Below are 115343 nucleotides of genomic sequence, written 5' to 3' on the forward strand. Positions count from 1 at the left end.
ACGCGATTAAAGATGTTGCGTCAGGGAAAGGCGATCTTACACAGCGCCTTGAAACTGATACTGACCAAGAATTCTCAGAGCTTGCTACAAACTTCAATACGTTCATGGAAAACTTGCAACAGCAAATTATTGAGTCGAAGAGTATTTCTGATCAAATTTTGAATGGCACTCAAATCACCGCTGAGGGTGCAAAAGATTCGGCTGGTGCTATTCAAACTCAGCTACAAGAGCTAGAACAATTAGCCACCGCGATGCACGAGATGTCTGTTACCGCGACTGAAGTTGCCAATAATGCGCAAGGCGCAGCAAGTGCAGCCAAAGAAGCTGATCAAGCAACGGTTGAGGGCTCTTCTGTGGTCGGTGAATCGACACAAACGATCAACATGCTTTCCGATAGCATTGACCTTGCTGTCGAAGAAGTGCAAGTGCTTGAATCTGCGACAGCTAACATCGAAACGATTCTAAAAGTCATCAACGATATTGCGGACCAAACAAACTTACTCGCGTTGAATGCCGCAATCGAGGCTGCACGTGCGGGAGAATCTGGCCGAGGCTTCGCCGTCGTTGCTGATGAAGTTCGTACACTGGCGCAACGAACCCAAGAATCAACAACAGAAATTCGTACTATGATTGAGCAGCTGCAATCTGGCGCATCATCTGTGGCAAATGCTATGCATCAAAGCAAGGGTAGCGCTGTAGAAGCCGTAGAAAAAGCAGACTTGGCAAACAACGCGCTACAACGTATTCGTGATGCGATTCAGCGTATTTCTGATATGAACTTACAAATCGCCTCAGCGGCGGAAGAACAAAGCTTAGTTGCGGAAGAGATCAACAACAATACGGTGAATATTAAAGACCTATCGACTCAAGTCGCCGAATCTGCAAATCGAACTAACGATGCTATGCAGGCACAGCAAGAAGATGTACATAAACAAGATCAAATATTAAACCGATTTACAGTCTAGTCTTCACCTAAAAAAACAGCGAGCAAATGCTCGCTGTTTTTGTTTTTAGACCTCTATCGCAGTGGCATCTAGACTTAGAACGCCTAGTTTTTAGTGTTGTTGCCACTCGGCTCAAAACTCTTATCACGCTTGCTATGCTGCCTTTCCCACTCTAGTTGAATTCAACATGGATATAGCGGTCATTGGAGCGACGATAGAAACGATCATCCACTTTTAAATAGGTGAAATCTCCAATCTTTATGTAGGTACTATTACGAGGAATTCGGTCGTGGTAGTAGTAACTGCGTCTTGGTCGTCGAGACTCCACATAAATAACGTCACGATGTTTATGCTTATGTTTATGTTTATGCTTGTGCTTGCGTTTATGATGATGGTGATGCTCATGATGGTGATCATATCGATGACCATGCCTATGTTTCGGGTCAGCCATCACTTCTGTACTAAACACACCTAAAGACAATATAACGCCAACCATGGCAAAAGATAATTGCTTTGACACAACAGAGCCTCTTATTAATATCAATAGCAACATAATAGGTAGGTGAATCACTGCACATGTCAGCCTTTCGCCAAGGAGTTTTACTACAAGGTCAAAGCTTATCGTGATTATCAGAGAAAGGTTAAGCATCACAAATGCTGATGACTTTGAGTGGCCTCGATTCGGCTATGAATACAAAAAAACCGCCCGTTATACAACGAGCGGCTCAGTTTTTAAATCAGCTAGCGTGATTTTATACTGCTTGGGCAAACAGCAAGAAACAGCCGAACAGGAAGATCATGCTCATTCCCATTACGCCGCCACCAGCTTCATAAATATTGTCATCTTCTACTGGTACTCGACGCACTTTCATTGTCATTGATAATGGGACAAAGACCGCGAGAAACACAAGAATAATCCCCGCGTAGCTAAGAATAGCCAAGAAGTGTTCTGGCGCAAATACAGCACCTAGTAGTGGTAGCACAAAAGTAGTAACAAAAATCACTGGCTTACTTGCTTTCAGTAAGTCTGCATTTTGATCGTATAGCGCCATTGCCACACCTAAGAACGACGTTAGCAGTGCTAACCCAGTGAACATGGATAGGATAAACTCCAAACCTTCGTATTGCTGACCTAATACCGAGATCAACTCCGTTACATTGGAGTATTGAACAAGCTCATGAGGTGGTAGGTTACCGACAACTGCTAACAACCATAATAGGTAACAAACAAGCGGAATAGTTGAACCCACGATAATCATATTACGCAGTTGTGTTTTGCTCGCTTCTTTGTTGTAAGTTACAAGCGATGGGATCACGACCATAAAACCGAAACTGGTGAAAAGCACCGAGCTTGTCTTAATTAGCGCCATCTTATCGTCACTCACGACTTCATCAAGTCCCTCAAACGAGACGCTTGGTGCAAGCGCAAAAAGTGTCAGAATCAGCGCCACGATCATGCCTAGGAACAAACCGCGATTAAGCTTATCTACAACCCCTGTGCCTGCCGAAACAATGATACCGACTAAAAGAGTAAAACCGACTTGGCTTGCGATCGTAGATGTTGGCAGCCCAATTGAGGCTGTTACTTTTTGTACGAGATCACCCGCACCAATGATATAAGCCATCAATAGACAAACTAACAGGGCGTAAAGCAAGCTGTTGGTTACCAACTGGCCACCTTTACCTAGCGTTTCGCGAGCAATTGCATTCATGCTCGCGCCGCCGCCTACTTTGCAACTGGCCTCAAGAAGGAGCAGCGCAGCGTAAGTCGTCCCAGCCCAGATGAATAACATAAGAAGAGTGCCCCAGAGGAGGCCAAATTGAGCAAGCACCATTGGTATAGCAAGCATACCAGCGCCAAGAGCAGTACCTGCAACGATCAGGGAGCTGCCGACAAGTTTTAGGTTCACGGTTAATACCTCTAAATTCAATCCGTTTATTTCTCGCCAGTTGTGCTACATCCAAAGCACAACCAACAAAACGCTCTACTAAACCAAAATTTGGTTACAAGAACCCTATATGGCTAAGAAAACATGCAGCAAAAGGTGGTTAATTCAATTGCACATGAACACTTGAGAGTCGTTTTGGGCGATGTCATCGTTGATGAAATGCGCACAACTTTGGGTTCGAAGCAAAATTGTTCATCTTAATTCATCAACGCCATTCGTTATGAATGGATTTGGTTCGAAAAGATTGTAAGGCATAAGCAGGACGATTGAAAAGCAAAAGGTCAATCTTATAGCGATATATTTTAACAACCCTCCTCATTCACCTAAGATGTGTCGTTATTTTCATCACTAATCAGTCTTTTATCGCCTAATGAGAGTAAGAACGTGCTCAACCGCTCAATTTTGGATGGGTGTACAAATTAATTTACAGTTCAAGTAAAGGTGTTAGATTCCAGGGGCGTAGCCTAGATCGGACAATATCGCTATTATTCGCTGCGTACCGACACTGTTCGGTTCACATACCTCTAAACACTGATTTACGGTTCGAAACTATAGGTAAATGAGTGTACGAATGCTGGGTGTGGTTCCCCAGCATTTGCATCCTTTCTTTTAGGTGTTATCCAAACTGTCTAAATCTAAGCTAGCTTGCCCATTCTATTAATACGCTTTATCTAACGCTCCGATGATATAAGTTAATGCTGAAACGCCCATATCCGCGACCTGTTTCTCAGTCACACTCATATTTTCATACGCAATCTGCAACTCTACCTCACCTATCGATTCTTTATGAAGATAAAGCTCTTTGTAGTTCATCAACCTCTGTTGAGACTGTCGAGTCAGAGCGACAACATTTTCTTTAGTGACACGATGCTGCTCATTAAGCTCGCTAAATAATTGATCTAAAATGCGTTGCATTTTGCGAATTGAAGATTTTGTCTCGATTGATTTGTATGATTGATACTTTTCCATTGAGTTTATAACTGACTAAAATATGTACATTTTTATTAGATAGCTATTCTTATACTGATTGCAAAACAGGTAAATATGAGATGGTTAAACTGGTCCACTTCTTGCTTTATTTAGGTCAAAACTGTCCTTTCAGGAGAGCACATGCAGGTCGACCCTATTATTGAAGCACTGATTGCGAGAAGAAAAGCGAGTGGCCTCTCCCGTGAACAAATGGCAAACATCGCAGGGATGAGCGTGAAAACGTATCAACGGATAGAGCGTGGAGAATCCGACCTGAAACTTTCCCAATATCGCTCCATACTGCGCTCTCTGCATTTGACCGATCTCGACATCGCATTGGATATAAGAGACGTTCAACACGTAACAGCGGATGATCTAATGGCCGTTGCACGCTTGCTGTCTCCTGAAGCTCAGTCCCTACTTGTTCGTCTGTTATCGCTCGTTATTGAACAGCGGAACACAAAAAGCGGCTCATAACCTTATGACTGATTAAGAGCAATAAAATTCCCGCTCGTTCTATAATATTCTCGAATTATGGCCTTCGTTTCCTTTTTCATTGATTCATCTTTTCACGCTTTATATGACAGTCGCGTTGTTTGTTCTACGCCTCCCAAAAACGAATAAAACCCGCAGCTTGGCGGGTTTTAGGGCTGTATAAGAAAATACTTCGTTTAATGTGTTTGGGGTTTTACTTAGTAAAAATCCTTAAACTCTGGAATCCTCGCCTTACCTCTCAGCAATAAGAAATTCAAGAATCGGCTCGTCGACGTAGTGAGTATCTTCTCTTCTTCCACACCGTGTTTTTCCAGCAAAGCAATCGCCAAATCTAACTTAGAGATCTCTTCACAGAAGTGCGCATCAGATCCGGTACTGAAGTAAACGCCAATCTCTTTGCCAAGCTCGACAATGCGATCACAACGGGAATCACTACCCTTACGGCTTTTGCCTGTCAAAGATGTATTGTTAACTTCAACCGCAACATTGTGCTCTTTAGCACAGCGCAGCACCTGTTCCATATCGAATGGGTAATTTGGGTTGCCTAAGTGACCGAGAACATCCACCCTGCCCCTTTTAATCGCATTTATCAGAGCGGCAGTATGCTCAGCTTCGGTTGCGGGCTTGAATACGGGTTCATGGAAACTCGCGATCACCCAGTCAAGATGTTGGTCAGAGGAAGGTGGTAAGTCTATCTCCCCTTTCACATTCAGCGTGTTGGCTTCTACGCCGCGGAGAATACCTACATCGTGTAAAAAACGGGGCAAAATTCTTTGATTGTTGAAATGCCAGTAGTGAGGGGCTCCTGGCATCTCGGGAGCATGATCAGTGGTACAAAGAAGTTTTAGCCCCTTATTCTTGGCAGACAATGCGTTCTCTAAAATGGTGCTGTAGGCATGTCCACTGGCAATAGTATGGGTGTGGCTATCAACGACGATATCCATGGTGACCTCCTAAGTTGTGGACGAATTATCGAATTTCGAACGAACCGTTTTGATTGAGAAACAACGTGAGATCCGCTGGAATTGAGTGATTTAAAACTTTATCTACATTTACAGCATCTGAATTTAAATAAAACGCTAATGCAGCTTCTGGGGTGGTGCCACCACGAATCTTACGGTTTACTAAGCGTTCTTGAAGAAACTCAGGCTGTGTATCGACGAAGACGGTAAAATCAGCCAAACGATGCAGTTCATTCCACACCGGTTCATTAAGCAGTAACCAATTCCCCTCAACGACAACAACATTGCGATTCACTAAAATGGCGTCGTCGACTGGATCATGCAAATTGCGGTCGTAGCATGGCCATTTCGGATCTTTCACTTTGAGCTGTTTGAGCTTGTCGATAAGCTCCGTCAGATTAAATGTTTGATAGGCCCCCTTAATACTGCGCAGAGGCACGAGCTCGCCATCTCGTTCAATCGTATTGTTGTCGAGGATCTCATTTGGATAATGGAAACCATCAAACGGCAGAACTTGTAAAGGCTCTTGGCTTTCATCTTGTTCAGAGAGGTATTCCCAGAACGCAGCGAGTGTCGACTTACCGCTGCCCGGAGGGGCACACAAGAACACCACTATGCGTTCCTGCTTCTCATGATAGAGGCGAGTAAATTTTTCGATAAGAGGCTGATGGATTCGTTTTACGTCGGCATCAGGAAAGGTAGCTTCGGTTTCAAAACCACTGACGTTTAAATTCACTTTCATGGTGAACCCTTATTGATTGATCTCCCCTTCGATTCTTTCTATCAACATTTCACACGACAGCTTCAACACTGTTTTGATGAGAGATTCGTATCTCATTTGCGAAAAGGACTCAAACGAAGAGAACTTAAGCTGATTGATCGACTCAAGATAAAAGCTGTCTTGCTGAGAAGAGAGTACCGCTTGGTTTTTGATGAAATCGTAAATCACGTCATCCGCAAATTCGACTTTCTCAGGTTGGCTAACCACGTACTCCAAGACCTGATCGTACAATCCGATATCGGCGTAAGTTTCCAAAGAGATTTTGCCCATCGCAAACATCAGCTTCGATACCACATCGGTTGTTGCTAACGGACCATCTTCTTTCAATAAAGGATCCACAGCATACTCCTTCACAAGGTCGTCTTGAACGAACACTTTCGGAAGCAGTGCTTTTAACTTGAGGTTAATTATTTTGTTAGAAACCTGAAGAAACGCAGTGGCATTTTCGCACTCGTCCAGTTTCTCCAGTAATTCATCTTCAGGTGACAACGTATTATGACCTCTCCATTATGTGGCAGCGCAAAGGCTACCACACAAATTCGTTGCAACTAAACCGTTAAGCTCACGTCATAAAACTCAAGTAACGCTTTTTCTGCATGTGCGTTCCACACATAGTTATTAGCGTTCAAAATTGCGTCTAATTCAGCGAAGAACGGGTCTTGGTCTGCCAACGATAAGAAATCATCAATCGCGGTCAATGGCAGGTCAATATGTGGGTAAATCAACTTCTTACCGCCCGGAATATCCAGCTGATTCAAAATCGTATGGGGTGCAGCTTGTAAGCCACCAACATGGGTGATCATGAACGATGGATTGATCTTACCTTGTGAGGAAAGCTCGATAGATTCCACCATGTCACCCTTTGAACCACCGGACGTTCCCACAATGTGCGTTGATTCGTAATGCACGTTGTAGAAGTTAAACGGCACTTTGAAATTCTGATCCGTTGGGCCAGCAAAGAAGTTGAGGCAGCCATCATTGCCAAGTAGCTCATCGGCTTGTTCTAGCACTTGAGCAACCGCCGCGTAGACCATTACATCGTCATAACCATTGCCACCGTTGAGTGCTTTGAGATACGCGACCGGGTCGTCGATTTGAGCCGTGTTCACGTAGTGCAGTTCTACGCCCTGCTCTTTGGCTTTTGCAACGGGAATGAGGCTTTCAGCTCGGTCTAAACGCGCGGCGTCGATGTCCGTCACCACGATCAGTTTTGGCTTCACCGGGCCGTTAATCGCGTAGTCAATCGCGCCAATCCCCATTGGGCCAGCACACGCAAGTAGCGCTAATGCTCCGCCCTCTTTGATGCCCATATCGTGCTCGTACACGTATTGCGTAGTGTGGTAACTCGCATGGTACGCACCGATAATGCAAGACATTGGCTCAGCCAAAGACGCATCTGCAAAGTAGTCACCGTGGTAAGGCAGTACGCAGCCTAGGTCGATAGCGATTTTAGGAATAATGGAATACGTCGCGTTGCCACCAAAGGTTTCGTAGCTGTAACCCGCTGAGTAACCAGTAGGCAAACCCATTGCTGGTTGCAGTACAAAGTAATCGCCTGCTTTGTATTGATCTTTTAGGTTCTCACCAACTTCAACAATCACACCTGCGTATTCATGACCAGTCATCACTGGCACTTCATCAATGTTCTCAGGAACGCGTTTGTGTTTGCTACCTAACAATGCTGCTTTGTAAGTGGATAGACAAATGCTGTTTGAAATGTTTTTAACCAGAAGTTCGTCGGCTGAAATGTTTGGTAAATCAAAGGTTCTTAATTGAACGTTTTTCTCACCACAGATAACCGCTGCCGTTGTTTGTACCATGATTTCTCTCCTAATTGGGGCGATACCTGCCGCCCCAAACTGCATTGTTAGGCTGGTTGCTCAGTCGCGACCGTTTGTTGCTTAATCTTATCCATCAGCTCGTCAAGCGCTGGGTCGTTGAGGAAGTTCTTGATCGTTACGACTGGTAAACCTGTCGCGTTGACTGCGCGGCTTTCTAAGCTCTCGTGTGTCACGACGATATCGGCTTCACTCGGGACTTTCTCGATGGCAAAGTTCTTCACTTCAATCTCTATCCCAGCTTGTACCAGCTTGCGTTTGAAGGTCGATGCGCCCATTGCACTAGAGCCCATACCCGCATCACATGCGAATGCGACAAATGAAATTGGCTTGCTCGGCTCTTGCGTCGTCGCAGCTGCCGCAACTGGCTTAACTGCGCCTTCTGCTTTCATCTCTTTCATGTCAGAAACTGATTTCTCAAACTCGCTTTCTTTTTCTTCTGATTTGCTTACTTTCAAAATCGCACTTGCTACCAAGAAAGAGACAATCGTTGCACTTGTCACACCTGCGATGGTCGCGATGAAGCTACCTTTCGGAGTAAGAGCAAGGTAAGAGAAGATAGAGCCTGGACTTGGACCCGCGACCAAACCGGCATCGAATAGGTTGAAGGTTGCGATGCCTGTCGCCGCACCAGCAATCATTGCCACAATCATGATTGGTTTCATTAGTACGTATGGGAAGTACAACTCATGAATACCACCAAAGAAGTGAATGATGATGGCACTTGGTGCAGAACGTTTAGACAAACCCTGACCAAACTTCGCGTAAGCCAGCAGCATACCAAGACCAGGACCTGGGTTAGATGCCACCATAAAGAAGATGGATTTGCCTGTTTCTGCGGCCGCTTGCAGGCCTAGTGGGTAGTAAATGCCTTGATCAATGGCGTTGTTCAGGAACAACACTTTTGCTGGTTCGTTAATGATCGCTAACAAAGGCAGGAAACCCGTTGCAACCAACGCTTCGATGCCTGATTTCACAAACAAGTTTGCTGCGGTGACCGAAGGGCCAACAATCTCGTAGGCGAACAAACACAACAGCATACCGACGATACCCAACGAGAAGTTGTTGACCACCATCTCAAAACCAGAAGGTATGCGGTGTTGAATACGTTTATCCACTTGCACCACAACCCAAGCGCTCAGTGGGCCCATGATCATTGCGCCAACAAACATCGGTATGTCAGCCCCGACAATCACGCCCATCGTACCGATAGCCCCCGCTACCGCGCCGCGTTTTTCACCAACAATCTGACCACCGGTGTAACCAATCAAAAGTGGCAGCAAGTAAGTGATCATTGGCCCCACGAGTTCGCCAAAGGCTTCGTTTGGCATCCAGCCCGTAGGAATAAAGAGTGCAGTAATAAAGCCCCAAGCGATAAAGGCTCCGATATTTGGCAGCACCATGGCGGTCAAATGACCTCCGAAGGCTTGCACATTGGCTCGCATGTTTGCTTTCACGTTATGTTCCTTTTAGTATGCTTTTATTATGTCTAGCACTTGTTCTTTGGAAGAGGCTTGTGCCAGTTTTGCAATGTTCTCTTCATCCACAAACATCTCGCTCAACGCTTGAATCACCTCAATGTGGGTATCAGAGTCTTTCGCAGCTAAGGTAATAAGAATATTGGCCGGACCGAGATCCGATCCAAAATCAACAGGTGATGGGAAAATATGAATGCCTAAGCCTGTTTTTAAAACACCAGTTTCAGGTCGGGCATGAGGCATTGCCAATCCAGGGCATAACACATAGTAAGGACCGTTTTCTTCCGTTGAACGGATGATCGCATCAGCATAATGCTGGGAGACGTAACCTTTATTTTCTAGGTATTGAGTGGTCTTTTTAACCGCATCTTGCCATTGGTAAGCGCGATCATTAATTACATCTACTAGTTCGTGGTCGATTAACTCGTACAACATATTTAACCCTATCAACAGTTCGTCATCTGATGGGTTAATTATCAATAACAGAGTCCCAACCGCGCAACCGAGCTACTTTTGCGCTTCGAGTCACACTTTAAAGCCTGTCAATTTGTTTAAATGGACAGAGCTCAAAAATCCCACACGTAAAAAATCTACAAATTTTATTTGAGCAACAAGTCAATAGACGAATTTTGAATACAATCACCTTCTCGAAAATATTCTTAAAGTTACATTATTTAAATCAGATCACATTAGACCTATTGACTCGATATAATTCGTGATTAATTTCAAAGTTCATTTCGGACCGTTTCTTGATCACTCGCGCTCAAACGTAGATAAGCATCACACTTGTTGGCTAGAAAAAATAAAAACGTCACTGGCTTTCACCAAATTGCAGACACAAAAAACCGCCATTCAGGCGGTTTTGATCAGTCCGCAGACCAAACGGATCGTATGTCTGGCCATCCCCAGTTTGTGAGTGCGACATCTTCCAAGACCCCTTGAAAACGTAGCGTCTGAGTATGGTGGAACATCGGTGCAATCCAATACTCGCTAATCAAAGTGGACGCAATCGGCTCTAACGCGCTCAGGTAATCTTCAAGCGGTGAGAATGCACGGACATTCTCCATTTGAGCATCCAACCACGCCGCATTTTGCACCCCCAAGGTGTGGTAAAGCACGGCATTGCTAAAGAAGTTGCTAAACGCAGACGCATGACGGTTATCGTCCAAGTTGATATTGGTGACAACCAGAGTCTCATCTAGCGTGCCGTTTTTGGCTTTCTCGCTCAGTTCACGGTAGGAGTACATAACGATCTCCACTAGACTGCCCGCACGCTCTAAACGCGAAGAAATCGCTCGTGCACACCGGCGTAGCGCCGTGTAATTGTACCCTGCGATGGTGATCAGCTTTGGCAACTTGACCACATCTCCAAAGGGGCGCAACACTGGTTTCCAGTTTGGCAACAAGTTATAAGCAGCGACGCTACCAAAATTGATCTTTTCGCTCTTCATCACTTCGGCTAACTGCTCCGGTCGAATCAAATCACTGATGTATCGGCGCTGAGCCTGAGACAAAGCGTGCTTCGCATGATGGTTAAACAGTGCGAACAAACAACCGTCTTCCGTTCGACTGCGTTTACTCGCTGGTGATACTTCACTGTTTGGCGTCGACATATAGTGGCTGCACATGTCATCAGCAGAATCAGGTTCTGGTTGCAATGTGTTTGCGGCAAGCGATGGATTTTCCATCTGTTCATCGTTGACGATCCATATCGTCACAAAATCCGTTAATACTCGACACGCGTAATAGCCATCAAACGCTTGCAGTTTCAATCGGTTTTCACTGTGCTCAACGACGGAAAATGGACCACTCCCCACCACCAACTTGTTGTTAGCAACGTTCACCTGACTCACGGGCTGAATGCCATATTTCACGCCAGAAATAAGTCCAGCAAAACCCAAGTCAGGTCGGTTAAGCTTAAAAACAACCTTCAATGGATTAAGTGCCGTAATGTTGGCAACATGCGCCAGCTCTTTTTCGTAGTATTCCAAAGAGCTTAATTTGGCGAACAAACTGACAACCGTTTCAGCATCAATTGGGTTGCCATTATGAAAAGTCAGACCCGGACGAAGATAAAATGTCCATTCGTACAAGCTGTCATCATAACGCCAATGATGAGCCAGCTCTGGCTGCACCTGCCCGTTGTAATCGCTTGAAACCAAACAACAATAAATTTGGCGAAGCAAAAAACGTTCACTACTTCGCTGCAGTTGATGCGGAACCACACGCTCGAACATGCGTTTGTAGGTTAGCTGAATATTGAGCCGCCCCTCTTTTACCGATGCGCCCGACGTTGTTTTGAGGAGTCGCCCAAATGCAGCTTCATCTTCATCCAGAATCGACAGCGCTTTCTCGTACTTACCAAGCTTGATTCGCTCTAGTGCAAGGCTTTCTTTTAGCGCGCTGAGTTCAACGTTTAACAACAATGTTGAACGCTGGTTCCGTCCCGGTTTTGGTCGCCAACTTAACCACGCTATCTCTTGCATCTGCGCCAGCAAACTGCGCGCATGACGAGGCGAAGTAAACAACAAATCGGCGATTTCTTGCAGCGTGGTTTTTGCTTCATTACCAACACCAAAAGAGAGCAAGCGTTGGTAATAACGAAATAAGTTGAGATCAGACACCGCACGCACCTTAACTCTAGGAGGCCATTCAATAGGCGTATTTTACTGAACTTGGCGGCAATAAAATAAGAAAACTTCCAAACACTTTGTTCCCCTTTTACTAACATTTCGTGCCTATATTGTAGGAAAACCCCACCAATTCGGTTTTATCAGGAATAAAGCGAAGAAATCTACTCTCTTTTTCGCCTCCCCTTTTTTCACCATACTAATTTAGCGAGCAGGAAATATAGAGAATTGCTCATGACCTAACCCCCAAGCAGAACTTAGCTCCTGATACCACACCCCCAATTCGTCGTATCTTTAAGTTCTGCTTTTTTACTGCCAACAGTTGCGCCTTAGAAAAAGCACACGTACACTTAATCGCAATTCGACGATTAACTATAAAGGTTTGCTCATGAGCAACAAATGCAGCGAAACGTGCCAAATTGCTTTTGAAGCCACGCAAAAACAACTCGATAAAGAGCAAGCACTCGCCGCTCAAGCGAAAGCGCTGTCTCATCCTGCTCGCTTACGCATTCTGCATATTCTTCACACTTTAGACACTATGGGCGGCTGCTTAAATAGCGATTTAGTCTCTGAGTTAGGTTTAGCGCAATCGACCGTATCAGAACACTTACGTATTCTAAAACAGGCCGGGTTTATCAGTGCAGAACCTAACCCGCCAAAGGTTTGTTACCGCATTCAACGTGAAAAACTGAACGCGTTTAACGCTCAATTTTCCGGTTTATTTAGCTAAGACACATTGCGCGCTTTCCATGCGCGCAAAGATAAACTATAACCTTATATATCGCCTTTCGACGATAAACGAATAGAGATCACTATGACGACTGAAGTTTTAAATAGTGCCAGCGAAAAAATGAGCTTTCTTGACCGCTACTTAACGGTTTGGATCTTTGTCGCAATGGCCATCGGCGTGGGGATAGGCGCAGCCTACCCGCAAGTAGCAGAATGGAACGAAGCAATGTCCGTTGGTAGTACGAACGTACCACTCGCCATTGGTTTGATTTTGATGATGTACCCACCACTCGCCAAGGTGAACTACGGTCTATTAGGAACGGTAACGAGAGATAAAAAAGCCATCACGCTGTCTCTGGTTATGAACTGGATCATCGGCCCAATCCTGATGTTCGTTCTTGCTTTAACCTTTCTTGGTGATCATCCAGGTTACATGGTCGGTATTATTTTGATTGGCCTTGCACGCTGCATCGCTATGGTTTTAGTGTGGAATGATATTGGCGGCGGCAACAAAGAATATGGCGCGGCCTTGGTGGCATTAAATAGCGCATTTCAAATTCTGACTTACAGCGTTATGGCTTGGCTATTCATCACCGTACTTCCACCGTTCTTTGGCTATGAAGGTTTTGTGGTTGATATTTCCATGGGAGACATTGCGGAAAGCGTATTGATTTACTTAGGCATTCCGTTCCTCGCTGGTTTTCTCAGTCGTAAATGGTTAGTCGCTGCAAAGGGTGAGAAGTGGTACAACGATGTGTTTATTCCTCGAATTTCACCCATTACTTTGATCGCTTTGCTCGCCACCATCGTGCTGATGTTCAGCCTCAAAGGAGAGATGATTTTACAACTGCCAATGGATGTATTCCGCGTGGCAGTCCCACTAGCGATCTACTTCGTAGTGATGTTTTTTGCCAGCTTCGTTATCGGGAAGAGAATGGGCATCCCCTACGATAAAAATGCCTCCATCGCATTTACGGCAACGGGTAACAACTTTGAGTTGGCCATTGCGGTTTCCATTGCTGTATTTGGCCTGAATTCCGACCAGGCATTCGCTGGCGTAATTGGCCCGTTGATCGAGGTTCCGGTTCTGATTGCTTTGGTTAACGTCGCACTGCGGATGAAAACCAAATACAAAAGCTAAAATGGGAAACATTGAGACCGAGCCAAATAGCAATGTTAGGTACTAACTGGCAACGGTTTTGATGTACTCGCTGGGCGTTAAACCAAACTTGCCTTTAAAGCGTTGGCTAAAACGCCCTTCCGATTGATAACCACACAACTGCGCGAGCAACGCAACGTTGTATGAACCATTTTGCATCAGGTAGAGTGCGTGATTTAAGCGCACTTCTGCCAGCACTTCGCGATACTGAGTACCCTCTTGCTTGAGTTTGCGTATCAACGTTGCTCGGCTCATAGCAAAACGCTTAGCAACAAATTCCAAAGGATGGTCATCGCCCGGAGATCGTGACAGATAGCGGCTGAGTTTCTGACTGAACGAGGTATTGGAACTCGAGAAAAGCCGATGCAATAGTCCTCGCTCTGCTAACTGCTGATACAACCCCATCATCCAATAACGTTGCGTCGCTTCACTTAAACTTTCCCGTTCAAAAGAAAACAAGGCATTTAATGTCGCTTGCAGTGCTTTGTCTGTCTCCACCGCTGGGACGTAATTTCCCAATGCATTACTCACACTCAGCTCTAACATTTCATCGCTAGGTACACAGTGAAAACTGAACATTCGTGAGAGAAAACGCCCTTGTTGAGGAAGGTTTTCAAAATTCAGCGAAGCGTTTGCTTCACAAAGCATGATGTTAGGATGAAGAATATCAAGCGCTTCGTCTTTCCAAAACAGACGCTTACTCCCTTTAATGATCTGGATAATACTCGGGGAGTGAATCCTGACGTTACGCAGCTTTTGCTGCTGCTCCGCACGAAACAGCGTCACTTGATATTGATGTCCCATCTTCTCCCCTTAAGTATTTAATTATCGCGTGTAAGTCGCGGTTAACTTCGCGTTGTCCAATGCGACACTATTCAACGTAAATCCCACAACCGCCGCTGGCGTGTTCTCATCCAACTTCAACTTATCACTCGGCAGCGCCCAAACGGTAAACTGGTAACGGTGCATACCATCTTTTTCTGGAGGACATGCGCCGCCAAAACCAGTAGTACCGTAATCGATACGAGACTCCTTACCGCCGAGCTTACTGATATAAACGCCACGAGGCAGCTCGTTAACTGAGGCTGGAATATCAAACGCTATCCAATGCCAAAAACCACTGCCTGTTGGTGCATCAGGATCGTACGCGGTAATCGCAAAACTTTTTGTACCCTTTGGAACGTCTTTCCACATCAGTTGTGGAGACTGGTTCGCACCATCACATCCCCAACCTGAATATTCAAATGTCTTCGCCATTGGATGACCTTCTTGAATATCTTTGCTCGTTAGTTCAAAAGCATGGGCAGAGCCGATAACCAAAACGCTAAGGGCCAAAACAGACTTGTGAATCGCTTTCATGTGTTTATTCCTTTCAATGAGTTCAATTCAAGTCTATTCATCAACCCAAGCCAAGATACATCAATAAGTATCACAAAATATAAAACCATCGTCTATTTTGATACTTTAAGATTCAAACATAAATTTCTTATTCTCTGAGTTGCATCTGGTTTATGCTAACCAACCGCTCAGAGAACAAGGAAGACAAAATGGAACTGGATATCTACGTCGTTGACGCATTTACAGACACGCAATTTAAAGGCAACTCAGCAGCAGTCGTACCCTTGCAAGAATGGTTAGAACCAGAGCTAATGCAAAACATTGCAGCGGAAAACAACCTCTCTGAAACCGCGTTTGTTAAAACGATTGGAACGAATCAATATGAAATACGCTGGTTTTCACCACTTACAGAAATCGACTTTTGTGGGCACGCAACGCTCGCCGCTTCCATGGTGTTGTTCGACCAACTCTGCGTTACAGGAAGTATTGAGTTTCACACATTAAAAGTGGGCACCTTAACCGTAATTAAGAACGCACTTGGCAAGATTGAAATGACATTTCCGACAAGAGCGCCACAACCCGTCAACGCCATTCCTACGCAATTAATTGAGGGATTAAACTGCGAAGTAACACACGTACTGCTTAGCCCACAAGCTTACTTCGTCATCGTGGAAGATGAGCAAACCGTTTTTGATGTTCAATATCGATCCGACCAACTGAAACAACTCGCCCCTTACGATGTCGTCGTCACATCAAAAGGCAGTCAATACGACTTTGTATCTCGCTACTTTTGGCCAGCGAATGGCGGAGATGAAGACCCTGTCACAGGATCAGTCCACGCAGGCTTAGCACCATATTGGGCGCAAGAGCTCGGCAAAGCATCTTTAGTGGCGTATCAAGCATCAGCGCGTGGTGGCGTTCTGTACTGCGAAGTCAAGGAGGATTGCGTCAATGTATCTGGTGATGGTGTGTTGTATATGAAAGGCAAAATTTACGTCTAACTGTACGTTGAAGATTGGCGTTAACTGTTTTTATCCTGAAAGCCTAGCCGCCCGCTAGGCTTTTCTATTTCCTGCTGTTTCAGCGTTAATCGTTACAAAGGTTGTTCGACAATACACACTGGAGAGCCTATCTCACAGTCATAACCCGTTGCAGTAATTTCCCCTGTTTGAGGATTGCGACGAAAGCTCACCACATTGTTGGAATGTTGATTGGCAACCAGCAACCACTTTTGATCATGAGACAACACAAAATCTCGTGGAAAAACCCCTTCACAGTGAATGGCTGCTCGCCTTTTTGGCGTATCGCCAGACACATCAAACATACTGATTTTGTTCTGAGCTCGGCAAGAGACATACAAAAACGTTTCATCTTGCGAAAGACGAATCGCCGCCGCCGCTTGCTGATTCTCTTCCCCTTCTAATAATTCTGTTTGATTCGAGATAAGCCATTTATCTTGGTGCTTAACCAGAACAATCAAGGTTTCTGACAGTTCGCAAACCACATACGCTGTCGACTCTTGTTGGTTAAACACCACATGGCGCGGTCCCGAACCTGCGGGTAAATGAATCACTTGCGACAGTGAAAAATACGGAGGCTGGGCATCGTAATCATAAATAAGGACGCTATCGCTGCCTAAGTCTACGACAACCAATTGATGACTGTGCTTTAAAAACGTGACTTGATGAGCGTGAGGAGAAGTTTGGCGCTCTAAATTCGGCCCGCATCCATCAACGTATAAATCCGCCAATAAACCAAGCGGTTTACCATCGCGCTCCAATTGAAATACGCTAACATTTCCAGAGCCATAATTAGCAACCGCCAAAAACGGTTCTTTGATATCCAAATGACACGGATAATCGCCATTAATCGGCAAAGAGACGGATTCACTACCGCGAAAAAACGCGAGCTCTGCACCTTCATTTCTATCCATTTCGCTAAACGTATACAGCCCGTGTTCGGTGGTCGTGAGATAGGACGGATTACATTGAACTACAACATCGTCAAGCCGAGTCAGTTCACCCGTTTCAGTGTTCAGCGATAGACGCACAATGCCCGTGCTCGAACTCGGTGGGTTGGTGTAAGTGCCAATATAAAAATGCACGTGACCAGTTGTTGTCATGGATGGCCTTGTATGAGTGATTCGTATTATTCAACACCTTGCCTATTGTCATGGCAGACCGCAATCCATTTTACGAATCAGCCACTTAAAATGTGAAGCAATTGCTCATTTAAAACCGCAACGACATCGCCGTTTGCAGTTAAAGTGGTTTGGCGTTTTAAACAGTATGTCAGCCTTGAGTATGAAAGCCTCGACTTACGGTTACTTTCAAGTGTTATATTAAAGACGAAGAATGTATTTTATGTTCAAGATCTAAGTTTCATTAGCAAACGCTATAATAAAAAACAAAAATCGGGATAAAATAAATAATAATCATGTAACAGTTAATTTTCCTATAAACACCAAATTGAAACACATTATTAATTTCCATTTATTTATAAATTATAATTAATTTTATAAATAACAAGGATTTATTTTAATTATGAACATTTAGATTACGACTTAATTTTATTCACGATAAATTTATTTGAGACATTAATCACACTATATTTCAAACCTCAGTAATAGACTCCGAGCCTTTCAACCCCCCATTATCAGTGAGTCTATGAAACTTTCTAATTTAAGTATCAAGTATAAAATCAGTGCGCTGATTTTGATCATTTCGTTATCTGTTATCGCTCTCTCCGTTTTCTTTACATCTGAAATCAAGATGATAGAAGGAAAACTTACCGTATTTTCTGAAACCACCGTACCTAGCGTATTGCTCGTAAAAAATACCGAAATTGAACTCGGAATTTTAAGAAAGGATGAATTCTCTTTATTAACCAATGTGAATCACCCTCAATTCATGGAATGGGTAGCCGGATTAGAAAAATCTGAACAAAAAATTGATAAATATCTAGACCAATATGAGAAAGGACTATGGGATCAACGCGACCGAGACGCTTTCAATAAAGTAAAAAGTGCCTGGGTTAAATACAGTGCGTTTAACAATGAATACGCGAAGTTGCTATTGAATAATAAAATCGACGAAGCAAATGAAACATTGTTAAACGGATTTTCTACATTCACACAATTATCCGATGCGATTCGTGATTTAGTGGAACTAAACCAAACCTACGTACAAGAAGATATTGCTAGCGCTCATGAAGCAGTGCGCAGCGCAATCACCTACAGCATTATTGCTATCGTCGCGCTATTGGCATTGAGTTTTACGCTAGGCCTATTCCTAACCAAACAGATCTGCACACCACTAAATTACGTGGTAAACATGGCATCAAAAATCGCGTCGGGCGACCTAACTTACCAGCTTCCACGTAACAAAATTGGTCATGATGAGCTTGGCACCTTGGCAGATGCCTGCGTTGATATGCAAGCGAAGTTGCTTACTTTGGTCGACAGTATCTCGTCAACCACAGCTCAAGTAGGCACCGCTATTGAAGAAGTGAGCGCGATTTCCGAACAAACTTCAACCGGCATGGATGAACAACAAGTTCAGCTAAACCTTATCGCAACAGCAATGAACGAGATGCAAGCGACAGTAAATGAAGTCGCCAGCAACACCGAAGCCGCGTCAGAAACTGCAAACAGTGCTTCTCACGATGCGAAAGAAGGCCGCGGTGTCGTTCAAGAATGTATTAACCAAATCCACGAAGCGTCATTGGCGATTCAATCGGTTGGCAACATGGTGACAGAACTGGAACAAGATGCGTCTAACATTAGCGTTGTGGTTGACGTTATCCAAGACATCGCGGAACAAACCAACTTGCTTGCGCTTAACGCTGCCATTGAAGCTGCGCGCGCAGGTGAACAAGGCCGTGGTTTTGCCGTCGTAGCGGATGAAGTGAGAACGCTAGCAAGCCGTACTCAAGCTTCAACCGAAGAGATCATCACGATCATCTCTAAACTGCAAAATTGTTCGAAAAGTGCCGTTTCAGCAACAAATAACAGCAGCGATTTGATTCAAGAGTGCGTTGAGCAAGCACAAAAAGCCGGTGCAACCATCGACCAAATCGAAAAAGGCGCAGATAACATTGCAGAAATGAGCATTCAAATTGCGAGTGCTTGCAGCGAGCAAAGCTCGGTAACAGAAGAGCTGCATCGCAACGTGGAACACATCAACCAGTTCTCTAGCGAAGTGGCGACAGGTTCACGCCAAACAGCAATTGCATGTCGCGATTTAAGTGAGCTGGCGGTAGGTCTACAAGAGATCGTCGGTCAATTCAAAACTGCATAGTCACTCACGTCATTCTTATCTATTCAAGCCCAGCGCTCATCGCTGGGCTTTTTTAATGTCATTTGCCGATAAAAACCGGAGCTTGGTCAAGGTTCTTTAAATTGAGGCCTTCATAGCCCACTTCCAACGCTAAGCCTCTCTATTTAAAAAGAATCGCTTGTAGATAAAATGCTAAGCTCTAAAAAGAAATCGTTATGGATGGCGGTTAGCTACGGGTTAGCGGGCTCAATCAACACGCTCCCGTTCGCAAGTTATCTATTCATGCATTACTTCTTCAAAGGAAGCACCGCACTATGAAGCGAATCATTTTTGGCACATTGGTTATTGCCCTTTTAAGCGCCTGTTCAAAAGATAACACGCATCAAGCGCTTGGCACTCTAGAGCGTGACCGCGTAACGTTTACTGCCACATCTAATGAGATTATTAGAGCCCTTCCAGTCAAAGAAGGCAGCTTGGTCAGTGAAGGGGAAGTGTTGGTTCAGCTCGATACCAAGAATCAACAAGCCGTTCTTGCACACGCCGTTGCCGAACAAGCCAAAGCGGGAGCGTATTTGCTTAAATTGACCAATGGTGAACGTCCAGAAGACATTGCTGCCGCATCGGCACGCGTAGCCCGAGCGGAAGCGCAGCTCACCGAAGCGCAGAAAAACTATCAACGCAAAGCAGAACTGGTGCGTAAAAAGCTCATCAGCCAATCCGAAAAAGATTCCGCTCTTGCGGCAAGAGACTCGGCGAGAGCCGAATTAGACTCAGCAAAAGAAGAGTTCAGTAAGCTCACCGCAGGTTCTCGCCTCGAAGACATCGAACAAGCTAAAGCCTCTTTAATGGCGGCAAAAGCCGAAGTGGCGTTGCAAGAGCAAAAACTGGCAGAACTCACGATCACGGCCACGCGTGACGGTACGCTCGATAATTTGCCTTACAATCTTGGCGAACGCGTACCAGTAAACGGTGTGGTTGCCGTGATTCAAGCCAACCGCGTGCCGTATGCGCGAGTGTATGTTCCTGCCGATTATCGAATCGGGTTTATTCCTGGAAAAACCGTGACAGTGAATGTCGATGGCCTTGAGAGTCCATTACAAGGCACCGTTCGTTGGGTGGCTAGTGAGCCTTCATTCACACCCTACTTCGCACTAACCGAAGAAGAACGTTCACGATTGATGTATCTAGCAGAAGTTGATTTACCTGAGTCTGCAAAAACGTTGCCGTCCGGTGTGCCTGCCCAAGTAGATTTGGTGGAGTAAGCCAATGACCGAGTATGCAATTCAAGCTCAAAATGTAGTCAAAAAGTTCGGCGACTTTACTGCTATCAATAACATCACACTCAACGTGCCCAAAGGCAGCATTTACGGATTTTTGGGGCCAAATGGTTGCGGTAAGTCGACCACCATTCGTGTGCTCACCGGCCTTCTCAGTCCAAGCGAAGGCAGTGTGGATGTGCTTGGATTAGAAATCCCAAAACAATCCGAACAACTGCGGCTCAAAATTGGTTACATGACACAAAAGTTCTCGTTGTACGATGACCTATCCGTTCAAGAGAACCTCGAATTTATTGGGCAAATTTTTGGTTTAAGCAGCAAGTCGCTGAAAGAGCGGATAGAAGAGCAGCTCACCACTTACGGGTTGGATCAACTGCGAAAACAGCGCGTAAGCGGCATGAGTGGCGGACAAAAGCAGCGCCTTTCACTCGCAGCGGCGACCATGCACAAACCCGAACTGCTGTTTTTGGATGAGCCAACATCCGCCGTTGATCCCGAAAATCGACGCGATTTTTGGGAGCAGTTGTTCGACTTGTGCGATCAAGGTACGACGATTTTGGTCACCACGCATTACATGGACGAAGCGGAACGCTGCCATCGTCTGGCGATCATGGAATCGGGCGAAATTCGTGCCGATGGAGAACCCGAACAGTTAATGGAACAGATGGGCGTTAATATCATCGAGGTGAAAGCCGACAAACTTCGTGAACTCAAAGAAAAGCTGATTCAACGTGACGAAGTTCGCTCTGCGGCTCAATTGGGGATTCGTTTACGCATCCTTATCCACCAGCATGTCGAGCAGCCGATTGAGTGGTTAAAGCAGACGTTTCCCGAACTTCAAAACGCTGAAATGAACCACGCTCGCCCTAGCTTAGAAGATGTTTTTGTCAGCGTGACAGGGAAAGGCCGCCAATGATGAAACCTATCGCTCGCATGAAAGCCGTCATGATCAAAGAGATTCGCCAACTTTCCCGTGACCGAATCACGTTTGGCATGGTGGTGATGATCCCGCTTATCCAGCTTTTGCTGTTCGGCTTCGCAATCAATACGGACATTCGCAACATTCCGGTAGGTGTTGTCGACCAAAGTGGCAGTACCGCCGGGCGGATCATTACCCAGTCCGTCAAAGTCACTCAAGTGGTGGATATCAAAGAAACCTATGCCACCGCGCAAGAGGCTGAACAAGCGATTCAAGATGGTATTGTGCGCGCTGTGCTGATTTTGCCAAGCGATCTCACACAACGCATGATGCAAGGTCGGGAGCTTGGGCAGTGGATTGTGGATGGGTCAGATACCATGATCAGCTCGGCAATATTGTCGTTGCAAACCATGCCATTGACCGATTTTGATTTCGAGATTCGCCCAGCGCCAAGCAAAACATTCGAAGTCGCACTCTACTACAACCCAAGTCGGCGTTCTGCGGTCAACATCGTACCCGGCTTACTCGGTGTGATTCTCACCATGACGATGATTTTGTTCACCAGTGCCGCGATTGTACGAGAACGTGAACGGGGAAATTTGGAGCTATTGATCACCACGCCCATCCACTCGATAGAGCTAATGGTGGCGAAAATCGTGCCGTATATCTTTGTCGGCTTAATTCAGGTTTTCATCATTCTAGGATTGGGACATTGGATTTTCGGCGTACCGATTAACGGTGCAATCAGCCAAATTCTGTTTGGAACCTTGTTGTTTATCGCCGCCAGCTTAACTTTAGGATTAGTCATATCCACCATCGCCACAACACAGCTTCAAGCGATGCAAATGACGGTGTTCATTCTTCTGCCTTCGATTCTGCTGTCTGGATTTATGTTCCCTTACGAGGGTATGCCAGTCGCAGCACAGTGGATTTCAGAAGCCCTGCCCGCCACTCACTTTATGCGCATGATTCGAGGCATTGTGTTGCGAGGGGCGGATCTGATGGACTTATGGCGAGATACCCTTTGGTTGCTCGGGTTTACCGTATTTGGATTGGTCGTCGCGTCACTGAGGTTTAAGAAATCACTCGATTAAACTTGCCAATTTTTTCTCTTCTGCAGAAACAAAAATAGCCTCGACAATGAGGCTATTTTTGTTTGGATATTCAAATGTAGTTTTACCGGGCTTAACTAAGCAACTCACCTTAATAATATTCGCCGTACGAGCAGTCTCGTAAGTCTGAAATACTGTAGTTTTTCAAAGAGTTGATTTTAAAGTTAAACACCACCTGTTTACAGACGACACCTTCACGATCAGTATAGGTAATAAAGCCTTCACTGTAAGCACGTTTGCCATCAGAAGACGTAACATCGGCCACGAGCTCTAAATGCCCTTTGTGCGCCTCTACGCGATTCATCATCTCAAACACATCCATCCATTCTTCGCGATTTGCCATTTGTATCAACATGGATTTGGCCTGTGTTTCCAACTGCTGCGGATACACGTAATAACGGTTGTAACCAAAGTATGCGCACATCAGTAATAAAACGAGTGCAAATGAGGTTGTTCTTGTCATGCAAGCTGCCTCTTGTTGTTATAAAAATCCTGCTTCGTTAGTTCAGTATAGGAAGCGAGCAAAGTTTAGGTCATGGAACTTGCTCAAATAACAGAGAACAGTCAGAGAGAGTCAATTCTATGACAAGCTCAGCACAGGTTTAACTTATGCAACACAACAAATTCTAAGGGCTTTAACTATGGAATATGCACACCGATCTGGGTTGTCACCATACGGTGATCTGAGCCTTGTGGTAAAGCAGAGGATTGTCGAGAGCAAATGATTCGCTGTCCTTGATCAGATTTTAGCCACAAATGATCAATACCTATCATCATCGGCTCTGGCACGTTTATGCCTTTGATGTTGGTTGGCCAGCTCGTCACTGGCGCGGTTTGAAAACTCGGGAACAGCGTAGAAAAACGAGGGCTAACCGAGGAGAGATTGAAATCCCCCACAACCAACACCTCTGGCTCAGGATAAAGCGCGGTCAGCGTTTCTATGGTTCGCACCAGCGCATTTCTTTGATGCCAAAGCTCGCTGGTTCTTGGTGACGGTGGATGAGCCGCAAACAAAGTGATCGGTGCTTGACCTTTAGGCAACCAAACCGCTCTGATGACTTCTTGTCCATTTGGCGCACGATAAACCGAAACCTCCGTGATCGGGTGTCGGCTAAGAATCATCAAATTTGAAGGGTATCCCACGTCACGTTGACCACCATAATAATGCGGATAGACATCATCCAACATGTGCAAAAGGCTGCCAACACGAGGCGTCAGTTCTTGCATTACAACCAGATCAGCAGGATGCCTCAACAGATAGTTGATGAACTGATTGATGTCTGAGTTTTCGTAAAAAAGATTGAATTGAATGACGCTCAAAGACTGCGAGCAAGACGCCACATGGCTGCGCTGCGGCGGAACAAGTAACAAGACAAACAAAATAGCGACAAAGGCAGAAAATGCACTTTGCAACCATCGGTGAGCGATAAAAAACGCCGAGGCTAAAACAACGTAAGTGAACACAATGAGGGCGGGAATCGAGGTAAGATTCTCCGCCCACCAAATATGTTCAATTTGCCTGACCGCCAGCCAAATAAGAGCGGGTAGGAGCAATATGATCCACTTAAAAACACTCGACACACGCACTGCTCGTTTCGCTATTACATATCATAAGCTTAAATGCAATTTCTCAACTCGCCAGTGCGTGAAGCGTTGATGTCGTTGATGTTAGACGTGGTGTACCGCCTCCTCGACAGGCTCTGGTTGAGCGGCCGTTTCACTGATTTCAATCTTCACCGCTGCGACTTTGAATTCAGGAATTTTCGCATGAGGGTCCGTTGCCGTAGTCGTCAAGCGGTTGACTGGCGACTCAACGAAATGGAACGGAATAAACACGACGCCTTTTTGCATTCGCTTAGTCACAAACGCATCAATTTCGATGCTGCCACGACGAGTCGACACTTTTAGGCGCTGACCATTATGGATACCAATGACTTCGGCATCTTCAACACTGATCATCGCTCTTGGCCCAGCAAGGTTATCCAACCCTTTCGTTTTGCGTGTCATCGTACCGGTGTGGAACTGTTCTAGCACACGCCCTGTTGTAAGCACCAAAGGATACTCATCATCAGGCAGTTCAGCCGCGTAACGGAACGGAACGCCCACCATTTGCCCTTTCCCGCGGGTAAATTGGGTTTGGTGCATGATACGCGTACCGTTTGGATTGTTCTTGTTACTTGGCCATTGAACACCGTTCGGCGTGATCGCATCCCAGCGTAATCCTGCATATTGCGGCGTTACACGCGCGATCTCGCTAGTGATTTCAGAAACGCACTGGTAATGCCAATCGCTGCCCATCGCGTTTGCGATCGCTTGAGTGATCCACCAATCTTCTTTCGCCTCACCCGGCGCTTTCACTGCCTCATTAACGCGCTGCACGCGTCGCTCAGTATTGGTGAAGTGACCGGATTTTTCCGCAAATGAACAAGAAGGCAATACCACATCGGCGTACTGCGCCGTCTCGGTGAGGAAGATGTCTTGCACGACCAAGAAGTCGAGTGCTTCCAACCCTTCAATCACGTGTGCTTGGTTTGGATCACTCAGTACTGGGTTTTCGCCCATGATGTACATCCCGCGAACTTCTCGTTTGCACGCCGCATCGATGATTTCCGTTAGGGTAAGCCCTTGCTCAGAAGGTAAGTTTGGCGCATCCCACTCAATCGCGAATTTCTGACGAACAATCGGGTTATACACTTTTTGATATCCCGGATAGCAGTTCGGCAAAGCGCCCATATCACACGCACCTTGTACGTTTGATTGACCACGCAGTGGGTTAATACCACCACCCTCAATACCGATGTTGCCACACAACAATTGCAGGTTTGCAATCGAACGAACGTTGTCGTGCCCTGTTGTATGCTGGGTAATACCCATTGAGTAATACACCGCCGTGCGTTTTGCCGTACCAATCATTCGCGCCATCGCGAAAATATCGTCCGCTTTTACGCCCGTCACTAACTCAACTTTGTCGAGGTTGTACGCTGGCGACATCACCTCTTGAAGCAAGGTATCAAAGCCGTCGACGCGCTCTTCGATGTATTCTTGATCGTACCAACCATTTTTGATGATTTGCTGCATCACGCCGCTGAGCAACATAACATCCGTGCCCGGACGATGCGCTAAGTACAGCTCTGCATGTTCAGCCATGTCCACTCGTTTCGGGTCTGCCACAATCAAGCGCGCCCCGTGATGACGAATCGCCTGTTTGATGTGCGAAGCGATGATCGGGTGCGCAGATGTGGTGTCAGAACCGATAATAAAGATCACATCGGAATGCTTAATGCTCGGAATGTCGTTGGTCATCGCACCACTCCCCAACGATGCTTCAAGCCCTGTCAAACTTGATGCGTGACACAAACGTGCGCAGTGATCAACGTTGTTCGTACCCAGTTCACGACGGATGAATTTTTGAAACGCGTAGTTATCTTCGTTAGTGGTTTTCGCTGAAGAGAATCCGGCCAGTGCGTTGCTACCAAAATCTTGCTTGATGGTCGAAAGCTTCGAAGCCACTAGCTGAATCGCTTCGTCCCAACTTGCTGGCTGCAACCAACCATCTTTACGAATCAGTGGTGTCGTTAAACGCTCTTCGCTGCTAATGAAATCAAAACCAAAACGGCCTTTCACGCACAGCATACCTTGGTTAACCGGCGAATCCGCCCCTTTTACATAGCGGATTTTGTTTTGTCGCTCATCGACAAACATGGTCAACTTACAACCCACACCACAATAGGTACAAATGGTATCGACGGCTTTTAGCTGTTCGGTTCTGCCTTGAGAGCGGTCACGGCTGTCCACCATCGCGCCCGTAGGACATGCCTGAACACACGCCCCACATTGCACGCATTTTGAATCACCCATGAGCGTCAAACCGCTGCAACTTGCGCCTTTTTCATCGGAGCGGAATCGTGGACGATCATCTGGTCGTAAAGCTGGTCGGCCATTTTTATCCGACACAAAACTCAACACACCATGTACCGCTTTTTCACGGCATGCTTGAATACACTGACCACAACTGATGCAGCGGTTAGCATCAAATTCAATGAACTCAGAACTGCGGTCTACTTCGTATTTATGACGAAGATCTTTCGCTCGCAAATCGAGCCAATCTTGATGACCAATCACGCTAGCAGAGGAAACGTCCACAGAAACATCGAAATGTTGCTCGGCATGATATTCCGTCGAGTAATCTCGCAAGGCACAGTCGGTATTCGCTTGGCAACCACACTCTAAGCAGCGCGCCGATTCTTTCATGGCCTCTTCGTTATCAAAGCCAAGTTCCACTTCAGCAAAACTCTGCTCACGCTGCGCTGGGGTCAACTCTGGCATGATTGAACGAGCAACTTTTTGGATATTTTCAAAATGAAGTGGGTCAACCTGCGCCAGTTTTTTCTCTTTACGAGAGTTGAACGCAGGTTTCGGCATGTCTGCCATATCGCCATTGAGGAACAAATCAATCGCTTTTGCCGCAACTCGCCCATCTCCCACTGCTTCAACCGCTGTCGCAGGACCACGACGAAAATCACCGATACTGAAGATATTGCCCGTCCCCGTGTGCATGGTTTGCGAGTCGGACTCAGATGTGTTCCAACGCGTTAGTGGAATAGACAAATCATCGTTTTCTAAGAAGCTGAGATCCGGCTTTTGCGATACCGCTGCAATCACGGTATCAAATACTTCAGTAAAGAACTCACCCGTTGGTTTCGGGCTACGACGACCAGACGCATCTGGCTCACCTAACGCCATTCTTTCTAATCGAATTGCCTTCACGCGGCCGTTTTCATCCGCGATGTTTTCCGCCGGATTCGTTAAGAAATGGAACTTCACACCCTCATGTTCAGCTTCGACGATTTCGTAGTCTTCGGCTGGCATTTCGTCGCGAGTTCGACGATAGATCAAAGTGGTATCGGCACCCGCACGACGCGCCGTACGCGCACAGTCGATCGCAGTGTTACCACCACCAATCACGGCAACTTTTTTGCCCGTAACGTAGTTTTGTCCTGTAACGTAATCTTTCAGGTAATCAACACCGAGATAACAGCCGTCCAAGTCGCTACCAGGATAATTCATTTCTACCGCTTGAGACGCCCCCACAGCCAAACAGACGGCATCGTAGTCTTCACTCAATTGAGACAGCGTGAAATCAACACCAAGCTTTTTGTTGGTTTCAACTTGCATGCCGTTGCGGCACATCAGTTCGATTTCTTTGTCTAGAATGTCTTTGGGTAGGCGATATTCAGGAATGCCGTAGCGTAGCCAACCGCCTGCTTTGGGCATGGACTCAAATACGGTGACGTCATAACCTTCATTCGACAAGTAATAACCTGCCGTTAAGCCACCGGGGCCACTACCAACAACGGCGATCTTGCGATGCTTCGCTGGTTTTTTCTCTGGGACATACGCTTCATGCGCCGCTAAATCTGCGTCTGCGGCATGGCGTTTGAGTTGGCGAATGGCAATCGGCTCATCCACCAAAGAACGGCGACACTCACTTTCGCAGAATGCCGGACACACACGCCCAATCGATAACGGCATTGGTAGTGTGCGTTTAATAACTTCAATCGCTTTTTGATGATCGTTTTGCGAGATATGGTAGAGATAAGATTGGATGTCTACCCCAGCAGGACACGCCGTTTTGCATGGAGCTTCACAGTCTGCGTAGTGGTCCGTCATGATTCGGTTGAGCGCTTTTCTGCGGTGCTCACTCAGTTGTTCTGATTGTGTGACGACATTGAGACCGCGGTACACTTTGAGATCACAGGCGCGCTTAGTTCCGCCACTTTCCACTTCGACCACACACAAATCACACGGAATTTTCTCGTTACTTTTGTTCATTCCGCACAGTGAAGGGATTTCGACCCCGCACACTTTGGCTGCTTCCAGAAGGGTTAGCCCCTCTTCTACAATTCTATATTTTCCATCGATGACAATTTCTATCATACAACCCCCGAAGCAGGCACACTAAACCTTACATTCTATAAGGATAAACCCTACCATGGAAAGTTCGTGTGACAAAAAACTCACTAGCGAGATATTTCTTAGCGATTAATATGTCCAATTGACTTTAAGATGTAGAACTCATTATCTCGAAGTGGGTTCGGAAGTGGGTTCGGTATAATCCTTGACTTTACCCCTAGGGTAACCTTTATTATTTAAGGGTTACTCGATATATAAGCTCATTTTGACTGGAAACCGTATGCGTCTGAAATCATTGCATACAATTTGGCTAACGTTATGTACAACGCTGATACTGCTGGTATCTAGCGTTGTAAATAGTGCGCCTTTAATGAGCCTAAAAATGATGTCGAGTGATGCCATGATGTCTGCTCATATGACGGAAATGGCAAGCGAGAACGATCACTGCGGATCCCCGAGTATGAGCATGGAGATGGCCTCATCCTTGAGCTCCGGCTCTGCAGAGATGACCATAAGCTGTGTTGATGGCTCCGGTATGATCCACAATTGCTGCACAGCATCTTGCTCATTCGTTTTTGTCCCATTACCAGTCACCGACAGCCAGCTCTTCCCATTGGCTTGTCGCGCATCCATTGCCTCAGAAATTACCGCACCAGTGGTACAAGTCACCCATGATTTGTATCGGCCTCCGATAGTTTAATCCATACAAAGCATTCGACCCTGCATCGCTTTGCAGGCAGTTTCTTTGCGCCCAACTGATAGCGTGCTTACCTCAGCTATTCGCTCGTAACTCCATTTGTTACCGGCTATTTAGCGATAAAAAAGTGCGTCATCCGTTTGGCAAATACCAACGCTCTCCCGCTCGGTTCAATCGTTCCCGAAACGCCAAAGAGCTTGGTATCAATTTGGATGTAAATTATGGAATTCAACCCAAATCGCTTAGTGGCACCAGTATGCTCACTGGCTCTGGTTGCCCTACCTGCTTTCAATGTGGTGGCGCAATCGCCAGCCAATACGAAAGCACAACAAGAAGCGCAAGCCCAATCAATCCAAGCTCAGTCAACCAATGAGCTAGCAAACCTCATTAGCATTGCGTTGAGCAACGATGGCAACCGTAAGCAGTTCTATGCTCAATCGGAAGCGATGCGTGAAACAGGCGTAGCCAGCGCAACCTTGATGGACCCGAAATTGAAAGTCGGTTTTGGTGGTTTGCCTGTCGATAGCTTCAAATTTGACGAGGATCCGATGACCAATATCTCCGTCGGTTTGATGCAACAGTTCGAACGTGGTTCGACGCTCGACCTTCAACAAAAGAAAGCCAATCAACAAGCCGATGGTTTGTCGCTACAAGTTCACGCACGGGAACTTGAAGTGGCAAACAGCATGACTCAGCTTTGGTTGGAGCTGGGCTATCAGCAGAAAGCAGAGCAAATTTTGCTAGAAAACCGTCGGCTCATGACGGAAATGGAAAACTTCATTCAAACCAATTACTCAATCGGCAAAAGCGAAGCGCAAGATTTACTGAATGCACAGCTTCAAGTGAGTAAGTTGGATGAAAAGCTACAAGCCAACGCACAAATGCAGCGCCGTTTGGTCTCGCAACTCTCAGAATGGTTGGGCTCTGACTGGCTCAATACCTATACCCAAAACGGACGCTCAACACTTCAAGCCAGCAACACACTGACTTGGGCGTCATTAAACCAAAAGTTGTCTGCAAATAGCGAAACGACCAAGCACTACCAACAGTTGAGTGAGCACCCGATGGTGAAAATGGCAGACGTAAGTATTTCTGCCAATGAAACTCAAGTGAACATTGCAGAGCAAGCTTACACACCTCAATTTGGTGTGGAAGTGATGTACGCCTATCGTCAAGCCAACAATATGAAAGGCGAACCAGCATCGGATTTGGTGAGCGCGTATCTAACGATGGACATTCCCCTGTTCACTGGCAATCGCCAAGACCGCAACTTAGCCGCCGCGCAGTATCAAGTGGGTGCTGCTCGCTCACAAAAAGATACGTTACTGACTCAGATGAACGCGAAGGTCAACACATTGCTGGTTGATCGCGCCAACTTGAGTCAGCGTTTAGAGCGTTATCAATCCACCTTACTTCCCCAAGTTCAAGCTCGTATTCACGCGGTAGAAAGGGGTTATCAAAACAACACCGCACAGTTTAACGACGTGCTCATGGCAAGCACAGACGAGCTGGCGCTAAAGCTCGAACAGCAACGTCTTATTACCGATTTAAACATCGTAAACAGCAACTTAGCGGCTTTATTGGGTGGTTTCGAATATCAAGTATCCGCACCCAACATCACGCCTGAAGCAAGCGCGAACTAAAACAAAAACATGAGAGAACCCAAGTTTGGGGCCGATGGCGAATACACACCAATAAACAATCAACATCGCTGTCATGCCTCATGGGGAAAATAAGGAATTAGGAATGAGTTCAAATTCAATCAAAATAGCAACCATCGCTCTGCTTGTTGGCGGGGCACTGGGGTTTGGCGTTAATCAGTACCTATCTGGTGCAAACCACGACATGAGCGGCACAGGTGGTAGCGCTGCGAGCAGCTCGAACGAGCCACTCTATTGGGTTGCGCCAATGGATCCAAATTATAAGCGCGACAAACCGGGCAAGTCGCCAATGGGCATGGACTTGATCCCAGTGTACGCTGAAGATCTCGCAGGTGAACAAGACAAACCCGGCACGGTAAAAATTGACCCATCAGTTGAAAACAACTTAGGTGTAAAAACTGCTCAAGTCTCTTTAGAGCAACTTTCACCTCGGATTGAAACTGTCGGCTATATCGCGTTTGACGAAAGCCATTTGTGGCAAACCAACGTTCGCGTGGCGGGCTGGGTTGAAAAGCTTTACATCAATGCCGTGGGTGAAAAGGTCAAAAAAGGCGATGTGCTGTTCACGCTGTACTCGCCTGAGCTAGTCAAAGCACAAGAAGAGCTGCTGAACGCCTACCGAACTGGGCGTAATGGCCTGGTGAAAGGCGCGACAGAACGTTTAGTGACACTGGGTGTTGATCGTTCTCAAATCAGAGCCATCACTCAACGCGGGAAAGCATCGCAAACTATTGAAATTAAAGCTCCGGAAGATGGCGTCATCGCGAGTTTGAACGTTCGTGAAGGTGGTTACCTATCCCCTGCTCAAGCGGTAATCAGCGCGGGCCCACTTGAAAACGTATGGGTGGATGCCGAAGTATTTGAGCGCCAAGCTCACTGGATGAAAGCAGGAAGTAGCGCCACTATGACGCTTGATGCTATTCCAGGCAATGAATGGAAAGGGGTTGTCGACTACGTATACCCTATTCTGGATCCTAAAACTCGTACCTTGCGTGTACGCCTCAAGTTCCCTAACCCGAATGGCGATCTTAAACCTAATATGTTTGCCAACATTGCCCTTCAACCAGTCACTGATAACGCAGTTATGACGATTCCTAAGTCTTCCGTTATTCGATCCGGCGGTATGACCCGAGTCGTGTTGTCTGAAGGCGATGGTAAATACCGCTCAACGCGCATCAAAGTTGGGCGTGAAGCCGACGACAAAATCGAGGTGCTACAAGGTCTGTCTCAAGATGATCGCATCGTAACCTCTGCACACTTTATGTTGGATTCGGAATCGAGCCAAACGGCTGATCTATCCCGTATTTCATCACCTACTGAAGCCAAAGTAGAAACAGTTTGGGCTAAGGGTGAAATCACCGATGTGATGAAAGATCACCGTATGTTGACCATTAATCATCAGCCCGTAGCAGAGTGGGATTGGCCGGGTATGGTCATGAACTTTACCCTCGCAGATGACGTTGATGTGGGCACTCTGCAAAAAGGCCAAGCTATCGAGTTTGAAATTCAGAAAACAGAGTCCGGTCAATATGAAGTCGTTGACTACAAAACCGATGACAGCGTTGTCGTGACTGACGTATGGATTACCGGAGATATCAGCATGTTGATGGCGGATTTTGGGATGATAACTCTCAACCACCTCCCAGTTGCAGAATGGAACTGGGAGGCAGGAGAGATGAACTTCTCTGTGGGTGATGAAGTGGATCTATCCGGATTCAAAGAAGGTCAGAAAGTACGGTTTTTAGTTGAAAAACAAGGAGCTGACTACGTCTTGAAGCAACTTGAAGCGGTTGAGGGCTAACTATGATTGGAGCAATAATCCGCTGGTCGATCAAAAACCGTTTCATGGTTTTGATCGCTACCTTAGCGCTTGTTTTAACCGGACTTTACAGTGTAAAGAATACACCTGTAGACGCCATTCCGGATCTTTCTGATGTTCAAGTGATCATCAAAACAAGCTACCCAGGCCAAGCACCTCAAGTGGTGGAAGATCAAGTTACTTATCCGCTAACCACCGCGATGCTCGCCGTACCGGGTGCAGAAACCGTTCGTGGTTATTCATTCTTTGGTGACTCATATGTTTATATCATTTTTAACGATGATACCGACATGTATTGGGCACGTTCGCGCGTTTTAGAGTACCTAAGCCAAGTAGCACCTAAATTACCACCAAGTGCAAAACCGACATTAGGACCAGATGCAACGGGTGTGGGCTGGGTCTATAGCTATGTACTGCAAGATAAAACTGGCAACCATGATCTTGCTGATCTACGCAGTATGCAAGACTGGTTCTTGAAATATGAGCTGCAAACCGTCGATGGCGTCTCTGAAGTCGCAACCGTTGGCGGTATGGTGAAGCAATATCAAGTTCAGATTGACCCAGCTAAGCTACGTGCTTACAACCTGACACTGCAACAAGTGAACATGGCGATCCAAAACGGCAATCAGGAAACGGGCGCCTCTGTTGTTGAAGTAGCAGAAGCGGAACATATGGTTCGCACTACAGGTTACCTAACGAGTATTGAGGATATTGAATCACTCCCGCTCAAAGTGACAGAGAAAGGTACACCGCTCTTATTGGGCGACATTGCTGACATCAACTTAGGTCCGCAAATGCGTCGCGGCATCTCTGAACTTAACGGCGAAGGTGAAGCGGTTGGTGGCGTTATTGTCATGCGATTCGGCGAAAACGCGAGTGAAGTCATCAGCAAAGTAAAAGACAAACTTGAAGATTTACAGCGTAGCTTACCGGATGGTGTAGAAATCGTTCCTACTTACGATCGCTCCACGCTGATTAACGCTGCCGTAGAAAACTTATGGAAGAAATTGGCGGAAGAATTCATCGTCGTGGCGATTGTTTGTGCCCTCTTCCTATTTCACATCCGTTCATCTTTGGTTATAGCGCTGAGTTTGCCCGTCGGTATTTTATCCGCGTTTATCGTCATGCACTCTCAAGGCATTAATGCCAACATCATGTCGCTCGGGGGGATTGCCATCGCCATCGGTGCAATGGTGGATGGTGCCATCGTAATGATAGAAAACGTCCACAAGCATATTGAACGAACGCCTCTCACGGATAAGAACCGCTGGCAAGTGATTGGCAAAGCCGCTGAAGAAGTGGGCGCGCCCCTGTTCTTCTCACTGCTTATCATCACGTTAAGCTTTGTGCCAGTATTTGCATTGGAAGGTCAAGAGGGCAAGATGTTCTCCCCTCTCGCCTTTACTAAAACTTATGCAATGGCCGCAGCGGCAGGTTTGGCAATTACCCTCGTACCTGTGCTCATGGGTTATTTCATCCGTGGCAACGTATTACCAGAGCATAAGAATCCAGTAAATAGAGGCTTAATTGCGCTGTATCGCCCGTTACTGAATACCAGCCTCAAGTATCCTAAGAGTATGATCGTTATCGCTTTAGGTCTAATGGCGTCAGCTTACTATCCAACCAGTCAACTGGGTAGCGAATTCATCCCACCATTGGATGAAGGCGACTTGATGTACATGCCGACTACGTATCCGGGAATCTCGATTGGTAAAGCACGTGAACTAGTTCAGCAAACCAACAAGCTGATCAAAACCGTACCGGAAGTCAAAACGGTTTGGGGCAAGATTGGCCGTGCGGAAACGGCCACCGATCCTGCACCACTTACCATGATTGAAACAGTTATTCAGCTAAAACCTCACGATCAATGGCGTGAAGGCGTGACGACAGAGTCGTTACGCAAAGAGTTCGATGAACTGATTCAGTTTCCGGGACTCACCAACGCATGGGTAATGCCGATCAAAACGCGTATCGACATGCTTGCGACGGGCATTAAAACGCCAATTGGGATCAAAATCGCAGGCCCAGACCTGAAAGAGATCGAAAAAATTGGAGCTCAGCTGGAACCTATTCTTAATAGCGTTCACGGCACCTCATCTGTATATGCGGAGCGTGTCGCGGGTGGCCGTTACGTAACGATTGATATCAAACGCCGCGCAGCTGCGAGATACGGATTGAGTATCAAAGACGTTCAACAAGTTATCTCAACCGCGGTCGGTGGTATGAATGTTGGAGAAACCATTGAAGGGCTAGAGCGCTACCCTATCAACGTCCGCTATCCGCAAGATTACCGTGACTCGGTTGTTAAACTGCAAAACCTACCACTGGTAACTCCCAACGGCGCACGCATCGCACTCGCAGACGTGGCAGATATTCGTTATGAAGATGGTCCACCGATGATCAAAACCGAAAACGCGCGTCCAAACGGTTGGGTTTTCGTGGATATCGAAGGTCGTGACCTAGGCTCATACGTCGTGGAAGCACAACAAGTAGTAGCAGATCAACTTGAATTACCTGCGGGTTATTCGCTGGCTTGGTCAGGTCAGTACGAATACATGGAACGCGCCAAAGACCGCTTAAGTGTCGTAGTACCAATCACTATTGCGATCATCATGATGCTACTTTACTTCAGCTTCCGCCGTGTGGGTGAGGTGCTGATCATCATGCTGACGCTGCCTTTAGCAATGGTTGGTGGCTTATGGCTGATGCATTATCTGAACTACAACTTCTCTATTGCCGTGGGGGTAGGGTTTATAGCCCTCGCCGGCGTTGCGGTGGAGATAGGCGTCATCATGCTGGTGTATCTCAACCAAGCATGGCACCACCGAAAACTGGATGCAGAAGAGAAACAACGACCGCTTCAAGCGCGGGATCTTACAGACGCAATTCGCGAAGGTGCTGGCTTACGTGTGCGACCTGTCATGATGACCGTATTAACGGTAATCATTGGTCTTATTCCAATCATGTACGGCGAGGGGACAGGCTCTGAAGTGATGCAACGCATCGCTGCACCGATGATTGGTGGCATGGCCTCTGCCCTGCTGTTAACACTGCTTGTGTTACCTGCCATCTTCAAGCTGTGGAAACAGCGTGAAGTGAAATCAACTCAACACCAAGATAAATAACAACGAGCGCCATTATTCAGAGAGTAATGGCGCGATAGCTCATTGATAGTAAAGGAAATCAACATGAAAAAGACTCTTATCACTCTTGCTCTAACCATGGTATCGAGTGGCGTATTTGCTCAAATGGATAACTCAAACATGAACCACGACAACATGGAGCATGGTCAAATGGATCACGGTTCCATGAACATGGATAAAATGCCGATGGATCATGGAAAAATGGACCACGGTAAAATGGATCATTCTGGTATGAGCGGCATGCCGGGCATGTCAGCGGTTGGTATGCCTGCAAATGGCGCAAAACCAGACAAAGTCGTTCATGTACTCTTAACGGATGACATGAAAATTACATTCAAAAAAGACGTGACAATAGAACCGGATGATGTGGTTCAATTTGTGGTAATGAATACAGGCAAAATCAATCACGAATTTACCATTGGCTCAGCAGAAGAACAACTTAAACACCGTGAAATGATGAAAACCATGTCTGGCGATCACATGCATGACTCCGGCAATGCTGTCACTGTTGAACCAGGCAAAGCGAAACAACTCCTGTGGCACTTCCATGGCGATAAAAATGTAGAGTTCGCGTGTAATATCCCCGGACATGCAGAAGCCGGCATGGTCAAAAAAGTGGAACTGTAGTAAGACCGGATTAACGCATTAACACGGTTCATAGACGTTAAATATAAATAAAAAGGAGCTAATATCAGCTCCTTTTTATTTCGCCCCAAATACTAGACTATCGCATCACAAACAGCTCTTCATGATAGCGATGTTCTATATCAAAACGATATACCTCTAACTCTTTTTTCAGGGTTCTAGAGAATACCTCCGGTCCACAGAAATAAAACTCATAACGCGATAAGTCGCCGCATTCCCTCGCAATTCGTTCAACATTAAGTCGAGGTGAAACCGCAGTATCTATCACGTTCAGTTTCACTTGTGCCTGACGCGCGGCATTCCACAGTTCATCCACTAAATGACTATCTAAGCCACGTGTGCAATAAAACAAATGCACTGGCGGATGTCTTTTTAACGCTTTCAATGAAGATAAGATAGCAAAGAACGACGCTATCCCGACACCACCAGCAATCCAAACTTGCGGCTTGTTGACATCAAACTCTAAACGTCCATACGGCCCTTCAACAACAACCTCATTACCCGCTTTCACGCGCTGGTACAAATTGGTCGTGAAATCGCCTAGCTCTTTGATCAAAAAACGGACCTCTGGATCGTGCTCACCTGAAACAATCGTAAACGGATGTGGATCTTCGTTACCAAAACGAACGTAAGCAAACTGCCCAGCTTTGTGCCCTTGCCAAGGTTTTCCTTGGTCGTTAATGCCTGGCGCCAAAACCAGCTCCATCACTCGCGCTTGAGGGAAGTAGCGAGTCGACACCACTTTGGCGGGATAGCGATTCGCTCGTCCGACAAAGCCAAACAAGCTATAAACGGCAGCCGCAGAGCCCATCAATGCAAAACCAAAAGCGATAAAATGAATGGGATCGCCCCAGTACGCGTGCTTGATCAGCAAAACGGAGTGAACAGCAACCATCAAATACACCACAGCCATTAAACGATGGGATAACTTAAACGGTTTGTATTTAACAACAGTCCAGAGTGACACTGCCAGCAATACCAATAGCAAATAAAAGCCCCACTCACCTAAATCCAAGCCTATATCACGCAGTTCTTTAACCCATAACTCAAAACCAACGAAGTTATTGCCTGATGGCCCTGCTCCAGTGTGTTTTACTGGTTTTTCCAACCAACCAGCAGCAACGAGCCACTTCGGCACTTTATACATAAGCCAATGGATCACACCCAAACTGACGCCTGCTATACCTAACCACTTGTGTACTCGATATGCCTTGTCCATGCCATGAACCCATTGCTCTATCACAGGTAAGCGCAGCGCCAGCACCATCGCAATAGACATCAAAGCTAACGACAAAACACCAGAATATTGAATAAGCGCGGAGCGCCATTGGAAGAATTGGGTCGAGGAAAGCAGTTGCGGTTCACTCATCCACCACAACACAGACACGGCGGCAATTATCATCCATACAAAATTTCGTACAGTTTTCATGAACATCACTCTCAAATTGACGACAACTCTAGTTTAGTTTTTCTAGCGTAATGCAACGTCAATATTCGTAAAGTTGAGTAAACCCACAATATACCTAAGGTCAATAACAAACTTGGAGGTATTGCGCAGAATCCTACAAAAAATCGACATGGATTTAACAGTGGTTAGAGTATTCGCTCGTTATAGTTTGCGTAACATCGCCACAGTGCGAACCAAAACCAAAATGAAGAACACGACGCATGAAAAAGTTATTTTTGTTGGCTGGGCTAATGGTTTGCTCAACCCTAAGTTACTCTTCCCAACTGAATGAAGACATTTCTCTCATCGAACAACAAACCTCAAGCAGAATTGGAGTCTCGGTTTGGGATACGCAAACCGATGAGCGCTGGGATTACCGTGGCGATGAACGCTTCCCACTCATGAGCACATTCAAAACCTTGGCTTGCGCCACAATGCTAAGTGATATGGACAGCGGTAAGCTAAGTAAAAATGCGACCGCGAAAGTCGATGAGCGCAGCATCGTTGTGTGGTCTCCAGTGATGGACAAACTCGCAGGCCAAAACACACGCGTAGAACACGCTTGTGAAGCTGCGATGTTGATGAGTGATAATACTGCTGCCAACTTAGTATTGAATGAAATCGGCGGCCCTAAGGCCGTAACAATGTTTCTGCGAACTATTGGTGATAAAGCGACGCGCCTAGATAGATTAGAACCACGTTTGAACGAAGCGACACCGGGAGACAACCGCGACACAACCACACCTAACGCCATGGTAAACACTCTGCGAACCTTGATTGAAGGAGAAACGTTGTCTTACGAGTCTCGCGTGCAATTAAAAATCTGGATGCAGGACAACAAGGTTTCAGACTCGTTAATGCGTTCAGTATTACCAACAGGTTGGTCTATCGCCGACCGCTCTGGTGCGGGTGGTCACGGTTCGCGTGGTATTAACGCAATCATATGGAAGGAAAACCATCGTCCTGTTTACATTAGTATCTATGTCACAGAAACCGAGCTATCACTGCAAGCCAGAGACCAGCTCATCGCGCAAATCAGTCAGTTGATTTTACAGAAATACAAAGATAATTAATTCACTGCGTACATATTTACTTTCCTAAGTTTACCCTCTTTGCCCTTCTCTTCCCTGAAGGGCTTTCCTATTCTTTGGTTCTACCTCAAAAACACCCCTTATTGAGTAATGACTTACTTATAAATAGGTATAACATTTATTCATTTAGGCGTGAGTTAACGCCCACATTAAGCAATTGAACACACATAGATGGCGATAAATAAACCATAATCTTACGTAGAAACGCATTTTTCTTGAAAATAGCTTCGTGTAACTTATTGTTGGTATTTGCAACATCGCAAGGAGATGTCTATTGAGACTTGAAAGAACTTTTAACCCTGATGACTTATCGATGCAGAACATGGAAAGTCCGATCTGTATGCCGATAGGGTTTGTTCACTTTTTAGCTCAATCGGAAACATTGCAGCAGGTGCTTGATACGGTCGCAGAATGGATAAATCGTATATTCAATTCCGACCGCGCGAGTATCACGCTTTATGAAAATGATGATCACCTGAAGGTCTACTCTTTCTCTGGTAATAAAGCGATTCCGGCTGAATTCTTGGTACCTATTCACCGAGCTTTTGTTGGCCGAGTGTTCAAAAATCAACAACTGATGATCTGTGACGATGTCACTCAATCTGATGAGGTCGATTGTGTGATGCTGGCATCCAATGGCATGGGGACGTGTATGGATGCGCCTTTAATGCACGGTAAAGTCTGTTTGGGCACGCTTAATGTTGCACATCATCAAACGCACACTTATACAAACGAACAAGCGGCACAGCTTCAGTGTATTGCTAACTGGATTGCTTTAAACATTGCTCTTCATATACAAATTATGAAAATGGAGCATCTTGCCACAACGGATGATCTGACTGGCATTCCAAACCGCAGAGAATTCATGCGACAAATCGAAAGCCGCCTGAATGAATACCGCACCCAAGGCATTGACTTCCATGTTGCTATTCTAGATTTAGACAACTTTAAAAGCCTTAATGATCGGTTTGGTCATGACGCTGGCGATAAATCGCTGATCCATGCAGTCAACACCATTCAAAGCCATCTACTTGACTGTGACTTACTTGCCAGAGTTGGCGGTGAAGAGTTTGCCATCGTACTAAGAAGCCGGTCATCGCAAGAAGCCCTAAACACATTAGAAACGATTCGCAATGCGCTAGAAACTACGACGATTCAACACTCAGGTCGTGATATGAGTTTTACCGCTAGTATTGGTGTAACTCAAGTCTGTAGCTTGGATGACTCGTTTGAACCACTCGTAAAACGCGCCGACTTAGCCCTTTACAAAGCCAAAGAAACCGGTAGAAACCGTGTTGAGGTTCATAAAACAGAAGAAAACTAGAAAAGAGAGTGATAAAAAAGGTAGCGACTTGTTGCGCTACCTTTTATAAATTCTAACCCGCCTAAAATAAGTAATACGAACTTTAAGCCAGTTTAGAAATAAGAGTGAGCAAATTTAATTATGCTTTCTTAAGATCTTTAGCTGGGTAAGTTAGCGTTTTCTCGCCTGCTTTTACGTGTGTGTAAAAACCGCCACTGCTTAAACCTGTAACAACCATTTCGCCAAGATCGATACCTTTAGTCGCTACTACTACGTCACCGATTGAAAACATATTGAATACCTTGTTTATTTAGATTAAGACACTAAGTCGTTGCGCGGTATTTAATATGATATTAGGCAAACCACCTAATCGAATTTTTTATCGTAAAGATTAATTTTTATTTGGCGTGAACTCTAAGTTTCCATATTGAAAAAAACACAATATTTCCCAAAAACAGATGCGCTATTCTTGTTAAATACGTTAAGATTTTCTAGCATCAATTGCGGAGGTTTACTTCGCCTCATTGGAGATAAATGATGAAGAAAGGCCTAAAAATGCGTGCACTAGAACGCTCTGATTTGCGCTTTATTCACGAACTAAATAACAACCGAAATATCATGGCCTACTGGTTCGAAGAGCCCTATGAATCTTATGATGAGCTCGAAGAACTGTACCGAAAACATATACATGATGACGCAGAAAGACGCTTTGTGGTTGAAGATGAAGACGGCATAGTGATTGGATTGGTCGAACTTATTGAGATCAACTACATTCACCGAAGCGCTGAGTTTCAGATAATCATCGCCCCAGAGCATCAAGGACGAGGTTATGCGACAGAGATGATTAATCGTGCATTGGATTACTCCTTCTCGATTCTTAATCTACGTAAAATATACTTATTGGTCGCAGTGGATAATGAAGTCGCTATTCATTTATATAAGAAATGTGGTTTTATTGAAGAAGGCCATTTAGTAGAAGAATACTTTATTAACGGAGCCTATAGCGATGTTAAGCGCATGTATATATTAAAACACCAATATCAGAAAAAGATCGAAGAAAAGAACGCGATTCACTAATTTATTCCATCAAAGTAAAAACGCAGCCATCGTTGCTGCGTTTTCAATTTATTCAAATTGATATTGGTAAGATAATGCGACGCGCCTATCTGCCTCATCTAAATAGGTGTTGTTGTCCATGACAAACGTCATTACGTTAAACGAGTGACGTTTATTCACGAGATAACCAAGGCCGATACCACCAAAGAAGCCTTTGTAGTTCTCTCCTTCACTGTTTTCTGAGCCGTAAGTGCCTGCTGCGAAGCTGATTAACGTCAGTTCTTTGGTAAACGATTTCAGCGCAAATGCACCAACGTAACCGCTGCTGCCTGAAGAGCTCATCATATTGAAGCCATTCTCTGCACTTGGAGTGCCCGTAAAGTTAGGCTCGCTACAGTTGCTGCCTGCTGCACCGTCACAAACAGGAACATCACCAGTGTTGTACGTATAGCCTGCCATTGGGAAAATTTGGAAGCCTGCTGGCTCAATCCCGAAATAACTTAGCGGCATAAAGGTACCAACGCTGTAGTTGGTTTGATCCGCGCCGTTTACGTATTCATTTTTACCGAAGTTGAAGTTCACGATACCGACCGGAAACAACCACGAGCCACCAATACGCCACTCGCTCGCATCATCATTGATACGCAGGTTAATTTTGCGCGCTTGGTCAAGCGCAAGTGAGCCCGAGAATGAGATGTTTTGATCATCAAAATCGTAGTTGTTTGCGTACGACGCGCCAAATTTCGTAATGACTTTTGTTGGGTCATCCGCCAACTTGTTTTTATTGTCTTTTACTCGGTGCTCGGCACCATGAGCCAGCGTACTGACCAACAAAGTCGTACACACTAACGCTAGTTTATTTTTCATTTTTAGTCCTTTGAGATGTTGAATACCCGCACTTAGCCGCGCAGATACTTTTTAAATCATCACTCACTGGGTGTGACAGAAGCGCCCTAACTACCTTAGATAGCGTGACAGTATCCAGTGCAGGTAGTTAGGGTAGAATGGCCTGTAAGGAAGGCGTTTTAGCGATTAGGAATGATTAGTTTTTCCAGTTGTAGCTCATGCTCATGAAGTACAGAGCAGGCTCATCAAAGCCAGCTTGTAAGCTTGGCGTTTCTGACGATTCCATCAAGATCGCTTCAAACGCGAAACCAATTGAGTTTTCTGAATCCAATGTGTAATCAATGCCTGTACCAATGCGGTACGCCTTGCCAGTAGGAACGGTAATATCACCGTTTGATTGGCTCTCATACATGCTGGTATCGAATGCAAAACCTGCATTCCACATCATTTTTTCATTCAGTTTGTACTGAGTACCCAATGCGATTTGGTAAGTGTCTTGTGTCTCTACGTTCAGCGTGGTTGTGTATTCGCTCCAGTCTTGCCAGTTCACGTTCCACATCACCGCTAGGTCATCATTCAATTCGTGGTAAGCACTGAAGATAAGTTGTTGTGGAGCAATGGAGTTGCTGTTGTCGAATTCAAATTCGGTTTCAGAAGAGTAAGACAGACCAAGACGCGTGCCTGGTGTTGCCTCATAAAGCACACCTACTCGGCCATTAACCTGAGTATTTTGGTCTTCGTCTAAGTATTTTTTATGCACGCCAGAGCTAGCCAACGTCCCTTCTACTTCATACATACCGTACTGAATACCAAGCCCCGCACCCACAGACCAGTGATCATTGATGCGGTAAGAAGCGGAAGGTTGAATGGTCAAGGCTTGCGTCGTTGCTGTAGGAATATCTAAATGATTATCCAAAAGACCTTCGTACTCGAGGCCAAGACCGTAGTTGCCATATAAACCAATACCCAGCGTCCATTTGTCGTTCACTTGTTGGCTGTAAAATGCCGACGCCATAGGAACAAAACCAATCACGTTGCCAGCATCGCCAGTCATCGTGTCTAGTTGCGCGTCACCGTAAAGGCCAATCAGGTTACCAGAGAAAGATTTACCAGAAACATTCGCCAGACCAGCCGGGTTTGCAGCCATTACTGAGGCATCTTGCGCACGAGCCGCCATACCAGCGGATGCCAAACCAATATCCGATGCTGTAGTTTCGTAAAGGTATAACCCACCCGCTTGCGCAGCAGCACACGTCAGTAGAGAGCTCGCTACGACGATTTTTGAAAGATTTTTCATGCTAAAACCTATTATTGTTAGGGGAACCCACGCTGCGACGGTGGTTGTATATCAATGAAAGGCATTGGCCAATCGCACACAGCGTGGGGGTGTTGTGGAGTCAGTTGAAATCAGCGTTATTGCTCGCTCACCTCAAGTTCAGTGGGTTTCTTTCGCTTAAACTTCTCGCGCAGAGATTGCATCATCACGAAGAACACTGGCGTCAGTAACGTGCCTACAAACGTAGAGAGAATCATGCCGCCGAATACTGCAAAGCCCAGTGAATGACGAGATGCCGCACCAGCACCCGATGCAATCACCAACGGGAATACCCCCCAGATGAAGGCGAATGCGGTCATCTGTACTGCACGGAAACGGATTCGAGCAGCTTCTTTGGCAGCATCAATGATGGATAAGCCCTTTTCTTCTCGCAGAACTTTGGCAAATTCCACGATAAGAATCGCCACTTTGGCGGACATACCGATCAAGATGACCACACCAATCTGCACGTACAAATCGAACGGTTGTCCCACCAGTAATAACGTCCCCATTGCGCCGAGAATCGCGACTGGAACCGCCATCATTACTGCAGCAGGAATGGTCCAACTTTCGTACTGAGCCACCAAGAACAAGTAGGTGAACAGCAAAGACAATGCGAACGCGATTGGTGCCATGTTGCCTGCTTTCATCTCTTGGTAAGTCATGCCTGACCACTCGTACGAGTAACCACTTGGCAAAGATTCCGCAGCCAGTTTTTCAATGGCTTTTACAACATCACCCGAGCTGTAACCTGGCGCTGGCGCACCGTTCACGGTTGCAGAACTGAACATGTTGTAGTTCGATAAGGTATCAGGGCCGAAGATCGGCTTCACTTTCACTAACGTTGCCAGTGACACCATTTTTCCAGAGCTTGAGCGAACAAACAGATGGTCGATGTCGTCGATGTTGTCACGATATTGCTCTTCTGCTTGCACTTTCACTTGGTACGAACGACCAAACAAGTTGAAGTCAGAAATGTAGGCGCCGCCCAACTGTGCTTGCAGTGTGCTGAAGATTTCATTCAACGGTACGCCCATCGAAATCGCTTTATCGCGGTCAATATCAATGTAACGTTGCGGAATGTTCGCACGGAAAATCGAGAAAGCACGCGCCACTTCAGGCAGTTGATTGATTTGGGCAACAAAATCAGCGGTTGTTTTTGCCAACTCTTGTGGAGAGCGGCCCAAGTTGTCTTGCAGCACAAGGTTGAAACCATCTACCGCACCCATGCCTTTGATTGCCGGCGTCGCGAAAACAAACGAAGCGGCATCTGGCGTTGAGTTCAGCATTTGGTTAACTTTGTTCATCAACGCACGTTGGTGTAGCTCAGGGTCTTTACGTTTGCTCCAGTTATCCAGTTTGATGATCAACATGCCCGAGTTTGGAATCGACGCCATGTTAATTACCGAGAAGCCCGCAACCGAAACCACGTTCTCCACACCTTCCATCTGTTTTAGCTCATCAACGTACTTCTTCATTAATGGTGCAGTACGCTGCAATGCTGCTGCGTCTGGCAAACGCATTTCGACCATGAACACGCCTTTATCTTCGTTCGGTACGAAAGAAGAAGGTACGGTCATGAACGCAAACGCCAGCACCGCAATAAGCGCGCCATAAACACCGATACTCACCACAATGCGGCGGCTCAAGAAGCCAACTAAACCTTGGTATTTGCGCGTTATTGCTTCAAAACCTCGGTTAAACGCACGCAAAGGCGCAATAGGTTGTGAGTGAGTTGATTTCAACATCAACGCACAAAGCGCTGGCGTTAACGTTAATGCGTTGATCGCAGAGATCAGCACCGATACACAGATGGTGACCGCGAACTGGTTGAACATTCGACCAGAAATACCCGGCAATAGCGCAACCGGTACGAATACCGCCAACAAAATAAGCGTTGTTGCCAATACTGGCCCCGTCACTTCTTTCATAGCTTGGATAGTGGCCGGAATCGGGTCTAAATGCTCTTCATGGATAACCCGTTCCACGTTCTCTACCACGATGATCGCATCGTCCACCACGATACCGATGGCGAGGATCAAGCCAAACAACGAGATCGTGTTAATGGTCATGCCCATCACGCCCATGATTGCGAACGTCGCAATGATGGAAACCGGAATCGCTAAGGTTGGAATGATGGTCGCTCGCCAGTTCTGCAAGAAAACGTACACAACGAAGGTGACAAGAAGTACCGCAATCACCAGCGTCTCATACACTTCATCAATCGACGTCTCTACGTATTCGGTAGAGTCATACGCGATGTCGTAGACCAAATCATCTGGGAACGATTTCTCGTACTCTTTCATAGCCTCTTTCACGCGTTCCATCACGTCTAGCGCGTTCGCTGTCGGCAACTGGTACAAGGCCAGAACGGCGGCTGGTTCGTTATTCATACGACCATCAGCTTCGTAGCCTTGTGCGCCAACTTCGACACGAGCCACATCTTTCAAGCGAATCAAAGAACCTTTCTTGCTCGCACGGATGATGATGTTCTCGAACTCTTCCGCAGAAGTAAGGCGGCCTTTGGTTTGCAAAACATATTGATATTGCTGGTCACCCGGAGCTGGCATACCACCGATCTTACCCGCCGCCACTTGGATGTTTTGCGTTTTAATTGCGCCGATAACATCGCTAGCAGAAAGCTTCAAGGTGGCCAATTTATTTGGGTTCAACCAAATACGCATTGAGTAGTCTTTCTTACCCAGCAGCGTAATGTCACTCATACCTTCGATACGTTTTAGACGCTCAACGATATTGAGATCCGCGTAGTTAGAAAGGTAGATACTGTCGTAAGACTGTTTCGGGGAACGCAGTGTGATAACGCCCAGCATGTCGGAAGATTTCTTCTTAACCGTCACACCGATTTGGTTTACTTCTTGTGGTAGAGACGACGTCGCCTGTGCCACCAAGTTGTTCACACGAACCTGCGCCATATCGCCATCTGCGCCCACTCGGAAGTAAATACGCAATGTGTATGAGCCATCGTTACCAATCACAGAAGACATGTAAATCATGTCTTCAACGCCGTTGACTTTGGCTTCTATCGGTTGTGCTACCGTCTTTTTAACCACGTCCGCGTTTGCACCCGGATACATGGTGCTCACCGTAATTACCGTTGGAGAGATTTGAGGATACTCAGAAATTGGCAAGACTTTCAGGGCGATCATACCCATCAATGTCATCGCCAGTGAGATCACCAAAGCAAACTTCGGCCGGTGAATGAAAAATTTACTTAACATCAGTACTCACTCAGCCTTGTTCACTCTGTAGTTCAACGTCTTTCACCGTTGCACCCGGACGCACTTTTTGAAGACCATTGACGATGACTTTTTCGTTAGCCGCCAAACCAGTCAACACAGCACGTTTCACACCGTAGGTCTGACCGAGTTCAACGTTACGACGAGACACCACGTGATCATCACCAACCACCATGACGTAGTCACCCGCTTGGTCTTGTTGAACAGCCGCCGATGGGATAAGCAAACCATCAATGGTTTTGTTGCGCAGCTTGATGGTCAAGTTGCCATATTCACCCGGCATAAGCGCGTAAGTTGGGTTATCGAATTGTGCTTCTGCTCGAATTGAGCCTGTTTCTAAATCGATCTTGTTGCCAACGGCGTAGATCTTGCCATCAAGCGGATACAATGAACCGTCTGAAAGCGTCAGTGTTAAATCAACATCCAGTTTGTCATCGTTACGATGAGCCACATCAATGGCACTTCTTACGCGGCGGTAGAGCTTCTCATCCACATCAAAGCCAAAGCGAATTGGGTCGATTTGAGTGATCGAAACAAGAGGAACGAGTTGAATTTTCGAAATACGGTCACCCACTCGGAAGTTGCTGAAACCCACGCGGCCAGAGAAAGGAGCACGCACAGAGCTAAATTCAAGATCGAGCCTTGCTGAAACCAGCGTCGCTTTCGCCTCTTCTACCGAGGCAATCGCTGCGGCGTGCGCAGCAATGGCGTCATCGTATTGCTGCTCACTGATGCTTTTATCTTTGATGAGTTTCTTCACACGTTCTGCATCACGCGTAGTTTGAACGAGTTGTGCTTTTGCTTTTTGCAACGACGCTTTTGCATACGCCAGTGCCGCTTTGTAAGGACGGTCGTCGATTTCAAACAGCAATTGGCCTTTTTCGACCATATCGCCATCTTTAAAATGAATCGCGGTTAATTCGCCACCGACTCGAGGCATAATATCAACGTCATTTACCGCTTCAGTTCGACCGATAAAAGTATGATAAGGAGTGATTTTTGTTTCGGTTAGGGTAACGGTTTCAACAGAGGGTGCTTGGGCAGTTTTCGTTGCGATATCGCCAGTTTTGCATCCTGATAGTAATGCAGAAGATATAGCAATAGATACCAACGCAAATTTATATTTGGCTTTCATGATAAACCTACTTTATGTAGAAAGTGCCCTAGCCTAAATATTTAAATATATGGATAAACACACTTTCTATCCTGGAAATAAATGAGGGAGTTAGAATTGGTAGTTAAATTCGATACGGTGATCACCATCACCGAAATTAACGTGCTCATTCCAGTTTGCAAAGTAACGAATATTTGCGCGAGGATTAATTTGATAAGACAACGCAAACTCATGAGTTAAGATATTATCTTCACCCGCGTAATAAGTATCTTTATATTGACTAGACCCTGACAATGTATGCATATACATTGGGTTGTAGTTAATCCAGATTTTATCGGTTAATTCAATTTTTGAGTACATACCGACAACGGTGAAAGTACCTGGAATTTCGTAACCTTTGTCATCACCACTAAAATCATTAGCAATAGTGACACCCGCCCCAGCTAAAGGAAATAGCTGCAACATACCAAACTTAGGTAGACCCTGAATAAAGCTATAAGATGCATCTAATTTATCGTTATCAACATCGTAGTTTACATCTAATTGACGGCCTAGACCTTTTGCAACTTCTACTTGGAAATTACGTAGTCGGAAAGAGTCAATGCTGTCATCAACATTGGCATACATTGGATCGTCATTGTCGCGAATGCCAAATAGCTCACCACCAATGCCTTTCATTTCGATGATGTTCATCGCCATGGTGCCAGGCTGGCTAGATTGGTAAGTTTGACCGATTTTGATGTTCGCGCCTTTGTCAGTAATACCAAAGCCCGCTTGGGTGTAAACCGCAAGTGGGTCAGACATATCTTGTAGTTCTTCGTCATTATTTGTCTGAGCATAAGCAGAAGACGCGAGTTGAAGGGCTGCTGCCATGATAACAACAGACGGTTTCACTAAATTCATAAAACTGTATCCATTTTAATGATTATAAAATTATTCACGTCATGAGGTCATCATAAATAGCAAGCAACACAACTCGCTTTGGATAATATAAATTATCAAAGCAAATTTAATAATGACGAAACATTAGACGTTTTAATTAAAATAAAATAAAGCGTCGTAAAAGTTCAATCACTGCTACTTATATCTTATATAACTTGAAATTTGGTAAGCTTTACGAAGAAGGGAATATTAAAACTTATGAAAATTCAATTATCATTAGAACAAATGATTAATTAAATTTACCATATAAATAAGGAGTGCAATGGTGTTAGGTGATCGCGATCAAGTTTTATTTGTATCGTATATTACTCTTCAGGTAAAGAAGATAGATGTAATAAATTGCAAATACCTTAATTTAATTAGCCTTGCGGTCAATTTAGAATAGTTACTCCACAATAAATTAAAAGGAAATCACACTCTGTGATTCCCTTTTATTTTCGAGTGCAAAAGCACCAATGCATTTCGTTAACTAAAAACGCAAACGATTCGCACTATTGCAGTTTCTCTATCCCCATATTGAACAGTGCAAAGCTATAAATATCTGCATTTGTCTCAATTATTTTACGAGTTGGTGTGCCAGCACCATGCCCTGCATTGGTTTCGATGCGAATCAAGGTCGGATTTGAACCCGCCTGTTTTGACTGCAACTCAGCAGCAAATTTGTAAGAGTGAGCAGGAACAACACGATCATCATGATCACCCGTTGTAATCAATGTTGCTGGGTATTCCACCCCCGCCTTTACATTGTGCACTGGCGAATAATCTTTCAGATATTGGAACATCTCTTTACTTTGCTCTGCCGTACCGTAGTCATACGCCCAACCAGCACCTGCGGTAAAAGTATGATAACGCAGCATGTCCAGTACGCCGACTGCTGGCAGCGCCACTTTAAACAACTCTGGACGTTGCGTCATAACAGCCCCCACTAACAAGCCACCATTCGATCCACCGTTAATGGCTAACTTGTTTGATGACGTTACCTTTTCATCAATTAGAAATTCAGCCGCCGCAATAAAGTCATCAAACACATTTTGCTTTTGCATTTGAATGCCAGCGTTGTGCCACTCTTTACCATACTCCCCACCGCCACGAATGTTCGCTACCGCGTAAACACCACCAAGCTCAAGCCAAGCTGCACGTGTCGGGCTAAAAGATGGTGTGAGGCTAATGTTGAAACCACCATAACCATATAGGATGGTTGGTGCACTGCCGTCCATCGGTGTCCCTTTTTTATAGGTGATGATCATCGGCACTTTTGTTCCGTCTTTTGAGGTGTAAAACACTTGGCGAGATTCATACAAAGTAGGGTCAAATGGCGCTTTAGATTTGTAGTACACCTCGCTATCACCATCTTTGATGTTCAGACGATACGTAGTGCTTGGCATCTTGTAGTTGGTGAAAGAATAGTAGACTTCGGTTTCTTCTTTTTTACCCGAGAAACCGTATGCGCTGCCAATATCAGGCAATTTGATTTCTCGGATGAGTTTGCCGTTCATGTCGTATTGCTTCACCATCGAGATCGCATCAACAATATAACTCGCAAACAAATTGCCACCCGCGGTAGAAACGCGTAACACATTCTTTGTTTCAGGAATCAAATCTTTCCAGTTTTTGGGCTGCGGCTGACTCGCATCCACCGTCACGACGCGTTTGTTCGGCGCATTAAGGTTCGTAACCAAGTACAGTTTCGTGCCTTGGTTGTCTATCACCCAAGTATCAGAGCTGGTGTTATCTAAAATGGTTTTAAGCGGGCTGTTTGGCTTACTCAGATCTTTAAAGAACAGTTTGTTACCCGATGTCGATACGCTGGCTGAGATAAACAAGTAGCGTTCATCATCCGACGTATAACCGCCAACATAACGGTATTTCTCTTCCTCAAACCCGCCGAAAATCAGCTGGTCTTCACTTTGTTTTGTTCCAAGGGTATGAAAGTAGAGCTTGTGTTGATCCGTCTTCGCGGAAAGTTCACTCCCCTTTGGCTTGTCATAACTTGAGTAATAGAAGCCTTGATTGCCGAGCCAACTGATGCCGCTGAACTTAATATCCACCAGCGTTTCGCCGACGGGCTTTTTGGTTTCTGTCTCTAGAACTATGACTTTGCGCCAATCGCTACCGCCTTCCGAAATGCTGTATGCGACCAAAGAACCGTCTCGTGAAAAGCTCACTCCCGCTAACGATGTGGTGCCATCTTCACTAAAAGTATTTGGATCGAGGAAAATTTCTGCTTCACCATCACCTAGCTGCCGATAAAGCACATCTTGGTTTTGTAGCCCGTCATTTTTGTAGAAATAAGTGAACTTACCCTCTTTGAACGGTTGACTTTGTTTTTCGTAATCCATGAGCTTAGTAATGCGCTCTTCAATCTGCTTGCGGTAAGGGATTTTCGACAGATAATCAAACGTCACTGCATTTTGTGCCTTCACCCATTCTGCGGTTTCTGGGCTGAGATCGTCTTCCAACCAGCGATAAGGATCACTCACTTTTGTACCAAAGTAGTCATCGACAACATCCACTTTTTGTGTGGTTGGGTACGTGACGGCTTTCGGATTTACCTGTTCAACCGACGACTGCGCCGCTTCATTTGCATGCGCCACAGACAACACACTTCCGAGTGCGAGAGCCGTTGCTAATGCTAGGGTGTTCTTTTTCATGAAATTCCTTTTTATTTTTCTGTTGTCTTTTTGTGCAATACATCAGAACTCTACTATATATCGACAAAATGAATCTAATTTCATTAAACGAGTTGTGAAAGCCATCCTAACTCCCTCATTTCCTGCGAATTCTACATATCGGTAAGTGGAAGTGTAGAGCTTAGGAACAACGCTGAAGAGCTACGATGGCGTTTACTCTCTTTCGTTTAATTCAGTTCGATTTGACGCAAAACCCCACACTCAGAAGCGAAATCTTGGTCGTGACTAATCAGAACAAATCCACCTTTGTATGCATTTAACGCCTGACTAAGCATTATTTTTGAATCGAGATCGAGATGGTTATCTGGTTCATCAAGCAGCAGCAAAGGCTGGGAGTGTTGATGGCTGACAATCAGCATTGTGAGCTTCATCTTCTCGCCACCGCTTAGTACGCATCCCAACCGAAACACAGCGTCTCGACGAAAACCGATCCCGGCCAATAAGGTCCTCGCTTCACTTTCCGTCATCTCTTGGCAGCTCTCCATTACGTTTTCAAGTAACGAAAGATTTGGATTCACTGCGCCAAAATGTTGGTCGAGATAATACAAAGGCGTATTCACTTGCAGCTCACCACTCTGCAACGACAGCTCGCCAAGCAACGTCTTTAACAAGGTTGACTTTCCGCATCCATTTTTCCCTTTGAGATGGACTTTGTCGTTCGCAAAAATCTGCAAAGTGATAGGAGTAGAATCCCCAAAAGGCAATATACCTTCTTGTATCGACAACACTTTTCGCGAACGGTTCGGATTATCTGCAAGATAAAGCTTTTGCGCTTTGAGCTGCTCATGTCGCGATTGCAACGCCCGCTCTTTGGCTTGTAAATGCACTTGTCTGAGTTGCTCATTCTTATTGCGATTTGAGGCGCTGGCGGTCGCGCTATCCTTTTTGCCATCAAGCAAAATTTTGGGCTGACTGTCGTCTTTGCGCAGTTTGTTCCCTTGCGCGGCGCGTTGGTCTGCTTTTTCGCGATTTTTCTGGGCTTGCTCAGCTAACCGTTTTTTCTGTTTATCGACCTGCGCTAACTGCCTTTCGACCGATTGCAGCTCAGTGCGTTTTTGCTCGGCATACACATCGTAATTTCCACCAAAAACTTGTAAGCCTAAGCCCGATAGTTCCCAAATTTCCTCCATTGATCGCAACAGCTCACGATCGTGACTGATGAGTAAAATCGCGCCGCCGAAATGCGTCATAGACTCTATCAGCCATTGTTTCGCCTCGGTATCGAGGTGATTGGATGGCTCATCGAGAATCAAAAGCTCCGTTTCGTTTTCAAACAACTGCCATAACTGCAAACGCGCCAACTGACCACCACTGAGCCGAGCACAAGAGAAATCAGGGTCTTGCGGCAATCCCATCGCAGCAAGCTGCTGTTTGAGTTTCAGTTCAATATCCCACTGTTCGCCAACCAGTTCGAACAAATGCTCAGAAACATCACCTTGTTCAATCTGCTTTAAAGCATGCAAGACCGAGTCAGTTCCCAGAAACTGGGCGATCGATTGCTGACCTGAAAGCAAATCAGACGGCTGCTGGCGATACATCATGAAAGAAGAGGGAAAAGTCACTACACCGCTGGAAGGCTGAGTTTCTCCCGCCAAAATGGAAGCCAAAAGTGACTTACCGATGCCATTGCGCCCAACCAAACCAACACGTCGTTTAGTCATGGAACAAGAAATAGACTGGAATAGCGTATCGCCATTATCAAACTGATGGCTAACATTAAAAGCTTGTAAAACTGGCATAATTTGCCTCCTGTATGACAGGGACAACAGCCGTAGCTATGATTTGAGATTGCAACAAAACGCGTGCACAAACGCATTAAGCGCTATGTAAAGCTCGACGATAAACGTCAAATCAAAAAGTCGTCTTGTTGCAAAGAAATATCGGAAAGTGAGCTACGCCTACTAACCCTGCAGATCCAAAAAATAAGTAAAAATATGGATAACAGGTTTAGTTCTTCATGTTGGCGTAATCTCCTAGAGAAATGATTTGCGAAGTTTAGCGGGTTTTCTGACTAAAAAGCAAGCAGCATTATTTATCAAAACTTTGAACGATTTCGAGATCTTATCTACACAAATTTTGCCCAAGCCATACTATGCTTACAGTAAAGCTAATCCACATAAGGGCGTGGTAATGAAATACAAACATATCCTTGTTGCACTCGAACTGTCCGATGAGAGCACTGTTCTGATCGACAGAGCCGTAGCGATGGCTAACTATCTCGACTCCGATATTTCATTCATCCATATTGATGGAACTCACGGGGAAATTTATCGTGAGCTCGTAGACATTAAAGAGAACCCAGACCAAAGGCCGCTGAATGAGCACTCTATGGAATGTTTGAGAACATTCAGTGAGTACATGGATTATCCACTCAAACACTTCTTCGTGGGTACTGGTGATTTAGCCGATAAGCTCGAAATTACCATCAAAGAGCAAGAAGTGGACTTGCTGATTTGTGGCCATCACCAAGATTTCTGGAGCAAAATCATTTCCTACTCAAGACATCTTATCAACAAGTCACCAGTCGATATTTTAGTCGTTCCTATTCATGATTAATTAGAATTTGACGCTTGCCAAAACCACCAACTTATTTGGTGGTTTTTTATTGATATTGAAACAGCTTAAGCACTTTTCCAAGCTAGCTTGACGGCCATTTATGAGTTACATTTTCTAACCAACCTGCGCTCCTACTGGGCATGGTTATTTAGATAGCAAGGATCCTTATGGCGAATAAAAAAGTATTAATTCTCTTTGCTCATCCTTCCCAGCATCGTTCAGAAGTGAATACTCCACTTTTCAAAGAAGCTCAAAAAATTGAAGGCGTGACATGTGTTGATCTCTATGGTGAATACCCTCGTTTCGATATCAATATCGACCGTGAACAACAACGCTTGCGTTAGCATGATGTAGTGGTTTTTCAATTCCCACTATATTGGTATTCAACCCCAGCAATTTTAAAAGAGTGGCAAGATCTGGTTTTGGAGTATGGCTTTGCTTACGGCACTGAAGGAACCGAACTACAAGGTAAAACCATGCTGTGCGTGCTTTCGGCCGGCGGCAAAGAAGAAGCCTATAAAGCCGAAGGCTACAACCATTTTACGATTCGGGAACTGCTCGCTCCTATCGAGCAAATGTCAGCGCTCACGGGTATGCACTACATTGCGCCTCTTGCTTTGTTCGGCGCACGTACAGCCGAAGAGGAAGGCCGAATTCCCCGTCATGTCGAACGATACAAAAGCCTGCTAACAGCATTAGTCGAAGATAGACTGGATGTTGAAGCAGCTGCGTCATTAATCAAACTCAACAGCGCACTTCCGAAGCTCATCAAGGAGGCTTCATGACAGGGATATTCTTACAAGCCTTCGTGTATTTGATTGCCGCTGTGATTGCGGTACCACTTGCCAAGCGTTTAGGGCTCGGTTCCGTTTTAGGTTACCTCATCGCTGGTGTGGTAATTGGTCCAATTATCGGTTTAGTCGGTGAGGAAACAACGACAATTCAGCACTTTGCCGAATTTGGCGTGGTGATGATGCTATTCCTAGTGGGGTTAGAGCTAGAGCCTAAAATGCTCTGGTCAATGCGAAATCGTTTAATGGGCTTAGGCGGTCTTCAAGTTGGCGGTACCATCGCGGCGATTATGGGTATTGCCCTGTACTTTGAGCAGCCTTGGACCATTGCCTTAGCCATCGGCTTGATTTTCGCCCTTTCTTCTACCGCGATTGTTTTGCAAACTTTTAGCGAAAAAGGGTTAACGAAGACAGAAGGCGGACAAAACGCGTTCTCTGTTTTGCTTTTCCAAGATATCGCTGTTATCCCGATGTTGGCCTTTATTCCATTGCTGGCCCTGCCGGAGTTAGTCGAACAAGCACAAAATGCTGTTCAAACGGCTGCGCAGCATCATGACGATTTAAACCTCGTGGCCGATTTACCGGGCTGGGCGTACGGAATAGTCATCACAGCATCGATAGCGATTGTTGTCGTTGGTGGTCACTTTTTAAGTCGACCTCTGTTGAGCTATGTTGCTAGCTCTGGGCTGCGTGAGATTTTTACCGCCACCGCATTGATGCTGGTGATCGGCATCGCAGCACTGATGAGTTTGGTTGGCTTATCTCCTGCATTAGGAACTTTCTTGGCTGGCGTTGTATTGGCGAACAGCGAATTTCGCCACGAGTTAGAGTCCAATATCGAACCATTTAAAGGGTTGTTGCTGGGTCTGTTCTTCATCACCGTCGGAGCTGGGATCAATTTCTCAGTTCTATTTGGTGACTTCTGGTTGATCATGGCACTGACCATTGGCGTGATGGTATTGAAAGCCTTGGTGCTATTTATTCTCGCGCTGATATTTAGAGTGAAAGGCAGCAACCGCTGGCTGTTTACCTTAAGCTTGGCTCAAGCGGGTGAATTTGGTTTTGTGTTGCTAAGCTTCTCTGTGCAAAACCACGTCATTCCGTTTGAACTCTCGCAAACTCTTGCGCTGGTTGTTGCTATCTCAATGTTCTTAACGCCAGGCTTGTTCATTCTATTTGACAAATTAATACTGCCGCGTTTTGAAACTCAATCAAACGAAAGAGAAAGCGATACGATTGAAGAAAAAGGCACAGTAATCATCGCTGGTATCGGCCGTTTTGGTCAGATTGTTAACCGCTTGCTTGTTTCTAATGGTGTAACAACAGTGGTGCTCGATCACCAAGCCAACCAAGTCGATAACATGCGCCAGATTGGCACTCGCGCTTATTTTGGCGATGCGACTCGACCAGATATGCTGCACACTGCAGGCATCGAGCATGCGGCTGCGTTGGTCGTCGCAATTGATAACCAAGAATCGAGTGTGGAACTGGTGAAGTACGTCAAACACACGTACCCCAAAGTAACGGTGATCGCACGCGCCTTTGACCGTGGTCACGGCTATCTTTTGCGTCAAGCTGGGGCTGATATTATTGAATCGGAAACCTACCATTCCGCATTGGAGATGGGCGGTCACACGATGAAAGCACTTGGTATTCATCCCTTCTTTGTTGAGCAGCAAAAAGCGACATACAAGCGTGTTGAAGCGCGCAAGTCCGAGATACTCTACAAAGCTTGGGAAGATGATTCTGAAGGCGAACGTTATGACAACAATTTCCGACAACTGTTTATTCAGTTAGAGGAAAAAATGGCGGAAGAGATGCAAAAAGATCGCCATGACAAACTCTCGCGCTCAGAACGTGGTTGGACGCCACCGCCGAAAGGTTACGCCGATGACTTCAATGAAGATAACGTTCAAGAACTAACACCGCCGAGAGAAGAGCCGCTCTGACGGTAACTTGCTCAATATTAAAAACCTCCCGTTTGGGAGGTTTTTCTTTTTCAGTACCGAGTCACATGCCGTGCAGGATAAAATGATCTTCTCACGAGATTACATAAGATCATTCATTAAAATCTCATACTCTTCGTTTGCTTCTTCCACTAAGTGAGAAAGCTCTAACGCATCAGTAACTGCAAGATTGAACTGCCACTGAGTTGTGTCTTCTTTACCACAGATTCGAGTTTCACACCCACGGCTCTCAAAAGACAAATCATCAAACTCTGTGGTATGGCGCTCTTGAAGTTCTACAATCTCAACTTCTAATTTACCGACAGGGTTAACTTTAACGTGAGCATGTAAATCTGAACTGTTAGACAAACAATAATCTCTATGAACCGCAATCATGGCCGCCTCCTTGGTCTGCCAACTGACAACTCACCCATGAGTGTAGACGAGGGAGTTTGAACGTGGGGTGAAATAATAATGAAGATTGATCTGTCTCATTGGAGTAGACAATTATTGTTGTGCTGGTATGAGCCGGTATGAATCTCATCTGATTTAAATCGTTCCTAGATCACAAGAGTTGGCATTTACCGAGACTTTCCCTATTATCGAAACAAATTTACTGTAGTCATTCTTTAGAGGTCAGTATGGAGCTTGAAGCCGTCGCTAAAGCACTAAAAGAGTTAGGTCATCCTACTCGTTTAAGTATTTACAAAGAAGTTGTCAAAGCGGGATACAAAGGTATCGCGGTAGGCGGCGTACAAGAAAAGCTTGTCATTCCTGCATCCACTCTCTCTCATCATATTTCTAGTCTAGCCTCAGCCGGGCTTCTCACCCAACGTCGTGAGGGGCGAACCCTTTTTTGCGTTGCAGAGTACCAATGTTTAGATGATGTGATCGGCTTTTTAAAGGCTGAATGTTGCGTTAATGAGTGCTCATAACCTCATAGCAGAGGCGAAAGACTTCGGTTTTACATTAGACTTTACCCGTTCTTGAATGACCGCCGATAAATATAAACACCGAGCTCGCTAAGCTCGGTGTTTTATTTTTTAGTTTTCGACGAGCAACATTGAGGCTTTAGGTGGCACAGTTAACTTACCGTCAGATGGAACGTCCTGATCCGTCATCAAATCCACCCAGTTGCCATCCATTTTCAATGTCAAAGACTGCTGACGCTGCGATTTATTAAGCACGACAATGCCTTTGCTCCCTCGCTTAAGTACCAGCATATCATCGTTACCTTCAAGAACACTCATCGACTCGCCATGCGTCATATTATGGAATTGGATCATTTTCGCCATTCGCGGATCGTTCCATGCGCCTTGCCATCTTGGTTTGCCATTTTTATCTGTAATACCGCTAGTGTTTAAGTCGGTATAAACCAATGGCACACCACCATCGCGGCCTAGAATGTAGGCATAAGCTAACCATTCGTTTTCCTCATCCATGATCAGATCAAGAAAAACGTCATTGTTAGGAATGTCATGCGTGACAACAAATGTAATGGCGCGACCAGGCGAAAGGGCCTGACCGAAACAGTATGGGTCAATCAACGACTTGAAACTGCCCTTTTTAGCAAACGCCTTAAAAATGGTTGAGAACAACGGGAAATCGTAAGCGCCTAAGCGAGTTTTCTGCAAATACGGCTCAAGAAACAACTGATACTCTTCTTCTGTCGCACCGCCATCGGTAATAATTTCGCCAAATATATGCACATCGCGTGTAATGTCGTCTGTCCAAACACGTTTAAGGTGCTCTAGCGTCATGTGTTTCGCGGCATCAATACGAAAACCTTTCACACCAATGGCTTTCAGTGCTTTTAGGTAAGCGCGTTGCTGCTCAACGACATGGTCACAAACACGGAGGGTTGGCAAGCCAGGATCGGTTGGGCCACCTGTTATGCGTCCATTTTGTACCTGCCATTTATCTTTCCAGTCTTTAATACCGAACGCTTCAACAAAGTCCTCTTCATCAAAAAGCGGTTGAGATAAGTCGCCAAATAACTTTAGCGACTGATATTTCTGTTTGTTTTGTTGGTATTCCTCCAAGACCTCTTGCCTTGGGTATTGGAGGTCTCGGCGAAGGTGGGCCTCATTTGCCATATGGTTAAACACCACGTCAGCGTAAACCCACACGCCAACTTGCTCCAGTTCACGAACCATACGGATAAAGTCTTTGGTATCACCCAACGCATTGTCGATGACACGGTAATCTTGAGGTTGATAGCGCTGCCACCAGCGATCATCGTGGGCGCTTTTCATTGGTGGCGAAACCAACACGGAGCCGTAACCTAGCTCGTGGATTTCTTTTGCTCGTTGGGCAATGTCAGCATACTTCCAATCAAACGCATGTAAGATAACATTCGCACCGAATGATTGTATTTCCTGTGAGCCACTCATGTTGTTCTCCTACTCGTTTTCACTCACGATTACTTGTTTGCATTTTTTTGTGAGTAAATTCAATAGTCAAAATTATAAGAGCTATTCATCAGACGCCCTCACCCTTTTCGCCCTAACTCAAGGCTGAAAATGAAGGCGTAGTGACTCCTCCATTGCACAAGTAGAAACGGTTCTGGACGTAAACGAGTAGATGACATTCAAGCACATCGCACATAAAACAAACTAAGTCATTGTTTTGTATTGCAAAAAATCGCATTCAAAATATATAAAAGAAAATGCCCGGGTACGCCCTAAAGGAGGCCAAAGACTAAAAACAGCCAAACCACTCTATTGAGTAACTAATTTTTAATAAAGTGAAACTGGCAGGTGGATCACGTTTGGCGCGTACTCAAAATAGCCCCCTTCTGCGTATCCCACCTTAAAACATGGAAGATTACCGTTTGTATCTATCCCGAAATGACTTCAAAATGCGGAACTTAGCTTATGCCTATTGGTATGAATTACCTTGGAGGGTAATCATGAATATCAAAGAGTTTTCTAGCCTCGTCGGCTTGTCTGCTCATACACTTCGATACTATGAAAAAATTGGCTTACTTAAACATGTCCATAGAAACGCGAGTGGGCATCGAGTGTATAGTGCGAAAGATCTAAGCTGGATTAGCTTCGTAAAGCGATTAAAAGAAACTGCAATGCCGCTTGAAGAGATTCTGGAATATGCAAAATTAAGGGAAGTCGGCTCAGAATCTGTACGACAACGCCAAGCCTTGCTAGAGCAACACCAAGAAAACCTCAAGCTCCACATTTAACAGCAGCAAAAGCACTTAACGGCTCTAGAAGAAAAAATTGCCTTGTATAAAAGCGGAAAAGTTCGTTGACTTAGAGTTAACTCTAACGATTAAGGTATGTTTGCATTTATTCACTAGGAACATATCGATGGAACAATCACGCTTTAACAAAGGATTAGAACTACTCTCTCACATTGATGGCGACGCTGGTCACAATGTCATCGAAAGCTTACAAGATATTTGCCCAGATTTAGCTCAGTACACCATTGAGTACCCGTTTGGCGATATTTATGCTCGCCCAGGCTTAGACCTAAAATCGAGAGAAATCGCAACCGTCGCCGCGCTAACGGCAATGGGGAATTGTTCGCCACAACTGAAAGTACATCTCAATGCAGCACTGAATGTAGGCTGCAGCGAGGCTGAAATTAAAGAAGTCATCTTACAGATGTCCGTCTACGCAGGGTTTCCAGCGGCATTAAACGGCATGTTTGCCTTCAAAGAAGTGCTGGCGGAAAGAGCAGAGTAATCACGACGTTGAAATCAATTTAAAGGCAATTAAAAACGGCCCTTGGGGATCGGGCCGTGATTTAAACAACGAGTGAATTAGCGCTCAGGGGTTTCAAGCAGTTTAACCGCGCAATCTACCGCGTTGTTAATGCCTTGACTACTCTCCAACTTGCCTGAACTTGCAGGACCAAGGGCACAAGAATACAAAGCCAGCTGCTTATCGAACGGCAGATCCAACTGTTCATATAGATTTTGTCGGATTCTTGCATGTTGTTCTGGTTCTTGGTTAGCAAGGCTAATCAACGTTTCATAAATAAGCGTTTTCATGTCTTTCCCTTTTCACTTTATTGCACGGGGTGCATATATATTGTATCCGTTTGGGAAGCACAAATCAGAAGCTAGGTCACAGAACGCGTCGCTAAAAAAGTTTATGTGCGCGGTAAATTGTAATACAAACCTAAAGCCGTTTAGAAAAAGAGCAAAGGATAACTCGATAAATCAGCCGATTAACTAGCATTCGCCGCTGTTTGATCACAATAGCGTCCGATACAAACAAAAACGCCGCTCTATGAGCGACGTTTTTATCTCAATTTCAGCTAATCGAGCATGTTTTAGTTGAAGTGCACTAACATTTCAACGTCATCACCTTGTTCTGGTGCTTGAAGAGAGAAGTGCACATAGCCCGCTTCAGTAACAGGAATCGCAAGGTATTCGTTGCTACCTGCATAGTTGGACACGTACTCGTGTTGCTCAACCGTAGGCCAATGCTCTCTGCTGGCATATAGATCGACATTACCAGTTTGAGAGTGGGCCGTTAGCCACACACGAACCTCTTCAACACCTTCAGGTACATACACTGCCGCATAACGCTGCTTGTGAACTGTCAGCATTTTTGCTTCACCAGACTCTAATACCACTGGTGCCAAATCGTCTTGCACTTGTGTTGGCGGTGTTTGCGCTTCAACGTCTAAAGCAGCCACAAGATTCACAGAGTCATAGCTATCACGGCCAGTTAAACTGATGTAATAACGACCTGCTTTCACGTAACCATCCTGCTCTGGCTCAAATACAATCTCTTCATTGCTGCCATCGCCATACTGGCTCATTTCAAAGTCGTAGTAATGCGCAACTTTGTTGTAGCTCATGTAAAGATCCGCATCCCCCGCACCTTCAATAGATACATTAAAGCGCACGGTGTTGGCTGGTACGTCAACGTAGAACAGTTTTTCGCTGTACGCTTCGCCACTGAGTTGAAGGCTTTGGTTCGCCGTCAATTCGGTCACTTGTGCTTCAGGGTCTGTTGGTTCTGTTGGCTCTTCTGGGTCAGTACCTGGTTGCTCTGGCTCCACTTCTAACGTATCCAACCAGCGTTCAAACTCTGCGTCATATTGTTGACCTAATGTCGTCACCTGTTGCGCCCACTGTTCAAACTGACCAGTGCGCGACAACGCCAACAAGCTTTCTACGTCTTGCGGATGATTTTCCAGCATGAATCGAACGGCCAAGTAACCCCAACGATAGATACGATTAGTATCGTGAGAGTATGTGGTATCAAACACAGTTGAAAGGCTCAATTTACCGCCTGCAATCAGTTCGATCGCCGCTTGGTAGCCTTGTTTGTAATGCATGTATTCAGCAAAACCTTCCAGCCACCACACGATATGACCGTGGGCTAAGTTATCACTGAATGAGCCGTACTGGTTAAATCGCGCGTCCAAATAGTGCGTGTACTCATGCTCTAGATTCAAGATCGATAAATCTTCGCCATTCGCATAGCGATAAGCCACGAAACGGGCGGTATTGTCCGCTTTTGATGGATTCCCTTCAAGGTACTGACCTCCGTTGTCCGTTGTATTACCAAACAGGAACGAAGAATAATCAACGTAGCTGTCGTTACTAGCAAACACCGCCACCTCAACACGATCATTCAAGTCATCAGCGACAGGTTGATTGCCCGTATTCGCCACTTGATGGAAGTCGGCTTCTTTCGCAGCCAGTACTTCACACGCTTTCACAGCTTGAGCATCGGTTAGATCTTCAGAGCGAATGATAGCAGGTCCCTGACACTCAAAACGATTTGGCATCACGCGCGCTGCTAGATCTTGCTTCGCTTGATCTAGGTCCAGACCGTTTAAACCTTCAGGTGCGTAGTAGCTCATCATCTCTACGGCAGCAAGCCACAGTTTGTCATGCTCACTGCCCAATGGGTAACGCTGCATCACTTGTTGCATCACAGCCAAGGCTTTGCGTTTGGTCTCCTGATCTGGGCTCGCAAGCAAACGACCAGTTTCACGTAATGCATTGAAAACAATAAAGCTCGCATCCGTATCCAATGCCCAAGCGTTATCAGATGCGAATCTCGCTAATGTATCAATATGGTGAGTATTGTTTGCCATGTAGCGGTAGAACTCATCGTTTGCTACGTGACCTGCCATAGAACGGAACAGGTTGTTTAAACCATCGACCCATTGCGTGTCCTGCGCGGTTTTACGGTTAAAGTGCATCAACGCGGCCATCATGCTATCCATGGTCAGCGGCAACTGCTTCACGTTATCAACCATCAAAGTCAAGCTCTTCATTGCGCCAACTTGTTCACGGCCTTGATCCAAAGCATGAGGGTTGTTAAGGAATAGGTTCGTCGACTGAGCAAAACGCTGACTCAACGCTTCTGAAAACTCAGGTGTACCTGTGCCAGCATTGTAACGAACGTAGTATGCAGCACGAATAAACTCGCCCAGATTTTCTAGAACACGAGCTTGCTCTGCTTCTCCACGATAGCGGGCAATTTCTTGATCCAACGCGACTTGGATACGGCTTAAGCTCGCTTCGCTGTAAATATCGTTCAGCGTTGCGGAAGGAGCTGAAAACCAAGCGTGGTAGCAATCATACTCAGCACCAGAAACGGCAGCAGCCAAGTCTCTCGATTGTTGTAAATCAGCAACAGCGCACTGGTTTTGTGCAAAAGAGAAGCTAGACACACTCGCTAGCATACAAGCAAGCGCCAAACGATGGCGCGGGAAAAAACGGATATGAGACATAACAACACTCATTGATTATTAACATACATTGAGTGGGGGTTTATATTCTTTACAGCTCAAACAGTGAAATCAGTGTCATAAAATTTATGAAATCGCTCCCAAAAATAGGCTTTTTACTCTAAATTTATGGGATCAATCCCAACCCAAGATTTCTCACAATTATCAATAAAAACATTAATTTACCTTTTTCTAAATAACGACTTTATGAGGAAAATTGCCCTTAAACGCCCCCCTTAACTCTTCCAGATAGAGTTCACGACAATCAAAGGTTCTAAATTAAATTTTGATGCTTGATACCATCTATTTTTATTTGTGACTCATTCCCAATAAGTCATCGAGTGCATATCAAAAGGTTGGCATTAATGGTAAATTCTCCGCCAAATCAAACACATTTACTCCTCGAGTCATTGATGAGTGAATAAAGCAGATATTTGGCTAGGGATAATACATGTCACTTTGGGGATTTTTGGGAGCGGGGATTGCCTACTTCATGACAACGTTTGCCTTTGTTTTTGGTGGCATTTTTTGGTTATGTGCTGAAGGTAATACATTAAGAGAAACAAAGCGCCAATCATCAATAATGTCCGGGGTTATTGCTTGTACTATTGGAACTTGGGTGCTTGCTTTTGGTGTTTACGTTTACGGTTACTTTTGGGATAACTCTTCTCACTATTATTTTTATTTGCTCGCTCCATGGGGACTTGCCATTTTTGGGGTAAAACTTCGTAACCGCTGGGTTAAGCAATACGCGCGTGTAAAACACGCAAAAGAAGAACAGTGGCAAAAGCGCTGGCGAGAATTATTAGGGGAAGATACTGAAGATCTTCCACCATATACACATGATTACGAGCTCTACTCGGGCATTTGGCAAGCCAATGACGCGCTCCGAGAACAGTGCTTTGCAGCGCTTCCTCACGGGAAAGCAGTCTACGAGAGAGTGAAAGCCTTCCAAACGATGGCCTCCCCCGCTGGTGACATAAACAATCAAGTTTTGCTGAGTAAACTCGATCAACTAGAGGATGAAATCATTCAAGTTCTTGAGCAACACTCGCAAAAGAAAGTAAGCATTAAAACTGGCTCAGGTACTTTACGCAAAGAGTCAAAACGCAATGTTTATCGCCATGAGAATGGCCCAACAGAAGAGCAACTGTGCGACTCAATCAATCTCCAACATGATTTGGATCGAGAGCTACGCAACATTATCTATGATCTGCTCGGTTACGATGGCGAAGATGAGTACTTTTTCCTCCAAGCGCCACTCGAAGAGCTTACCGAGAATGAAACCGCAATCAACTGGATGCTCTGGGGTTTAGTAAGCGACCATTTTGCTGTTGACCCATACCAAACGGCGTTGGATCTCAGCCTAATGAATGCGGAACCAAGATGGGGGCAAAATGAACGGTTTGTAATGATTACGGCTCAATAAACGCAAGTACTAAGCCTAACTTTAATACAACCTATTCTGAGACCACCCTCGCGTTGGTTAACTTAGCCAATAAGCCGCCAACGCGATCACGCATTTCACGTCTGTCTACAATCATATCTAATGCACCATGTGCTAATAAAAACTCACTTCTTTGAAACTCGTCTGGTAGCTTTTCACGTACCGTTTGTTCAATAACACGCCGTCCCGCAAAGCCAATGCTTGCTTTAGGTTCACCAATATTGATGTCTCCCAACATGGCTAAACTCGCCGAGACGCCACCATAAGTTTGGTCCGTCAATACTGAGATATAGGGTAATCTGTGCTCAGATAAGTGGTTTAACGCGGCGCTGGTTTTTGACATTTGCATTAGTGCTACCAAAGACTCTTGCATGCGCGCCCCTCCGCAAGCAGAAAAACACACTAGCCCAGATTTTGTATTAATCGCAGTTTCAACGGCGCGGACAAATTTCTCGCCAACCACCGCCCCCATCGAGCCAGCCATGAAAGAGAATTCAAACGCACAAGCTACAACAGGCAAGCCTAGTAACTTCCCCTGCATCACAACCAAGGCATCTTTTTCTCCAGTCGTTTTCTGCGCGATGGCAATTCGCTCTTTATATCGCTTTAAGTCTTTAAAACCCAAAATATCCTGCGGTTCCAACTCACTTGCCAACTCTTGCTGTGTTCCATGATCCAGAAAAGTGTTCAACCTTTGACGTGCAGCCATTCTCATGTGATGAGAGCACCTAGGACATACTTCCAAATTCTCTTTTAATGCCGCGCGATAAAGTATTTGTTCACATTCAGGGCATTTTGTCCAAACGCCCTCTGGAATAGACGCTTTGCGCGAACCTATTATATTCTTATTCTCAAATAACCTTTCTAGCCAACTCATGAGTACCTCATTATTGATCACCTCGTAGCACGACATCTGCATCGTTTGCCCGCTCTGACTGTTAAATAAAATTGTATGCAACTCAGTCTGAGGATAAAGTGCAATATGCTGGCTTGATAATCCAACAAAGTGGGACAATAGAATGTTTGATAACGTCGACCAAATCTGGTTAAAAAGTTTTCACTGTGTGTATGAAAACAACAGCTTTAAGCGAGCCGCTGAGTGTTTGAATATACCAACATCGAATGTCAGCCGACATATTGCCCTGCTTGAAGAAAAGTTAAACATCAGGTTGTTCAATAGAACGACAAGGCGAATGACGCCTACCGAGGCTGGAGAAGAGCTCTATAGCAGCACTCGTCCACTATTAGAACAACTCAACAACGCGCTAGAAACCGTGACTCGCCACTCGCACACCGTAACGGGAGAGCTACGTATTCTTATGCCAGACACACCTGTACTGGCCAAAACGGTTGTCACCTTTTGCACACAATACCCGTCAATCTCTTTGTCTTGCGATACAACGCTATACCCTAAAGATGATGTTATTGATAGCTTTGATGTCATTTTGAGTTTTCATAGAGGGACTTTGTCTGACAGCAATTGGGTAGCAAGGGAAATCAAACGCTGGCCCAGTGCTATTTTAGCTGCGCCTCAACTGCTTAATAAGTACGCCAGCCCTTACAAAATTACGGATTTAAATCATGTTCCCTGTATCACGACACTTACCGCAGTAAATGGTGCTCCCTGGGTGTTTAAAAACCCCGACGGAGGTCATATTACGCAAACAGTACAATCCTCGTTCAAAGTAAACAGTGGCCATCTCGCTAAATCTGGCGCGTTATCAGGGCTTGGATACGCAATACTTCCAATAGAATCATGCAAAGATGAGATCGAGAGCGGCAAGCTTGAAGTCATCCCTCTAGAATACGAACCTGAAGATTTAGTGCTTTATGCGTTTTACTCTTCTAGAAAGCACTTAGCCAAGAAAATCTCTATGTTTGTTGAGCACTTAAAACAACACGCGAAGCTTAACGCCTAGTTAAGCACTAACCATTTATCCCAATAACTATAAAAACTGGCATAGTAGAGCAAATCGACATTCGATTTTCTCAAATAAAAAAGCCAGCAATCGAGATTTACTGGCTTTTGCAAAAGGATTTCCGTTGGCGTTTAAATTCTAAACGCTCCTACGTGGCGATCGAGAGTTCTCGATAATTCCGCAAGTTGTTGACTTGATTCTTCCAATTGCTCACTCGCCGTTAGCGCGTTTTTCACGGAGTGACTGACGGTATCCATATTCATGTTAATTTCATTTGCTACCGTCGATTGCTGTTCTGTTGCCGTTGCCACTTGAGTATTGATATCCAAAATAGTAGTAACTTGATCAGCAATTGCCTCTAGTGCTTGTCGAGCCAGCTCCGTTTCTGCAGTGCCTTCTTCAATAAGGGTTCTACTATTACTCATTGAATTAACCGCACTTTGGGCTTCGGTTTGCAACTGATGGATCATATTGTCAATTTCATCAGTGGACTGAGCCGTTTTAGTGGCAAGATTACGGACCTCGTCTGCCACTACGGCGAAACCTCGTCCGGCATCACCGGCGCGCGCTGCTTCAATAGCGGCATTTAACGCCAATAGGTTAGTTTGCTCAGAGATCCCTCTAATGACTTCGAGAATACTACCAATCGACTGAGTGTTGTCCGCAAGACTTACGATAATATTGGAAGTACTGTTCATCTCGTTTTCAAGGTTCGTCATTGCCGTCTTGGTTCTTTCTAGCGTCTTATAGCCATCTTGAGTCTCATTACTTGCCGTGCTCGCAGCACTCGCTGCACCAGCAGCGTTTGACGCAATTTCGTTGACGGTCGCGATCATTTCGTTCATAGACGTGACAACCAGCATGGTTTGCTCATTCTGCTCCTGCCCTCTTGCAAGCGCTTGTTGAGATTGTCCACGCAGCGCGACAGCGGAACCATTCAGCTCTACACCAGTATTTACAACTTGTGTAATGATTTCATGTACCTTGCCAACAAACACGTTGAACGCCGAAGAAATTTGTGCGACTTCGTCATTACCTTTTGCTGGTAAACGAACCGTTAAGTCTCCATCACCTTTCGAGATGTCTTGCAACGCCTCCTTAAGCGCAGATAGCGGTCGCATCAGCTTGTTGAGTAGCAGCGATAGAGCCAAAACACACAGAACGAAGATCACCACCATGGAAATCAGTTGGGAAGTAATAATTCCATTCGTCGCTTGGCTTACTTCTGTAATAGGAATACCAATATCAAACGTACCGTACAACTGACCATTCACGTAGATCGGCGCCATGATATCAAACACCCACACTTTCTGGACATCGGCATACCACTTTGAATACTGTTGTACTCCCTTGGTTGCACCTTCAACGGTGTAGTTATCATTGTAGGTTTTATTTAGCTTTTGCTTATCACTGTGAGCAACCGCCGTCACATTGCGATCAATTACGACTGCATAGCTTACGTCTGAACGTTGTTTCAAACCCTCAACGAGCGATTGTAAGTCTTGCATTGGGTTGGCTGAGTTCTCCAAAATATAACTTGCATTTCCTGCTAAAAACTCAGCTTGAACTTGGGATTTGTTTAAGATGATGTCATCGATTTTCTGACTCGAAATTAGGTACGTTGATGCCATACTTGCTACGACAGCAATACCAAACATGGCGCAAACGGCTAATAAGATGATTCTTTTCATTTTAATTGTCTCGGTACAATTCAATGTGATGCTCACGACAGAGCGTTAAGCCTTTCGCCTCTTATAACCAACACAAACTATATTTTTAGCCTGTCTGGCAAAGCTAGACGTAACTTTGTAGCCACTGTATCTGCCTGATTACCGATAACTTTAGAATGAAGGAAGAAAAGTCTTCAAAACGTCACATTTCTACGAGGTTTGGCTGAAAGACAAGAGAGCAATCGCTAACTTAAAGTAAGCGGCCACACTAGCATCGAGCGTTAAAGAAAGAGTTCTAGTTAGAGCCTTGAAAATATAAATAAGCGAGCGCTTCGACCTATATTCTTACAATTCTCCTTTGCTCAATTAAGTTAATTCTATTCCAAGCTCTTTGATAACGATGGTCACAATGAAGAAACAAACGATTGAAATAATGGCGCAAATCCCCAAAGAGAACCAAAACGAATATCGGCTCAGTAAGAAAGGAAAAACTAGAAACATCGGCAATGTAGGCAGTACATACCAAAAAGTATAAAACGCGTGGTTCGCGAGCTTTTCCTGACCTTGCCCTTCAATATACATCCAAATCAAAGCTAAAATAGTGACCGTCGGGAGCGCGGCAATCAGCGCTCCCGCTTTATCACTTCTCTTGGCAACTTCAGATATCAGCACCACTATTCCTGCGGTTAACGCGTACTTAGTAATCATCCACAACATGAAAGAGCTACCTTTAATAAACAAAAAGCGACGTAATAATTACAACAGAGCTTAGCTCATTAACGTCGTAAACCCGTGCATGCCCATATATACACCAACGGCGCTAATCAAGATCCCCGATAGATAAGGTGCACGACGAGCCACATCGTTCAAACCACTCCACTTCGATGTTGCTTTTTGAACGCCCACTGCCGCGACAACACCAACTGCAACTAAAGTTAACGCTAGACCAATACTGAAAGACACCACCAAGGTTGCACCAAGTGTCATGGCCTTAAGTTGCAAACAAATGAGTAAAACAGTGACCGCCGCCGGGCATGGTATTAACCCACCCGTCAAACCAAACAGAAGTATTTGTCCATTGGTAACATCTCGATCGCCAAAGCGCTTTTGAATATCTAGAGCGTGAGCACGCTCATGAGCGTCTTGGTACTCTTTATTCTCGCCTTCCGAGTGGGAATCCGCATGAAAATGCACCTCGAAATCGTGGGTGTGATCATGGTGCCCGACCATCAACGTGACGAAAAAATCATCAGAGGCTTCAACACAGGAGGCGGATTCCAAATAGCCATCGCGATAAATAAAGTGATAAATATCAGAAGGCTGTCTGATTGCGTTGGGTAGCACTAGTTTAACGTTTTCAGCCGTTAAAGGCTTACCGTTAAGTGTGCGTAACTGAAAACGGCAGTGATGCCCTTCATCTACGATAGAAAGCGATAGATGCCCATGACCAGTATCGACAACTTGCGTTCTCCAGTCTCGAGCTTGCTTATGAGCTTTGTGCCAAGCTCGCTCATCGCTCCACGTTCTCCAGAACATCCATAAACCCGTCGAAACGATAATCACCCCAGAGATAAGCTGCATCCATGGCTCCGCAGCTTCTGCAGTAAATCTTTGGCTTATATACATCCCACCCGCAGCAATTATCCATACGATCGCCGTATGGGAAAGCGTTGCAGCCAGCCCCAACATCACCGCCTGCTTCACTGTTCCTTTTACGGCCACAATAAACGCCGCCATCATCGTTTTTGAATGTCCTGGCTCTAATCCATGTAACGCTCCTAATAAAATGGCGCTGGGTATAAAAAACCATCCATTACCTTGTTGTAATAATGCGACAAAATCCACTGTTATTCTCAATATGCTCTTCTAAAGTTGCCTTAAACTATACTCCCCCCCAGTATAAGATGAGTGCTACATTATCAGTTAGAATCTCGCAGTCAGTAACTTAAAGAAGATAAGTCATGTCCCATACAACCAGAGATCAAAAGAAGCTCAATACCCGTGTCAGCAAAATACAGGGTCAGGTGAATGGTCTCAAAAAAATGCTGGAAGAAGAACATGAGTGCCAAGATGTGTTGCAACAAATCGCTGCAATTCGAGGGGCTGTAAATGGCTTAATGAAAGAAGTAATTAAAGGTCACTTACTTGAGCACGTTGTACTTGAGGAAGACAAAACTCAACGTGAAAAAGATATGGAAGTCGTATTGAAAGTACTGGACTCTTATATAAAGTAACCCTACTTCGCTAGAGTAAAGTCACTAGGGTTAAACTCGAATAGATCCTTTATATGTAATCGTTAACTAAACGGGAAATAGAGATTCCATTTCATATCGATTAGGTTGAAAGAAACTATATCAGTTCAAGTTAAATAGTTTAGTTATCAGAACTAAAACGGCCCAAACATAGGGCCGTTCATATTATTAAAAATCCCTAAACTATCTGCTAAAAATACATATTGTGATAGGTTTTGACTTTATGGAAGAGTACAAGTAAACCTTTATACCTCTTGTAATTCGACGTGCTTAGCGCTGTAAGATTTTGTAAATGCAATACACCCCAAAAGTACAGCAAGTGGTAACACGGGATCAAAGATTGAACCATGAGATCCGAAGAATAAGTTAAGAATCATGACTAATGAACCACCAATAGCCCAAGCAATTGTTGTTGGAATAGTCCAAATGATGAGTTGTTTCTTAACCTCAGTCACCCCCATTAGTCGATTAACAATATGGAATAACGAGTCATTAAAGTAGCCAGCAAATAGAGATCCCATCGTAGCTGCCGTCGCTGCGAATAAAAGGTTAACATCAGGAATATTCACTAAAACTGGGGCAGATATAGAAGCAGCGGTTATCATGGAGACTGTACCAGAGCCTTGAATAATGCGAACTAACGTCGCAATAATAAATGGAATCATAACCGCAGAAATAGGAAGCCCTGCAACTTGGTTGGCAATCTCTGCGCCCGCACCCGTTTCACGCAATACCGCACCTAACGCGCCACCAGCACCTGTTACTAACAAAATGATGCCACAAGTGGAGATTCCTTGTTCCATCTTTTCATTCGCTTCTTCTTTGGTAAGGTTATTACCCAATGTGTAAACCGCTAATAAGGTTGCTATTGATAGTGCAATTGTAGGGCTGCCGATAAAAGCGATAAATTGACCAAATGTTGTTGCTGTCAGCCCTTCGAAACCGAAAGTCCCCTCTAATAAACCCATCACTGATTTCGCAAGTATAAGTAAAATAGGGATAATAATTGGAGCGATAGATTTACTTAAAGATGGTAGGTCTTTCGCTTCTTTACTTGCAATGTACTCTTTGTGATCATTAATCAGTTGCTCACTAGACTTCGAGAAATGTTCGGTTGGAATGAATTCAGGAAACTGCTTTTCTAACCATCTTGCATACCAAACAATACCCATGACACAAGGCGCTGCGATCATCAAACCAAAACCTAACATGCTGGCAAGATCGACACCAAAGATACCAGCAACTCCCAAAGGCCCTGGAGTCGGCGGAATAGCGTGATGCGCTACGACCAAGCCGCCCGCCAGAGCAACCGTAAGCGTTAAAATCGAGCGATTGGACGTTTTTGACAAAGACTTCGCAATTGGATAAAGAATGATAAGCGCGCTATCCACAAAGATTGGGATGCTAACAATATAGCCAGTTACAGCAAGAGCGGCCTCTTCTTTCTTTTTTCCTAACCACTTTATAAAATTATAGGCAATACTTTCTCCTGCTCCAGAAGCCTCTAAAATAGCCCCCATCATAACGCCGAGACCGATGACAATCCCTATACCGCCTAATGTTCCACCAAATCCTTTGCTAACGGTCGCAATCGTGTCGTCAACACTTAACCCACCAATAATACCTGCGATACATGCCGCAATTAACATCGCAATTAACACATGTACTTTTGTACGTAATACAAGAAAAACAAGGACTGATACGGCTACTATTAGTCCAATTACTGAGGTTGGTAACATTAGACAATCTCCATATTGTTAACAGAAATAAATTGTTGTAATACATCCTTGAAATTACTGTCTGCTTTAAATCCAAGCTCCAGTTCTTTAGTACAATCAATTTTTTGTGGCCAACTACTCACAATACGATCAATACCCGCATCATGCTCATAGGTAATATAATTAGAAAGTTGCTTACCCACTAAAGTGTCCATTGTTTGAATCATCTCAGCTGGTGTAGTTTGAATGCCAGGTAAATTAAGCGTTCTATAGGACAGATTATTTAACTGCTCATAAGGCATTAGCCCTGCATACTGAATATTGTCAACCACTCTAGACGGGCTCGATATCCAAAGTTTTAGCGTAGGGTCTACAGGACAATTTGATTCTTGAGCATTCAAAGGCTCACGAATAATTCCGCTTACGAAAGAGCTAGCGGCAAGGTTTGGTTTCCCAGGGCGAATACAAATAGTCGGTAAACGTACGGATACAGCTTTAACAAAGCCTTTACGGGCATAGTCGTTAACCAATAACTCACCTATAGCTTTTTGCGTCCCGTAGGATGACTGAGGATGAAGTGCTGTTATTGGTGTAATCGTTTCCGGAAGTTCACCACCAAATACAGCTAAAGATGAAGCAAACGTAAAACGAATATTAGGGTTTACTTTACGGCAACGCTCAAGCAATAACTGTGTGGTCGTCAGGTTTACAGCTACGCCTAAATCAAAATCTTGCTCAGCATGGCTCGATACAATTGCCGCTAAATGAAAAATGTGTGTCGTTTCGGCAGTAATAACTTGGTCTATATTTTCTCGCTTTGTCATATCCATGACTAAAGAAACGACTCGGTCATCAATGCCCTCTAAGCGCGACTTTTGAATGTCGACAATAGTAATACTTTCAGCTTTGTTTTCTTTTAGTAGTGATTTGGCAAGTAGGGTTCCGAGAAAACCCGCCCCTCCAGTTATGATAATATTCATAGTCACGACCCTTTGTTTTTGTAATTAGTTTCAAGTTATTTATGGATAGAAATTAAAATTGTTATAGGTATGGTTTAACCCAACTAAGGCCCAGCTGCGTGCTATGCCTTGGGTTGTATTCACAACCGATCCAGCCTTGGTAACCAGAGTCATCCAAAACATTAAATAGGTGTGGGTAATTCAGTTCGCCTTCCGATGGTTCGTGCCTTTCAGGCACAGAAGCAATTTGAATATGGCCTGTGTATGGCGCCACATCGCGAATCAACGTACTCAGATCACCGTCCATAATTTGTGCGTGATAGAGATCGAGCTGCAATTTCACGTTTGGACGAGCCACTTGTTTGATGAGTTCCACCGCTTCACGTTGATGTGCAACAAAGTAGTTCGGTACATCGCGATTGTTGAGTGGCTCAATCATCAGCTCAACACCTTGTTCGGCAAACTTATCCGCTGCATAACGAATGTTTGAGATAAAGGTTTCAATATGCTGATCACGAGTGAAGCGAGAATCAACAATGCCAGACATAGCGTGAACCTTTTTACAGTTCAGTGCCTTGGCGTACATCAGAGCAGTCTCGACGCTCGTTTTAAATTCATCCTCACGCCCCGGAATAGCTGCAAAACCTCGTTCACCTGCATCCCAATCACCTGGAGGCATGTTGAATAACGCTTGCTCAAAACCAAACTGCTGTATCTTGCTTGCTAGTTTTTGCGCTTCGAATGCGTATGGGAAAAGGTATTCCACCGCTTTGAAGCCCGCTTGGTGTGCTTTTTCGAAACGATCTAGAAAAGGAACTTCTGTGAATAACATTGTCAGATTTGCCGCGAATTTAGCCATTACTTACCTCTCCCTTTTAGGTCTTGAATCTCAGTATCCGTTAAGTAGCGGATGTTGCTGTCTTTAAGAATGAACGCTAGCTTCGCTGTCTCTTCTAGCTCTTCTGCGTTATCCACTGCATCTTCAAAGTCCGTACCCGTGATCACTGGACCATGGTTCGCCAGGAGGAAAGCTCGGTAGTCACTAGCCCGCTGCGCAAGTTCTTCAGCAATCTGAGGGTCGCCCGGGCGCAGGTACGGAATCACTGGCAGTTCGCCAATGCGCATTACAAAGTAAGGTGTGAAAGCTTTGATGGCATTCTCGCGATCTAAACCTTCAAGACAAGAAAGCGCCGTCAAGTAAGTAGAATGCAGATGCACAATCGCATTACACTTTGAGTTATTTCGATAAATCGCCAGATGAAAAGCCACTTCTTTTGATGGCTTTTCACCAGAGATATGGTTGCCATCAATATCCACAACCGAAAGCTCTTCAGCAATCAAGCGGCCGAACGAAGAACCAGTTGGCGTTGCCAGAAAGTGTCCATTAGGCAGTTTTAGAGAAAGGTTGCCAGCGCCGCCAGTCGCATAGCCACGTTCAAACATAGAGCGCGCCATAGTGACCATTTGCTCTCGCAGTTGTTGTTCTGTCATCAATTCTTTATTCATCACAACCTCACCTATTCAAAAAACGACTGTGCTTTGGCAAAGAAGTGTTCATCGCCGAAGTTGCCCGATTTCAGAGCCAAAGAAAGCTCGCCTTCAAGTGACTTCACCCAAGGTACACCTGGTGCGATTTGAGGACCGATATGAAAACCTTTTACGGCTAGGCTTTGGGTTACAACCCCTGAGGTTTCCCCACCCGCAACGATGAAATTTTTCACACCGTGCTGCTGAAGTTTGATTGCAAGTTGGCTAAAGAATTGTTCAACCGCGTGACTTGAAGCATGCGCGCCAAACTCTTGTTGAATCGCTTTTAACGCCGCTGCATCTGCGGTTGCGTAAACCAGTGGTGCGAACTCGCTTTCGATGTTGGTCATGACCCAATCAAACACTTGATTTGAGTAATCTTCTTCCGTCAGACACGCCTTCACATCAATAGCAAAGTGTGGCGCTTTTTCTTTGTAAACAGCGACCTGTTGGTTGGTCATGACAGAACAAGATCCAGATAACACAACGGTTGGTGCCTTTTTAGGGTTCCCCTCCTGCTTCGCATCACTTTGATCTTCAAGGGTCTCTATCCAGTTCTTAGCAATACCCGCAGCCAAACCAGAACCACCAGTTACCAGTTTTAGAGACTTCGCCGCTTGGCCAAGTGTGACAAGATGCTCTGCATTGAATGCATCAACCACTGCATAGCGGTTGCCTTGTACTTTTAGCTCTTCAAAGCGCTCAATTACCGCTTTTGGACCTTGTTCAATTATTTGGAAGTTCACCAGGCCAGATTTGCCTTGAGATTGAGCATCCATCATACGAACTAGGCTTGAATCAGTCATTGGTGTCACAGGGTGATTACGCATACCTGAGTCGCTTAGCAAGTCTTGGAATACAAATAGATGGCCGTTGTAAACTGTGCGACCATTCACTGGTAATGATGGGCATACAATGGTGAACGCTTCACCTAGCTCTGCAAGCAGTGCATCCGTTACAGGACCAATGTTACCTTCTGCTGTGCTGTCAAACGTTGAGCAGTACTTGAAGTAAAACTGCTGACAGCCATTTGCTTGCAGCCACTTAAGCGCAGCTACTGAATCCTCGATTGCCTCATCTACAGGACAGGAGCGAGATTTAAGACTGATCACGACCGCATCTGCGTTTACATCAATCTCTTCTTTTGGAATACCGTTAAGCTGAACTGTGCGCATGCCGTTTTCTACAAGAAAACCTGCGATGTCTGTTGCGCCAGTAAAGTCGTCTGCGATAACGCCTAATAACATCATTTTTTCTCCGTTTTACGTGCGCTTACTTCTGTTTGTTTTCTACACCTGGAAGCTCAATACCATCAAAAATCTTGATAACGGCACTGTCGTCTTCCTGGCCAAAACCAGCATTGCTTGCACTCAAAAACATGTTTAGTGCTGTGCTTGATAGAGGAAGTGGAAATTTGAGATCTTTTGCTGTGTCCGATACGAGGTTTAGATCTTTCACAAAGATGTCGACCATAGATTTAGGGGAGTAGTCACCATCAACTACATGCTTCATGCGGTTCTCAAACATCCAAGAGTTACCCGCTGCATTCGTCACCACGTCGTACATCAGGTCAAGAGGAATGTTTGCACGTGCCGCTAATGCCATTGCTTCAGCACCAGCTGCGATATGAACACCTGCTAGCAATTGGTGGATAATCTTCACAGTTGCGCCTAGGCCAATCGCTTCACCGATGTTGTAGACCTTAGCTGCCGTTGCGTTGAGTACTGGTTCAAGTGCATCAAATGTGCTTTGCGCTCCCGACGCCATAATAGTCATCTCACCTGATTCTGCTTTTGCAGCACCACCAGATACCGGTGCATCAAGCATCACAAGGTTGTGTTCTGCCAATTTCGCTTCAATTTGTTTTGCGTCTTCTGCTGAGATGGTTGCTGAAACCATTACTGGCGTATTCGGCTTAAGCGCTGTAGCAAGACCAGTTTTGAACAAGACCGTGTTAACTTGAGCTGCGTTCACAACAAGAACTAGAACCGAATCAAGCTTATCTGCAAACTCAACTGCATTTGTAGAAACAGCTTTTGCACCGAATGAACCTAGCTCTTCAAGCGCTTGAGAATTTAAATCGAAACCATATACATCTAGGCCTGCACGCACACATGACTTTGCGGCGCCCATTCCCATAGAGCCTAAACCGATAACACCTACAGATTGAACTTCACTCATAAAAACAATGCCTTCTGGTCTATTAAACTTTGTTAATTCTTGTTTGGTTGATGTGATTATATGTGAAGATTAATACTAAGACTTCGCTTTGAATCACATTTTTTCACATAAATTAACAATGTCGTGATATATACCTCTTTATGGGAAGAGACATTCCGAGCAGTTAACACAAGCGAAGGCTGTTCTTACAACGTTGAGAACATAATTCACAGATATTCACAAAAAATAAAAAGATTGGTAGGATACTGAAAAACAAGAATATAGAAGTGAAATTATGATCCCAGCAGAACGTCAAAGAACCATATTATCCCTGTTATCACATCAAGAAGTGTTAAGCATTTCAGATTTAACCGACCACCTTGGCGTATCACATATGACCATTCGTCGTGATATCGTGAAGCTTGAATCCTCAGGTAAAGTCGTTTCTGTTTCTGGTGGAGTGCAACTCGCTCAAGCTCTACATTCAGAACTTTCCCATGATGCGAAGGTCGAGCAACAAGCGGATGAAAAGATTCAAATTGGTAAGCTGGCGGCTACGTTAATTGGCCAAGACGCTACTATTTACTTGGATGCGGGAACAACCTCTCTAGAAATCGCCCATCAAATAGCAAATCGTAATGATCTTTTAGTGATCACCAATGACTTCTCTATTGCTGCTTTCCTTATGACGCACAGTGAATGTGAGCTTTACCACACAGGAGGAAAAATTGACCGCGAAAACCAATCCACCATTGGTGGAAAAGTCGCAGAGTTCTTGAACGGGCTAAATATTGATATCGCCTTTATTTCGACTTCTTCTTGGAGCTTGAAGGGCTTATCAACACCTAATGAAAATAAAGTTCTCGTAAAAAAAGCGATCATCAAGGCGGCACAAACCAACTATCTGATCTCAGACTCAACTAAATACGGTCAGATAGCGAGCTTTCATGCATTAGACATCGAGCAATTGGACGGAATTATTACCGATCGAAACCTATCAGAAGTGGTCACACAAGAATTAACGGATAAAGGATTACGTGTTTATAAAGAGTAACACTACCTAAACACCTGAGTTCGAGTCACTTTTATACTCGTTAATCTATAGGTGCTTCCAATATACATAGACCTTACTGTGTACTTTCTGGCAGAAAACACATCCTTTTGTTTTCTAAATTACCAAATTACTGATTACATCTGGATATGGACGCTCACTTCGCTTTATCGCTGCTCGTCACTTGTCATCAAAAATCAAATTCACCGCAATTGCCATCAAAACTAAGCCTGAGATTGGCAGCAAGACACCTGTTGGCGAGCGCTCTATGTAAGGCAGATTCTCTGCAATCAATAAACCCCACTCGGGTTCTGGCGGCTTAACGCCTAGTCCGATAAAACTCAGAGAAGTCAGGCTGATCGTAATGTACGGCAAACGCAGAAACGCGTGACGAATCAATGGCGGCAGCACATAAGGCAACAAGTAGTAACGGAGTACTCGCCACTGACTGGTTCCCCAAATGGGCGCAAGATGCGTATAAGGCTGCGCTTTGGCTTCCATCAACAAGCTCGCGCAGGGCGCCGCTAATGGTGCTCACGACACCATAACAATCGCAATCAAGGCACTGTTTGGGTTCATCCCCGTTAGACCAGCGGTCAGCAGACCCGCCACAATGTATGGCACACCTTTGGTGATCTCAATTAAGCCTCGGCTATAACGAGTCACGAAGCCGAGCAGCAAACTAATCACCAAACTTAGGAACGTTGTGATGATGCCCATTTTGATCGTCGACATCATACCGCCGCCTACACGAGCAAGCAGATCTCGACCAACGGCGTCGGCACCAAACGCAATTCAAGGCGAGTAAAGTGGATGGTGTAAGGATCGCGCATTAACGCCCACCCCGCACAACCAATCAGCAAGGCAAAGCGTAAGATTTGAAACTTACTGATGTTCGCCGATAGCCAAGTGATCACCCAAGGCTCATCTAATACACGCTAAGGCTGTCATTGAGCAAGCGCCCGAACATGAACCAGAGTTCTCCAGCAAGGAATAGCATGGATAACTGATACAACCAGCAAACGTATTCTCATACAAAGCTTCAAATAGGATAACGACTTATGAGAAAAGCCAAGTTAACTACATATAAATGAGTTTCTAGTTTGGAAAGATTAGCGTTTGGTTGAGCATGGCAGATCAGAATGTATCTGCCATGTCATAACGGTAGTGATTGGTGAAAAGAGACCGTACAGATGATATTTAAGGCTTATGGGTTTCATCTGACAATGTTTAGGTAGATACCAAGCCTTATGTTCTGTAAAGCACCTTAGTGACGTGCTCATTGCAATGTACTCTCACTGCATATCGTGTAGCAGACAGAGTGGCTTGGTGATCACCAGGATTGAGAATCTAATCAAACACACTTTTGGACATAAATGAGTTATCACGGCTCACTTCTCAACACACTCCATCACTTTTATGGAGCCATTCTCTTCCCCCTGCGCTAAATCGGATTGAAATTAAGGTCTTCTGGCTTCGTTTGAATTGTCGTCAGTAACTGCTTCAGAAAACTCTTTAAAGTTGGACTCCAAATATCATTGTGACCACTCATGACACTCTTGTCTGTTCGGATATTCATAATTGGAAATCTTTCTGGAACCGTATCCTTGTTACCATCCGCATCCGGTAATCGGCGTTTTATGTAAATATCATCAGGTAGAAGATCACACACTCCTGCTTGATCGCACCTTGTTAGCAAAACAGGCTTGGCATTTATCTCATTATTACTTGTAACTGGAATACAATTATTTCCTTTCGTGTCGCTCAGAATCTGCACTTGAGGGGTATTTTTCTGTATGGATGAACTACAGCGCTTACTCACTTTTAACTGGTGAGTAATGTACCGGTCATAATGCCCAATTGTGGTTCGATCTAGCGCCTTATATTGCCCCCGAGGGTAGGCTTGAAATTGAGTACCAAAAAAGCGGCCAATTGGAAATGTAAGTCCTGTTGCCCAATCGGCCTCTGTGGTAACTACCACTATTCTAGGGGGTAAATTGCACTTGTAGGTCGCATCTCTCGCTAATGCATAGAGCGGAGACATTTGCATTGCTTCAAAGGCAGGATTTACCAGAACAACTAAATCAGCAATCTCATTGAACTCAGCTATTCCGTTTTCCGGCTGACCATCTTTACCTCGGATACACCTCATATCTAACCTTATCTGCTCAGCCATAAGTTGCGAAACTGATGAGTACAGTATGGCCCCGCCAAAACTATGCCCTATGATGACTAGGCGAGATGATGTGTTCTTACGAACATCCGAAACTTTGCGAAGTAACTCAGACACCCCTCCACCACTACCAACTGAGTGAGCTGTTGATTTTCGATCCCAAAAAGTGAGCATGTAGCTAAATGGAGACGTGAACCAATTATCTGATGGTATAGAGTCCCCTCGCCAAGCGATATATATACCCATCGCTGGCTTGGAGTTAGAATTTGACGCATAGGTCACTGAGTCTAAAAAGGCTTCGATATCTTTATCACCAGGCTTGGCTGAGTGATGCCATCCGTGCACATAGACAAGGACAGTTCCTCCTGCTTCCGCCACTTTTTTAGATTCGGAAATACTTGTTTCTAATTGTTTTCGGCTTTGGGCATTCCCAAACTCATCGAACTCGACTATTTGGATACAATTCGTTTTGGAGTTATCACAGACTCTAGATAATGGTTTTTTGTCCGGCAATATAGAAACATCGGCACGATAAACGGGCTGCTCTGGTAGAACACCATCTTTACCAGGAGGTTCATCGGTCATGACTCGATACGGCTCTAACTGAGAACAGGCCGCAGTGAGGAAAAGGAAGTTTAGCACCAATAGAATATGGATTATGTTAGCTTTTTTCATGATTTCCCTTGAGGGGGGATAGAAGTACCACTAATTTCAACCGTCCCGAGTTGTATGAACACATGGCAATGCAAAGCATCGCTAACCTTCTACTTAAGGGTAGTCGTTTTTGTAGTGGTCAACTGAAACTGTGCATATTGAGATTGTTAAAATGAGGGTGAATCATTCTAACTCATTTCGGGGCTGAAATGAGTTCATCACGCAGTGTGCGTGACGCAACTTGCGTGATTGGTTTATAACGCGGAAAGGGGCAAAAATGAATTAATCATGGCAGCTCAAAGCGTGCCAGCCATGATGTTAGCTCGTGGGTGAAACCGTGCAAATAATGTTTAAGACTTAGATAAGTCAGCATACAATCCTTATTGCTGACTCTAACTGTCATGTCCTGTAAAGCACCTTAGTAACCTGTTCATTGCAATGCACTATCAACAATCACTATCCTTTTGGTCCTCATTAAGGCAACACTCATCTCTTAAGAAGCCAATCACACTGTCCAAGCATTCATACTCAGCCACACAATACAAAGTACGACCCTCACGTCGTTGACTGATCAGTCCAGCAGAAGCAAGGCTCGATACATGATGAGAAAGAGTGGACGCTGGTATACCGAGTTTATCTTGAACGCTACCAACAGCAATTCCTTGGAAGCCTGCTTTCACCACCTCTTTATAAATGCACAAACGGGTAGGATGCCCAAGTTCTTTTAGCGCTTTGGCTACTGCGTCGAGTTCCATAGAGACCACTTAACATAACAATTGACTGTTTCATTTCGATAATAATGGAAATTATCGACAGTAGCAAATCGAGCCAGCCCATCATAACCATCTAATAAATAAGGCGTTAATATTTTATTTCGAAAAATATCGAAATAACATATTGACGGTGAGTTTTTTATTTCTATAATTCGATAAAAGTCGAAATGAAAAATTCAGCTTCATTTCGGTATGTACACTTACTCATAACGAACTAATCGGAGAGTCAATATGAGCCCGGAAATCATAACTATGACAAAAGAAGCGCTTGATATGTTTGCGTTTCTTGCAACAGAGCTAATCATCCTGTTTCTAGCAATCAGCTACATCGTTGGTGTCTTGCAGGACTTTCTTACACCAGAGAAAATTCAATCTATTCTGAGCTCAAAGAAGGGTAAAGGGTACTTCATCGCGGCGCTGCTGGGCTCGATTACACCTTTCTGTTCATGTTCAACTATTCCTTTTCTAAAAGGCTTATTGCGCGCGAAAGCGGGTTTCGGCCCAATGATGGTGTTCCTGTTTGCAAGCCCACTGCTCAACCCGGTAATCATTGGTTTGTTCGTAATGACCTTCGGGTGGAGAGTAGCGGTATTCTACTTTGCTATCGCGATGACAGTATCAGTAATGGCCGGCTACATACTTGAAAAACTTGGCTTTGAGCGGTACGTAAAACCAGAAGCGTACCAAGCGACACACGCGTCTTCATGCGGAACATCTTGTGGTGATTCAAGCACGAAGAAAGGAGAATTAAAGCCTGCTTCAAACTGTGCCACAAACTCAGGTAGCGAACCAGCGTCAATAGCGGCCAAGACATCTTGCTGCGGTGATAGCGCACACAAAGTAGAACCCAACGTTGAACTCTCTTGCTGCTCAGCAGAAGGCACTGTCACTGCAACAATTATTCAAGAGAAAAAACCAAACCGTTGGACACGTATTTGGCACTCAACTTGGAAAGATTTTAAACAAGTGTTCCCATATCTAATGATAGGTATTGCCATCGGTTCTTTCATCTACGGCTTTATCCCGACAGATCTGATTGCGGCATACGCCGGGGAAGCGAAATGGTATGCGATTCCGGTTGCTGCAATCATCGGTATCCCATTGTACATCCGTGCAGAGGCCGTGATTCCACTAAGTGCCGCTCTGGTAAAAAAAGGCATGGCGTTAGGTTCTGTAATGGCTCTTATCATCGGCAGTGCGGGCGCAAGTCTTACCGAAGTGATTTTGCTGAAATCCATCTTCAAAAACCAAATGATTGCAGCCTTCCTGTTTGTCATCCTAACTATGGCAATGGGAGCCGGTTTCCTATACAGCTTTATCTTCGCTTAAACTAATTAAAAATCCCAAGCTGTGGCTTGGGATTTGGGCTTTTTGGAAGATTATGATTGCCTGGTTGAATGGATGATGCGATGTTTCGTTCAAACATAAAAAATGAGTTAAGCATGGCTGTTCAAATCGTATCAGTCATGATGTTAGCTCTTATTGGAATCTGCACAGATAATGTTTAAGACGCTCGAAAGGCAGCATACAATGTCTGTGCAGACTCTATCCCTCACGTCCTGTAAAGCACTTTAGTAACATATTCATTTCAATGCACTATCTCAGCACATGATGCGAAAATAATGTTTAAGATGCTCGAAAGTCATCTTACTATGTCTACGCAGACTTTAAACCATCATGTCCTGTAAAGGATCTTTACAACATGCCAGCCGAACTTGGTTTTGACTAGATGTGGCGTCAGAACCTCGCCAGAAAAGCACACTTTGTCGAACTGAGGTACCATTTGACCACGGCGGAACTCACCAAGATCACCACCGCGCTTACCTGACGGGCAAGTGGAATACTTCTTCGCTAGTGTCTGAAACTTTGCGCCTTTTTTCAGTTGCTTGATAATGTCTTCTGCTTGCTCTTTGTGCTTCACAAGAATATGTAATGCGGCTGCTGTATTTGCCATTGATCTATCTCTCACTATTCTGGTCGCGCAAGTGTACCCAATCCCTTTTAACACGCCAAACATTTCTTGTTTATACCTAGGCGGCTTCAAGGTTCAAATACATGGGACTATCAAACTTTCGGCATAACAAGATTAAAATACAACCAAGTTTTGCTCAGTTAATCACTATTCTTTAAGAGATTGTCTAAAAAGCTCACATTTGTCTCTCCGATGGTTGAAGCCTTCGTCTGATAAGATTAGATTAGACACAATTCGGTGGTATTTATAAGGTTATTTCATGGCAAAAGTCGTTAGTAAAGCGAATCAATCTCAGGGCATGTTGATGTTCAAACTCACCCTGCAACAGAGTTTCGCGATAGGCACGCTAAAAGTCCGTGAAATCGTTCCGTATATGCCAACCACGAAGATCCCTTACTCGCATCATCACGTCATTGGCACCGTTACAATACGTAACTTAACAGTGCCTGTGATCGACATGTCAGCGGCTGTCGGCTTTCGTCCTATCAGTGAAGAAGAATACAAGAATTGCTACTTGATCGTGACAGACTGTTTGCGAACCGTGGTCGCCTTTATGGTTCGTAGTATTGAGAAGATCATTGAATGCGATTGGAAAGCCATTGAAACCCCACCAGCGAGCGCTGGGAAAAATATTTTCGTAACAGGTATTACTCGCTACGAAGACAAAACGGTTCAGATGCTGGATGTAGAACTGCTACTTTCCAAAATTTATCCGCAATACGAAAACTCAAAGATCCCGATGCTGACAGATGTTGAACGTGAGCGCCTAAAAGCATTAAGCATTCTTTTGGTGGATGACTCTTCCATCGCTCGTAAACAGCTGTGTGATGCTCTTGATAGTATCAATATCGGATACCAAATTTGTAAAAATGGTTTAGACGCATTAGAGCTGATGAAAAGCGAGGCTGAGGCTCATCGACCAATCGATATTTTGGTCAGTGATATTGAGATGCCAGGGCTTGACGGCTACGAGCTAGCATTCGAAGTACAAAATGACTCCGCTCTTAATCACTCATACCGCATTTTGCATACGTCGTTATCGAGCGAAATCTGTGTAGACAGAGCTCACCAAGTTGGCGCACACGAGGCGCTTGAGAAGTTCAATGCTGGTGAGCTGATTGAAGCCATGCTGCGCGGTGCAAAAGAACTAGAAGCCAAAGCTATGGCTTCTTAACTCTTAACTCTTAACTCTTAACTCTTAACTCTTAACTAAACAGCCAAGAAGCAAATTGTCGAATATGGTGTTTTGCGGCCATTTTTTCGCGCAGAAGCTTTGATGTTCGCAGCTGCTAGTTTCTCAGGTCACTTCTTTGGCATCGAGTAACTACGAGATACAAACCCTGTCTCTTCGACTTGATTGATGTGATTAATATAAGAAGCCAAGCTATAAAGTACATTCGCCAATAAGTTCGCGTAACGAAATAGAATGGGGGCAGGTTGCTTCTTACCTGCATGTTCGATGGCAACTAATGCTCGTACCGTTTTTTTAGCTTGGCAACGGCACAAATGCAATTGACTGGATGCAGGGTGCCCTCCGGGTAGAACGAAACCTTTGAATCCACCATCAATGCGTTGCTTAAGCAAGTCATAATCTGCCTTTAGCTCTTCAACTTCCGCTTCTGTAATCGCTAGCTTTCCGCGAACCGAACCATTTAGGTGATAAACATTAGGCTGCATTCTTGTCAGTATATCGCGGCTAAACTCGTCCAGATCCATCGCGAGAACTAAACCAATACGACTACAAAGTTCATCTGCCGTGATTTCAAAGTCACAAACCGGACTGTCCTCGTAAATAAAGGGATAGCAAATCTCGCTCAATTCCTTGCTCACAGGTTTCATGCTTTTGTTCCAATATAAAAAAGGGAGTCAGTATAACCCAACTCCCTTTATGCATTCATTATTCCGAATGCTCGATATTTATATGACCGGTTTACAATCAAGCACTTTCGATTTTCTTGTGACCTTCTTGAAGGTGAACAAAATCTACTAAATCATCACCAGACACTTGATACGCCTGACCAAAGCCTTTCACAAATAGCCCCGATTCTGGCTTTAAGTTAAACAACACGAAATCCTCTAGTTGGCTGAGACCATCAATAATCTCACCAAAACGCTCTTTCATTTGTCCAACAACTTGGTGCCACATCTCCGTGTCTCGCTCAACCACATTTGCCACCGCATCAAAAGTTAAGCGCTTACGAGCAAACAACTGCTTTGAAGATTCTTCATCTTCGATCATCATCAAAGAAACGTTAGGATTTTCTAAAAGGTTACGAGCATGACGAGCGATTTTAGAAATGAGTACGAAGTAGCCTTCCTGATTTTGGACATAAGGCGCGTAGCTTACATTAGGGCGACCTTCTGCATCGACAGTTGCAAGCTGAAGCGTACGACGCTCCTGACGAAACTGTTTGATCTCTGGTCCTAAACGACCTTGCAAACGCTCTTGTTTAACTTGTTGATCCATATTGATACCTGACTTTACTAATTAGTATTCGAGTTGAGCCTCGATTATGTTTGTGATTACTTTTTCAATTCGGCTTGTAAGGCGCGGAATGCGGTGACTTGATCTTCAAGTAGCTCGCGCTTTTCGTTACGGCCTAAATAAACTTTGAAAATATTGCTTCCGCACTCAGAGAAAAAGCCAAAATAGTGACTCTCTCTACCCATAAACGGTTTGCTGACCAACGCAACATTTTTAACATTATCTAGTTTCAAGTGTCCGTGTAGCTCACCTTCTCTGCCCATTAAATTGTAATAGCCACGCGCCACTTTTCCTTTTGGGAATGGCGCTTTGACTTCAAAAATAGAGCCAAAAGAGTGAACAATAGTCGTCACCGGGCCGAAACCAACCAAACCTTCTAGAATGCTTTGTGCTTGCGCTCCTGGAGCGATGGCCACCATTTCCTGCGGCAAAGCCGCAACAACCTCAAATTCAGAAATACCGAGACGTTCTGCCATTGCTGCTGGCAATAATTGCGGTTCTTGCTCTAGTAATGCTTCAACTTGTTGTTTGATTGATTCCATATGTTTTCCGTCTTTTTTCAATTTTTTCATTAATTATTGGATACTTTCGGTACGGTTTCGTTCATCTCTGACGTAAGTACCTGAATACAACCTTGAGCCAATGAAACAGCCCAGAAACTACCAGCAAGAGTAAGAACTAGGCTGCGTTCATGCAGTTCCACTAAACCTTTTTGCTGCCACACTTTAAATAGAGGCATTAAAAATCCGAACGTGTCCTCCCCCATAAACGATGGCAGTTGGTTTGCCTGAACGATACCGCGATCAAACCCGGATTTGAGTGCAGCAAATAGTGGATCTAGAGGGCTTTGCTTCATCATCATAGCGATGGGGCTTTGCCCTTCTTTGATGGCTTTAATATAGGTCGCCAATGTGCGATGTTGCATCACCCCGTAACCACCGATATTACCTCCAGCTCCACAGCCAATTGGCAGTACCTCTGCATATGTCTTGGCTAAACTGTTGTATAAACTACGTTCACGGTTATCGATTGCCCAATGGTTCACACTCAGTTGCTTCATATGGTGTTTGTCCATAAAGTTCACACCGAGCTCATACATGCCTGCTTTTTCTGGCGTGGTAGCTGGTGGGGGGATTTTTCCTTTTTCTACAAGGTTAAGCATGGGTGCTGAACCACCGACTACCAACTGATATAAGTCCAACCCGTGTGCGCCAGTCGAGAGAAAATCATTTAAATCTTGCTCTAGCACTTCTTTGGTTTGATAAGGCAAGCCGTAGAGTAAATCGATAATGACAGGAATTTTGTCTTCGTTGGCAATCTCGCTAACTCGCTTGAGCACATCTTCTCTATCATCTAATCGTTTCGCGCTGCGACGCACTTGTGTATTAAAACTTTGTACACCAAAAGAGAAACGATTAAATCCACCGTCGAGAGCGCCTTGGTATAGCTCATCAGAAAAACGGTTGATGCGACCTTCTAAGGTGATTTCACAATCCGCAGCCAAAGGAAAGTGATCATGAATCGCCTGACCTAACACGCGAACCTGTGCTGGAGACAGATCCGTTGGCGTTCCACCACCAATATACACAGCATGGAAAATACCGTTTTGTGTCCAAGGCAGTGCAGCTTTCTCCTTGAGCTCCTGCATCAGTGCGTCAAAGTACTCATCAACCAGTGCGCGGCTCGCAGCATTTTGAAAGAAGTTACAAAAGGTGCAACGTACGCGACAAAATGGAACGTGAATATAAAGACAACGTTTATTGGTCGCTTTAACCGAGTTAGCGGTAACGCTTGAAAAAATCGCCTGTTGCTGAGGTGGAGGTACAGGCACGCTCGCTCCGCCAGCGTGTGCCGAATGTTTCTTAACAAAGGCAAATCGCAATGGGTCAGGGCTATCGCTTCCCAACACTGATTCGTCAAATTTATCGATATCGACGCTCATATATACTCGCTTAGCTCCCACCATATAAGGGGTAGAGGCTCGTCTTTAAAAATCTGCAAGAATCATAATTTGAGCGTAATGATAATGCAATTGATAATTGATCTTATTTCGGTTGTGAGTAATAATCTGCTCAAGTTTTCATAGTTTCCCGAGATATTCCGTGAACGTACAAAGATATGTCATTGCAGGAGGTGCTTCCCTTGCCATCCATGCCGCACTTCTTTTTGTTTCTCAAGAAACGAAAGTGTTCGCGATGCCTGCTGGAAATCCAGCAAGTTCGGTAAGTTTAAACCTTGTATCGGCACCACCACCTACCGTCGAAAAATCCACGCCAGAAAATGTGGCGCCACCAAAAGAGCCGCAGCCTCAGGAGCAGCCTGAGCCAGAAAAGAAGATCGTAAAGAAACAGGTCGTTAAGAAAGACGCTGTTAAGAAAAAGGTAGTGAAGAAAAAAACAGAGCCGATTAAACAATCTAAGCCTAAGACGGTGGAACCAGCCAAAGCCGTAACAAAACAAGAGAATCAGCCCGAAGCCAAACCGAAGAAAAAAACGGAACCGGCGAAGAAAGAGATGGTCGCTCAGCAAACCGCGCCAGCGAGCCAATCCAAAGGGGCAACGTCTCAACCTATTTTGGTCGACAAACCAACGTTTGTGAATCAACCAACTCAGCCTCGCTACCCAAGATCTGCACAAAGACGCGGTATCGAAGGCGTAGCCTTATATGAAATATGGCTCGATGAAAATGGCAATCAAATTAAACAGGTTTTGATTGAGTCTTCCGGCACAGAATCGCTGGACGCCTCAGCGCTTCGTGCCATCAAACAGTGGCAATTTACACCACATATTTCGGGCGGGCTAAAAGTGGCTCACCGAGTACAAGTACCTGTTCGTTTTAAGTTGGATGGATAATGGAACAACTACAAGAATTACAAACTCAACTTGGCCTAATGACATGGCCTTTGATCATTTGCTCAGCCCTCACCGTCATGATCATTACCGAGCGGTTATTCCACGTTTTGATTAGCCTTGGCGTCGGGAAACGAGCCATTCGCCAAAAACTCATTGGGTTAGACCCAACGAATGGAAACGATCTTGAGACGCTTGCAGAAGAATTGTCGCATAAGCGACCGCTCCTTTATCGTGGCGTTGCCATGTTGCTTGCCCATCACTCTTTCTCAAAGTCTCTAAGAGAAGATGCCGCAGGCATTTGGCTACAAGAAAAACGTCATCAGCTGCATTCTGGCCTTCGCTTACTGACGTTGATTGGCGTCATTAGCCCTTTGATTGGTTTGCTTGGTACGGTACTTGGCTTAATTGAGATGTTCAAAGGCATCGCTGTCTCAACGGGGAATATCACCCCGAATGATTTGGCAGACGGTCTAGGTTTGGCCATGCGCACTACTGCAGCAGGTCTTATTATCGCCCTTCCTGCGATTTCAGGAGCACAAATCATTGGTTTGTGGGCGGATCGTGTGATCGCCAAACTCGAACACACATTAAACTATGTCAACTTATGGCTTGAAGGTATCTCTCTGCAACACGTGTCGCCAGACAATTCAACATTAGCAGTGCGCTCTTCTGCAAAGGTCGAGGCAGAAGCACAATGATTAAAACGCCACAAGACAACACTCGTAACGACTTAACTCCTGATTTAACACCGCTGTTGGACATCATTTTTATCGTAATGGTTTTCCTGATGTTAACTGCAGCGGTCAAGCTCGATTCATTAGATGTCAATTTACCGAGTACAGAATCTCAGGCCGTTGCAAATGTCGATAAGCAATCCATCACGGTAAATATTCTCAAAGACGAGCCTTACTGGGCCATTAACGGCAAGACATACATTGATTGGGACAACTTTACCCTCGCGCTGCTAGAAGAGAGTAAATCAAGCGATAAACCGATTGTGATTGGAGCAGAAAAAACCGCGAACATTCAGTCGCTAGTTCAACTTCTCGGCTTTTTGCAAGAAAACGGAATTCAGGCAACTCAGTTACTCACTGAAGAGCCATCATAAAAATAAGTAAGATAGAGATCCTTTCAAAATGAAGAACACACGTGCCACCATTCATGCTGTTGTTACGGCAGCCATTTCCCTACTTGCGAGTAGCCAACTTTTTGCCAATGAAACACCATCATCAGAGCGTGTTGTTAGTGCAGGCAGTGCCGTCACTGAACTGTTGCTTGAACTCGACGCCAAAGATAGCTTGGTTGCTATCGACGTAACCAGTCAGTTACCAAAAGGCATGGAACTGCCTAAAGTAGGCTACCATCGCCGCCTTTCAGCAGAAGGGTTGCTCGCCTTACGTCCGACAAAAGTCATTGGCTCTGATGAGATGGGACCGAAAACAGCATTGAACCAATTAAAAGCGGCGGGGGTAGATGTAGAAATCGTCAATACCGATGCCAACGTTGAGGGCCTTTACCAACGTATCGATCAAATTGCGAACCTTATGAATCGCCAGGCTAAAGCGGAAGATTTAAAGCAAGATGTGAAAGCGCAAGTTCAAGCACTCAATGCAAATCAACCTGCTCAAGCTCAGAAAAAGAAAGTACTGTTTCTACTCATCCATGAAGGTCGACCTGCGAACGTTGCAGGATCAGAAACCACACCCGATGCAATTATTCAGCTAGCAGGCGGACTAAACCCAGCTGCTGACCAGCTGTCTTCTTACAAGCCTTTATCCACAGAAGCCATGGTAGAGATGCAGCCTGACGTTATTCTCGTTAGCGGTCGCAGCTATGAAACGCTGGGCGGTGCCGATGCGATTTTAAAAGCAATGCCACTTCTCGCCGCAACACCTGCGGGAATGAATAAAAATATCATCACGATTGACGGTCACGCCCTTGTTGGTGGTTTGGGTCTTAAAAGCCTTGTAGAAGCCGAACGTTTGAATGCGCTGCTTTACCCATAGAGACATGACATGTTGTTAAGACGTATCTCCCTTTCAACGACGTTATCCGTACTTAGCGGCTTTTTAGCATTTGTTGCTATCGCCTCTATTACAGTAGGTCCAATGAGCATTAGTTTCACTGACAGTTTGCGTAGCCTAACAGGAAGCAGTTCTGATCTCGCTCCTCACATTCAGTTGGTGATTAACGAGATCCGATTACCTCGCACCATTTTGTGTATGTTCATCGGCGCCATTTTGGCAATTTGTGGTGTGGTTATGCAGGGCTTATTCCGTAACCCGCTGGCCGAGCCCGGCATCATTGGTGTGTCTGCTGGTGCTGCACTTGGCGGTGCGTTCGCTATTGTTGTATTTGCAGAGTTTAGCCAAAACTATCCGCAACTAATGAACTTAGCTGCGCTGCCTCTTTTTGCTTTCCTAGGTGGTGCGTTGACGACCATTCTCGTTTATAAGCTCGGCACAAGTAAATTTGGTACCTCAGTTACGATTATGTTGTTAGCTGGTGTTGCCATCAGCGCGCTTTCAGGAGCGGCGATCGGTTACATGAACTTTATTGCTGATGATCAGATGCTACGAGATCTAACACTTTGGTCGATGGGCTCATTAGCTGGCGCAAATTGGTCGGGGATAGGCCTATCCGCTGTCACGCTGGTCGTCCTATTATTCTGGTTCCAGAAAAAATCGATGGCGCTGAATGCTCTTCTGCTAGGGGAATCAGAAGCAAGACACTTGGGAGTTCCGGTCCAAAAACTCAAACGACAGCTTATTTTGCTCTCTGCATTGGGGGTTGGTATTACGGTGAGTATTAGTGGTGCAATTGGTTTTATCGGGCTCGTGATTCCTCACTTAGGACGCATGCTAGCAGGCCCCGACCATCGAACGCTACTGCCAATCTCTGCACTCATGGGAGCGCTGCTTCTTACCGCTGCTGATATGTTTGCTCGTATTGCCGTGGCACCAGCAGAATTACCCGTCGGTATCGTGACCGCCTTGATCGGTGCACCCTTCTTCATCTACTTATTGTTCCAGCAGAAAGGGAAGATTTTGTAATGAACCAGATCGTTTTATCGGGTAAAAACATTTCGATGAAATATGGCAAGCGCATTGTTCTCGATGACATCAATATTGATATCCGAGCTGGTGAAGTGACCGCCCTACTCGGCCCCAACGGTGCGGGAAAAAGTACTTTGCTCAAGCTTCTGTGTGGTGAAATCTCTTCAAATCATGACATCGCCTACTTCGGTAAACAAAAGCATGATTGGGAGCCTGAAAAAAGCGCAAAACACATTGCGATGCTCCCACAGCACAGTACGTTGACCTTCCCATTTTTAGCCAGAGAAGTGGTCGAATTAGGCGCGATTCCGCTATCGCTGTCCAATAAAGAAACCACTAAGTTAGCTTTACATTACATGAAACAAACCGATGTAATGCATTTGGCAGAAAGCCTCTATCCATCTTTATCTGGTGGCGAAAAGCAACGATTACATCTAGCACGCGTGATGACACAGCTACACCAATCTGGCGAGGAACGAATCTTGATGCTTGATGAGCCAACCTCTGCGTTAGATCTCGCCCACCAACACAACACGTTAAAGATTGCTCGTGAGGCCGCGAAAATACAGAACGCCGCAGTCGTTGTCGTGTTGCATGACTTGAATTTAGCCTCCCAGTACGCAGACCGACTTGTACTTTTGCATAAGGGAAAACTGGTTTGTGATGACACACCATGGAATGCACTGACGCCAGAGCGCATTGAGCACGTTTATGGCTACCGCTCCATCGTGACAAAACATCCAACTTTAGACTTTCCTCAAGTTCACGCCGCCGCTTAGCGTGTATCTCTTCTGAGCCGTCTCTTCTGCTTTCCAAACGACAAAGGCCCGCAATAATCATATTGCGGGCCTTTGCTTTGATATTTAATCGAATCTTGGGCTCAAAAGAGCGGCGAGAAAATTACTGTGTTCTGCCTTGGCTTTACAACCAAAGCAGCAAACAAGTGTTCATCTATCGCTCTCAATTGCGATTACTTACTCATTTGGATCAATGAACGACCAATCAACCACTCGAGCTCTTTGTCACCACCTGCGCCAAACTGGCTTTCAACCATTTTGTATAAACGGTCAATTCCGTTAGCAGCAAATTCTTGCGCATTTTCGGCCGTGACAATGTGATGGAATAGCAGTCGTAAAATCGCGAGGAACTCAGCATCTTCCAGTGCTTTAATCCAACTTTGTGAAAATGCACTTAGCCCTTTATCAAACTCTAGGTGTTCAATAAACATTTTAAAGATACGGCCATCCAGTGCGGCGGTGAAGTCCGTTTTCTTAGGGAAGTGATGGCTAATACCGGTACGAGATATACCTGTCTGCTGACTTAGAGTCGTGTACGACATTTTGTCGTAACCTAGTCTTAGTAGCTGATCAACAACGGCATCCATGATCTTTTGGATAGTGATTTCGGTATCTTCTTTACTACGCTTTGGCATATTTTAAGCTCTTCTCTTTGTAAATCCATCTAACTCACTATTAAATGAGGCCAGAATGAAATCATTCTTAGCATTATACCCAAGTTGCCCAAGGCACTTCGTTAAGCGAAACCTAAAAATTGAACCGCTAACACCTGCGCATTAAGGCCATTTGGATATATGTACTGCGACTACTTAATATAAAGTTAAGTTCCAAATCATAACGTCTTTACACTGCGTAATGTGCAATTTGCAGTTATGTTTTTGTCAATACATGCTACTCAAAATAAGGCGAAAAGTTAGTCTCATCAAAACCTTGCGCCATTTATTCATCGAAACTATTCAAAGACCAAGAATGATAATTATTAAAAATAATCAATCAAGAAATAGTCTTATAAATTGTCCATTAGTTCAACTGGGCTGAGCGAAATCTCGTCACTATGTTCGTTAATTGATTTTAAATGTTGATATATATCACATTAACGTTCTTGATGATTTAGTAATCCAATCTTTAACCCTTACTTAACAAACGCCTATTCTGTTCTTTTTTTATTCAAAACTCGTCATTTTTGTAGATACAGATCAAATACCTGATAGAATACCCTTAGTTTTTACAAGAGGATTCGTTATGAGTGTCGAATTAGAAAAAAACCAAGTATGTGAAGCTTGCGGCTGCGCAGGCGAGATTGGCTTCATCATCAAAGAAGGTGACGAAGTTGCCGACGTAACGGTTTTCGCACAGACAAAAACAGAGCTAGAGTCTGAACTACAAAAATACATTGAGCTCGCTAAATCAGTATGTGCTGATGTTGAATACAATGTTTCTGAAATAACAGAAGAGTCAAACCAAGCGACGGCTCGATTCAAATTTGAAGTAAGTGCTGAAAAGCTTATCTTTGAATTAAAAACTCGCTCAATCGCGCGTTAATGGAAAAAGCGAGCTCTGTGCTCGCTTTTTTATTTTTCCGTTATCCTAATATTAAACAGACCGTTTTTTGGCGTTTATTTATCTTTTTTGAATACCACCCACTTTAACGAACCATTCGTTTCAAAATCGTTCTCAGCTGTACACATCAGTAATACACCCTCAACATTAATCACGGCTCCGGTGGTGTAGGCTTTATCATCGTAGTAACAGATACGCTGACCTACCTTGCCGTCAGCGACCACCAGCGCTTTGCTTTCTGGCGTACTGTATGATTTAGCAAAAGCGGCCCCAGATAGTAGTACTACTACAGCACCAGCGGCAAAAATAGACACTCTTTTTAACTTCATGAAAATCTCCCTCAGACGCTCATGATACTAACAAGGACGCTTGTTCAGTTCTTGGCAGAATCTCATATTCTTCATATCTCTACTGATATTTTTCTCACATTTACTTTTAAATAAACTATATAATCAATCACTTAATCATTCCCTAACTTGCACACTGAAGCAACTCGGCATCGTGAGAGCGTGTATGCTTTCAGATAAAGCCCTAATTTGAAGTTCTTGGGCTAAAAATCAAAAACTGTTAACAAAGTATGCATAATGAGTCTATTTAAGTATAAGATGAGCACTTAAGATCTCTATGTTTAACTAAGTCTCTGGCTATGCGTTTTGTTTCCCTTTTCCTTACCTTGATGCTGCTCAGCTTCCCATCTTTCGCATATGAGCTAGATTACTACTCTAAGTTTGGTCACACCGATAATTACGGTAATCTTGATCTACGAAACAAACCTTACACCCAATTACCTTCTGGGTTAGTGGTCAAAGGCAACTTAAATATCTCGCAAACCCCGATCAAAAAGCTGCCTAAGGGGCTTGATGTGGGAGGCAGTTTGGAAGCAACCAACAGCGCACTCAAAACCATTCGCTCAGGTACAAAGATAAAAGGTTATGCGAATCTACTGGGTAGTAAGATCGAAAACTGGCCTAGGGGCATCAAACTCGGCGGTTATCTGAACTTGACGGATACACCATTAAAAACGCTCCCAGCTAAACTTCGAGTCAAAGGCGATTTAAGTGTTATTCGCACTCCTATCTCTGCTCTTCCTGAAGGATTGGTGGTTGATGGTAACCTTTATATAGGAGGATCAGCGCTACAAGTATTTCCAGACACGATGACGGTGAAAGGGAATATCTTTTTAGGTGGTAACAAGATCACCAAGTGGCCTAGCAATTTAACCCTTGGCGGGGCCGTTGCTCCTTAAAAAGCAAACAAGAAAAAACCCCGGAAAACCGAGGCTTTAAGGCGTTCATAATCCATCAAGTTCAGCGATGAATACTACTCTTGATTGTTCACTGGGTTGGCATAGCTCGCCACCAAATAAGGTCTTGCCCCTTCAGGTAACTGCTCCAATTTATCCGCGAGGTGACGCTTCACCGCCTCTGTGATGATGCTCGAATCTTCGCGTCCAGCAGCTAACAAGTTGATTGGGTACAACTTGTAGTTATTATGAATTTGGCGGTCGATTTCACCGGCAAGAGATTCTGGCGTTTCAAACTCTTGATCAATCACATCACCAAACGCGACATGCACACGGCCTTTATAACCAATGATGCCCTGAATAATGCTTTCGATATCTTCAAATTCACCTTTTTCATAACGGCCATTTTCTGCTTTTTCGTACAGCTCTTTTGCTTTGGCAATGTCACATGGATCATTTTCATAGGCAATCGAGACAGGAACGATTTTCAAAGAACGCGTGTATTCACCAAAGCTGATCTTCTGCTTGCGGCCTTCAACATGGAACATTTTTAAAATCGCAGGATCAGTAAAGTCGTTTCCATCTTTGGCACGACCTTCCTTTTGGGCAATCCAAATTGAATTACCGGTATCAAGCGAGTGTTTAATGTAGCTCGACAGTTGTCCTAATGCTTTCATCATTTCTCTAGGCGCCTTAGCAGAGCGCTTAACGATGAAGCTTTTATTGAGTCGCATTAATTCTGTCGCACATGGCTTCTTCAGCAGGTTGTCACCAATCGCAATACGAACTGTACGGTGCCCACTTTGGTACAAGCCATAGTTTACTAGCGCAGGGTCCATCGCAATATCACGGTGGTTAGAAACGAATAAGTACGACGTGTTTTTATCCAGCTTATCCAAACCAGAAAAAGTGACGCCATCCGTTGTCTTATTCAATGTATCTTTCAGATACTTCTTCACTTCAATCTGAATCGCTTCTACAGAATCAAGCTTGCTCCATTTAGCTTTCAGATAGATGCGCAGGATCGGGCTCATTAGCGTTTTAAACCACGCTGCTTTATTAGCAAAGCGATGATCGAGAATAGCAGTGATAAATTCATCATCTTGGATTAGACGATCCAGCGCTGCTGGAATTTCTTCGTCATTGTAAGGACGAATTTCAATATAAGGATCGGTATTGGCAGTCATTGTTCATTACATATCAAAAAAAGCTGGCACATTTTACGCATAGTTTTGCTGACAAGCAGCATTTCAACCCATACTTTTAACATGGTCATACCAGTTAGGCTACAATTTCTCATGCTAAAAAATTCTCTCAGCTGGTTGGAATCGTATAGGTTTAACGTTACCCTTAGCGCCAAAAAACACTGGTACTCATAATGAACTACGCAATTGAATTTCACGACGCTAAATACCCCTTTCTTGAAGTAGCTGCGCGCAAAAAAGCACTGAAGCACAGTCTGCTGTCTGTCGTCGAAGGGTTAGCCGTCATTAAATTGGGTAAGCAGGAGTATGCCATTGAACCAGGCCAATATTTTTGGATTCCTCAAGGATGTTTGAGCTCCCTCACCTTTTTACCTAATTCTCGTGTATATCGTTGTGATTTTTCTGTGCGTTTAAATGATGACTTCTCACAACAAGCAGGGTTTGTGAAACCTTCACCACTGCTAAAAGCCCTCGTCGAGAAACTAGCAACAACAGCCGAGCGCTCAGATCTGCAAACCGATCTGCTGACGGTAGTAAGACATGAAGTATTGACTCTCTCCCCTAAACTAGCGCACTCAACGTTAACAAAAACCATCAATCAGTGGACGCCTGGTTGTGACATGGACATTTCTAAAGAGCTGTGCTTGGTACTCACACTCCGTGAAGCAAGAAAAATGAAGCTGTCGGGAAAGAAAAAAGAGCAGATTGTCGATACGCTTTTTGCGGGTAACACAGAAGAATATGAGCAACTTTGCTTTTTGGTCTTTGGAGAAGCGCTATAACTCGCATTCTAACGAGCCATCTTTTCAGTATTACGCAGAGTGACGCGCGCAGAAAATAGAGACTCAGATAAAAATAAAAAGGGCGTACATGGATGATGTACGCCCTTTTTATGTTCGCTCAAGGTGACTAGAAAGGAACTTCAATCTGCATCATCCAGTCAGCGTCGTAATATTCGTGCCAACGATAATCAAATCGCATTCTTGGCTGTCCGTCGGATTTATCACCAAAACCCACGCTGAACATCAGGCCATGACTACGGAGCCACTCTTCTGTGTCCATTTTGCTCTCTTCGTCTCGGAGCTCTTCCGGCATCCAAAAACCAAGCCCAAAATAATTCTTTTCTAGATTTTGGGTTAGGAGTGGTGTGTCTTCCGGCTTAATCGCCCACTCTTCCCAATAGTTTTCTGTTGGCCCTTCGAATTTCGCTTCCGCAGCATACCAAATCAACACATCCGTACTTAATACGCCAATGGAATCTAAAATTTCTTCACAGATAGGAAGGGTGTTATCTTCAAACACAACAGAACGATCAGAAAAATAGTTACACGCAGAATGAGCTTGTGTGACCACAAGCAGCGCACATGCACTAAATACGGCTAATCTGACCATGAAAATCTGACCTCTCAGTTCCCAGATAATGTTTCTTTGTATAAGCCTTCGTTAAGCAACAATTCACAGACGGACGGGGTTGTGTAGGCGTTTATGTCTTCACCCGTAACCAATGCGTTACGTATATCCGTGCTTCTGACTTTTACTTTTTCAGGGCACGCCATAACAGTCCAACGTTCCGTAATCTCTTCTGCTCTACTAAATTTAGCAAATTTGAAGAAATTATCAGGACCTATGACAAAAGTTATATCGGCTGTTGGGTAGATTTCTTGAATTTTTTCTAACAACGCATAGGTTGTCACACTTTGTCCGGGTTGGTACAAAGCTTGCTCTGCATCAGAACGCCGAACATTAGAAAGTCCCATATCTTTGATGAATGCATCAACCATTTTGCACCGAGTTGGGTAATCGAGCATATTCTTGCCCCAAGCGTGTGCAATGCTAGGCTCAAGTAGCACAAGGTCAAAGTGGCTCAATGACTCAATAACACTTTTGTGCCCTAAACTAGGTGGGTTAAACGCACTACCAAAAATGGCGATTTTTTTCATATCCGGTGATTACCTGGTTGAAGAGAGTTTTCTAATCTGATGATTTCGGTATGATACTACTAATCTTTACAGCTTTTGACCCTAAAGTCGTGTTTATCAGTCTCAATTGCATGGTTTATCACCATTTGAGCAAGCGGGCTTTGGTGTCTGAAATATTTGCAGGAAAAGGAACCCTAAATGGAACAATCCATCCGTGATGAAATGCGTGTACTCCCTTCAATTGATCCGCATTTTGAAATTGAACGCCGTATTGCTTTTATTAAGCGTAAGCTACAAGAAGCAGGTTGTAAGTCACTGGTGCTTGGCATTAGTGGCGGTGTTGACTCAACCACGTTAGGTCGCCTTGCCCAGCTTGCAGTAGAACAATTGAATGCGGAATCTGGTACTGACAAATATCAGTTTATCGCAGTGCGTCTGCCTTACGGTGAGCAAAAAGATGAAGATGAAGCGCAACTGGCACTCTCTTTCATCAAGCCAACACACTCTGTGTCTGTGAACATTAAAGATGGAGTTGACGGTTTGCATGCGGCGACTGATACCGCGTTGCAAGGGACGGGCCTGCTTCCGACTGAAGCCGACAAAATTGATTTCGTAAAAGGTAACGTAAAAGCGCGAGCTCGTATGATTGCACAATATGAAATCGCTGGTTACGTTGGCGGCTTAGTATTGGGAACAGACCACTCAGCAGAGAACATCACCGGTTTTTACACTAAGTTTGGTGACGGCGCGTGCGACCTTGCCCCTCTATTTGGTTTAAGCAAACGTCAAGTCCGCGAGTTGGCTGCAACATTAGGCGCACCAGAACTACTTGTTAAGAAAGTACCAACGGCAGATCTAGAAGAACTAGAGCCGCAAAAAGCAGATGAAGATGCTCTGAACTTAACTTATGAACAGATCGATGACTTCTTAGAAGGCAAACCCGTTCCACAGCAAGTGAGTGATCGTCTGGTAGCGATTTACAAAGCAACGCAGCACAAACGTCAGCCAATCCCAACGATTTACGACTAAGCGATATTTTCCGTTCACTTTTAAACTCAAAACGCTGCTAAAGTTAGCAGCGTTTTTATTGAGAACCCGGGAGCCTTCTCGCTTAGTTTGTTACCGTCACGTCCGTCTCTGGAACAGCACAACACGCCAATACGGTTCCCATCGCACGTTCCTCATCTGTCAACGCAGGCACGTCCGGATGATGTACTTGACCCGACGTAAGCTGAACCTTACACGCGCCGCATAAGCCAGCACGACAGCTATTGCTAACAACCTTCCCTGCGTCTTCAAGCTGATCTAACAACGTTTTCTGATTATTCCCTACAACTTTCGTCCCATTGAAATCGATCGCTATGCTCTTCTCTGGTCTTGAAGTGACTGAAGATACGCCAAACGCTTCTTGATGGTAGTTTTCTTCTGGCAGCCCTTTTCTTAGTAGGAGATTTTTCGCTTTCTCCATAAAACCATCAGGACCACACACAAACACTTGGCGCTGTTCAATATCTTTGATTTGCTTAATGTGTGACAAACTTAAACGCCCTTTTAACCCAAACCAATCAACGGCAGGCTGCGTCAAGCAGATTTTCACTTCTAACCCCGGGTGCTTACGCTTTAACTGCTCCAACTCAGAGCGACAAGGAATATCATTTTCGGTACGACATTGATGGTAGAAAACCACGTTCTCCAACTGATTGTGATCCGCTAAGTAACGTACCATCGATAGCATTGGTGTTACTCCACTGCCTGCAGAGAGTAACAATAGAGGCTGCGCTTCATGAGTTTTTAGGTGGAACTGGCCATCAGGTTGTTCTGCCTCTAAAACATCACCGACTTGTAAATTGTCTAAGAGCGAATTAGAGACTCTTCCACCTGCAATACGCTTAACAGAAATAGCATAGCGACCCGGACGAGACGGACTGGATGATAGCGTATAGCGTCGACCTACTTTCTTACCATCAATATTCACTTCTATTGGCAGGTGTTGTCCTGGCAAGTAATTAGGTAAAGAACCTTTGTTTGGTTCTAACCATAAGGTCACGAAGTCTTGGGCGATTTCTTCACGCTCAACACATGTTAACGTCATGCGCACTGGCGAGTTATCTGCGTAAAACTCCGGCTCTTTGTACTCCAATACTTCAACTTTATCGCCTTGACGAATAATGCCTTCATTTCGCGCGACAAGATTCTGGCCAAAGAACACACCACCGACATCGTTTGCACGGAACTGTTGCAAGGTTTTGAGCGGCTCTTTGCTCTCACGGAATGTGCCTCTTTGGGTATTCACCGTAGTCAGGATACAGCGCTCGCAAGGTTTGAGAGACTCAAACTCTACCTCACCGATTCGTATGCGCTTCCATGAATCTTCTTCAAACGGCTTGGTATCAGAGACCACTAAGTTAGTACGGAACTGATCCATAGAGTGTTGCTCAGAGCTTCTTCGGTTCAGTTCATCAAGGGAAGCCTGGCTAATCACTAACACCGGATAACCATCGGCAAAGCTAACGTTTTGTCCTAGCTTTTCGCGAACACGATTCGATTGCTCACCACTAAACAACAACTCAACACGTTGACCCAATACACGACTAAACCAATCATCTGCATCATCTGTGGTGGTATATGCAGTAAAGGTGTCTTTCCAAACTGTTGCTGGCGTTTCCTGCATTTTAAAGTCTTGATAACGGATTTTAAGCGGCTCCATCCCCAAACTGCTAAACACAACCCCATCGGATAATAAGGCGGACTTAATGGTTACCATTTGCGGATACTTTCTCGCGGTAATCATAGCGCCATCAGCTTTCGCAATCATAAAACGACGATCGAAGCTCAATCCTTGCTTCTCAACCCATACTGACGACAGCGATAATCCGCCAACTGACTTAACCGGAAAAACATTAATTTGGGACAAAATGGGTTGCGACATAGCCTTCTTCCTACAGGGTGTTTTTTATTTGTTGCAGTATTGTATACCCAAATCACATTAAGGTGCAGAGTCTATTGCCGCTTCATCCAACTCAATTTTTTCTGAATGCTATTCTTATAAATTTGGTTTGAGCGACAAGTATTTACTACACTCAACATTCGCGTTTTTTAACATCGTTCTGACCAAATACCGTTTGATAAAGTGTGATACGACACACATAATTCATCTGAGTTATCACTGCCCCCATTTATTGATTTGGAGCTTAATTATGGATACAAGAAAACTGGTTCTGATTTTGTTATGTATCTTTCTTCCGCCTGTCGCGGTGTTTATGGAGAAAGGTCTAAATAAAGACTTTTTGATTAACCTAATATTGACGTGTTTCTTCTTTCTGCCGGGTACGATCCACGCGCTTTGGTTAACAATGAAGTAATCACTTACACTCTCACTCTGTAGAAAAGTGAAAAATGGGATGAAATGTGAGGGCAATTCCTCTATCATCCTGTCGCCTAAGCGCAAGCGTTTGCTCAAAAGCAAATACGGCGCTTAGGCTCCAATCAGACAACTTTTCAATGGTGGGAGCAATTAATGACAACACTGACAATCACTCGTCCTGACGACTGGCACGTTCACTTACGCGATGGGGAAGTTCTTAAAGACACCGTTCGCGACATCAGCCGCTACAATGGCCGTGCGCTGATCATGCCAAATACCGTCCCACCAGTTACTACAACTGAGCTCGCCCTAGCCTACCGTGACCGAATTCTAAAAGAGCAACATGGCGAACAGTTTGAACCTTTGATGGCGCTTTACCTCACAGACAACACCACACCAGATGAAATACGTAAGGCTAAAGCCACCGGAAACATTGTTGCTGCCAAGCTTTATCCTGCAGGCGCTACCACAAACTCAGATTCCGGTGTGACCAATGCGAAGAACATTTACCACGTTCTCGAAGCGATGGAAGAAGTCGGAATGTTACTTTTGGTTCATGGCGAAGTAACACATCACGATGTTGATATCTTCGACCGAGAGAAAGAATTCCTTGATACTGTCCTCGCTCCCATCGTCAATGACTTCCCTAATCTTAAAATCGTTCTAGAACACATCACCACTGCCGACGCAGCAGACTTCGTTAATAACGCCTCAGATAACGTAGCTGCTACCATCACTGCTCACCACCTTCTTTTCAACCGTAACCATATGCTTGTGGGTGGTATCAAGCCTCATTTCTACTGTTTGCCAATTCTTAAGCGCAGCACCCACCAGCAAGCGCTGATCGAAGCTGCAACCAGTGGTAGCAAGAAGTTCTTCCTAGGTACCGACTCTGCGCCACATGCAAAAGGGGCAAAAGAGTCAGCTTGCGGTTGTGCTGGTTCTTACACTGCACACGCAGCGCTAGAGCTTTATGCAGAAGTATTCGAGAATGAAGGCAAACTGGAAAACTTGGAAGCGTTTGCAAGCTTCAATGGTCCTGATTTTTACGGCATTGCGCGCAACACAGATACGGTAACGTTAGAAAAATCCGCTTGGGATGTGCCGGAAACGATGCCATTTGGCAATGATATCGTTGTGCCTATTCGAGCAAATGAACAAATTGAGTGGAAAGTGAAGTAACCACTTTACTGACGTTCCATCCATAAAAGAGGGTCATGCCTTTCTGTGAAAAGAAGTCATGACCCTTGTTGTTCTTGTCTTGCTTTGGGCTGTGATTACTAGTGGCCGCGAATTTTTTCTACAGCAGCCCACACAGCAACCACAATCAACCCCGCCACAAAGCCGATAATGCCGTTAAGCAAAATAGGCAGAATCGCTGTAGCAACCGAATGACCACTAAAGTTCATAATAATCGGCTCTACAAAGTGATGAATGGCAGGTACGTTGTGCACTACAATCCCCCCGCCGACTAAAAACATCGCGGCAGTTCCCACAATCGTTAACAACTTCATCAGCTTTGGTGCAAAAGCAACTAAAGCACTGCCGACTTTCGCCATCCAGCCCTTACCTTTTGAGCGAATTTCAAGGTAGAAGCCCAAGTCATCCAATTTCACGATGCCTGCTACTAAGCCATAAACACCAATGGTCATGATGACTGCAATTAAGCTCACCACTAAGATTTGCGTCACAAGGCTCGCCCCAGTCACGGTACCCAACGCAATCACAATGATTTCCGCTGAAAGAATAAAGTCCGTTCGAATCGCACCAGCAACTTTGCGTTTTTCATACTCTTCTATCGACTCGCCAGTATTAACTAACTCTTCTTTTTCTTCGTGCGGATGGGAGTGAGGGAATACTTTCTCAAGCACCTTTTCTGCCCCTTCAAAGCAGAGAAACAAGCCGCCAATTAGCAATAGTGGCATGATAAGCCATGGAATAATCGCGCTAATTAGCAATGCTGAAGGAACTAAAATCAATTTGTTTTTGAACGAGCCTTTCGCAACCGCCCAAACCACTGGAATTTCTCGCTCAGATGCAACACCAGACACTTGTTGAGCGTTTAACGCTAGGTCATCACCCAACACACCTGCGGTTTTCTTTGCCGCCATTTTCGACATTAAGGCGACATCGTCGAGTACCGTGGCAATATCATCCAACAGTGTGAGTAAACTTGCTCCAGCCATTTTTTGTCTCTTATATGAAATTGAGTAAGTAACAAAATGTAACACCAATAAATCACTCATCAAAGTGATGATTTTGCAAAGAATACTATGCCAAATGGTGTTTTATATTGCCGTTAAGATAAGACAGGTCTAGTCTTGTGGTACCTTTCAGCAGTCAAAAGAAAAAGTATAGATGAAAAGTGGATACATTTACCCAATCGGTACCCCTGGCCAACCTTGGAGCGAAGAGGAACGTAAAGCTTGGTTAGCAACGCAAGAAGTAAAACGTAGCTACCAAGATGAAGTCGTCAGTAAAATCGATGCCCTACGCGAGCGTTTTGATGTTGAACAATATGGTGCGCTCTCATACAACGAGGCACGTTTCCCTCTGTTTTGTATCAAAACATGCAATTGGGATTCAACGAAGCCTATTGTATTGGTCACAGGCGGCGTACACGGTTATGAAACCAGCGGTGTACATGGCGCTTTAAAGTTTGTAGAAACAGAAGCAGAGCGCTACGCAGAGCATTTCAATATTGTCGTTGCACCTTGCGTGAGCCCTTGGGGTTACGAGGTGATCAACCGCTGGAATCCAAACGCGATTGATCCAAACCGCTCTTTCTATGAAGACAGCCCTGCCGAAGAGTCCGCTAACCTCATGAAGCTCGTTGCAACTTTAGGCGATGTGTTAATGCACATTGATCTACATGAAACGACAGACTCCGATGAAACAGAGTTCCGTCCTGCGCTTGCCGCTCGTGATGGCATTGAGTACATCGAGGGCATGATCCCAGACGGTTTTTACACAGTTGGAGATAGTGAAAACCCTCAACCCGAGTTTCAAAAAGCGGTGATTGAATCGGTTGCGAAAGTGACTCACATTGCACCTGCAGATGAAAATGGCGAAATCATTGGTTCACCAGTCGTACAGTTTGGCGTTATCAACTACCCAATGGTGAAGCTGGGTCTGTGTGGCGGCGTAACAAATTGCGTTTACGGCACGACAACGGAAGTGTACCCAGACAGCCCAACGGTGACCGACGAAGAGTGCAACGATGCGCAAGTTGCAGCCGTGGTCGGTGGTCTGAATTACGTTCTGGCTCAGTTATAATAAGCGGTTCTTATATTGCTCCGGTGTCATGCCGGAGTATTTCTTGAACATCGCGATAAAAGGGCTAGCTTGGTTATAACCTAACGTCAACGCGACTTCCTTTACGGTCTGCCCTTTACGCAGCAACTCCATAGAATGTAAATATCGCACACGTAAGCGCCACTCAGTAAAGCTCATGCCCAACTCACTCTGGCAATGTCTCGCTAACGTGCGTTCTGTGGTATGCACTTTTGCCGCCCACTCCGCCAAACTGATCTCATCCGTCGGCGATTCTTCTACTGCTTTTAAAATCGGTTCAAGATACTTATTGTCGGTTGTCGGTAAAAAGTGATGTTCGACTTCTTGCTTTGCAAGCTGGTCCAATAACACTTGTACCAATCGCTTGTCTTCATCACTTTGCGCCACGTTAATGTCTCGTTGACGAAAGTCCTCAATAATGGACGACACGATTGGAGTCACTTTGATCAGACTCGTTTTGGTAGGAAAGTGCGCCGTCAATTCAGGGGCAATGTTCAAAGAACAATATTCGATAGGTTTACGGTTGTAACTAGTATGACGGATACCAGCAGGAACCCAAATTGCAAGATGCGGAGGCGCTAGAAATCTTGTACCTTCTGCATCCATCTCTAGGATCCCACCGCTGATCAGCTGCACTTGCCCCCAAGGATGGCTATGAATTCGCGTTTCTGTATTAGAGAGAAAGGCTTCAAAATTCATAAATACATCCGATGGTGCGCGGTCGATTGATAATGAGGGATGAAGATTTCTGGCGCTCTTTTTCAAAATTGTCTTCCTATCGCTTACGATGTCTTTTAAGAGATACTTTTTATTATAAAGACCTGCCAGACTAGCGCCATCAATAATTGTGCTATAGGGTTCTCATGATTTATTTACTTCCGTTTTTCACCGTTATGATTTGGGGTGGTAACTCAATTGTGAATAAGATGGCAGCAAGCGCAATTGAACCAAGTGCGATGAGTTTCTATCGTTGGTTTGTCGCAATGGTACTTCTAACTCCATTTTGTCTACCTGCGATCATCAAACAACGACACATTATTCGACCTTACTTAACTAAGCTGGCATCTCTTGCGTTACTTGGCATGGTGCTCAACCAATCACTTGGCTACTACGCTGGTTTAACGACAACGGCTTCCAACATGGCACTGATTACCTCTTTGGTTCCTTTGATCAGTGTGTTTTTAAGTGTTCCTCTGTTAGGCAAGTCTGTATCAATGTTAAGTATCGTCGGTGGTGTGATTTCGCTCGGCGGCTTGGCGTTTATGCTTGGTCATGGTGATATCACCTACTTTTTACATCAAGACATGACCCAAGGTGATAGCCTTATGCTGATTGCCGCCATGGTATACGCGGCTTATTGCGTGCTGCTAAAACGCTGGAAGATGCCTTTCAGTAGTTTGACTCTGGTTTACATGCAAGGCTTCTTCTCGGTTGTGATGCTTACACCACTTTGGCTCTCTAGTGAACAACTGTTACCAAGCCAAGACGCGCTACCATTAATCGCCTATGCTGGCATTGCGGCTTCCATTTTTGCGCCGTTAATGTGGGTGAAAGCGATCGATTCAATTGGCGCTGATTCAAGTGCCATGTTCATGAACTTAATGCCCGTGGTTTCTGTCGTACTTGCTTCAACGTTGATTGGTGAGAAAATTTACGCTTACCACATTATTGGTGGGCTGTTAGTCATCTCTGGCGTTATCCTGTCGCAAATAAAAATACGACACAGAAAGCCATTGCCCAATTCTGAGATTGCCTCCACCGCCAATTAATCCCAGTTCCCCAAGCCACAGAACTACGCTGTGGCTTTTTGTTTTCAGCGTTCGAATAAAAGTTAATATTTTGTTTCATTCTCTATTCCCGAAAATTCATCTTGCTGCTAAATTGGGAAAACAATAACCCATCAAGGAAAGACAGATGAGCAGTGGTCAAAGAGACATTACCCTTCGCTTTTTAGCAGAACCCAGTGACGTCAATTTCGGCGGAAAAGTGCACGGCGGCGCCGTAATGAAATGGATCGACTTAGCAGCCTACGCCTGCTCTGCAGCGTGGAGTGGCAAGTATTGCATTACTGCATACGCAGGTGGTATTCGTTTTGTTGCGCCGATTCATGTCGGCAACTTAGTCGAAGTTAGCGCGAAAGTCATTTATACCGGACGAAGCTCAATGCACATCGCGATTGACGTGCAAGCCAGTGACCCAAAGCAAATGAAAAACAGACTCACCACCCACTGTATCGTTATTATGGTTGCTGTGGATGAAAACGGAAAACCAACCGACGTACCGAAATGGGTTCCAGAATCTGATGAAGATAAAGCCTTGGAACAATCCGCTATCCGCCTTATGAACATGCGCAAAGAAATCGGGGAAGAGATGGAAGCGCACGTAAAGTATCTCAAGTAACCTACCTCCGTTAAGAACGCTATTGACTACCTCAACGTTACTTATATCCAGAGTGTGGAGCAACATCATGGTTTTGCCATTTGCTTCACACTCAGCCTCCTCTGTCATAAATCCTTCACCTAGCTTTGCTTAAATCCATCCACTATTTTGGAGTTGGATAGAGTTTGGATCTTGAGACTAAAAGAAACGACCTTAAGTGAAGAGACGTTGACCAATTTAAAAGCGGTCGAGTACCAGTGGGTAAGAACCATGTACGTCGAGGGGTATAACGAAACAGAAATTAACCATTACATTCAAACCTGCTTTGGCGGTGATGTCACCTTTGCAAATTTATTTCGTCGCGTCGCACTACAGCAAGAAAGCTTATACACGCTGCTTCAATACGTTGGATGCGCCCCCTCCAGTCGAGAGTTTTAATCCTTACCTACCTTAATTTTACTGATACCTGAGCTCAGGTTATTTATGTGAAGTGCTACGCAGGGCATTATTCAAGCCCTGTGTAATCCATGGCAAAGCCGCTAATCTTTACCTGCTTATTGAACAACTGTATTTAACAAGTATAAAAAAACCTGAGTCTAGACTCAGGTTATGGTTACAAGAAACTGTTAGTGATTGAATCGTAAGGAACTAAGCTAACAGCCAGCTATGCGTAACGCCAATAAAAGCCAAGATATTACTGATCGGCGGCCAAACCAAAATTGTAATATCCGTGCTACGTATAAGGGCGACCATGTGGTCGCCCTTTTCTAGTTATTCTTATCAATCTCAGACCACAAGAGATTATCCTTTCACACCACCAGCGGTTAGACCACCAACCAACCAGCGTTGAGCAAGTAAGAATACGGCAGTGATTGGCACTGCTGAAAGTACAGCAGCTGCAGCAAAGTCACCCCACAAGTAGTTTTGTGGATATAGGTATTGCTGCATACCCACTGCAAGTGTGTACGAGTCTACATCAGAAAGTAGTAGTGATGCTACAGGAACTTCACCAATTACCATGATGAACGACAAGATGAATACTACCGCTAGGATTGGCACAGACAATGGAAGCAATACCAAACGGAATGCTTGCCATGGTGTCGCACCATCCAGTGCCGCCGCTTCTTCTAACGAAGAGTCAATACTTTCGAAGTAGCCTTTAATCGTCCAAACGTGCAGGGCGATACCCCCTAAGTAAGCGAAGATCAGACCGCCGTGCGTGTTCAAACCAAGGAAAGGAATGTACTGACCCAATTTGTCGAACAACGCGTATAGAGCAACCAATGCCAATACCGCAGGGAACATTTGGAAGATCATCATCGCTTTTAGGATGGTGTTCTTACCTTTGAACTTCATACGAGCAAACGCATAAGCTGATGTGGTTGATAGCGCCACGATTAGGATTGCAGAAATACCACCCACTTTTACTGAGTTCCACAGCCATGTCATGACTGGGAATGGTGGCGGTGTAACTGTACCGTCTGGGTTAGTCACCGAGAAACCTAATGCCAATTTCCAGTGATCAAGCGTTGGGTTGTCTGGGATCAGGCTACCCGTTGCAAAGTTACCTTCACGGAATGAAATCGCGATGATCATCAGTAAAGGGAAAATAATCAGTGCCAAGAATGCCCACATCGCAATATGAGTAGCCCAAACACGATACTTTAATGACTTACCTTGTACCATTGCCATTGTAATCTCTCCTTAGTCCTGAGCTACTTTAGTTACGCGTAGGTTGATAAGTGCCAATGCGCCAACCAATAGGAAGATAAGTGTTGCTACTGCACTTGCTAGACCGAAGTCTTGACCGCCCGCACCTTCGAATGCGATTCGGTAGGTGTAACTTACCAATAGGTCTGTATAACCCGCAGGTTCTGACGTACCAATCATGTTTGGACCACCGCCTGTCAACAACTGGATAAGCACGAAGTTGTTGAAGTTAAAGGCAAAGCTCGCAATCAACAATGGTGTTAACGGCTTCAACATCATTGGTAGCGTGATACGAGTAAAGTTAGTAATAAAGTTCGCACCATCAATTGCTGACGCTTCATATAAATCATCAGGAATCGCTTTTAGTAGACCCATACATAGAATCATCATGTAAGGGAAACCAAGCCACGTGTTCACAATCAGGATCATGGTTTTCGCCATGAACGGGTCTGAGAACCAAGCTGGGCTAATACCGAACAAACCTTCCAGAAGCATGTTGATCTCACCAAAGCTTTGGTTAAACAAACCTTTAAAGATCAAGATAGAAATAAACGCCGGTACCGCATAAGGCAGAATCAGTAAGAGTCGGTAAACCGAACGGCCTTTTAATGCTTCCCACTGAACAACACTTGCTAGAACAAGACCAATTACAAGCGTAAATAGTACGGTGAGTGCCGAGAACACAATCGTCCAGATAAAGATACTGATAAACGGCTCTTTGATACCATCATCTTTCCACACACGCTCAAAGTTGTGTGTGCCAATGTTCACCACAAAGCCAGGAGACACTGTGCTACCAACAAACTGACCGTTTTCATCGACAGGTTGGTAGTAACCTACTTCCATATTTGGACGTAACGTCTCTTCAGTACGATTGTTGTAAAACGTTTCGCCGTCTTCTTGCAGCGTGTACAAAGGCACAACTGCCGCAAACTTACGTAACCCGCTCATGCGGATGTCTTCACCGCTCGGCAGATGCAAATCAACACTGCTCAACGTATTACGGCTCTTAACAATCGTCTTGATTGATTCTTTCTCGCCCGTAGCTTCTTCAATTGGCGATAGGTCAAGATCCGATGCTGAAAGGCTATCTAGTTGAAAAGTGGGCGTAGCAAGTAGCTCCCCATCTTTTTCAACCACAAGCTGATGTCCTTGATCCGTTTTATATAAAGTGAACGGGTAGCTATCACCACTTTGATAAGTTCTGTCCAAAAGTACGCTCTGCGCACGATCAAAAGAGAGTTGGTTTTTCGCGCTGTAGTTGGTAAACGCCAAACCTATGGTGTACGCCAGAGGGAAAAGAATGAAAAGGATCATCCCTGCGATACCAGGGTAGATGTAACGGTGTGCGTACGTCTTTTTACTACCAAAGATGAACAACGCTAAAGCGGTAAGAATGATCGTAAGTAGTGCAAACGCAATCTCACCGCGTGAATACATAAGGATTGTTGCGTAGCCATTGATAATGCCGACTGTGCCTAAAAGTGACCATTTCATGAACACTTTTTTGCTGCTCGGAAGGCTGGCTTCTGGTGCTGTCATAGCATTTGTACCTTGAACTGACTGCATAGGGAACCTGCTAGCGAATATAGAATAAATATAGAAAAGTAAGGAGGAGTTGCCCCCTCCTTAAAAAGGTCTTACTTAATTATTTAGTCATTTGTTTTTCTGCGTCTGCCAATGCTGCATCGACAGTTTGACGACCATCAACTACGTTGATGATTGCGTTCTTAGCCGCGCCCCAGAATGCGTTCATTTGAGGAATGTTTGGCATAATTTCGCCGTTCATCGCGTTGTCCATAGTCGCAGCGATACGAGTATCTGAATCTAGTTCACGTTGGAACGAGTTAAGCGCTACCGCACCTAGAGGCTTATCGTTGTTAACCATACGTAGGCCGTCGTTTGTTAGTAGGTAGTTCTCAATGAACTCAACCGCTAGGTCTTTATTTGGAGACGCAGTGCTGATACCAGCCGTTAGAACACCAACGAATGGCTTAGAAGATTGACCTTGGAACTTAGGTAGCGTAGTCACGCCGTAGTTAACGCCAGACTTCTCGATGTTGCCCCAAGACCATGGACCGTTGATCGTCATCGCTGTCTTACCTTGGTTGAATGCAGACTCAGATACTGAGTAGTCCATATCTGCAGAGATCACGCCTTTGTCTACCAAGCCTTTTACGAAGCTCATTGCGTCTTTAACGCCTTCTTTCGCGATACCAGCGTCTTTAATATCGTAACCTTCAGAAGTGTATTTGAACGCGTAGCCGCCATCAGCAGCCATTAGTGGCCAAGTGAAGTACGGTTCTTTTAGGTTCCACATGATTGCAGACTTGCCGTCTTTTTTAAGTTTTGCATCTAGCGCTGCAACTTCTTCCCAAGACTTCGGTGGGTTTGGAACTAGGTCTTTGTTGTAGATTAGAGATAGAGACTCAACCGCAACTGGGTAGCCGATCAATTTGCCGTCGTAACGTACAGCATCCCAAGCGAAATCAACAATACCTTCTTGAATGTTCTTAGAAGGTTTAATTTCTGCTAGCAGGCCAGCTTCTGCGTAACCACCGAAACGGTCGTGAGCCCAGAATACGATGTCAGGACCGTCACCAGTCGCTGCAGTTTGAGGGAATTTGTCTTGAAGGCCATCTGGGTGAGCCACTGTCACTTTAATGCCAGTGTCTTCTTCGAATTTTTTACCAACTTCAGCAAGGCCGTTGTAACCTTTGTCGCCGTTGATCCAGATAGTAAGTTGTCCTTCTTCGATGGCAGCATTAGCACCAAAAGAACCCAAAGCAACAAGAGTACCTAGTGCTACAGCGCTTAACTTTTTCATGTTCGTATCCTTTTTATATTTTTGATGTAGGGCTAGTCCATTGAGGTTCAGCCGTATTTCGACATATATCATCTGAAATAATCCAATATGTCTCATCCTCCTAATCCCTACGCCCTTACAATTATGACGTATTTTCGTGATCTAAATCGCCAAGGGTAAGAGACTCAAATCACAAAACGGATACTTCCTGTGATCGGTTTCAACTTTAGGTGGTGCAATAATGTGATTTCCGACCAACTGCTTTATTCCTCCTCCTTTTTTACTCCTCCCTACCTACTCCCCCTACAATTATTTCTATTAGGAGGATGTCGCACCTCGCACAATCTTACAAACTTCAGTCATCCAAGAGTGGATGGTAAGAACCCTTTCCCAGCAGTGCCTACGTATTAGGAAAAAGATTTGCTGGTTTTGCATTGCCAGACGAGTGGAATGTCATTATTGGTGTTGTTTGTGGTAATTATTTCACGGGGGAGACAACACGAATAATGTGGGGGAGAGAAACTCGTACTTGGCTATGATGGGTAGCACTTCTATTCAGGACATTTTATTGAAGTGCTACCCTACTTTTCTTACCAACCGCAATAACTTACCGATTCCTACTGTTACTGCTCGCTAGATAATTCATATAATGATGAGCGGTGAATAATAAAAAATTGATCGAGGACGAGCTACATGGCGAGTGTCACGTTAAAAAATGTTTGTAAAGCGTATGGCGACGTACTGATTTCTAAGAACGTAGACCTAACAATCAACGAAGGTGAATTTGTTGTTTTCGTAGGTCCATCAGGTTGTGGTAAATCTACCCTTTTACGTTGTATTGCCGGTCTTGAAGACATTACTTCAGGTGATTTGTATATTGGTGACCAGCGCATGAATGACGTCGAACCATCCAAACGTGGTGTTGGTATGGTATTCCAGTCTTACGCTCTTTACCCACACCTTAACTTATATGACAACATGTCATTTGGCTTAAAATTAGCAAAAGCAGACAAAGCAGAAATCGACAAACGTGTTGAACAGGCTGCAGAAATTCTACAACTGGGTCACTTACTTGAACGCCAACCAAAAGCGCTTTCAGGTGGTCAGCGTCAACGTGTGGCTATCGGTCGAACACTGGTATCGCAACCTAATGTATTCCTTCTAGATGAACCACTATCAAACTTGGATGCCGCACTGCGTGTAAACATGCGAGCCCAAATCACGAAACTTCAGCGTCAACTTGGTTGTACCATGATCTACGTAACGCACGATCAGGTAGAAGCAATGACAATGGCAGATAAAATCGTTGTACTAGACGGCGGTTATGTATCGCAAGTTGGTAAGCCGCTTGAGCTTTACCATTACCCACAAAACCGCTTTGTAGCAGGCTTTATCGGTTCTCCGAAAATGAACTTCATGAGCGTATTCATTGATGAAGTAGAAGCAGAGCGCGTCAAAGTTCAACTATCTAATGGCGTATCTTTCTGGATTCCAGTGGATGGCACGACGGTTAACCGTGGCGACCGCATGTCTTTAGGCATTCGCCCTGAGCACCTATTATCCGCTTCTGAAGCTGATGCAAGCATTCACGGTGAAGTGATGATTGTTGAGAAGCTAGGTAATGAAACTCAAGTATACCTAAACCTAGAAGGCGCAGACGCAGACGTTATTTTCCGTCAGCCTGACACGCTCGCAGTCGATACCGGCGATAAAATCGAGATTGGTATTCCAGCACACCGTTGTCACCTGTTTCACAGTGATGGTCGTGCATGTCGCCGCCTATACAAAGAAAACGGCGTGGAAGTCGAATAATTCATTCGTCCTTACTCACAAAAAATCCCTCTCACTTGAGAGGGATTTTTTTATCCTAATAAATATAAGTAATTCGATACTAAATCATTAATCGTTAACCAATAAGATCACCCGTTTCTTCTACCTTCACATAAACCATTGTCTTTGTACTGATACTTCATTTTTAATACTTTTCCTCATCCCTCATGAGTAAGTACCAGCTTTTTCCTAACCCGCCAAACTTAGCCAAAGGTCTAAATTTCATTCTTATTTCCACTTACCTCAACAACGCAAATTTTTACACTTATCAACGAAATTACACGTGACAAAAAACTCAGAAGCATTCAACAGAATGCTCTGTTCACCAACTACTAATAACGCTCACGACACGGCAATTGGGGGAGACACCCAAGGGCGGTAGCGTGTAAGAAGGGAAACTGAGTCATGAAACAAAAAGGACTTATCCGCTCTCACGAGATGGAGTTCGCTTTTTTATATCGCATCTCAGATCTTGCTGTCATCGTCTCTTTTATGCTGCTTTTAGTGTTCAAAGACATGAATACTGCGATGGGGAAAGATTACGTCATACTGGCTTTTGTTGGAGGCATCTCCTTTCTATTTATGGCAGAAAGCGGCAATCTGTACCGCTCTTGGCGAACCAGTTCGTTTAAAGAGCAGATGATTATTGTCTGTGTGGCCTGGGCAGTAACTTCCGCGCTTATCTTTATTGTTCTGTATTTTTCGGAAGTCTATGACTTATTTGATAACACTATTCTGGCATTGTGGTTTGCGATTACG

At 44.9% G+C, this 115343-nt stretch carries 102 protein-coding genes and 3 pseudogenes (2 of these 105 cut by a window edge); 47 read left to right on the top strand and 58 right to left on the bottom strand.

What is annotated here, in order from left to right; genetic code table 11:
* Positions 1-965, top strand: the 3' portion of a protein-coding gene (locus NDJ01_RS15850; protein WP_258586961.1) for a methyl-accepting chemotaxis protein. The gene continues 907 nt to the left of window position 1, outside the view; only the last 965 of its 1872 coding nucleotides appear in the window; the start codon falls outside the window, past its left edge; the stop codon is at positions 963-965.
* 151 nt (positions 966-1116) lie between these two features.
* Here NDJ01_RS15850 and NDJ01_RS15855 read toward each other — a convergent pair whose 3' ends face one another.
* The 3 genes from NDJ01_RS15855 to NDJ01_RS15865 all read right to left on the bottom strand — a co-directional run bounded on the left by NDJ01_RS15855 (position 1117) and on the right by NDJ01_RS15865 (position 3862).
* Complete coding sequence (locus NDJ01_RS15855; protein WP_258586962.1) at positions 1117-1464, bottom strand: hypothetical protein; 348 nt, start codon at positions 1462-1464, stop codon at positions 1117-1119.
* 232 nt (positions 1465-1696) lie between these two features.
* On the bottom strand, positions 1697-2854 hold the full coding sequence (locus NDJ01_RS15860; RefSeq protein WP_006742085.1) for an amino acid permease: 1158 nt from the start codon (positions 2852-2854) through the stop codon (positions 1697-1699).
* 696 nt (positions 2855-3550) lie between these two features.
* Positions 3551-3862 (bottom strand): hypothetical protein, encoded by a 312-nt coding sequence (locus NDJ01_RS15865; RefSeq protein ID WP_006742087.1) that lies wholly within the window; start codon positions 3860-3862, stop codon positions 3551-3553.
* 141 nt (positions 3863-4003) lie between these two features.
* Here NDJ01_RS15865 and NDJ01_RS15870 point away from each other — a divergent pair, with 141 nt between their 5' ends.
* On the top strand, positions 4004-4339 hold the full coding sequence (locus tag NDJ01_RS15870) for a helix-turn-helix domain-containing protein (RefSeq protein WP_005391220.1): 336 nt from the start codon (positions 4004-4006) through the stop codon (positions 4337-4339).
* Positions 4340-4554: 215 nt separating this feature from the next.
* Here NDJ01_RS15870 and NDJ01_RS15875 read toward each other — a convergent pair whose 3' ends face one another.
* From NDJ01_RS15875 to NDJ01_RS15905, 7 genes are all read right to left on the bottom strand, one after another.
* The gene (locus tag NDJ01_RS15875) at positions 4555-5301 is read right to left on the bottom strand and encodes a phosphatase (protein WP_258586963.1); all 747 of its coding nucleotides are present in this window, start codon (positions 5299-5301) and stop codon (positions 4555-4557) included.
* A 25-nt stretch (positions 5302-5326) separates the two neighbouring features.
* Positions 5327-6061: a nucleoside/nucleotide kinase family protein gene (locus tag NDJ01_RS15880; protein ID WP_258586964.1), complete on the bottom strand. Its 735-nt coding sequence runs from the start codon at positions 6059-6061 to the stop codon at positions 5327-5329.
* Positions 6062-6070: 9 nt separating this feature from the next.
* Positions 6071-6589, bottom strand: coding sequence for an MltR family transcriptional regulator (locus NDJ01_RS15885; protein WP_258586965.1), 519 nt, complete (start codon positions 6587-6589; stop codon positions 6071-6073).
* Between the two features lie 59 nt (positions 6590-6648).
* Entirely contained in the window at positions 6649-7920 is a 1272-nt protein-coding gene (locus tag NDJ01_RS15890) for a zinc-binding dehydrogenase (RefSeq protein ID WP_258586966.1), read from the bottom strand.
* Between the two features lie 47 nt (positions 7921-7967).
* A complete protein-coding gene (locus NDJ01_RS15895; RefSeq protein WP_075110107.1) occupies positions 7968-9395 on the bottom strand; it encodes a PTS mannitol transporter subunit IICB in 1428 nt (475 codons plus the stop codon).
* A 12-nt stretch (positions 9396-9407) separates the two neighbouring features.
* Entirely contained in the window at positions 9408-9851 is a 444-nt protein-coding gene (locus NDJ01_RS15900) for a PTS sugar transporter subunit IIA (RefSeq protein WP_005391226.1), read from the bottom strand.
* Positions 9852-10282: 431 nt separating this feature from the next.
* Positions 10283-12040 (bottom strand): SgrR family transcriptional regulator, encoded by a 1758-nt coding sequence (locus tag NDJ01_RS15905; RefSeq protein WP_258586967.1) that lies wholly within the window; start codon positions 12038-12040, stop codon positions 10283-10285.
* A gap of 394 nt (positions 12041-12434) precedes the next feature.
* On the opposite strand from NDJ01_RS15905, the gene NDJ01_RS15910 reads away from it, so the two are divergent.
* Both NDJ01_RS15910 and arsB read left to right on the top strand, forming a co-directional pair.
* Positions 12435-12776 carry a helix-turn-helix transcriptional regulator gene (locus NDJ01_RS15910; RefSeq protein ID WP_006742094.1) on the top strand — a complete coding sequence of 114 codons (342 nt, stop codon included), beginning with the start codon at positions 12435-12437 and terminating at the stop codon, positions 12774-12776.
* Positions 12777-12860: 84 nt separating this feature from the next.
* Positions 12861-13916, top strand: a complete 1056-nt coding sequence (gene arsB / locus NDJ01_RS15915) for an ACR3 family arsenite efflux transporter (protein ID WP_258586968.1) — start codon at positions 12861-12863, stop codon at positions 13914-13916.
* A 42-nt stretch (positions 13917-13958) separates the two neighbouring features.
* On the opposite strand, the gene NDJ01_RS15920 is transcribed toward arsB, so the two are convergent.
* Complete coding sequence (locus NDJ01_RS15920; RefSeq protein WP_258586969.1) at positions 13959-14738, bottom strand: helix-turn-helix transcriptional regulator; 780 nt, start codon at positions 14736-14738, stop codon at positions 13959-13961.
* A 21-nt stretch (positions 14739-14759) separates the two neighbouring features.
* Entirely contained in the window at positions 14760-15293 is a 534-nt protein-coding gene (locus NDJ01_RS15925) for a YbhB/YbcL family Raf kinase inhibitor-like protein (RefSeq protein WP_053809584.1), read from the bottom strand.
* A gap of 188 nt (positions 15294-15481) precedes the next feature.
* On the opposite strand from NDJ01_RS15925, the gene NDJ01_RS15930 reads away from it, so the two are divergent.
* Positions 15482-16273 carry a PhzF family phenazine biosynthesis protein gene (locus NDJ01_RS15930; RefSeq protein WP_053809585.1) on the top strand — a complete coding sequence of 264 codons (792 nt, stop codon included), beginning with the start codon at positions 15482-15484 and terminating at the stop codon, positions 16271-16273.
* 92 nt (positions 16274-16365) lie between these two features.
* Here NDJ01_RS15930 and NDJ01_RS15935 read toward each other — a convergent pair whose 3' ends face one another.
* Entirely contained in the window at positions 16366-17394 is a 1029-nt protein-coding gene (locus NDJ01_RS15935; RefSeq protein ID WP_053809586.1) for a lactonase family protein, read from the bottom strand.
* Positions 17395-17938: 544 nt separating this feature from the next.
* Between NDJ01_RS15935 and NDJ01_RS15940 the strand changes: the two genes are divergently transcribed.
* The 4 genes from NDJ01_RS15940 to NDJ01_RS15955 all read left to right on the top strand — a co-directional run bounded on the left by NDJ01_RS15940 (position 17939) and on the right by NDJ01_RS15955 (position 22839).
* Positions 17939-19570, top strand: a complete 1632-nt coding sequence (locus tag NDJ01_RS15940; protein WP_015312995.1) for a methyl-accepting chemotaxis protein — start codon at positions 17939-17941, stop codon at positions 19568-19570.
* Between the two features lie 293 nt (positions 19571-19863).
* Complete coding sequence (locus NDJ01_RS15945) at positions 19864-20811, top strand: HlyD family secretion protein (RefSeq protein ID WP_065645758.1); 948 nt, start codon at positions 19864-19866, stop codon at positions 20809-20811.
* A gap of 4 nt (positions 20812-20815) precedes the next feature.
* Entirely contained in the window at positions 20816-21742 is a 927-nt protein-coding gene (locus NDJ01_RS15950; protein ID WP_005487744.1) for an ABC transporter ATP-binding protein, read from the top strand.
* The gene (locus tag NDJ01_RS15955; protein ID WP_005498311.1) at positions 21742-22839 is read left to right on the top strand and encodes an ABC transporter permease; all 1098 of its coding nucleotides are present in this window, start codon (positions 21742-21744) and stop codon (positions 22837-22839) included. Before NDJ01_RS15950 ends, NDJ01_RS15955 begins: the two co-directional genes overlap by 1 nt.
* A 109-nt stretch (positions 22840-22948) precedes the next feature.
* On the opposite strand, the gene NDJ01_RS15960 is transcribed toward NDJ01_RS15955, so the two are convergent.
* From NDJ01_RS15960 to fdhF, 3 genes are all read right to left on the bottom strand, one after another.
* Positions 22949-23320 (bottom strand): hypothetical protein, encoded by a 372-nt coding sequence (locus NDJ01_RS15960; protein ID WP_005391248.1) that lies wholly within the window; start codon positions 23318-23320, stop codon positions 22949-22951.
* Positions 23321-23496: 176 nt separating this feature from the next.
* A complete protein-coding gene (locus NDJ01_RS15965) occupies positions 23497-24444 on the bottom strand; it encodes an endonuclease/exonuclease/phosphatase family protein (protein WP_047008400.1) in 948 nt (315 codons plus the stop codon).
* A gap of 81 nt (positions 24445-24525) precedes the next feature.
* Positions 24526-28794 carry a formate dehydrogenase subunit alpha gene (gene fdhF, locus NDJ01_RS15970; protein ID WP_258586970.1) on the bottom strand — a complete coding sequence of 1423 codons (4269 nt, stop codon included), beginning with the start codon at positions 28792-28794 and terminating at the stop codon, positions 24526-24528.
* Positions 28795-29050: 256 nt separating this feature from the next.
* Between fdhF and NDJ01_RS15975 the strand changes: the two genes are divergently transcribed.
* The 5 genes from NDJ01_RS15975 to NDJ01_RS15995 all read left to right on the top strand — a co-directional run bounded on the left by NDJ01_RS15975 (position 29051) and on the right by NDJ01_RS15995 (position 36717).
* The gene (locus tag NDJ01_RS15975; RefSeq protein ID WP_258586971.1) at positions 29051-29470 is read left to right on the top strand and encodes a hypothetical protein; all 420 of its coding nucleotides are present in this window, start codon (positions 29051-29053) and stop codon (positions 29468-29470) included.
* A gap of 218 nt (positions 29471-29688) precedes the next feature.
* Positions 29689-31110: a TolC family protein gene (locus NDJ01_RS15980; protein ID WP_257081731.1), complete on the top strand. Its 1422-nt coding sequence runs from the start codon at positions 29689-29691 to the stop codon at positions 31108-31110.
* A gap of 103 nt (positions 31111-31213) precedes the next feature.
* Positions 31214-32929, top strand: a complete 1716-nt coding sequence (locus NDJ01_RS15985) for an efflux RND transporter periplasmic adaptor subunit (RefSeq protein WP_047008404.1) — start codon at positions 31214-31216, stop codon at positions 32927-32929.
* 2 nt (positions 32930-32931) lie between these two features.
* Complete coding sequence (locus NDJ01_RS15990; RefSeq protein ID WP_006742108.1) at positions 32932-36072, top strand: efflux RND transporter permease subunit; 3141 nt, start codon at positions 32932-32934, stop codon at positions 36070-36072.
* Positions 36073-36135: 63 nt separating this feature from the next.
* Positions 36136-36717: a cupredoxin family protein gene (locus NDJ01_RS15995; protein WP_258431942.1), complete on the top strand. Its 582-nt coding sequence runs from the start codon at positions 36136-36138 to the stop codon at positions 36715-36717.
* Between the two features lie 97 nt (positions 36718-36814).
* On the opposite strand, the gene NDJ01_RS16000 is transcribed toward NDJ01_RS15995, so the two are convergent.
* Positions 36815-38164 (bottom strand): ferric reductase-like transmembrane domain-containing protein, encoded by a 1350-nt coding sequence (locus NDJ01_RS16000; protein ID WP_258431943.1) that lies wholly within the window; start codon positions 38162-38164, stop codon positions 36815-36817.
* A gap of 239 nt (positions 38165-38403) precedes the next feature.
* Between NDJ01_RS16000 and blaCARB the strand changes: the two genes are divergently transcribed.
* Positions 38404-39255: a CARB family carbenicillin-hydrolyzing class A beta-lactamase gene (gene blaCARB / locus NDJ01_RS16005; RefSeq protein WP_047008407.1), complete on the top strand. Its 852-nt coding sequence runs from the start codon at positions 38404-38406 to the stop codon at positions 39253-39255.
* Between the two features lie 292 nt (positions 39256-39547).
* Complete coding sequence (locus NDJ01_RS16010) at positions 39548-40597, top strand: sensor domain-containing diguanylate cyclase (RefSeq protein ID WP_258586972.1); 1050 nt, start codon at positions 39548-39550, stop codon at positions 40595-40597.
* Positions 40598-40715: 118 nt separating this feature from the next.
* On the opposite strand, the gene NDJ01_RS16015 is transcribed toward NDJ01_RS16010, so the two are convergent.
* Positions 40716-40868, bottom strand: coding sequence for a hypothetical protein (locus NDJ01_RS16015; protein ID WP_005375418.1), 153 nt, complete (start codon positions 40866-40868; stop codon positions 40716-40718).
* A 245-nt stretch (positions 40869-41113) separates the two neighbouring features.
* On the opposite strand from NDJ01_RS16015, the gene speG reads away from it, so the two are divergent.
* The gene (speG, locus tag NDJ01_RS16020; protein WP_041853120.1) at positions 41114-41653 is read left to right on the top strand and encodes a spermidine N1-acetyltransferase; all 540 of its coding nucleotides are present in this window, start codon (positions 41114-41116) and stop codon (positions 41651-41653) included.
* Positions 41654-41701: 48 nt separating this feature from the next.
* Here speG and NDJ01_RS16025 read toward each other — a convergent pair whose 3' ends face one another.
* From NDJ01_RS16025 to NDJ01_RS16055, 7 genes are all read right to left on the bottom strand, one after another.
* Entirely contained in the window at positions 41702-42499 is a 798-nt protein-coding gene (locus NDJ01_RS16025) for a hypothetical protein (protein ID WP_046873738.1), read from the bottom strand.
* Between the two features lie 175 nt (positions 42500-42674).
* The gene (locus NDJ01_RS16030) at positions 42675-43775 is read right to left on the bottom strand and encodes an OmpP1/FadL family transporter (RefSeq protein WP_182032986.1); all 1101 of its coding nucleotides are present in this window, start codon (positions 43773-43775) and stop codon (positions 42675-42677) included.
* Between the two features lie 116 nt (positions 43776-43891).
* Positions 43892-47032: an efflux RND transporter permease subunit VmeQ gene (gene vmeQ, locus NDJ01_RS16035; RefSeq protein WP_258586973.1), complete on the bottom strand. Its 3141-nt coding sequence runs from the start codon at positions 47030-47032 to the stop codon at positions 43892-43894.
* Positions 47033-47042: 10 nt separating this feature from the next.
* Positions 47043-48185 carry an efflux RND transporter periplasmic adaptor subunit VmeP gene (gene vmeP / locus NDJ01_RS16040; RefSeq protein ID WP_005391278.1) on the bottom strand — a complete coding sequence of 381 codons (1143 nt, stop codon included), beginning with the start codon at positions 48183-48185 and terminating at the stop codon, positions 47043-47045.
* Between the two features lie 90 nt (positions 48186-48275).
* Positions 48276-49067: a hypothetical protein gene (locus tag NDJ01_RS16045; protein ID WP_005479226.1), complete on the bottom strand. Its 792-nt coding sequence runs from the start codon at positions 49065-49067 to the stop codon at positions 48276-48278.
* 530 nt (positions 49068-49597) lie between these two features.
* On the bottom strand, positions 49598-51757 hold the full coding sequence (locus NDJ01_RS16050; RefSeq protein WP_258586974.1) for a prolyl oligopeptidase family protein: 2160 nt from the start codon (positions 51755-51757) through the stop codon (positions 49598-49600).
* Positions 51758-51963: 206 nt separating this feature from the next.
* Positions 51964-53535, bottom strand: a complete 1572-nt coding sequence (locus tag NDJ01_RS16055; RefSeq protein ID WP_258586975.1) for an ATP-binding cassette domain-containing protein — start codon at positions 53533-53535, stop codon at positions 51964-51966.
* Between the two features lie 391 nt (positions 53536-53926).
* On the opposite strand from NDJ01_RS16055, the gene NDJ01_RS16060 reads away from it, so the two are divergent.
* The 3 genes and pseudogenes from NDJ01_RS16060 to NDJ01_RS16070 all read left to right on the top strand — a co-directional run bounded on the left by NDJ01_RS16060 (position 53927) and on the right by NDJ01_RS16070 (position 57092).
* Positions 53927-54352 (top strand): universal stress protein, encoded by a 426-nt coding sequence (locus NDJ01_RS16060; RefSeq protein WP_005392539.1) that lies wholly within the window; start codon positions 53927-53929, stop codon positions 54350-54352.
* 167 nt (positions 54353-54519) lie between these two features.
* Positions 54520-55137, top strand: a pseudogene (locus tag NDJ01_RS16065) (NAD(P)H-dependent oxidoreductase).
* Positions 55134-57092, top strand: a complete 1959-nt coding sequence (locus tag NDJ01_RS16070) for a monovalent cation:proton antiporter-2 (CPA2) family protein (RefSeq protein WP_065645746.1) — start codon at positions 55134-55136, stop codon at positions 57090-57092. Before NDJ01_RS16065 ends, NDJ01_RS16070 begins: the two are co-directional and overlap by 4 nt.
* 99 nt (positions 57093-57191) lie before the next feature.
* Here the strand turns inward: NDJ01_RS16070 and NDJ01_RS16075 are convergent, their stop codons facing one another.
* Positions 57192-57485, bottom strand: coding sequence for a hypothetical protein (locus NDJ01_RS16075; RefSeq protein ID WP_012842444.1), 294 nt, complete (start codon positions 57483-57485; stop codon positions 57192-57194).
* A gap of 245 nt (positions 57486-57730) precedes the next feature.
* Here NDJ01_RS16075 and NDJ01_RS16080 point away from each other — a divergent pair, with 245 nt between their 5' ends.
* Positions 57731-58024: a helix-turn-helix transcriptional regulator gene (locus tag NDJ01_RS16080; RefSeq protein WP_139060427.1), complete on the top strand. Its 294-nt coding sequence runs from the start codon at positions 57731-57733 to the stop codon at positions 58022-58024.
* Between the two features lie 108 nt (positions 58025-58132).
* On the opposite strand, the gene NDJ01_RS16085 is transcribed toward NDJ01_RS16080, so the two are convergent.
* Positions 58133-59482: an alpha-amylase family protein gene (locus NDJ01_RS16085; protein WP_139060426.1), complete on the bottom strand. Its 1350-nt coding sequence runs from the start codon at positions 59480-59482 to the stop codon at positions 58133-58135.
* Between the two features lie 518 nt (positions 59483-60000).
* Between NDJ01_RS16085 and NDJ01_RS16090 the strand changes: the two are divergent.
* Together NDJ01_RS16090 and NDJ01_RS16095 are read left to right on the top strand one after the other, a co-directional pair.
* Positions 60001-60357, top strand: a pseudogene (locus tag NDJ01_RS16090) (MerR family transcriptional regulator).
* Between the two features lie 58 nt (positions 60358-60415).
* Positions 60416-60793: a carboxymuconolactone decarboxylase family protein gene (locus tag NDJ01_RS16095; protein ID WP_053809605.1), complete on the top strand. Its 378-nt coding sequence runs from the start codon at positions 60416-60418 to the stop codon at positions 60791-60793.
* A gap of 77 nt (positions 60794-60870) precedes the next feature.
* On the opposite strand, the gene NDJ01_RS16100 is transcribed toward NDJ01_RS16095, so the two are convergent.
* Together NDJ01_RS16100 and NDJ01_RS16105 are read right to left on the bottom strand one after the other, a co-directional pair.
* Positions 60871-61101, bottom strand: a complete 231-nt coding sequence (locus NDJ01_RS16100; RefSeq protein ID WP_005375384.1) for a PAS factor family protein — start codon at positions 61099-61101, stop codon at positions 60871-60873.
* A gap of 284 nt (positions 61102-61385) precedes the next feature.
* The gene (locus tag NDJ01_RS16105) at positions 61386-63812 is read right to left on the bottom strand and encodes a M9 family metallopeptidase (protein ID WP_139060424.1); all 2427 of its coding nucleotides are present in this window, start codon (positions 63810-63812) and stop codon (positions 61386-61388) included.
* Positions 63813-64260: 448 nt separating this feature from the next.
* Between NDJ01_RS16105 and NDJ01_RS16110 the strand changes: the two genes are divergently transcribed.
* Positions 64261-65238 carry a hypothetical protein gene (locus NDJ01_RS16110; protein WP_139059246.1) on the top strand — a complete coding sequence of 326 codons (978 nt, stop codon included), beginning with the start codon at positions 64261-64263 and terminating at the stop codon, positions 65236-65238.
* 31 nt (positions 65239-65269) lie between these two features.
* On the opposite strand, the gene accD is transcribed toward NDJ01_RS16110, so the two are convergent.
* Entirely contained in the window at positions 65270-66133 is an 864-nt protein-coding gene (gene accD / locus NDJ01_RS16115) for an acetyl-CoA carboxylase, carboxyltransferase subunit beta (protein ID WP_047008421.1), read from the bottom strand.
* A 142-nt stretch (positions 66134-66275) separates the two neighbouring features.
* Here accD and NDJ01_RS16120 point away from each other — a divergent pair, with 142 nt between their 5' ends.
* Entirely contained in the window at positions 66276-67175 is a 900-nt protein-coding gene (locus NDJ01_RS16120) for a LysR family transcriptional regulator (RefSeq protein WP_258586976.1), read from the top strand.
* A 131-nt stretch (positions 67176-67306) separates the two neighbouring features.
* On the opposite strand, the gene NDJ01_RS16125 is transcribed toward NDJ01_RS16120, so the two are convergent.
* The 3 genes from NDJ01_RS16125 to NDJ01_RS16135 all read right to left on the bottom strand — a co-directional run bounded on the left by NDJ01_RS16125 (position 67307) and on the right by NDJ01_RS16135 (position 70690).
* Positions 67307-68866, bottom strand: a complete 1560-nt coding sequence (locus NDJ01_RS16125; RefSeq protein WP_048625305.1) for a methyl-accepting chemotaxis protein — start codon at positions 68864-68866, stop codon at positions 67307-67309.
* Between the two features lie 345 nt (positions 68867-69211).
* Positions 69212-69562, bottom strand: coding sequence for a DUF3147 family protein (locus tag NDJ01_RS16130; protein WP_145535575.1), 351 nt, complete (start codon positions 69560-69562; stop codon positions 69212-69214).
* 51 nt (positions 69563-69613) lie between these two features.
* Positions 69614-70690 carry a nickel/cobalt efflux protein RcnA gene (locus NDJ01_RS16135; protein ID WP_139059243.1) on the bottom strand — a complete coding sequence of 359 codons (1077 nt, stop codon included), beginning with the start codon at positions 70688-70690 and terminating at the stop codon, positions 69614-69616.
* 116 nt (positions 70691-70806) lie between these two features.
* On the opposite strand from NDJ01_RS16135, the gene rcnR reads away from it, so the two are divergent.
* Positions 70807-71079 carry a Ni(II)/Co(II)-binding transcriptional repressor RcnR gene (gene rcnR, locus NDJ01_RS16140; protein WP_085344497.1) on the top strand — a complete coding sequence of 91 codons (273 nt, stop codon included), beginning with the start codon at positions 70807-70809 and terminating at the stop codon, positions 71077-71079.
* 263 nt (positions 71080-71342) lie between these two features.
* Here the strand turns inward: rcnR and NDJ01_RS16145 are convergent, their stop codons facing one another.
* The 6 genes from NDJ01_RS16145 to ltnD form a co-directional block, all read right to left on the bottom strand.
* Positions 71343-72836, bottom strand: coding sequence for a GntP family permease (locus NDJ01_RS16145; protein ID WP_048625307.1), 1494 nt, complete (start codon positions 72834-72836; stop codon positions 71343-71345).
* Positions 72836-73795: a D-erythronate dehydrogenase gene (denD, locus tag NDJ01_RS16150; protein ID WP_243327591.1), complete on the bottom strand. Its 960-nt coding sequence runs from the start codon at positions 73793-73795 to the stop codon at positions 72836-72838. The genes NDJ01_RS16145 and denD overlap by 1 nt, the downstream gene beginning before the upstream one ends.
* 61 nt (positions 73796-73856) lie before the next feature.
* Entirely contained in the window at positions 73857-74633 is a 777-nt protein-coding gene (gene otnI / locus NDJ01_RS16155) for a 2-oxo-tetronate isomerase (RefSeq protein WP_017635261.1), read from the bottom strand.
* Positions 74633-75280: an aldolase gene (locus NDJ01_RS16160; protein ID WP_005385078.1), complete on the bottom strand. Its 648-nt coding sequence runs from the start codon at positions 75278-75280 to the stop codon at positions 74633-74635. Before NDJ01_RS16160 ends, otnI begins: the two co-directional genes overlap by 1 nt.
* Before the next feature lie 11 nt (positions 75281-75291).
* Complete coding sequence (gene otnK, locus NDJ01_RS16165; protein WP_258587014.1) at positions 75292-76548, bottom strand: 3-oxo-tetronate kinase; 1257 nt, start codon at positions 76546-76548, stop codon at positions 75292-75294.
* Positions 76549-76573: 25 nt separating this feature from the next.
* Complete coding sequence (gene ltnD, locus NDJ01_RS16170) at positions 76574-77482, bottom strand: L-threonate dehydrogenase (RefSeq protein ID WP_085344551.1); 909 nt, start codon at positions 77480-77482, stop codon at positions 76574-76576.
* A gap of 274 nt (positions 77483-77756) precedes the next feature.
* Between ltnD and NDJ01_RS16175 the strand changes: the two genes are divergently transcribed.
* Entirely contained in the window at positions 77757-78515 is a 759-nt protein-coding gene (locus NDJ01_RS16175; RefSeq protein WP_005375354.1) for a DeoR/GlpR family DNA-binding transcription regulator, read from the top strand.
* A 177-nt stretch (positions 78516-78692) separates the two neighbouring features.
* On the opposite strand, the pseudogene NDJ01_RS16180 reads toward NDJ01_RS16175, so the two are convergent.
* The 3 genes and pseudogenes from NDJ01_RS16180 to NDJ01_RS16190 form a co-directional block, all read right to left on the bottom strand.
* Positions 78693-79381 (bottom strand): annotated as a pseudogene (locus NDJ01_RS16180) (ABC transporter permease); the annotation flags it as partial.
* 575 nt (positions 79382-79956) lie between these two features.
* The gene (locus NDJ01_RS16185) at positions 79957-81360 is read right to left on the bottom strand and encodes an alpha/beta hydrolase (protein WP_150879306.1); all 1404 of its coding nucleotides are present in this window, start codon (positions 81358-81360) and stop codon (positions 79957-79959) included.
* 425 nt (positions 81361-81785) lie between these two features.
* Complete coding sequence (locus tag NDJ01_RS16190) at positions 81786-82094, bottom strand: helix-turn-helix transcriptional regulator (RefSeq protein WP_239852111.1); 309 nt, start codon at positions 82092-82094, stop codon at positions 81786-81788.
* Positions 82095-82343: 249 nt separating this feature from the next.
* On the opposite strand from NDJ01_RS16190, the gene NDJ01_RS16195 reads away from it, so the two are divergent.
* Positions 82344-83441: a permease gene (locus NDJ01_RS16195; protein WP_258586977.1), complete on the top strand. Its 1098-nt coding sequence runs from the start codon at positions 82344-82346 to the stop codon at positions 83439-83441.
* A gap of 346 nt (positions 83442-83787) precedes the next feature.
* Here NDJ01_RS16195 and ppiC read toward each other — a convergent pair whose 3' ends face one another.
* Positions 83788-84129 carry a peptidylprolyl isomerase PpiC gene (gene ppiC, locus NDJ01_RS16200; protein WP_258586978.1) on the bottom strand — a complete coding sequence of 114 codons (342 nt, stop codon included), beginning with the start codon at positions 84127-84129 and terminating at the stop codon, positions 83788-83790.
* Between the two features lie 214 nt (positions 84130-84343).
* Between ppiC and NDJ01_RS16205 the strand changes: the two genes are divergently transcribed.
* Positions 84344-85258 (top strand): chemotaxis protein, encoded by a 915-nt coding sequence (locus NDJ01_RS16205; protein ID WP_005392519.1) that lies wholly within the window; start codon positions 84344-84346, stop codon positions 85256-85258.
* Positions 85259-85386: 128 nt separating this feature from the next.
* On the opposite strand, the gene NDJ01_RS16210 is transcribed toward NDJ01_RS16205, so the two are convergent.
* From NDJ01_RS16210 to hutW, 4 genes are all read right to left on the bottom strand, one after another.
* Entirely contained in the window at positions 85387-85923 is a 537-nt protein-coding gene (locus NDJ01_RS16210) for an ATP:cob(I)alamin adenosyltransferase (protein WP_258586979.1), read from the bottom strand.
* Between the two features lie 97 nt (positions 85924-86020).
* Positions 86021-86551 carry a heme utilization protein HutZ gene (gene hutZ, locus NDJ01_RS16215; RefSeq protein ID WP_258586980.1) on the bottom strand — a complete coding sequence of 177 codons (531 nt, stop codon included), beginning with the start codon at positions 86549-86551 and terminating at the stop codon, positions 86021-86023.
* Positions 86552-86607: 56 nt separating this feature from the next.
* Entirely contained in the window at positions 86608-87111 is a 504-nt protein-coding gene (gene hutX, locus NDJ01_RS16220) for a heme utilization cystosolic carrier protein HutX (protein ID WP_047008487.1), read from the bottom strand.
* A 29-nt stretch (positions 87112-87140) separates the two neighbouring features.
* Complete coding sequence (gene hutW / locus NDJ01_RS16225) at positions 87141-88511, bottom strand: heme anaerobic degradation radical SAM methyltransferase ChuW/HutW (protein ID WP_104973038.1); 1371 nt, start codon at positions 88509-88511, stop codon at positions 87141-87143.
* A gap of 160 nt (positions 88512-88671) precedes the next feature.
* Here hutW and NDJ01_RS16230 point away from each other — a divergent pair, with 160 nt between their 5' ends.
* The 6 genes from NDJ01_RS16230 to NDJ01_RS16255 are packed head-to-tail and all read left to right on the top strand — an operon-like array spanning position 88672 to position 93256.
* Positions 88672-89421 (top strand): energy transducer TonB, encoded by a 750-nt coding sequence (locus NDJ01_RS16230; protein WP_041853118.1) that lies wholly within the window; start codon positions 88672-88674, stop codon positions 89419-89421.
* Positions 89421-90119, top strand: a complete 699-nt coding sequence (locus NDJ01_RS16235) for a MotA/TolQ/ExbB proton channel family protein (RefSeq protein WP_005392513.1) — start codon at positions 89421-89423, stop codon at positions 90117-90119. The genes NDJ01_RS16230 and NDJ01_RS16235 overlap by 1 nt, the downstream gene beginning before the upstream one ends.
* Complete coding sequence (locus NDJ01_RS16240) at positions 90116-90529, top strand: biopolymer transporter ExbD (protein WP_048625312.1); 414 nt, start codon at positions 90116-90118, stop codon at positions 90527-90529. Before NDJ01_RS16235 ends, NDJ01_RS16240 begins: the two co-directional genes overlap by 4 nt.
* Positions 90530-90557: 28 nt before the next feature.
* On the top strand, positions 90558-91427 hold the full coding sequence (locus tag NDJ01_RS16245; protein WP_012842436.1) for a hemin ABC transporter substrate-binding protein: 870 nt from the start codon (positions 90558-90560) through the stop codon (positions 91425-91427).
* 9 nt (positions 91428-91436) lie between these two features.
* A complete protein-coding gene (locus tag NDJ01_RS16250; RefSeq protein ID WP_012842435.1) occupies positions 91437-92474 on the top strand; it encodes an iron ABC transporter permease in 1038 nt (345 codons plus the stop codon).
* Positions 92474-93256: a heme ABC transporter ATP-binding protein gene (locus tag NDJ01_RS16255; RefSeq protein WP_065645727.1), complete on the top strand. Its 783-nt coding sequence runs from the start codon at positions 92474-92476 to the stop codon at positions 93254-93256. Before NDJ01_RS16250 ends, NDJ01_RS16255 begins: the two co-directional genes overlap by 1 nt.
* A 191-nt stretch (positions 93257-93447) precedes the next feature.
* Here NDJ01_RS16255 and NDJ01_RS16260 read toward each other — a convergent pair whose 3' ends face one another.
* On the bottom strand, positions 93448-93909 hold the full coding sequence (locus tag NDJ01_RS16260) for a TetR/AcrR family transcriptional regulator (RefSeq protein ID WP_005392508.1): 462 nt from the start codon (positions 93907-93909) through the stop codon (positions 93448-93450).
* A 607-nt stretch (positions 93910-94516) separates the two neighbouring features.
* Between NDJ01_RS16260 and NDJ01_RS16265 the strand changes: the two genes are divergently transcribed.
* On the top strand, positions 94517-94816 hold the full coding sequence (locus tag NDJ01_RS16265; RefSeq protein ID WP_074189865.1) for a YfcZ/YiiS family protein: 300 nt from the start codon (positions 94517-94519) through the stop codon (positions 94814-94816).
* A gap of 74 nt (positions 94817-94890) precedes the next feature.
* On the opposite strand, the gene NDJ01_RS16270 is transcribed toward NDJ01_RS16265, so the two are convergent.
* A complete protein-coding gene (locus tag NDJ01_RS16270) occupies positions 94891-95163 on the bottom strand; it encodes a YnjH family protein (RefSeq protein ID WP_047008434.1) in 273 nt (90 codons plus the stop codon).
* A 317-nt stretch (positions 95164-95480) separates the two neighbouring features.
* Here NDJ01_RS16270 and NDJ01_RS16275 point away from each other — a divergent pair, with 317 nt between their 5' ends.
* Positions 95481-96080 carry a hypothetical protein gene (locus NDJ01_RS16275; RefSeq protein ID WP_258586981.1) on the top strand — a complete coding sequence of 200 codons (600 nt, stop codon included), beginning with the start codon at positions 95481-95483 and terminating at the stop codon, positions 96078-96080.
* A 74-nt stretch (positions 96081-96154) separates the two neighbouring features.
* Here NDJ01_RS16275 and NDJ01_RS16280 read toward each other — a convergent pair whose 3' ends face one another.
* Complete coding sequence (locus NDJ01_RS16280) at positions 96155-97264, bottom strand: 1-acyl-sn-glycerol-3-phosphate acyltransferase (RefSeq protein WP_006742201.1); 1110 nt, start codon at positions 97262-97264, stop codon at positions 96155-96157.
* Between the two features lie 191 nt (positions 97265-97455).
* Between NDJ01_RS16280 and NDJ01_RS16285 the strand changes: the two genes are divergently transcribed.
* Complete coding sequence (locus NDJ01_RS16285; protein ID WP_006742202.1) at positions 97456-98064, top strand: hypothetical protein; 609 nt, start codon at positions 97456-97458, stop codon at positions 98062-98064.
* A gap of 127 nt (positions 98065-98191) precedes the next feature.
* On the opposite strand, the gene NDJ01_RS16290 is transcribed toward NDJ01_RS16285, so the two are convergent.
* On the bottom strand, positions 98192-98674 hold the full coding sequence (locus NDJ01_RS16290) for a hypothetical protein (RefSeq protein ID WP_104970202.1): 483 nt from the start codon (positions 98672-98674) through the stop codon (positions 98192-98194).
* Positions 98675-98688: 14 nt separating this feature from the next.
* Positions 98689-99222 (bottom strand): nicotinate-nicotinamide nucleotide adenylyltransferase, encoded by a 534-nt coding sequence (locus NDJ01_RS16295; protein ID WP_258460325.1) that lies wholly within the window; start codon positions 99220-99222, stop codon positions 98689-98691.
* A gap of 177 nt (positions 99223-99399) precedes the next feature.
* On the opposite strand from NDJ01_RS16295, the gene nadE reads away from it, so the two are divergent.
* Positions 99400-100230, top strand: a complete 831-nt coding sequence (nadE, locus tag NDJ01_RS16300) for an ammonia-dependent NAD(+) synthetase (RefSeq protein ID WP_006742205.1) — start codon at positions 99400-99402, stop codon at positions 100228-100230.
* 82 nt (positions 100231-100312) lie between these two features.
* On the opposite strand, the gene NDJ01_RS16305 is transcribed toward nadE, so the two are convergent.
* Positions 100313-102130, bottom strand: a complete 1818-nt coding sequence (locus NDJ01_RS16305) for a hybrid-cluster NAD(P)-dependent oxidoreductase (RefSeq protein ID WP_085344543.1) — start codon at positions 102128-102130, stop codon at positions 100313-100315.
* Between the two features lie 268 nt (positions 102131-102398).
* Here NDJ01_RS16305 and NDJ01_RS16310 point away from each other — a divergent pair, with 268 nt between their 5' ends.
* A complete protein-coding gene (locus tag NDJ01_RS16310; protein ID WP_005375297.1) occupies positions 102399-102563 on the top strand; it encodes a YqaE/Pmp3 family membrane protein in 165 nt (54 codons plus the stop codon).
* A gap of 155 nt (positions 102564-102718) precedes the next feature.
* The gene (gene pyrC, locus NDJ01_RS16315; RefSeq protein ID WP_257887347.1) at positions 102719-103747 is read left to right on the top strand and encodes a dihydroorotase; all 1029 of its coding nucleotides are present in this window, start codon (positions 102719-102721) and stop codon (positions 103745-103747) included.
* Positions 103748-103845: 98 nt separating this feature from the next.
* Here pyrC and NDJ01_RS16320 read toward each other — a convergent pair whose 3' ends face one another.
* Positions 103846-104751 carry a DUF808 domain-containing protein gene (locus NDJ01_RS16320; RefSeq protein WP_005392495.1) on the bottom strand — a complete coding sequence of 302 codons (906 nt, stop codon included), beginning with the start codon at positions 104749-104751 and terminating at the stop codon, positions 103846-103848.
* A 172-nt stretch (positions 104752-104923) separates the two neighbouring features.
* Between NDJ01_RS16320 and NDJ01_RS16325 the strand changes: the two genes are divergently transcribed.
* Entirely contained in the window at positions 104924-105841 is a 918-nt protein-coding gene (locus NDJ01_RS16325; RefSeq protein ID WP_258586982.1) for a M14 family metallocarboxypeptidase, read from the top strand.
* Here NDJ01_RS16325 and NDJ01_RS16330 read toward each other — a convergent pair.
* The gene (locus NDJ01_RS16330) at positions 105836-106624 is read right to left on the bottom strand and encodes a helix-turn-helix domain-containing protein (RefSeq protein WP_258586983.1); all 789 of its coding nucleotides are present in this window, start codon (positions 106622-106624) and stop codon (positions 105836-105838) included. The genes NDJ01_RS16325 and NDJ01_RS16330 overlap by 6 nt on opposite strands.
* 98 nt (positions 106625-106722) lie before the next feature.
* Here NDJ01_RS16330 and NDJ01_RS16335 point away from each other — a divergent pair, with 98 nt between their 5' ends.
* From NDJ01_RS16335 to NDJ01_RS16345, 3 genes are all read left to right on the top strand, one after another.
* Positions 106723-107628 carry a DMT family transporter gene (locus NDJ01_RS16335; protein ID WP_258586984.1) on the top strand — a complete coding sequence of 302 codons (906 nt, stop codon included), beginning with the start codon at positions 106723-106725 and terminating at the stop codon, positions 107626-107628.
* Between the two features lie 145 nt (positions 107629-107773).
* Entirely contained in the window at positions 107774-108259 is a 486-nt protein-coding gene (locus tag NDJ01_RS16340) for an acyl-CoA thioesterase (protein ID WP_005392490.1), read from the top strand.
* Positions 108260-108430: 171 nt separating this feature from the next.
* Positions 108431-108676 carry a hypothetical protein gene (locus NDJ01_RS16345; protein WP_005375277.1) on the top strand — a complete coding sequence of 82 codons (246 nt, stop codon included), beginning with the start codon at positions 108431-108433 and terminating at the stop codon, positions 108674-108676.
* Between the two features lie 363 nt (positions 108677-109039).
* Here the strand turns inward: NDJ01_RS16345 and malG are convergent, their stop codons facing one another.
* From malG to malE, 3 genes are all read right to left on the bottom strand, one after another.
* A complete protein-coding gene (gene malG, locus NDJ01_RS16350) occupies positions 109040-109930 on the bottom strand; it encodes a maltose ABC transporter permease MalG (protein ID WP_005375275.1) in 891 nt (296 codons plus the stop codon).
* Positions 109931-109942: 12 nt separating this feature from the next.
* On the bottom strand, positions 109943-111517 hold the full coding sequence (gene malF, locus NDJ01_RS16355) for a maltose ABC transporter permease MalF (RefSeq protein WP_258586985.1): 1575 nt from the start codon (positions 111515-111517) through the stop codon (positions 109943-109945).
* Positions 111518-111596: 79 nt separating this feature from the next.
* Positions 111597-112775: a maltose/maltodextrin ABC transporter substrate-binding protein MalE gene (malE, locus tag NDJ01_RS16360; protein WP_053809629.1), complete on the bottom strand. Its 1179-nt coding sequence runs from the start codon at positions 112773-112775 to the stop codon at positions 111597-111599.
* Positions 112776-113447: 672 nt separating this feature from the next.
* On the opposite strand from malE, the gene malK reads away from it, so the two are divergent.
* Positions 113448-114566, top strand: coding sequence for a maltose/maltodextrin ABC transporter ATP-binding protein MalK (gene malK / locus NDJ01_RS16365; protein ID WP_005375271.1), 1119 nt, complete (start codon positions 113448-113450; stop codon positions 114564-114566).
* Between the two features lie 423 nt (positions 114567-114989).
* Positions 114990-115343, top strand: the beginning of a protein-coding gene (locus NDJ01_RS16370; protein WP_145472143.1) for an undecaprenyl-phosphate glucose phosphotransferase. The gene runs 1047 nt beyond the window's last position; the window shows 354 of its 1401 coding nt (coding positions 1-354); its start codon is at positions 114990-114992; its stop codon lies off the right edge, out of view.

Origin of the sequence: Vibrio sp. HS-50-1 (assembly GCF_024747315.1) — a bacterium.
In the GTDB taxonomy this organism is placed as follows: domain Bacteria; phylum Pseudomonadota; class Gammaproteobacteria; order Enterobacterales; family Vibrionaceae; genus Vibrio; species Vibrio diabolicus.

Coding starts and splice junctions, on each gene's coding strand:
- NDJ01_RS16270 (WP_047008434.1), bottom strand. CDS start 95,163: ATGAAGTTAAAAAGAGTGTCTATTTTTGCCGCTGGTGCTGTAGTAGTA.
- NDJ01_RS15950 (WP_005487744.1), top strand. CDS start 20,816: ATGACCGAGTATGCAATTCAAGCTCAAAATGTAGTCAAAAAGTTCGGC.
- blaCARB (WP_047008407.1), top strand. CDS start 38,404: ATGAAAAAGTTATTTTTGTTGGCTGGGCTAATGGTTTGCTCAACCCTA.
- NDJ01_RS16340 (WP_005392490.1), top strand. CDS start 107,774: ATGAGCAGTGGTCAAAGAGACATTACCCTTCGCTTTTTAGCAGAACCC.
- NDJ01_RS16080 (WP_139060427.1), top strand. CDS start 57,731: ATGGAGCTTGAAGCCGTCGCTAAAGCACTAAAAGAGTTAGGTCATCCT.
- fdhF (WP_258586970.1), bottom strand. CDS start 28,794: ATGATAGAAATTGTCATCGATGGAAAATATAGAATTGTAGAAGAGGGG.
- NDJ01_RS16110 (WP_139059246.1), top strand. CDS start 64,261: ATGTCACTTTGGGGATTTTTGGGAGCGGGGATTGCCTACTTCATGACA.
- NDJ01_RS16070 (WP_065645746.1), top strand. CDS start 55,134: ATGACAGGGATATTCTTACAAGCCTTCGTGTATTTGATTGCCGCTGTG.
- NDJ01_RS15960 (WP_005391248.1), bottom strand. CDS start 23,320: ATGACAAGAACAACCTCATTTGCACTCGTTTTATTACTGATGTGCGCA.
- NDJ01_RS16245 (WP_012842436.1), top strand. CDS start 90,558: ATGAAGAACACACGTGCCACCATTCATGCTGTTGTTACGGCAGCCATT.
- NDJ01_RS15995 (WP_258431942.1), top strand. CDS start 36,136: ATGAAAAAGACTCTTATCACTCTTGCTCTAACCATGGTATCGAGTGGC.
- NDJ01_RS15875 (WP_258586963.1), bottom strand. CDS start 5,301: ATGGATATCGTCGTTGATAGCCACACCCATACTATTGCCAGTGGACAT.
- NDJ01_RS16105 (WP_139060424.1), bottom strand. CDS start 63,812: ATGTCTCATATCCGTTTTTTCCCGCGCCATCGTTTGGCGCTTGCTTGT.
- NDJ01_RS16250 (WP_012842435.1), top strand. CDS start 91,437: ATGTTGTTAAGACGTATCTCCCTTTCAACGACGTTATCCGTACTTAGC.
- malG (WP_005375275.1), bottom strand. CDS start 109,930: ATGGCAATGGTACAAGGTAAGTCATTAAAGTATCGTGTTTGGGCTACT.
- hutW (WP_104973038.1), bottom strand. CDS start 88,511: ATGAGCGTCGATATCGATAAATTTGACGAATCAGTGTTGGGAAGCGAT.
- vmeQ (WP_258586973.1), bottom strand. CDS start 47,032: ATGTTAAGTAAATTTTTCATTCACCGGCCGAAGTTTGCTTTGGTGATC.
- NDJ01_RS15940 (WP_015312995.1), top strand. CDS start 17,939: ATGAAACTTTCTAATTTAAGTATCAAGTATAAAATCAGTGCGCTGATT.
- NDJ01_RS16050 (WP_258586974.1), bottom strand. CDS start 51,757: ATGAAAAAGAACACCCTAGCATTAGCAACGGCTCTCGCACTCGGAAGT.
- nadE (WP_006742205.1), top strand. CDS start 99,400: ATGGAACAATCCATCCGTGATGAAATGCGTGTACTCCCTTCAATTGAT.
- NDJ01_RS16175 (WP_005375354.1), top strand. CDS start 77,757: ATGATCCCAGCAGAACGTCAAAGAACCATATTATCCCTGTTATCACAT.
- accD (WP_047008421.1), bottom strand. CDS start 66,133: ATGAGTTGGCTAGAAAGGTTATTTGAGAATAAGAATATAATAGGTTCG.
- NDJ01_RS16120 (WP_258586976.1), top strand. CDS start 66,276: ATGTTTGATAACGTCGACCAAATCTGGTTAAAAAGTTTTCACTGTGTG.
- NDJ01_RS15935 (WP_053809586.1), bottom strand. CDS start 17,394: ATGACAACAACTGGTCACGTGCATTTTTATATTGGCACTTACACCAAC.
- NDJ01_RS16290 (WP_104970202.1), bottom strand. CDS start 98,674: ATGGTCAGATTAGCCGTATTTAGTGCATGTGCGCTGCTTGTGGTCACA.
- hutZ (WP_258586980.1), bottom strand. CDS start 86,551: ATGGATCAACAAGTTAAACAAGAGCGTTTGCAAGGTCGTTTAGGACCA.
- NDJ01_RS15945 (WP_065645758.1), top strand. CDS start 19,864: ATGAAGCGAATCATTTTTGGCACATTGGTTATTGCCCTTTTAAGCGCC.
- NDJ01_RS16130 (WP_145535575.1), bottom strand. CDS start 69,562: ATGTTGTGGATGATTACTAAGTACGCGTTAACCGCAGGAATAGTGGTG.
- hutX (WP_047008487.1), bottom strand. CDS start 87,111: ATGGAATCAATCAAACAACAAGTTGAAGCATTACTAGAGCAAGAACCG.
- otnI (WP_017635261.1), bottom strand. CDS start 74,633: ATGGCTAAATTCGCGGCAAATCTGACAATGTTATTCACAGAAGTTCCT.
- NDJ01_RS16285 (WP_006742202.1), top strand. CDS start 97,456: ATGAACTACGCAATTGAATTTCACGACGCTAAATACCCCTTTCTTGAA.
- NDJ01_RS16235 (WP_005392513.1), top strand. CDS start 89,421: ATGGAACAACTACAAGAATTACAAACTCAACTTGGCCTAATGACATGG.
- denD (WP_243327591.1), bottom strand. CDS start 73,795: ATGAATATTATCATAACTGGAGGGGCGGGTTTTCTCGGAACCCTACTT.
- otnK (WP_258587014.1), bottom strand. CDS start 76,548: ATGTTATTAGGCGTTATCGCAGACGACTTTACTGGCGCAACAGACATC.
- rcnR (WP_085344497.1), top strand. CDS start 70,807: ATGTCCCATACAACCAGAGATCAAAAGAAGCTCAATACCCGTGTCAGC.
- NDJ01_RS16015 (WP_005375418.1), bottom strand. CDS start 40,868: ATGTTTTCAATCGGTGACGTAGTAGTAGCGACTAAAGGTATCGATCTT.
- NDJ01_RS16100 (WP_005375384.1), bottom strand. CDS start 61,101: ATGAAAACGCTTATTTATGAAACGTTGATTAGCCTTGCTAACCAAGAA.
- NDJ01_RS15900 (WP_005391226.1), bottom strand. CDS start 9,851: ATGTTGTACGAGTTAATCGACCACGAACTAGTAGATGTAATTAATGAT.
- NDJ01_RS16320 (WP_005392495.1), bottom strand. CDS start 104,751: ATGGCTGGAGCAAGTTTACTCACACTGTTGGATGATATTGCCACGGTA.
- NDJ01_RS15920 (WP_258586969.1), bottom strand. CDS start 14,738: ATGGGACATCAATATCAAGTGACGCTGTTTCGTGCGGAGCAGCAGCAA.
- malF (WP_258586985.1), bottom strand. CDS start 111,517: ATGCAGTCAGTTCAAGGTACAAATGCTATGACAGCACCAGAAGCCAGC.
- NDJ01_RS16185 (WP_150879306.1), bottom strand. CDS start 81,360: ATGAAAAAAGCTAACATAATCCATATTCTATTGGTGCTAAACTTCCTT.
- NDJ01_RS16125 (WP_048625305.1), bottom strand. CDS start 68,866: ATGAAAAGAATCATCTTATTAGCCGTTTGCGCCATGTTTGGTATTGCT.
- NDJ01_RS15910 (WP_006742094.1), top strand. CDS start 12,435: ATGAGCAACAAATGCAGCGAAACGTGCCAAATTGCTTTTGAAGCCACG.
- NDJ01_RS16000 (WP_258431943.1), bottom strand. CDS start 38,164: ATGAAAACTGTACGAAATTTTGTATGGATGATAATTGCCGCCGTGTCT.
- NDJ01_RS16265 (WP_074189865.1), top strand. CDS start 94,517: ATGAGTGTCGAATTAGAAAAAAACCAAGTATGTGAAGCTTGCGGCTGC.
- NDJ01_RS15890 (WP_258586966.1), bottom strand. CDS start 7,920: ATGGTACAAACAACGGCAGCGGTTATCTGTGGTGAGAAAAACGTTCAA.
- NDJ01_RS16095 (WP_053809605.1), top strand. CDS start 60,416: ATGGAACAATCACGCTTTAACAAAGGATTAGAACTACTCTCTCACATT.
- NDJ01_RS16195 (WP_258586977.1), top strand. CDS start 82,344: ATGAGCCCGGAAATCATAACTATGACAAAAGAAGCGCTTGATATGTTT.
- NDJ01_RS15880 (WP_258586964.1), bottom strand. CDS start 6,061: ATGAAAGTGAATTTAAACGTCAGTGGTTTTGAAACCGAAGCTACCTTT.
- vmeP (WP_005391278.1), bottom strand. CDS start 48,185: ATGAAAGCCAAATATAAATTTGCGTTGGTATCTATTGCTATATCTTCT.
- NDJ01_RS16255 (WP_065645727.1), top strand. CDS start 92,474: ATGAACCAGATCGTTTTATCGGGTAAAAACATTTCGATGAAATATGGC.
- NDJ01_RS15865 (WP_006742087.1), bottom strand. CDS start 3,862: ATGGAAAAGTATCAATCATACAAATCAATCGAGACAAAATCTTCAATT.
- NDJ01_RS16210 (WP_258586979.1), bottom strand. CDS start 85,923: ATGAAACCTGTGAGCAAGGAATTGAGCGAGATTTGCTATCCCTTTATT.
- pyrC (WP_257887347.1), top strand. CDS start 102,719: ATGACAACACTGACAATCACTCGTCCTGACGACTGGCACGTTCACTTA.
- NDJ01_RS16190 (WP_239852111.1), bottom strand. CDS start 82,094: ATGGAACTCGACGCAGTAGCCAAAGCGCTAAAAGAACTTGGGCATCCT.
- NDJ01_RS16325 (WP_258586982.1), top strand. CDS start 104,924: ATGAAAAGTGGATACATTTACCCAATCGGTACCCCTGGCCAACCTTGG.
- NDJ01_RS16260 (WP_005392508.1), bottom strand. CDS start 93,909: ATGCCAAAGCGTAGTAAAGAAGATACCGAAATCACTATCCAAAAGATC.
- NDJ01_RS16160 (WP_005385078.1), bottom strand. CDS start 75,280: ATGAATAAAGAATTGATGACAGAACAACAACTGCGAGAGCAAATGGTC.
- NDJ01_RS15990 (WP_006742108.1), top strand. CDS start 32,932: ATGATTGGAGCAATAATCCGCTGGTCGATCAAAAACCGTTTCATGGTT.
- malK (WP_005375271.1), top strand. CDS start 113,448: ATGGCGAGTGTCACGTTAAAAAATGTTTGTAAAGCGTATGGCGACGTA.
- NDJ01_RS16030 (WP_182032986.1), bottom strand. CDS start 43,775: ATGAAAAATCTTTCAAAAATCGTCGTAGCGAGCTCTCTACTGACGTGT.
- NDJ01_RS15930 (WP_053809585.1), top strand. CDS start 15,482: ATGGAACTGGATATCTACGTCGTTGACGCATTTACAGACACGCAATTT.
- NDJ01_RS16205 (WP_005392519.1), top strand. CDS start 84,344: ATGGCAAAAGTCGTTAGTAAAGCGAATCAATCTCAGGGCATGTTGATG.
- arsB (WP_258586968.1), top strand. CDS start 12,861: ATGACGACTGAAGTTTTAAATAGTGCCAGCGAAAAAATGAGCTTTCTT.
- ppiC (WP_258586978.1), bottom strand. CDS start 84,129: ATGTTTGGCGTGTTAAAAGGGATTGGGTACACTTGCGCGACCAGAATA.
- NDJ01_RS16335 (WP_258586984.1), top strand. CDS start 106,723: ATGATTTATTTACTTCCGTTTTTCACCGTTATGATTTGGGGTGGTAAC.
- NDJ01_RS15870 (WP_005391220.1), top strand. CDS start 4,004: ATGCAGGTCGACCCTATTATTGAAGCACTGATTGCGAGAAGAAAAGCG.
- NDJ01_RS15955 (WP_005498311.1), top strand. CDS start 21,742: ATGAAACCTATCGCTCGCATGAAAGCCGTCATGATCAAAGAGATTCGC.
- NDJ01_RS16055 (WP_258586975.1), bottom strand. CDS start 53,535: ATGCCAGTTTTACAAGCTTTTAATGTTAGCCATCAGTTTGATAATGGC.
- NDJ01_RS16280 (WP_006742201.1), bottom strand. CDS start 97,264: ATGACTGCCAATACCGATCCTTATATTGAAATTCGTCCTTACAATGAC.
- speG (WP_041853120.1), top strand. CDS start 41,114: ATGAAGAAAGGCCTAAAAATGCGTGCACTAGAACGCTCTGATTTGCGC.
- malE (WP_053809629.1), bottom strand. CDS start 112,775: ATGAAAAAGTTAAGCGCTGTAGCACTAGGTACTCTTGTTGCTTTGGGT.
- NDJ01_RS16025 (WP_046873738.1), bottom strand. CDS start 42,499: ATGAAAAATAAACTAGCGTTAGTGTGTACGACTTTGTTGGTCAGTACG.
- NDJ01_RS16275 (WP_258586981.1), top strand. CDS start 95,481: ATGCGTTTTGTTTCCCTTTTCCTTACCTTGATGCTGCTCAGCTTCCCA.
- NDJ01_RS16060 (WP_005392539.1), top strand. CDS start 53,927: ATGAAATACAAACATATCCTTGTTGCACTCGAACTGTCCGATGAGAGC.
- ltnD (WP_085344551.1), bottom strand. CDS start 77,482: ATGAGTGAAGTTCAATCTGTAGGTGTTATCGGTTTAGGCTCTATGGGA.
- NDJ01_RS16240 (WP_048625312.1), top strand. CDS start 90,116: ATGATTAAAACGCCACAAGACAACACTCGTAACGACTTAACTCCTGAT.
- NDJ01_RS15985 (WP_047008404.1), top strand. CDS start 31,214: ATGAGTTCAAATTCAATCAAAATAGCAACCATCGCTCTGCTTGTTGGC.
- NDJ01_RS16305 (WP_085344543.1), bottom strand. CDS start 102,130: ATGTCGCAACCCATTTTGTCCCAAATTAATGTTTTTCCGGTTAAGTCA.
- NDJ01_RS16295 (WP_258460325.1), bottom strand. CDS start 99,222: ATGAAAAAAATCGCCATTTTTGGTAGTGCGTTTAACCCACCTAGTTTA.
- NDJ01_RS16085 (WP_139060426.1), bottom strand. CDS start 59,482: ATGAGTGGCTCACAGGAAATACAATCATTCGGTGCGAATGTTATCTTA.
- NDJ01_RS16045 (WP_005479226.1), bottom strand. CDS start 49,067: ATGAATTTAGTGAAACCGTCTGTTGTTATCATGGCAGCAGCCCTTCAA.
- NDJ01_RS15925 (WP_053809584.1), bottom strand. CDS start 15,293: ATGAAAGCGATTCACAAGTCTGTTTTGGCCCTTAGCGTTTTGGTTATC.
- NDJ01_RS16075 (WP_012842444.1), bottom strand. CDS start 57,485: ATGATTGCGGTTCATAGAGATTATTGTTTGTCTAACAGTTCAGATTTA.
- NDJ01_RS16310 (WP_005375297.1), top strand. CDS start 102,399: ATGGATACAAGAAAACTGGTTCTGATTTTGTTATGTATCTTTCTTCCG.
- NDJ01_RS15980 (WP_257081731.1), top strand. CDS start 29,689: ATGGAATTCAACCCAAATCGCTTAGTGGCACCAGTATGCTCACTGGCT.
- NDJ01_RS16145 (WP_048625307.1), bottom strand. CDS start 72,836: ATGTTACCAACCTCAGTAATTGGACTAATAGTAGCCGTATCAGTCCTT.
- NDJ01_RS15975 (WP_258586971.1), top strand. CDS start 29,051: ATGCGTCTGAAATCATTGCATACAATTTGGCTAACGTTATGTACAACG.